Here is a 115,343-nt window from a genome sequence, read left to right as displayed (position 1 = left end):
ACCGCATGGGTTGGCAGCTAAGGCTATCGGATTGTCTCACGCGCGCCCAACCCAGCCGGGCCGCTCAGCACCGAGCCCGGCGGCCCCGGCAATGGTAGGAAAGGTGGTTGTGACCGCCCAGACCGAGTTCCCGAGCAGCCCGAGTGACGACGTGGTCGAGGTCGTCAGCAGGCTGATCCGATTCGACACCACCAACACCGGCGAACCGGAGACGACGCGGGGCGAGGCCGAGTGCGCGCAGTGGGTCGCCGAGCAACTCGCTCAGGTCGGGTACGCGCCAAAATATGTGGAATCGGGTGCCCCGGGCCGCGGCAACGTGATCGCCCGCCTCGCGGGCGCCGACAGCTCGCGCGGCGCGCTGCTGATCCACGGCCATCTCGACGTGGTGCCGGCCGAACCGGCCGAGTGGAGCGTGCAACCGTTCTCCGGCGCGGTCAAGGAAGGGTTCGTCTGGGGCCGCGGGGCGGTCGACATGAAGGACATGGTCGGCATGATGATCGTGGTGGCCCGGCGGTTGAAGCAGGCCGGGATCGTGCCGCCACGGGATCTGGTGTTCGCCTTCCTGGCCGACGAGGAACACGGCGGCACCTTCGGGGCGCAATGGCTGGTCGACAATCGGCCAGACCTGTTCGAGGGGGTCACGGAGGCAATCGGCGAAGTGGGCGGCTTCTCGTTGACCGTGCCCCGCCGCGACGGGGGCGAACGCCGGCTCTACTTGATCGAGACCGCCGAGAAGGGTTTGTCCTGGATGCGGCTGACCGCCCGCGGCCCGGCCGGACACGGATCGATGGTGCATGACAGCAACGCCGTCACCGCCGTCGCCGAGGCGGTCGCCCGGGTGGGCCGGCACCAGTTTCCCCTCGTGCTGACCGACACCGTCGCCCAGTTCCTGGCGGCCGTCAGCGAGGAGACCGGGCTGACGTTCGACGTCGACTCCGGTGACCTGGCCGGGGCGGTCGAAAAGCTCGGCCCGATGGCCCGCATGCTCAAGGCCGTGCTGCACGACACCGCGAACCCGACGATGCTCAAGGCCGGGTACAAGGCGAACGTCGTCCCGGCCGTCGCGGAAGCGGTGGTCGACTGCCGAATCCTGCCGGGCCGCAAGGAGGCGTTCGAGGCCGAGGTCGACGAACTGCTCGGCCCGGACGTCACACGGGAGTGGATCAAGGACTTCTCGTCCTATGAGACGAGCTTCGACGGCGACCTGGTGGACGCCATGAACGCCGCCGTGCTGGCCCTCGACCCGGATGGCCGCACGGTACCCTACATGCTCTCCGGTGGAACTGACGCAAAATCGTTCGCGCGCTTGGGTATTCGTTGTTTCGGTTTCAGCCCGCTGCGGTTGCCGCCGGACCTCGATTTCACCGCGTTGTTCCATGGCGTCGACGAGCGGGTACCCGTTGACGCGCTGAAGTTCGGCACCGAAGTGCTGGCACACTTCTTGACACACTGCTGAAGACACGACACGTAACGAGAGGATCGCTCATGAGCACCGCGCCCGACCCGTACGCCGCGCTGCCGCAGCTGCCGACGTTCACCCTGACATCGGAGTCGATCACCGACGGCCAGTCGCTGGCCAAGCCACAGGTCAGCGGGATCATGGGCGCGGGTGGAGAAGATGTCAGCCCGCAGTTGAGCTGGTCGGGATTCCCGGGGGAGACCCGCAGCTTCGCCGTCACCGTCTACGACCCCGATGCGCCGACGGCCTCGGGGTTCTGGCACTGGGCGGTGGCCAACCTGCCGGCCGACGTCACCGAACTGCCCGCGGGTGCGGGCGACGGAAGCGACCTGCCCGGCGACGCGCTGACGCTGGTCAACGACGCCGGGATGCGCCGCTACATCGGTGCGGCGCCGCCGCCCGGGCACGGGCCGCACCGGTACTACATCGCGGTGCACGCCGTGGACGTCGACAAGCTCGACCTCGGCGAGGACGCCAGTCCCGCCTACCTCGGCTTCAACCTGTTCCAGCACGCGATCGCGCGCGCCGTTATTCACGGCATGTACGAACAGAAGTAGTCCCCGCGTCCTACGGCCCGTTCTTGTCGGCGGGCGGCGATAGTATTCGAACATGCGTTCGATTGACTCGTCTCACGGGCATCCGTCTGAGGCGTGGGCTCCTCCCGAGTTGGTTGCCGCGTACGAGGAGTACGCGTTTCTGACCGGCCGGCTGCATGCACTCATCTATGAGTTGACCAGTCCGTTCGGACGGCCGCGATGACCGACCGTGAGGCGATCCAGGACGACGTCGACGCGTTGCGCGCGGTGGTGTCGCGCTTCCAGGGGCATTCGTATGAGGCGCTGACCAATCCGGAGCGGTTGCACTTGCTGGAGGTCCTCGAGTGTGAGACGCGCCGGCTGCAGGTGCCCAGTCATCAATTGATCAATCAGGTTGGCGAGCAGGCTGATTCGGCGGAGTTGGGTGGCAAGCTGTCGTGGGCGTTGGCCGATCGGCTGCACATCACCCGCGGTGAGGCGAGCCGTCGCATCGCCGAGGCCGCCGACCTGGGGCCGCGCCGGGCGCTGACCGGTGAGCCGTTGGCGCCGGTGTTGCCCGCCACCGCGGCCGCCCAGCGCTCCGGGGCCATCGGGGGCGATCACGTGGCGGTGATCCGGCGGTTTTTCCACCAGCTGCCCGACTGCGTGGACATCGACACTCGTGAGCAGACCGAGAATCACCTGGCGTCCGAGGCCACTCACTATCGCCCCGATGAACTCGCCAGGCTCGCTCGTTACTTGACGGACTGCCTCAATCCCGACGGCAACTACACCGATGCCGACCGGGCGCGGGCGCGGGGGCTGGTGCTGGGGCACCAGCGGGCCGATGGCATGTCCAAGCTGAGTGGGTGGCTCACCCCCGAGGCCCGCGCCACCTGGGAGGCGGTGCTAGCCAAGCTGGCCGCGCCGGGCATGTGCAACCCCGACGACGAGGCGCCGGTCGTCGATAATGCGCCGAGCGAGGAGGCGGTGCAGCGCGACAGCCGCAGCGCCGCGCAGCGCAACCACGACGGCCTCAACGCTGCGCTAAGGGCCATGTTGGGCAGTGGCAAGTTGGGTCAGCACAACGGGTTGCCGGCGAGCATAGTCGTGACCACGGCGCTGAAAGACCTCGAGTCCGCCGCCGGTAGGGGCTTGACCGCCGGGGGCACCCTGCTGCCCATGTCCGACGTGATCCGCCTGGCCCGCCACGCCCACCACTACCTAGCCGTCTTCGACAAGGGCAACGCGGTGGCGCTGTACCACAGCAAGCGCCTGGCCTCACCGGGGCAACGAATTGTCTTGTACGCCAAGGATCGCGGCTGCTCGGCGCCGGGCTGTGATGTGGCGGGGTACTACTGCGAAGTCCACCACGTCCAAGACTGGGCGAACACCCACCGCACCGACATCGATCAACTCACCCTGGCCTGCGGGCCGCACCACCGCCTCCTGGACAAGGGCTGGATCACCCGAAAACGCGCCAACGGCGACACCGAATGGATCCCACCGCCGCACCAGGATCGCGGGCAGCCACGCGTCAACACGTTCCAGCACCCGGAGAAGGTGCTGGCCGAAGACGGCGATGACGAAGAAGCCGACGAAGAAGGGGCGGCTTAAATCGCCGGCCCGCCGGTTTTCGGCGCGGCCGAGCCCACCGCATCGCCGAGCGAGGCGAACCCGCCGTCGCGCAACCGGCGCGCAAGGCCGTCGTGAATGCGCTTGGGCCACAAGCCTCCTCCGTAGATGAAGCCGGTATAGCCCTGCAGTAGCGACGCGCCCGCGGTGATGCGTTCCCACGCGTCGTCGGCCGTTTCGATGCCACCGACGCTGATCAGCACCAGGCGATCACCGACCCGGCCATAGAGCCGGCGCAGCACCTCGGCGGCGCGGCGTGCCACCGGCGGCCCGGAAATGCCGCCGGGACCGAGCGCGTCAACCCCCAGCGTCCGAAGGCCGGCACGCGACACGGTGGTGTTGGTGGCGACGATCCCGGCCAGGCCCAGCTCGACAGCCAGGTCGGCGACATCGTCGAGATCGGCATCGGAAAGATCGGGCGCGATCTTGACGAGCACCGGCTTCGACGTCTCGGCGAGGACGGCCGACAGGATGGGTCGCAGCGACTCGACGGCCTGTAGGTCGCGCAGGCCGGGCGTGTTCGGCGAGCTGACGTTGACCACCAGGTAGGACGCCAGCGGCCCGACCAGTCGGGCGCTGGCCCGGTAGTCGTCGACGGCCTCGGCGGCCGGCGTGGACTTCGTCTTGCCGATGTTGACCCCGATCGGGATGTCGGGCCGGTGACGCGCGAGCTGGATCGCCAGCGCACCGGCGCCGAGGTTGTTGAAGCCCATCCGGTTCAGCAGGGCGCGGTCGGCGGGCAGCCGGAACATCCGCGGGGGCGGGTTGCCGGGCTGCGCGTTCGCGGTGACGGTCCCGACCTCCGCGTACCCGAATCCCAAGGCGCCCCAGGTCATCAACCCCTTGCCGTCCTTGTCGAAGCCGGCCGCCAGCCCGAGCGGACCCGGGAACCGCACCCCGAACACCGTGCTCGCCAGCACGGGATCGGTAGGGCCAAGCAGGCGGTGCAACAGCCGCCGCGTCAGGCCGATGGCGGTGGCGCCACGTAACACCGCAAAGACCAGCGTGTGGATGCGCTCGGGCGGAATCAGGAAGAACAGCCGTCGCACGAGGCCGTACACCAGGCCGTCGCGCGGCGGGGCCATCGTCACAGTTGCGGCTGGTCGGGTCGGCGGCTGTCCAGGCGAGACTTCTTGCGGCGCAACAGCACTCGTCTGCTGCCGTCGGTGTAAAGGCGCACCCGGGTCAGCTCCCAGCCCCGGTATTCGGCCTCGATGGACAGCCGGATGGACGCGCTGACACGGGTCACCTCAGGCGGCAGGCGCAGCGGCACCCACTCGTATTCGTCGGACAGCTCGGTGTCCCAGCCCGCGGGCAACTGACTTCGGCGCGGCGCGGTCAACGCTTGCCCGCCGCGTGTTCGATGACCTGAACCCCAGCACCGGACCCCGACACCACGTACAAGGTGTCTGACGCTTCGTCGAAGGCCAGTGAGTTCGGTTGCTGCACGGTCGGGTAACGCACCTTATCGACGGGAATTCCGGTGGACAGATCGTAACCAATCACCATATTGGAAGCGGTCTGGGTTACCCAGCTCAACCCGCGCGAGCCGGCCAGGCCGTATGGCGCCTGGGGCACCGGATAGGCCTGCCGCAAGATCAGCGGGTCGATGCCGTACACCAGCAGCTGTCCGCCCCGGGTGTCGGCGACCAGCACCCGGCCCCACGGGTCCGCGGCCATGGTGGTTGCGCCCTCGCCCGCCCGCAGCGCCTGGCGGGCTTGACCGTCGGCGCCGATTGTGGTCACCGAGGTTTGCCCCCGGTCCAGGACTGCCGTCGTATTCCCTTGTGTGGCAAGCGCATCGACGCGGGCGAAGATCTTGGTCCGATTGCCGATGGTAGCGGTCTCGACGCTGCCCGGCGTCGGCGAGGCAACGGTATAGACGGCGCCGTCGGCGCTGCCCAGCACCAGTTTGCCGTCGGCGCGTTGGGCCACCGCGGTGAAGTCGGCCTGCTCGGCGTCGGTGACCTTCACAAGTCTGGTGTGGCCGGTGGTCAGGTCGACCACGGCATAGCCACCCCGGACGGCCAGGAAAAGCGTGCCGTGGCCGTCGTCGGTCAACGAGGTCGCCGGCACCGGCAGGTCGATGACGCGCGGTGCGGTCCTGGGGTCACCGAAGATGGTGACGGTGGCCGGCCCGGGCGGATCGGCGGCGGGCGCCAGCACCGCCAGCTGGTGGGTGCCGTCGTCGAACGCCGCGGCGCTGGCGCGGGCGGCCAGCGCCCGCACCTCGCCGGCCGGGTTCTGTGACACCGGCGGCGACACGGCGGCGACGGCCGGTTCGATCGTGGGCGGTGCGGATTTGAATGTATTCGACGAACATCCCGCGACGGCGCCCAGCAAAAGCGCGACGCCAAGCAAACGCCGGTGAGCTGCCGATCGGCGACGCATGTGCGTTGACAGCAATTATTTTCCCTCGCGTAACGACTATGGACTGGGCATACTAAGGAACGCCTTCGCATCCAATATGGCCATGTCGCCTACATCAAGTCCCGCGGGCGAGGTATGGTCGGGCCATGGCCGTCACCGTTGACCGGCATACCGCGGAGAAAGAGTTTGCTGTCGAGGATTTGTCGACAGGCATTTTCGCCAGCGGGTATGGACAAGTCGGTGATGGGCGCAGTTTTGCGTTCCACATCGAGCACCGATCGCTTGTCGTCGAAATTTACCGACCGCGCCTTGCCGGGCCGGTTCCCCAGGCAGATGAGGTGGTCGCCAGGGCGATCCGCAGCCTGGTCGATATCGACGTCTCCGACGAGCGCAGCCTGATCGCCGCCGTTCGTGACTCGGTGGCGCACGCGGTCCCGGTCACGCGCTAGTCAAGAACCGGCACCCGCACCGGGTACGGTCGTGATCGTGGTTTGGGTGACGTCTCGGTGGGACACCGCGGCATGACGGTCATCCTGTTGCGCCATGGTCGCTCCACCTCCAACACCGCCGGCGTCCTCGCCGGACGCTCCGAGGGCGTCGACCTTGACGACAAGGGCCGCGATCAGGCCGCCGGGCTGATCGACCGGATCGGTGACCTGCCCATCCGGGGGCTGATCAGTTCGCCACTGCTGCGTTGCCGGCGCACGCTCGAGCCGCTCGCCGAGGCGCTGTGCCTCGAACCGCTCGTCGAAGACCGGCTCGCCGAAGTGGACTACGGGGACTGGACCGGCCGCAAGATCGCCGAGCTGGCCGGCGAGCCGCTCTGGCGGGTCGTGCAGGCCCACCCGAGTGCGGCGGTATTCCCCGGCGGCGAGGGGCTGGCGCAGGTGCAGGCGCGCGCCGTTGCCGCTGTCCGGGAACACGATCGGCGGCTGGCGGCAGAGCACGGCGGCGACGCCCTGTGGGTGGCCTGCACTCACGGTGATGTCATCAAGGCGGTCGTGGCCGACGCGTACGGCATGCACCTGGACGCGTTCCAGCGGGTCACCGCCGACCCGGCGTCGGTGAGTGTGATCCGATACACCGAACTGCGCCCGTTTGTGTTGCACGTCAACCACACCGGTGCGAAGTTGGCTGCAGCGCTGCGGGCCGGACCACCACCCAAGGACGGGCCCCAGGATGAGGCGAAGGCGAAGACGGACGGTGAGTCCGGGGCGGGGCCAACGGAACAGCCGGCCGCGGCCGTAGCGTCCGGCGACGCGGTGGTCGGCGGCTCGACCGATTAATTCGGCTGTCGCGGGGCAATCGAATCGCACGGCGAAGGCAACAGCCGGTATTTTGGAGGTGCCATGGCCCGCGCAATTCACGTCTTCCGCACACCCGACCGCTTCGTGGCCGGGACCGTTGGTCAGCCCGGAAACCGCACGTTCTACATACAGGCGGTGCACGATGCCCGGGTGGTGTCGGTGGTGTTGGAGAAGCAGCAGGTGGCGGTGCTGGCCGAGCGCATCGGTGCGCTGCTGCTCGAGGTGAATCGCAGGTTCGGCACCCCGGTGCCGCCGGAGCCCGCCGAGGTCGAGGACCTGAGCCCGCTGATCACCCCCGTCGATGCCGAGTTCCGGGTCGGAACCATGGGCCTCGGCTGGGATTCGGAGGCCCAGACCGTGGTGGTCGAGCTGCTGGCCGTCACCGACGCCGAATTCGACGCCTCGGTGGTGCTCGACGACACCGACGAGGGTCCCGACGCGGTGCGGGTGTTCTTGACGCCGGAGTCGGCGCGGCAGTTCGCCACGCGCTCCAACCGCGTCATCTCAGCGGGGCGCCCGCCGTGCCCGCTGTGCGACGAACCGTTGGATCCGGAGGGCCATATCTGCGCGCGCGCCAACGGTTATAGGCGCAGCGCGCTGCTCGGGCCTGACGATGAACTTGAGGCCTGACGACCGTGAGGTGTTGCGCAACGGCGAGCTGACGGTCATCGGACGCATCCGCTCAGCCAGCAACGCCACCTTCTTGTGCGAGTCCACGCTCGGCGAATCGACCGTGCACTGCGTCTACAAGCCGATCTCCGGCGAAGCCCCGTTGTGGGACTTTCCCGACGGAACGCTGGCCGGCCGCGAACTCGCGGCCTACCTGGTATCGACGCAGTTGGGGTGGAACATCGTGCCCTACACGGTGATTCGTCACGGTCCGGCCGGTCCGGGCATGCTGCAACTCTGGGTGGACCAACCGGGCGACGCCGCCGACTCCGACCCGAGGCCCGGCCCGGACCTGGTCGACCTGTTTCCCGCCAACCAACCCCAGCCCGGTTACCTGCCGGTGCTGCGGGCCTACGACTACGCCGGCGACGAGGTCGTGTTGATGCACGCCGACGACATCCGGCTGCGGCGGATGGCGGTCTTCGACGTGCTGATCAACAACGCCGACCGCAAAGGCGGCCACGTGCTGCGCGACGTCGAGGGCCACATCTACGGCGTCGACCACGGTGTGTCCCTGCATGTCGAGAACAAGCTGCGTACGGTGCTGTGGGGCTGGGCCAACAAGCCGGTCGACCAGAAGATGCTGGAGGCGGTCGCCGGGCTCAGCGAGGCCCTGACGGGCGCGCTGTGCGACGAACTGGCCGAGCACATCACGCGGGCGGAGATCGCGGCGCTGCGCAGGCGCGCGCACGCGCTGCTGGACGATCCGGTGATGCCGGGACCCAACCGGCACCGACCCATTCCGTGGCCGGCCTTCTAGGGCGGCCCTCTGAGGCCGGACGTGTGAGGCCGGACGTGTGAGCCCCGCACGGGCGTCGGAGATACTAAACCGGTGAGCCGTGCCCCGGATGAGCTGACCGACGCCGCATTGGCCGCCGAACTCGCCGCGGACGCGGGGGAGCTGCTGCTGAAAGTGCGCGACGAGATCGGCTTCGGTCATCCGTGGGCGTTGGGCGACGCCGGGGACACCTTGGCCAACGAGCTGATCCTGCGGCGGCTGCGCGCGGAGCGCCCTGACGATGCCGTGCTCAGCGAGGAGGCCTACGACGATCTGGTCCGGCTCAAGCACGACCGGGTGTGGATCATCGACCCGCTGGACGGCACCCGTGAGTTTTCCACGCCGGGCCGCGACGACTGGGCGGTGCACATCGCGCTCTGGCAGCGCCCCAGCAACGGCCAGCGGGAGATCACCGACGCCGCGGTGTCATTGCCGGCCCGCGGGAACACGGTGTACCGCACCGACACCGTGACCGCCGACGCCGCGCGCGTCGGCATACCGCACACGTTTCGCATCGCCGTCAGCGCCACCCGGCCGCCCTTCGTGCTGCACCGGATGCGCCAGTCCCTTGCGATCCAGCCGGTGGCCATCGGTTCGGCGGGCGCCAAGGCGATGGCCATCATCGACGGCGACGTCGACGCCTACCTGCACGCGGGCGGGCAGTGGGAGTGGGATTCGGCCGCCCCGGCCGGGGTGGTGATGGCCGCCGGGATGCACGCCTCCCGGTTGGACGGCTCGCCGATGCGCTACAACCAGTTCGATCCGTACCTACCCGACTTCGTGATGTGCCGCGCCGAGGTGGCACCGATCCTGCTCGCTGCCATCCGCGACGCATGGCGCTAGGTCACCGCGTTTAGAGTCGATGCCATGCAGTCGTGGGAGTTTCCGCCGCTTCCGGTGTTGCCGGGACGTGGCCCGGAGCTCCGGCTGTATGACACCTCCGACCGGCAGGTGCGGCCGGTGGCGGCCGGATCGACCGCGACAATGTACGTCTGCGGCATCACCCCGTATGACTCCACTCATCTCGGTCATGCGGCCACTTATTTGGCCTTCGACCTGGTCTACCGGCAGTGGCTGGACCTCGGCCACGATGTGCACTACGTGCAGAACGTCACTGACGTCGACGATCCGCTGTTCGAACGCGCCGACCGCGACGGCGTCGACTGGCGTGAGCTCGGCGATCGTGAGGTCGCGCGCTTCCGCGAGGACATGGCGGCGCTGCGGGTCCTGCCGCCGCGCGACTACGTTGCGGCCACCCAGGCGATCCCCGAGGTGGTCGAGCTCGTCGAAAAGATGTTGGCGTCGGGGGCGGCGTACGTCGTCGACGGCGACTACCCGGACGTCTACTACCGGGCCGACGCCACGCCCCAGTTCGGCTACGAGTCCGGTTACGACCGCGAAACCATGCTGCGACTCTTCGAGCAGCGCGGCGGCGACCCACGGCGGCCCGGCAAGAGCGACGAGCTGGACGCCCTGCTGTGGCGCGCGGCGCGGCCGGGGGAGCCGAGCTGGCCGTCACCGTTCGGCGACGGCCGGCCCGGCTGGCACGTCGAGTGTGCGGCGATCGCGCTCAGCCGCATCGGCAGCGGCCTGGACATCCAGGGCGGGGGCAGCGACCTGATCTTCCCGCACCACGAGTTCACCGCCGCACACGCCGAGTGTGTTCGAGGCGAACGGCGATTCGCCCGGCACTATGTGCATGCCGGGATGATCGGCTGGGACGGCCACAAGATGTCGAAGAGCCGCGGCAACCTGGTGCTGGTATCGACGTTGCGCGCGCAGGGCGTCGAGCCGGCGGCCATCCGGCTGGGCCTCCTGTCCGGGCACTACCGCGCTGACCGGTTTTGGAGCCAGCAGGTGCTCGACGAGGCCAACTCCCGGCTGCGGCGCTGGCGCACCGCGACTGCCCTGCCCGCCGGCCCGGACGCCGCCGATGTGATCGCGCGGGTGCGCCAATACCTGGCCGATGACCTGAACACACCCAAAGCGCTTGCCGCGCTTGATGGTTGGTCCACCGATGCCCTCGAATACGGCGGCCACGACACCGGGGCGCCAAAGCTGGTGGCGACCGCGATCGATGCGCTGCTCGGGGTGGACATCTAAAGGCGGTACCTTGACGCCATGACGTCGCTGCAGGACAAAGTCGTTTTGATCACCGGCGGGGCCCGGGGAATCGGCGCCGAGGTCGCACGCAGGCTGGGCAAGAAGGGCGCCAAGCTCGTGCTCACCGACCTCAACGATGTCGAGCTGGCCGCGCTGGCCGCCGAGATCGGCGGCGACCGGGTGCTGACCGCGGTCGCCGACGTGCGCGACCTGCCGGCCATGCAGGCCGTGGCCGCTCGGGCGGTCGAGCGCTTCGGCGGCATCGACGTCGTGGTGGCCAACGCCGGCATCGCCAGCTACGGGTCGGTGTTGCAGGTCGATCCCGAGGCCTTCAAGCGGGTGATGGACATCAACGTGCTCGGCGTCTTCAACACCGTGCGCGCCACGCTGCCGGCGGTGATCGAGCGCCGCGGCTACGTGCTCATCGTCTCGTCGCTGGCCGCCTACGCCGCCTGCCCGGGCCTGGTTCCCTACAACGCGTCGAAGGCCGCCGTCGAGATCTTCGCCAACGCGCTGCGGCTGGAGGTCGCCCACCGCGGCGTCAGCGTCGGTTCGTCGCACATGTCGTGGATCGACACCGCGCTGGTCCGCGACACCGAGGCCGACCTGCCCGCCTTCGGCCAGCTGCTCGCCAGTTTCCCGTGGCCGTTGAACAAGACCACCACCGTCGACAAATGCGCGGACGCGTTCGTCAAGGGCATCGCGGCTCGCCGGAATCGGATCTACTGCCCCCGCTGGGTGGCCCTGTTCCGCTGGATCAAGCCGGTGCTGTCCACCGGGGTCGGGGAGCTGCCCCTGCACAAACCCACGGCGGAGCTGCTGCCCCAGCTGGACGCCCAGGTGGTCGCGCTCGGCCGGTCCACCAGCGCCTACAACCAGGGCTTGGGCAAAAAGGCTTAGCGGCCGAGGTTTACCGGCCGAACCCGGGGCGGCGGCGGCGCAAGTACCGCTCGAACTCGGCGGCGAGCGCGTCGCCGTCGATCTTGCCCAGGGCCTCGTTCATGTCGACCTCGGCGTCGCCGCGCTGCTCCAGCGACGACACGTATTCGGCCAAATCCTCGTCCTCGGAAGCCATCTCGGTAATGGCCTGCTCCCATTCCTCGGCCTCCGTCGGCAGGTCGGCCAGGGGAACCTCGATGTCGAGCACGTCCTCGACGCGGCGTAGCAACGCCACCGTCGCCTTCGGGTTCGGCGGCTGGGACACGTAGTGCGGCACCGCCGCCCAGAACGTCACGGCGGGAATCCCGGCGGCCACGCAGGCGTCCTGGAACACCCCGGCGATGCCGGTCGGGCCCTCGTAGCGGCTCTCCTCGAGCCCGAAGCGCTTCGCCGACTCGGGGGAGTAGGCCGCGCCCGAGACCGGCACCGGCCGGGTGTGCGGCGTGTCGGCCAGCAGGGCACCCAGGATGACCACGGTGTCCACGTTGAGCTTGTCGGCGATGGCGACCAATTCGGCGCAGAAGGTGCGCCAGCGCATGTTGGGTTCCACCCCGTGCATCAGCACGACGTCGCGGTCGCTGCCCGGCGGCCGACAGTGCGAGATGCGCATCGCCGGCCACACCAGCTCCCGGGTGACGCCGTCGACCTGCCGAATGACCGGGCGATTCACCTGGTAGTCGTAATATGCCTCGTCGTCGATCTCCAGGATCGGGTCGGCTTCCCAGATGGCCTCGAGGTGCTCGAGCGCGTCGCTGGCCGCGTCGCCGGCGTCGTTCCAGCCCTCGAACGCCGCCACGACGATGGTGTTGTGCAGTTCGGGCAGCGCGGCTTCTCTGTTGGGGAGGCCCTGGGGCGGGGTCACAGATTTAGCGTACGGCCTTGCGCCCCGATGTTCGGTGCGCGGTGGCCGTCGATTGCCGGCCGATGCGCGCTTCACCGGGCGATTTGCATAGCCCGGCTATCCTTCTAGGGGTGGCTGCCGCAGACGAACACCGCTACGACACCGATATCCACGACATTTTGGCGCAGCAGGTGACGGTCTGCGACGCGGTAGAGACGAAATACGTTCAGCTGCAAACTGGTTAACATTGGTAACTACGACATCGCCGACAAGATCTGCGAGGTGGCGGGTACGGGCACTGCGAACGCCAAGCGGGTCACGTCGAGCTGGGCGTCCAGACCTCGAGTGGGGACGTAGACTTTTCTGGTCGAGAGGCGTTGCAACGGTTCGCCGGTCCATACCGGTGTCCGCCACGCTCGGCAGAGTCAAGGACGCCTTCCGCTATGGAAGGAACGTACGTGAACGCCCCTAAAAGCGCACCGGCGTCAGAGACCTTCGTGCCGAACATCCGCCCCGACTGCACCGACGAGCTGACGGCCGCTCTGCGCCAGCGGATCATGGTGATCGACGGCGCGATGGGCACGGCGATCCAGCGGGACCGGCCGGACGAGGCCGGCTATCGCGGCGACCGGTTCACGGAGTGGCCGACCGCTCTTCAGGGCAACAACGACCTGCTCAACCTGACGCAGCCGCAGATCATCGAGGGGATCCACCGCGAGTACCTCGAGGCGGGCGCCGACATCCTGGAGACCAACACGTTCAACGCGAACGCGGTCTCGCTCTCCGACTACGGCATGCAGGACCTGAGCTACGAGCTGAACTACGCCGGTGCCGCCCTGGCGCGGGCGGCCGCCGACGAGTTCAGCACCCCGGAGAAGCCCCGCTACGTCGCCGGCGCAATCGGGCCGACGACGCGCACCGCGTCGATCTCGCCGGACGTCAACGACCCCGGAGCCCGCAACGTCTCGTATGACCTGCTGGTCGCCGCCTACCTCGAAGCCGCCAACGGCCTGGTCGACGGCGGTGCCGACCTGCTCATCATCGAGACGATTTTCGACTCGCTGAACGCCAAGGCGGCGGTGTTCGCCGTCGAGACGCTGTTCGAGGAGCGCGGACGGCGCTGGCCGGTGATCATTTCGGGGACCATCACCGATGCTTCCGGACGGACGTTGTCCGGCCAGGTCACCGAGGCGTTCTGGAACTCCATCAGGCACGCCAAGCCGCTGGCGGTCGGCCTGAACTGCGCGCTGGGCGCGCCGGAGATGAGGCCCTACATCGCCGAGATGGCGCGGATCGCGGACACCTTCGTCTCCTGTTACCCGAACGCCGGCCTGCCCAACGCCTTCGGCGAATACGACGAGGACCCGGAGCGCCAGGCGAGCTACATCGCCGACTTCGCCGAGGCCGGCCTGGTCAACCTGGTCGGTGGCTGCTGCGGGACGGCGCCCCCGCACATCGCGGAGATCGCTAAGGTCGTCGAGGGCAAGCCGCCGCGCGAGCTGCCGGAGATCGAGGTGGCCACCCGGCTTTCGGGCCTCGAGCCGCTCAACATCACCGACGACTCCCTGTTCGTGAACATCGGTGAGCGCACCAACATCACCGGCTCGGCCCGGTTCCGCAACCTGATCAAGGCCGAGGACTACGACACCGCCCTGTCGGTCGCCCTGCAGCAGGTCGAGGTCGGTGCGCAGGTCATCGACATCAACATGGACGAGGGCATGATCGACGGCGTCGCCGCGATGGACCGGTTCACCAAGCTGATCGCGGCCGAGCCGGACATCAGCCGAGTCCCGGTGATGATCGACTCCTCCAAGTGGGAGGTCATCGAGGCGGGCCTGAAGAACGTGCAGGGCAAGCCGATCGTCAACTCGATCTCCATGAAGGAGGGCGAGGAGAAGTTCATCCGCGAGGCGCGGCTGTGCCGCAAGTACGGCGCCGCCGTGGTCGTGATGGCCTTCGACGAGCAGGGTCAGGCCGACAACCTGGAGCGCCGCAAGGAGATCTGCGGTCGCGCCTACCGGATCCTGACCGAAGAGGTCGGTTTCCCACCCGAGGACATCATCTTCGACCCGAACTGCTTCGCGCTGGCGACCGGTATCGAGGAGCACGCGACCTACGGGATCGACTTCATCGAGGCCTGCGCCTGGATCAAGGAAAACCTTCCGGGGGTGCACATCTCCGGCGGTATCTCGAACGTGTCGTTCTCGTTCCGGGGCAACAACCCGGTCCGTGAGGCGATTCATTCGGTGTTCCTGTTCCACGCCATCAAGGCCGGCCTGGACATGGGCATCGTCAACGCCGGCGCGCTGGTGCCCTACGACTCGATCGACCCCGAGCTGCGGGAACGGATCGAGGACGTCGTCCTGAACCGTCGCGAGGACGCGGCCGAACGGCTCCTGGAGATCGCTGAACGGTTCAACAGGTCGGAGAAGTCCGAAGACCCGGCGGCGGCCGAATGGCGCAGCCTCCCGGTCCGCGAGCGGATCACGCACGCCCTGGTCAAGGGCATCGACGCCCACGTCGACGCCGACACCGAGGAACTACGGGCCGAGATCGCGGCCGCGGGTGGTCGCCCGATCGAGGTGATTGAGGGCCCCCTGATGGACGGCATGAACGTCGTCGGTGATCTGTTCGGCTCGGGCAAGATGTTCCTTCCCCAGGTCGTGAAGTCGGCCCGGGTCATGAAGAAGGCCGTTGCGTACCTGCTGCCGTTCATCGAGGCGGAGAAGGAAGAGTCGGGCGCTGCTGCGGGCAAGGACACCAACGGCACGATCGTGATGGCGACCGTGAAGGGTGACGTCCACGACATCGGCAAGAACATCGTCGGAGTCGTCTTGCAGTGCAACAACTTCGAAGTGATCGACCTCGGCGTGATGGTGCCCGCCGAGAAGATCCTGGCCGCGGCGAAGGAGCACGACGCCGACATCATCGGGCTGTCCGGCCTGATCACCCCGTCGCTGGACGAGATGGTCAACTTCGCCGCCGAGATGGAACGCCAGGGCCTGGAGATCCCGCTGCTGATCGGCGGCGCGACCACCTCGCGCGCCCACACGGCCGTGAAGGTGTCACCGCGGCGCAGCGGTCCGGTGGTCTGGGTCAAGGACGCGTCCCGCTCGGTGCCGGTCGCTGCCGCGCTCCTCGACGACAAGCAGCGCCCAGCGTTGCTGGAGGCCACCGAGAAGGACTACGCGTCGCTCCGCGAACGGCACGCCCAGAAGAACGAGCGGCCGATGGTGACGCTGGAGAAGGCCCGCGCCAACCGGACGCCGATCGAGTGGGACGGCTACACGCCGCCGGTGCCCGCCCAGGGCCTCGGTGTGCGGGAATTTCATGACTATGACCTCGCGGAGTTGCGTGAGTACATCGACTGGCAGCCGTTCTTCAACGCATGGGAGATGAAGGGCAGGTTTCCCGACATCCTCAACAACCCCGTCTCGGGCGAGGCCGCCCGCAAGCTGTACGACGACGCCCAGGAGATGCTCGACACCCTGATCAAGGAGAAGTGGCTGACCGCCAACGGGGTGATCGGGTTCTTCCCGGCCAACGCCATCCCCGGCGGCGAGGACATCGAGGTGTACACCGATGAGGCCCGTACCGAGGTGCTGACGACGTTGCGCAACCTGCGCCAGCAGGGTGAGCACCGCGACGGCATCCCGAACCGGTCGCTGGGCGACTACATCGCGCCCAAGGACACCGGTCTGGCTGACTACATCGGCGCCTTCGCCGTCACCGCGGGGCTCGGCAGCCAGGAAAAGATCGCGGAGTTCAAGGCAGCCGTCGACGACTACAGCGCGATCCTGCTGGAGTCGATCGCCGACCGGCTGGCAGAGGCTTTCGCCGAACGGATGCACCAACGGGTCCGCAAGGAATTCTGGGGATTCCAGCCCGACGAGCAACTCGACAACGAGGCACTCATCGGTGAGAAGTACGTGGGAATCCGCCCGGCCCCGGGCTACCCGGCCTGCCCGGAGCACACCGAGAAGGTGACGCTCTGGAAGTTGATGGATGTCAAGGAGCGGACCGGCATCGAGCTGACGGAGTCGATGGCGATGTGGCCCGGCGCCGCCGTCAGCGGCTGGTACTTCTCGCACCCGCAGTCGCAGTACTTCGTGATCGGTCGGATGGCCCAGGACCAGGTCGCCGACTACGCGAAGCGCAAGGGCTGGACCCTGCAGGAAGCCGAGCGCTGGCTCGCCCCGAACCTCGGCTACAACCCCGAGGACTGAGCCGACTGACAATCCCGGCGGTGCAGGCGCTAGATGCGCAGCACCGGCGCCAAGGCGGACAGCGGGATGTGTGCTTGCACCGTGCCGCCGTCCATGAACCACTGCATGACACCGGGCATGAAGTTGAGGGGCTCGTCGTGAGCCACCGGATAGTCGGGCATGTACAGGATCAACTCGTCCGGAGTGACCGCCCAGGCCTTGTACGCCCCGGAGTACACCTTGTCCGGAGTCCAGCGGTCGACGGTGAACGGGTAGGTTCCCGGGTCGTGTTGCGGCGGCGCCTGATTGAGCGCGGTTTCGATAAACGGTTGAGCCAGTGGGGGAATGGCCGTCAGCGGATTTGACGTCGTCAGATCCGCCAGCTGCACCCGCCGGCCGCTTGCCATGTCGAACGTGAAGGTCCGGTAGGCGTTGTTGGGTTTCGGCCCGTCGGCGTGGTAGTCCTCGTGGAACACGGCGCTGAGTAGATTGCCGTGCCGGAATACTTCGAAGTTCTCCTCGCCGTAGCTGTCGGCGGCCATGGCGCCGTTGGCCGTCTTCCAATTGTTGACCAGGGTGCGCAGATAGTCGCGGATCACCGGGCCCGTGGTGGGGTTGTCGACCAGGTCGTCGGGCACCGCGACCTTGATATCCCGGACGGCCTTGCGTTCCGACGTGACCGAGGTGTGGCAGTACTGGCCGTCCCAGTCGCCGCCGAGCTCGCCGCAGAACGACGGGGCGGATGCGTGTGCACTGGCGGGAATCGTTGCGGCGGCGATCATCACCGATGCCGCGAGTATTCGCCGCATCACAGCAGCTGGACCTTGCTTGCCCGCCAGCGGCCGTCGACCTTTTCCATGGTCATCTTGATTCGGCTGCGGTCGATGCGCGGGTCGGGCGCGGCGGTGTTGGTGACGGTCTGGTCGATGAAGACCAGCACGACAACCTTGTTGGCCGACTCCGACTGAATCGCCGAGTCCACCACTACGCCGTGCGCGGTCGCCTTGTTGTCGATCAGCAGTTGCCGAAGCTTGACGCTGGACTGGGTGTACATGTCCTTGAACTCGCCCGTCGCGCCATCGAGAACCTGCCTGAAGTTCTCGTCGACCTTGTTCGAATCAATGCTCGTCAGCACTTGCGCGTAGGCGATGGCCGCCTGTTGGGCCTGGTCGCCGGCCAGTTTGACCTGATGCTCCTGCCACAGCCGCCAGCCGAGGAACCCCGAAACTGCAAGTGAGGCAACGAGTAACGCCGGCAACACGCTACGACGCAGATAGTGCTTCCACGGGCGCTTAGGGCGGTCGCTCTCGGCACGCTTGCCTTTGAGCAGCGCACCGACGTCAGCGCCCTCGCCTTCGTCGAATTGCCCATCATCGTCTTGGCCGGCCGCCCCGTCGACGGCATCGACGGATTCGTCGACGCGCGCCTCGTCCGCTTCTTCGGTTGCGGATTCCGGTGTTTCGGCGTCCGGCTCCAGGTCGGCGCGCGCCTTGGCCTTAGGGTTCTTCTTGGTGGTCACGATCACGGTCATCTCCTAGGGATCGGCTCAGATGTTAGGTCAGTGGGGCGGTTCGATCGGCAGTTGCGGCCCGCCGTAGGGGGTGGGGATGGTGTAGCGGCCCCGCGGGGTCGGATCGGTCCGCTGGCCCAGGTTCGCACCCGGCGGTGGGCCGGCGGTGTCGTCGCCGCCGGGCCGCGGCGCGTTCTTGGCGCCGCGGATCGAGACCGCGGGGTCGTCGTCGCGGCAGTAGGTGTACATGAACGGCTCGTAGTAATCGGCGGCGGAGGAGGCATGCGATGGCGTCCCGTAGTCGCACACATAGCGGGGGTAGAGGTCGGCCGTCGCCCACACCCCGTGGTCGTGGAAGGTGCTCGTCACCGCGTCCAGCACCGAACCACGGTAGTCAGGGAACAGCGCGTTGAGCGCCGGCACCCGCAGATAGAACAGCTGCGACATGGTGGCCATGCTGCCCAGCAGTTGCACCATCGTGTCGGAATTGTCGGAGAACAGGTTGTCGACAGCCGACAGTGTGCGCGGCGTCTGGTCGGTCAAGCGGCGGTAGCCGGCTTGCATCCTGGCCACGCCGGTCAGTGTTTTGTCGAGTTTCGTTGCGGCAGAACCCAAACCGGCGTTCTTGTCGCTAGCCAGGGTGAGCACGACCCGGCTGGTCTTGATGATGCTGGTGGTTTGGGGGAGCACCGAATCAAGGGTCGACAGCAGGAACGTGCCGCCGTCGACGATGGCGGTCAGTTTCGCCGGACCCTCCCTGCTCAGGCTCAGCTCCTTTTTGATCAACTCGAGCTTGTGGGGGTCGACCTGGGCCAGTAGCCCGTCGGCGTCGGCGAGCAACTGCGCCAGGCTGACCGGGACGGTGGTGTGGTCCGAGGTGATGAGGCTGCCGTCGTGCAGGTACGGTCCGGCGTCGGATGCGGCCTCAAAGTTGATGTATTGCTCACCGGCCGGCGAGAGCGCGGACACGTGCACGAAGCTGTTGGCCGGGATCCGCACCTTCGACGCTATGCTGGCGACGGCGTTGACCCCGTTGTCGGTGATCTGTAGCGACTCGATCCGGCCAACGCGCACTCCGCGCAGCGCGACATCCTGATTCGGCAGCAGGCCGCCGGATTCCGCCAACTGCACGGTGACCCGGTAGGACGAGGCGAATGGCTTCACCCGCAACGCGCCGATGAGCAGGTAGGCGGTGGCGACGACCAAGATGAGCACCAGCCCGGCCACCGACAGCCAGACCTGGTGCCGGTGACCGGTACGCACCGCCCGCACAACGGTATTGGCGAAGCCGTCGACGGCGCGGATCATGGTTGTGGTCCTGGCGTGGCCGGTGCCGGCGGCGGCCCGGGGGCGACGTCGATTTGGCCCGGGATGTTCGGGTCCGGGATGACGGGAACCTGCGGCGGCTGCAGGAACGTGTGGTCGGCCGCGGTCCGAACTCGCCCGCCGGCGAGCTTCACCTTGGCGTTTATCGGCAGGTTGAGCGCGTTGGAGAACACCGCGTTCAGCGAATAGCCTCCCGACCCAGCCCCGGCGCCGGAAGGGGCAGGCTGGCAAGGCCGTTCGTGGCGCAGCCCGCGGTGACCATTGCCGCGGCCGCCGCCGCAAGCATTCCCCGCGTGCCCGCCGTCGTCACTTCTGCCCCATGGCGGCCATTCCGTCCAGCACATAGGTCAAGCCGAAATCGGGGCCGAAATCCTGGATCGTCCCTGTGCTGCATCCCAGTTGCCGAAGGCCCATCAAGTTGCATATCTCTTTGGTGTACTGGCTGTCGAAGAGCAACCGGTCCGTGAGGAAGCGTGCGCGCACGCTGCCGTTTGCCCGGTCGACCATGTTGTAGGCGTTGTCGGCTACCAGTGGAGCAAGGTCCAGGAGCTCGGCCAGGTCGCGCCGCTGATCGGTCACCATCTTCAGCGTGGCATTGCCACCCCGCGCGGCCTGCTTGATGTTGTCGCGGTTGGCGTCGAGCAGGTCGCCGGCCCGCTGGATCAGTTGATCGAGTTTGCGTCCCGTGCTGCCGCTGCCAATGTCCTCGTCGGCCATGATCTGGCTGACTTGGTGGATGGTGGAGGCGAATTCGCGCAGCTTCGTGTCATTGGCGGCCACCGCATCGAACAGCGTGCTGATGTTTCTGACTATCGTGGTGATCTGCTCGCGGGTTGTGGCGCCGCCGTCGCTGGACAGGCGCAGCGCCTTGGATAGCTCACCCAGCGCCGCTTTGATCTTCTCGCCGTTGCCTTTGACCACCTCGGTGCCGCCGCCCAGCACATCGGCGAGTGGGCCGCCGCCATGTCCGTCGCCCTCGAGCGACTTGGTCACCTTGTCCAAAACGTTGAGGACACTGCTGAATTCGACGGGCGTCTTGGTGCGGGGCAAGCCGATGGTGTCGTGGTTTTCCAGGGTCGGTCCGCCGCGATAGGGCGGCGTGAGTTCGATCTGCCGGTCGGTGAGAATGGAGGTCGACACCGTGACGGCCTGCACGGTGGCCGGCACTTTGACGTGGCGGTCCACGGTGAATTCGACTTCGACGTAGCCGCCCTTGGCATTGATCCTGGTGATCTTGCCCACCGGCATGCCCAGTACGGCCACCACGTTGCCCTCGTAAAGGCCCGCGGCGCTGTCGAATTGGGCGGTCACGGTGATCGTGTCTTCGTCGGAACCCAGGCACCACCAACCGATGCCGGCCACCGCTGCGATGACCGCGACGGCGGCGACGACGGCCACCGCTTTGGATGCCGGCCCCGTCACTTGCAGTCCTTGAAATACTCGATCATGCCGAATTGCTTGGCACGGCCACTGATCGCGCACATCCACGAGTCGATCAATGGAACGTTGGGGGCGTTGAAGTTGATCGCGTTGCCGTCACCGGTGAGGTTGGCCGCCTCCCGGAAGAAGATCGGACTGGTTTGCAGCATGCTGTGCAACAGGTCGTCGTGCGCAGACATCAGGTTGGTGAAGTCCCGCATGTCCTTGATCAGCGCGTCCAGGCCCGACCTGTCGTTGACCACGACCTGGCTCATGGTGTCGACAAGACTGGACAGGGATTGCATCATCGCGTGGAAAACGGCGCGCCGCGCGACGAATTGGCCCAGTAGGTCTTGACCCTGGTCGACCAGCGTTCCGATGCCGGCCTGCTGACGCCGCAGCGTGTTGGTCACCTGCTCGGTGCTGCGCAGCAGCTGCCCGAGCTGGTCACGCCGCACGGCGATGATCGACGACAGCGTGTTGATGTTCGAAATCGCCTGCGGCACAACCGCCGGCATGCCCTCGAGCTGCTTGCCGAGCACCGCAAGCGATTGTGCGAACCGGTCGGAGTCGACCTGCTCGAAAGTGGTGGTGGCGTCCTGCAATGCGGCCTGCAGGTCGTACGGGACCTCGGTGTGCGCCGAGTCGAAGGTGTTGTTGGGCAGGTGCGCCGGGCCGTTGGGTTCCAGCGCGAGGTAGCGCGAACCGAGAATGGTGGTGACCTTGATCTGCGCCCGGGAATCCTTGCCCAGCGCGATGTTGTCCCGGATCTTCAGCCCCGCCTCCACATGGTCACCAACGAGTTTCATGCTGGTGACGTTGCCCACCGGGATGCCCGCGACCACGATCGGGTTGCCGGCCCGCAGCGAGGCCGCTTGCAGGAACTCCGCGGTGTAGTGCCGGTATCCGGCGCCGAGCGCATGCACGAGCAGCATTACCCCGATGATCACCGCGACCACCGCGACGGCGATGAACCCAAGCCACGTCTTGTTGTAGCTTTCCAGCGGAAGCCTTCTCATCCGCTTCCATACGGACGGATCAGCCATCAGCCGTACTCCTGCATCTGGGGGTGTGCCATGCCTTGTTGCCCGGCGTCGCCGCGTTGATGATGATCGGCACCACGTCGTTGAGGCCGGGGAAGAACCCCATGAAATTCACGTCGCACACGTAGGCATTGCCGTACGCCCCCTGATTGCCGACCCGGGTGAGCCCCTTCAGCAGCAGCGGAATGTTGTCGCCGAAGAAGGCCACCTGCGGTTCGACGTCCATGATGTGTTTGGTGACGCCGGGCTGGCGATCGATGAATTCGCGCAATGCCGGGTACACGTCCGTGGCCGAGGCCGACAGCCGGCCAGTCACCCGGGCCAACGAACCCACCGAGGCGACCAGGTCCGGGCGCCGCGCGTCGAGCTCGCCGACGATGCTCCGGGTCTGCGTGATTACCCCGTCGAGGTCGTCGTTCTGCTGGGCCAGGTTGCCCATCACCTTGTCGAGATTGGTGATCACGCTGCCCAGGGCCTGGTCGCGGCCCGCGAATGTCTCTGTGAGCGTGGACGTCTGGCCGACGAGCGTGGTGAGCGATGACGTGTCGCCTTGTAGCGAGGCGATGATGCCCTTGGTCAGGTTGTCCGCGTCGTGCGGGTTCAGCAGGCTGAACAACGGTTCATAGCCGTTGAGCAGCGTAGTGACGTCGAAAGAGGGTTCGGTGCGTTCCAGCGGGATCGTGCTGCCCGGTGGGAGCGGCTCCGGACTGCCTTCCTTCCCCAAGGACAGCCCGAGGTAACGCTGGCCGACGATGTTTTGATAGGTGACCGACGCGAGGGTGTTCCCGAACAACCGCTGTCCTTGCTGCACCACGAACGAGACTCTCGCCAGTTTCCCGTCGAGGTCGATTTTTTCGACACGGCCGACGCGCACCCCGGCCATCCGGACGTCGTCACCTTCGCGAAGCCCATACACGTCGCTGAACACCGCCGAATACTTGGCGGTGTTGCCGGCCACGTCACGCCGCAGGCTCACGTACACCAGCCAGGTCAGCGTCAGCGAGACGACCATGAACAGGGTCAACGCGATGAGTGGGCCGCGAAACTTCATTTGGCCTCCCCGGGCGACTGAGCCGGTGGGTGAGCCACTGACACCGTGTTGCCACGGGCGACCGGACCCAGCAGCAGCTCGGTGGCTTCGGTCGCGGGCGCACCGGTGATCACGCCCAACACGTTTCGTTCGTACTGACTCCCCACGGGTCCCACGTTTCCCCCGAAACGGGAGCCGCCGAAGGAGGCCTGCGGAATCCACGGCGCCTTGGGCGCCACCGGCGCGACCCACGGTTCGTGCGGTTGTGGTGTCGCGGGCGCTCCTGGCGACGGGTTATCGGGATTCGCGCTCCCGGGCACGGGTGGTGACGGCGTAATCCCTGCGGGCAGTGGGGGATTGGGATCGGACAAGTTGGGGGTCGGGTTGATCAGCGGCGGGCCCACCGCGACGAGGTTCCCGTCCGGACCGATCACGGTGCCCGGCGGCGGAGCCAGATCCTTGGGCGGCTGATAGTTCTGCGGCAGCAGCACGTCGGGCAGATCCGGCCGCACCGGAATCAGCGGTGCGGTGAAACAGCTGGCCCCCTTCAGCTCGCCGTAGTGCGGACAGTCGGCGCGCGTGTAGGTGGAGCTGGGGGTGAACGTCAGCATCGCACGCATGTTGCCGAGGTTGGTCCGCGGGTTCCAGACCTGCTCCATGAACTGGTCGGCCAGGTTGTCGAGTTTGGCGACCGCGGGCACGAAGTTGTTCGACTTCTGCGCCAGCACACCCAGCACCGGGGTGACATCGGTGGTGATCCGGATGAGTTGATCGATGTGGTTCTCGAACGATTGGCGCGTCGTGCCAACCGTGTCGTCGGCACCCGACAATAGCGAGGCCAGTTGCCCGCGGGTTTCGGCGAATGTCCGCATCGGCTCCACGGCCTGGTGCAATGCGTCGAGCAGATCGGGCGCGGTCTGCGCAAGCCCACTGGTCGCTTCCAGCAGCGCGGACACCGTCGAGGGGCCGGTGTCGGTGCTGACAATCGAATTGAGCTGATCGAGAAGCCGATTCAATTGCGCGCCCGCGTTGAGCAGGCTCACCCGCCGGTGGTCGGTGGCGGCACCCAGTGCGGCCAGAATTCCCACCGATCTGTCATCGCGGTCGCGCCCGGCCGCGGCGAGCAGGTCGCGCAACTTGCTCACGGTCGTTTGAAACAGAACGGTCGGAAGTCGCTTGTCTTCCGGGATGTGCGCGCCATCGCGAATTTTCACGCCCGGGCCGTTTCCCACCAACTGAACCGACGACACGGCGAAGACATTGCTGGGCACCACCCGCGCGGTCACATTGGCCGGAATCGACTTGGCGTATTCCTCTTTGAGGTCGATGTGGACATAGTTGGGTTCGCCGTGCGCTGCGGGGACGACGCCGTTGACCGTCCCGACAAGAACGCCGTGGTATTTGACGTCCGACTTCTGCGGAAGGCCATCGCCCACGTTCACCAGATCGGCGACCACCCGCACGTAATCGTTGAGCCGGCCGGTCGATTTGACCAACATCGCGGTGGTGAGCAGCGCGCTGACCGCCACGACCGCAATGCCGATGCCGAACAGCTGCCGGTCGGAGGGGCCGCGTCCGTCCATCTCAAAGGAATTGGGCATATCCGCGACCTACCCGCCGAACCGTGCGCCGGAGTCGACGCCCCACAGCGCCATGGTGAGCAGCATGTTCACGATGATCACGACGGTGATGCTGGCTCGCATGCCGTGTCCCGCGGCGACCCCGACGCCCTCGGGGCCGCCGCTCGCGTAGTACCCGTAGTAGCACTGGATCGTGGATGCGATCCAGACGAAGATGACGGCCTTGATCAACGAATAGACGATGTCCTGGCCGGCCAGCATCAGCGTGAAGTAGTGCAGATAGGAACCGGTCGAGCCGCCACTGCCGATCCCCACCACTATTTGGGTGCTCAGGTAGCCGATCGCCAGGCACGCGGCGTAGAGCGGAACGATGGCCACCACCGAAGCGATCAGCCGGGTCGTCACCAGGTAGGGGATCGGGCGGATCGCAATCGATTCCATCGCGTCGATCTCCTCGGCGATGCGCATGGATCCCAGCTGGGCGGTGAAGCGGCAGCCGCCCTGCATGGCGAAGGCGAGCGATGCCATCAGAGGAGCCAGCTCGCGGGTGTTGACCAGCGAGGAGACGAACCCGGTGGCGGGACCGAGTCCGAGCAGATCCAGGAAGTTGTAGCCCTCGATGCCGACGAGCGCGCCGACGGTCGTGCCGAGGACGACGGCCACGCCCGCGGTGCCGCCACCCACCACGATCGAGCCGTTGCCCCAGGTGATGTTCGACAGCAGCCGCAAGAACTCGCCCCGGTACTGGCGCAGGGCTAGCGGCACGGCGACCAGCGCCCGGACCAAGAAGACCAACAAATGGCCGAGCCGGATGATCGGTACTTTGCCCCTGCGGTAGAGCCTGACGAGCGGGACCGAAATCGGTGCAAGCGGTTGATAAGCGGAGGCCGTCACGTCACAGCCCCGTCCTGGGCGACAACATGATGTAAAGCTGGCTGATGGCGACGTTGACGATCATCAGCAGCAGGATCGCCTCGACGACCGCCGCGTTCACCGAGTTCGCGACGCCTGTTGGTCCGCCCTTGGTGGACAAGCCTTTTTGGCTCGACACGACGGCCACGATCGCGCCGAACACGATCGCCTTCACCAGCGCCAAGATCACGTCGTCGGTCGTCGCGAACGACGCGAATGTCGAAACGAAGCTGCCCGGTGCCCCGTTCTGGAAATACACGTTGAACATGTAGCTCGCGAAGAATCCCGCGAAGCACACGACGCCGGTGAGGGCCACGCCGATCATCACGGCCGCGGCGAGGCGGGGGACCACCAGACGGCGGATCACCGAGACGCCCATCACCTCCATCGCGTCGGTTTCTTCACGCATCGTGCGCGAACCCAGGTCCGCGGTGATCGCCGACCCGACGGCCGATGCCATCAGCACCGCGGCCACCAGCGACGCCCCCTGCCGGATGACCGCGAGCCCGCTGGCCGCTCCGGCCAGCGACGTGGCCCCGACCTGGCCGGCCAGCAGCGCGAACTGGATGGAGAGGGTGACGCTGATGGGCAGCGATACCAGGATCGTCGGCAACACGGCGGTGCCGGCCATGAACGCGCCCTGGCGGACGAACTCCTGCCATTGGAATCGCCCGGTCACCAGGTCGAAGAAGAAGTATTGAACGGTGCGCACACCCAGAACGAACTGTTCGCCGACCGTCGTCAGCGAGGCGACCGGGTGACGTTTGACGTATCCGACCGACCAATCCCGAACGGCGGCGACTCCATCGAGTTGTGTCGTCATAACGGCCCGAGCTGCAGTCCGGCCAGCAAACTTATGGCAGGGGTCGTCGCGCGCCAGTTACCGCTTCCATCGGCTCTCTTCCCACCCGTTGAATTCCTGAGTGCCGAGCAGACTACTTCGGGTTCCATTAACGGCCGCTGACGCCAATTGTTATTAAAATAGTGTCAACAGATCCCAAGATTCTGCAGTTCATCGGCGTGTGCCGCATCACATTAGCTTACTTGATAGGGACTTTCAATAGTGTAGAGTCACTCATCTTAGTTCGTCGCGGGACGACACCATGGGGTTGGAATGTCGGATTGACGAAGGTGATGGCATGCCCTCAGCAAACACCGGCTCGCTGCGGGACCGACGCCGTGCCGCGTTGCTCTCCCAGATTCAGCAGACCGCGCACCGGCTCTTCGCCGAGCGGGGGTTCGAGGCGGTGACGACGGAGGACATCGCCGCGGCCGCCGGCATTTCCATCAGCACCTACTTCCGGTACGCGCCCACCAAGGAGGGCCTGCTCGTCGACCCGGTCCGAGAGGCGGCCGCCGAGATCGTCGGCTCCTACAGCGCGCGGCCGGCACACGAGTCGCCGGTGGAAGCGCTGATTCAGCTGTTCGTCACCCACGCCCGGGACGTCAGCAAAGTTGACGACCTCGACCCGTGGCGTCACGCCGTCGCAACCGCGCCTCACCTCTTGAGCAAATCCGTACTGGTCAGCGAAACCGACCACGCCAACCTGATCGAGCGGGTCGCACAGCGGATGGGCGTCGATGCGCTGGTTGACATCCGGCCCGCGTTGTTGGTCCACACGAGTTTGGCCACAGTGCAATTCGTCCTCGATGGGTGGCTAACCTCGGACATCGTCGCCAGCCCGCCTTTCCATGCGCAACTGGAAGATGCGCTGCGGATCACGCTCGCCGGATTCGACTGACCGGGAGCCCGAATCGTCGCCCCTGGCGAAACCGAGGTGACTTTGCTCGGCGCCGCGTGAAACAATCGCTGGCCGTGAAGACCTTCGAGGACCTGTTCGCCGAACTGGGGGAGCGTGCCCGCACCCGGCCCCCCGGCAGCGCCACGGTCGCCGCACTGGACGGCGGCATCCACGGGCTGGGCAAAAAGATCCTCGAGGAGGCCGGCGAGGTGTGGCTGGCGGCCGAACACGAACCCGACGACGCGCTGGCCGAGGAGATCAGCCAATTGCTGTACTGGACGCAGGTGCTCATGATCGCGCGGGGCCTGTCCATCGACGACGTCTATCGGAAGCTGTGAGCGTGCTACGGGTCGCGGTTCCCAACAAGGGCACGCTGAGCGAGCCGGCCAGCGAGATTCTCGCGGAAGCGGGCTACCGGCGTCGCACCGACTCCAAAGATCTCACCGTCATCGACCCGGTCAACCAGGTCGAGTTCTTCTTCCTGCGCCCCAAAGACATTGCGATCTATGTGGGTTCGGGGCAGCTGGACTTCGGCATCACCGGACGGGATCTGGTCCGCGACTCGGACGCGCCGGTACACGAACGCCTGGCGTTGGGCTTCGGGTCGTCGAGTTTTCGGTATGCCGGGCCGGCCGGGCGGGACTGGACGACGGCCGATCTGGCCGGCAAGCGGATCGCCACCGCCTACCCGAATCTGGTCCGAAAAGACTTGGCCGAGCGGGGCATTGAGGCCACCGTCATCAGGCTCGACGGTGCGGTGGAGATTTCGGTACAACTCGGCGTGGCCGACGCTATCGCCGACGTGGTCGGCTCGGGGCGCACCCTGAGCCTGCACGACCTGGTGGCATTCGGCGACCCGCTGTGCGATTCCGAGGCGGTGCTGATCGAGGGCGCCGACCCGGACGGCCAGAACGGGACACGGGCGGCGCGTGATCAGCTGGTGGCGCGGATCCAGGGTGTGGTGTTCGGCCAGCAGTACCTGATGCTCGATTACGACTGCCCGCGTTCCGTCCTGGAGAAGGCCACGGCCATCACGCCCGGACTGGAGTCACCCACGATCGCGCCGCTCGCCGATCCGGACTGGGTCGCCATCCGTGCGCTGGTGCCGCGCCGGGGCGTCAACGAGATCATGGACGAGCTGGCCGCCATCGGCGCCAAGGCGATTCTGGCTTCGGACATCAGGTTCTGCCGCTTCTGATCGAGCGGCCGAGCGTCACGCTAGCGTGACGCTCGAGGCGGGGTGCGGTGACCGCGGCTGTGTTAGCGTCCGCCTAGGGCTGTTTCGCCCGTGTCACCCCCATGGGCCGTCATCCCTGACCGTTGCCGGGCTGTTCGTTCCCTCAGGAGGGTCTTCGTGACACACGCGCTTATTCTGCTGCTGGCTTTGTTGATCGGTGTCGTCGCCGGGTTGCGGTCGCTGACGGCTCCCGCCGTCGTCGCCTGGGCCGCGTTCCTCGGTTGGATCGACTTGCACGGCACGTGGGCGGCCTGGATGGCCAACATCATCACGGCCATTGTGTTCACCGTTCTCGCCGTCGGCGAACTCGTCAACGACAAGCTGCCCAAGACGCCGGCCCGCACGGCGCCGCCGATCTTTGCCGCCCGGATCATCATGGGCGGGTTGGCCGGCGCGGTGCTGGGCGCATGGCCGCACTGGACGTACACCGCGCTCGGGGCCGGCGTCATCGGCGCGGTGCTCGGCACCCTCGGCGGCTATCAGGCGCGTAAACGTCTCGCCGCCGTGGCCGGCAAGGACTTGCCCATCGCGCTGCTGGAGGACGCGGTCGCGATCTTGGGTGGGTTGGCCATCGCCGCGGCGACCGGTCACGTGCTGACGGAGTACCTGCTGACGGCGGTTAAGTGACAGAGCATTTCGACGCCATCATCGTCGGCGCCGGACAGGCCGGCCCACCGCTGGCGGGGCGACTGACGGCGGCGGGCCAGCGCGTCGCGCTGGTGGAGCGCAAACTCGTCGGCGGCACCTGCGTCAACACCGGATGCATCCCGACGAAGACGCTGGTGGCCAGCGCGTACGCCGCGCACCTGGCGCGGCGCGGTGCGGACTTCGGGGTTTCCACCGGACCAGTCAGCGTGGACATGGCCAAAGTCAAGGCACGCAAAGACGACATCATGCTGGGCGACCGCAAGGGCGTTGAGGACTGGCTGGCGGGCATGGACGGTTGCACCGTGTTTCGCGGGCACGCCCGTTTCGAGGATCCGCACACATTGCGTGTGGACTCGCAAAATGGGCAAGACGTGCTGAACGCCGACCGGATCTTCCTCAACGTCGGTGGCCGCGCGGTGGTGCCGGACATCCCGGGCCTGTCCGACGTCGAGTTCCTCACCAACGTATCCATCCTGGAACTCGACACGCTGCCAACGCATCTCGTCGTCCTCGGCGGCAGCTACATCGCGCTGGAGTTCGCGCAGATGTACCGGCGCTTCGGGGCCCCGGTCACCGTCGTCGAGAGGGGTTCGCGCCTGGCGTCCCGCGAAGACGAGGACATCTCCGCCGCCGTCCGGGCCATTCTGGAGGACGAGGGCATCGACGTCGTCGTCGGCGCCGACGACGTGCGGATCACCAAGACCGGCAACGGTTTTGAGCTCACGCCTAGTGCGGGTGCGAAGCCCATTGCCGGGAGCCACCTGTTGCTGGCCGTCGGCCGGCGACCCAACACCGACGACCTGGGTCTCGAGGCGGCCGGTGTGCGGATGGACGCCCGCGGCTACATCGTCGTCGACGACCAGCTCAAGACCAACGTCGACCACATCTGGGCGATGGGCGACTGCAACGGCAAGGGGGCGTTCACCCATACCTCCTACAACGATTTCGAGATCGTCGCCGCCAACCTGCTCGATGACGACCCGCGCCGGGTCAGCGACCGCATCACCACCTACGCGCTCTATATCGACCCACCGCTAGGGCGGGCCGGCATGACCGTCGACCAGGTTCGCGCGTCGGGGCGCAAGGCACTTGTCGGCAAGCGGCCGATGACCAGGGTGGGCCGGGCGGTGGAGAAGGGTGAGACGCAAGGCTTTATGAAGGTCGTGGTCGATGCCGAAACCCGGGAGATCCTGGGAGCGGCCATCTTCGGCGTCGGCGGCGACGAGGCCGTTCACGAAATCCTGGACGTCATGTCGGCCAAGGCGCCCTACACCACGCTGGCGCGCACCATGCACATCCATCCCACCGTCAGCGAGCTCATTCCCACCATGCTGCAGGAGATGACACCGCTCGATTAGTGGCGATCGCTAGCGCGGCGAAGCCGGGCGAAGCGGGTCGCCACCATCAAACTAGCGCGCCGTCGTGGCCGGGCGACGGGAACGGCGTCGCCTGCTACGCGCGGCGGCCGGACCGTGGCCGGCAACCGCGGTCGGCCCGGACCGGCGGGCCGGGGCTGAGGCGGGCGCGACTGTCTTGCGGGGCGCGGCCTCGCCGGCCAGGGCGTGGATGACGGGAGAGGCCGCCGAGACCTGTTGGGGGACGGCGCGAATGGCCGCCTTTCGCATCATCGATTCGGTGTCGCGGCGTTGCTCGGGCAGCGCGATCGTGACCACGTCACCGGAGGCGCCGGCGCGGGCCGTGCGGCCGGATCGATGCAGGTAGGCCTTGTGCTCTGCGGGCGGGTCGACGTGGACCACCAGGTCGACGTTGTCGACGTGCACGCCGCGGGCGGCGATATCGGTTGCGACGAGGACACGCGCATGTCCGGCCGCGAACGCCGCCAAGTTCCGGTCGCGCACAGCTTGGGAAAGGTTGCCGTGCAACTCCACCGACGCGATACCCGACTGCGTGAGTTGGCGGGCCAGCTTGCGGGCCTGGTGCTTGGTCCGCATGAACAGGATTCGCCGTGAGTCTCCCGCGGCCAACCGGTGTACCAAGTCCTTCTTGGCTTGCGGGCCATCGACACAGAAGAGGTGATGTGTCATCGCAGGGGTCAGCGACGCCGGGTCCGCGACCGAGTGTGTCACCGGGCTGGTGAGGAATCGCTTCACCAGGATGTCGACTGCGGCGTCCAGCGTGGCCGAGAAGAGCAGCCGCTGGCCGGTCGCGGGGGTGGCCGCCAAGATGCGGGTAACGGTGGGCAGGAAGCCGAGATCGGCGAGGTGGTCGGCCTCGTCGATGACGGTGACCTGCACCGCACTCAGATCGATGACGCGCTGCTTCATCAGGTCTTCCAGGCGACCCGGACAGGCGACGACGATGTCGACCCCGGACTTCAGCGCCGCGACTTGCCTGTGCTGCGGAACCCCGCCGAAGATCGTGACCACGCGCAGGCGCCGAACCGCGGCAAGCGGTTCGATGGTCGCGGCGATCTGGGTCGCCAGTTCACGGGTGGGGGCCAACACCAGCCCGGTCGGCCGGCCCGGCCGCCGATTCCCAGCATCGAGTCGGCTTACCAGCGGGATCGAGAACGCGAGCGTCTTGCCGCTGCCGGTCTTGCCGCGGCCCAACACATCACGGCCGGCAAGCGTATCCGGCAAGGTCTCGATCTGGATGGGAAACGGCCGGTGAGCGCCGCCCTTGGCGAGCACGTCAACCAACGGCTGGCTCACGCCGAGGTGAGCAAAAGTTTTGTCTTCAAGCATATTTCATTGTCCCTAAGCATCGGTGGTAGCGAGATTGCCCGTCTGGCAACATCGATCGCCGCGACTCGAGGCTGTGCGGTGCGCACCTAGTCATCTCGGACTCGGCGCCCCGCGGGGACTGAGAGGAAATAACGAATCGATCACGACGTGCTGGCAAGCCGTTCGGCGCCAACGTTGTCAACAGCATACCGCACTCGCGGGGAGCCGGTTAGTCGGCGGTTACGCCACAGAGACCCTCGTCACATTGTTGGTGAGTGGTCGGTCATGCCGCCGGCTCGCCGTGATGCGAAACCTCCTGTGCCGGTGTATATTCCGGCCACCCCGGATAAGTCGGCGGCGTTCCGCCGAACAGCGGGCAGTGCTGCTGGTGGGGGCACCAGTCACATAACCGCGACTGGCTGGGACGGAAATCGCCCGTCTGCCCGGCGGATTGAATCGCACGCCAGATCGCCATCAGGGTCTTCTCAAAACGCAGCAACTCGTCGTGGTCGGGCGAGTAGTCCAGCACTTGGCCGTCGGCGAGGTAGATGAGCCGCAGCCGGGTGGGCGGGACGCCGCGGGTGCGCAACAGGGCAACCGCGTAGAACTTCATCTGGAACATCGCCTTGAATTCGGCCAGGGCCCGCGCGGCCGGCGGCGCCTTGCCGGTCTTGTAGTCGACCACCCGCAGCTCGCCGGTGGCGGCGACGTCGATTCGATCGATGAACCCGCGCAGCAGCGTGCCGTCGGCGAGCTCGACCTCCACGCGCTCTTCGCAGCGGTGCGGGTCGAAGCGGGTCGGGTCCTCGAGCCGGTAATAGCCGGAGAGCAGCGCACGGGCCTCGGCGAGCAGCTGGCCGCGCTGCGCGGGATCGAAGTCGCCGGCCAGGTCAGGCGCCGCGGCGATCACCTGCTCCCAGGCCGGCTCGACCAGTGACAGGGCGGTGTCGGGGCCGCGCTGGGCGGCGGGCAGGCCGTAGAGCTGTTGCAGGGCCGCGTGCACCACCGAGCCGCGCAGCTGTGCGGCCGACGGCGCCTCGGGCAACCGGTCGATCGCCCGGAACCGGTACAGCAGCGGGCACTGCTTGAAGTCCGCCGCCCGCGACGGGGAGAGCGCCGGTTTCGCAGCCGGCCGCGTGCGTGTGAGCGGCTGGTCGATCATGAGCGCAGCGTAGAACCGGGTGCCGACAACCCCGAGCACCGCCCGCGGCGAGTCGGCTGGCACGCTAGACGGCGTGTCCGCAACCGGCCCGTTCACCGTCGGGGAACGCGTCCAACTCACCGACGCCAAGGGCCGGCACTACACGATGTCGCTCACGCCGGGCGCCGAGTTCCATACCCATCGCGGCTCGATCGCCCACGATGCGCTGATCGGGTTGGAACAGGGCAGCGTGGTCAAATCCAGCAACGGGGCACCCTTCTTGGTACTGCGGCCGCTGCTGGTCGACTACATCATGTCGATGCCCCGCGGGCCGCAGGTCATCTACCCCAAGGACGCGGCGCAGATCGTGCACGAGGGCGACATCTTCCCGGGCGCCCGCGTGCTGGAGGCAGGGGCCGGATCGGGGGCGCTGACGTGCTCGCTGCTGCGCGCGGTCGGGCCCGAGGGGCGGGTGGTCTCCTACGAACAACGCGCCGACCACGCCGAGCACGCCCGCCGCAACGTCTCGGTGTTCTATGGCCAGGCGCCGGAAAACTGGGAGCTGATCGTCAGCGACCTCGTCGACTCCGACCGGCCCGACGGCTCCTTCGACCGGGCGGTGCTCGACATGCTTGCGCCGTGGGAGGTGCTCGACGCGGTGTCCCGCCTGCTGATCCCCGGCGGCGTACTGATGATCTACGTGGCGACCGTGACCCAACTGTCGCGCGTCGTGGAGGCTTTGCGAGCCCAGCAGTGCTGGACCGAGCCGCGGTCGTGGGAAACGCTGCAGCGCGGCTGGAACGTGGTCGGCCTGGCCGTTCGGCCGCAGCACTCCATGCGCGGGCACACCGCATTTCTGGTCTTCACGCGACGTCTCGCGCCCGGCGTCGTCGCCCCCGCGCCGTTGGGACGCAAACGCGAGGGCCGCGACGGCTAGCGGCGATCGCAAGCGCGGCGTTGCCGGGGGCGGCGGGTCGTCGCCTGGCTGAGCTTGCCCTAGTCGTCGCTGCGCTGCAGGCCGCGCCGCACCGATAGCAGCTCGAACTCTGGGTGCGCGGCCACCAGCCGTTCGGCCGCATCGAGGACGTCGACCGCGTGGCTCCGGTCGGCGGACACCGTGGCCAGACCGATGCCCGCGCGCCGGTAGAGCTCATGTGAACCGGTCTCGGCCGCCGACACGCTGAATTTGCGCCGCAGCTCGGCGACGACGGGGCGGATCACCGATCGTTTCTGCTTGAGCGACCGGACGTCGCCGAGTAAGACGTCGAACTCGAGCCAGCCGATCCACATGCCGGGTGTCAACCGGGTGGCTCCGGGGCCGGACCGGGCTCCGGGGCGGGTGCGGGAGCCGGGGCGGGTGCGGGTTCCGGAGCCGGTGCGGGCTCCTGGGCCGGAGCGGGGGCGGGCTGCGGCGCAGGGGCCGGAGCCGGGGCGGGTTGCGGCGCCGGTGGCGGTGCAGGGGCCGGCACAGGAGGCGGAGCCGGTGGCGGTGCGGGCGCAGGCGGGGGAGGCGGAGCCAGTGCCGGGCCGGGGGGCGGGGTCACCGCCGGCGACTTGCCCATCGCCAACAGCATTTCGCCGGTTCGCCGGGACAACTGCCAACCCCCTTGGAAGGGCGTGAATTCCATGGGGAAGTGGAAGCTGGCGTTTGCCCGCTGGGCGGTGTTGACGTCGATGGTCGCCACCACGTCGGCGGGGGTCTTGTCCGACCAGGCGATGTCGTGCGCGACGAAGTTCATGGGCAGGTAGCCGTTGTCGCGCAACGCGTTGGAAAACTTGCCCAGGGTGTCGGCGCTCTCCGGGGTCGCGCCTTCGACCAGACTCACCTTGTTGATACCCGGTACGTTCGGGTCGACGAGCCGGGCCAAGATGTCGGTAAGGGCTTCAGGCGTCGGCAGCGGGGTAGTCGGAAAACTAGCGACCGTGCTCGACGTGGCGGGGGCCGCCGCGGGCATGGAGGAGGCGATTCGGGGTTGCTGATGCGACGAACATCCCGAGAGGCCGGCCGCCGCCAGGATGGTGGCGGCGCTCAACGTTGCGGACAGGTGTCGGTGCATCCCGTCGATCAGGCCGGCTGCGGGGTCGGGGCGCTGTGCGAAACGGGCGCCCGGCGTGCCATCGGGCCAACGGGTGCAACTGAACTCACACCCGCGCTCGCCACGCCGACGTCGGCTGAGCCGACTAGGCCGGTGGCGAGGCTTTTTGCGGTCACGGCGGCCCTTTCGATCAGCGAGATTAGTGGCCGAGATTACCAGCGAGACGAAAATCTTAACTTTTCGTGGGTATTTGACTCCGCACATCATTGGTCAATCGCCGGTAGCTTTGAAGTATCCACCGCGCCAATTCGGTGTGGGAAAGGAGCGCAACATGGGTGGCTCAGAGCGTTCTGAAGCATTCGGTACCCCCAGCGAGTCAGGCATGTCCCCCGGCGATGCTGCCGAATTGGAAGAATTACGCCGCGAGGCAGCGCTGCTGCGCGAGCAACTCGAGCATGCGGCCGGGCAAGGTGGCGCCCGCTCCGCGCGCGATGTGCATCAACTCGAAGCCCGCATCGACTCGCTTGCGGCCCGCAACTCGAAGTTGATGGAGACGCTCAAAGAGGCGCGCCAGCAATTGCTGGCGTTGCGCGAGGAAGTCGATCGGCTCGGGCAGCCGCCGAGTGGTTATGGCGTATTGCTGGGCGCGCACGAGGACGAGACCGTCGACGTGTTCACCTCTGGCCGCAAGATGCGCCTGACCTGCTCGCCGAACATCGACGTCGCGTCGCTGCGGAAGGGCCAGACGGTTCGCCTCAATGAGGCGCTGACCGTCGTCGAGGCCGGCACCTACGAGTCGGTCGGCGAGATCTCCACGTTGCGTGAGCTGTTGGCCGACGGGCACCGCGCGCTGGTCGTCGGTCACGCCGACGAGGAGCGCATCGTGTGGCTGGCGGAGCCGCTGGTGGCCGAGGACCTGCCGGAGGGGCACCCCGACGCGCTCAACGACGACACCAGGCCGCGCAAGCTGCGGCCGGGCGACTCGTTGCTGGTCGACACCAAGGCGGGCTACGCGTTCGAGCGCATCCCCAAGGCCGAGGTCGAAGACCTGGTGCTGGAAGAGGTGCCCGACGTCAGCTACCAGGACATCGGTGGCCTGACTCGCCAGATCGAGCAGATCCGCGATGCCGTGGAGCTGCCCTTCCTGCACAAGGAGCTGTACCGGGAGTACGCGCTGCGCCCGCCCAAGGGTGTGTTGCTGTACGGCCCGCCCGGGTGTGGGAAGACGTTGATCGCCAAGGCGGTCGCGAACTCGCTGGCCAAGAAGATGGCCGAGGTGCGTGGGGACGACGCGCGCGAGGCGAAGTCGTACTTCCTCAACATCAAGGGCCCGGAGCTGCTGAACAAGTTCGTCGGCGAGACCGAGCGGCACATCCGGCTGATCTTCCAGCGGGCCCGCGAGAAGGCGTCCGAGGGAACACCGGTGATCGTGTTCTTCGACGAGATGGACTCGATCTTCCGCACCCGCGGCACCGGCGTCTCCTCCGACGTCGAGACCACGGTGGTCCCGCAGCTGCTGAGTGAGATCGACGGGGTGGAGGGGCTGGAGAACGTCATCGTGATCGGCGCCTCCAACCGCGAGGACATGATCGACCCCGCGATCCTGCGGCCCGGCCGCCTGGACGTGAAGATCAAGATCGAGCGGCCCGATGCCGAAGCGGCACAAGACATCTTCTCGAAGTACCTGGTCGAGACGCTGCCGGTGCATGCCGACGACCTCGCCGAGTTCGGGGGCGACCGTTCGGCCTGCATCCGGGCGATGATCGAAAAGGTCGTCGAGCGGATGTACGCCGAGATCGACGACAACCGGTTCCTGGAGGTCACCTACGCCAACGGCGACAAGGAAGTCATGTACTTCAAGGACTTCAACTCCGGAGCCATGATCCAGAACGTCGTCGACCGGGCGAAGAAGAACGCGATCAAGTCGGTGCTCGAGACCGGGCAACCGGGTCTGCGCATTCAGCATCTGCTCGACTCGATCGTCGACGAGTTCGCCGAGAACGAGGACCTGCCCAACACCACCAACCCCGATGACTGGGCACGGATTTCGGGCAAGAAGGGCGAGCGGATCGTCTACATCCGCACGCTGGTCACCGGCAAGAGCTCCAGCGCATCGCGGGCCATCGACACCGAGTCCAACCTCGGCCAATACCTGTAGGGCGACAAGCCGGCGCGGCGCGGTTCAGCGTCAGTCGGTCACCAGCGAATAGCTGTTGGTCAGATTGTCCTGCAGCACTTGGGCCGCCCGGGTCCGGGTGTCCACGCGCAGCTCGTCGGTGAGGACACGCGGCTGGTAGGTCCACCCCGCCGGCAGGTCGAGCCGGTCGGCGAGTCGCGGCAGATCGGCTTGCGACAGGTTGGGGTCGGCGACCTGGCTCAAGGTCTGCATCACCCAGTGCTGTCCCTGGGGGTCGATGAGTTCATAGATCTGTTGTCCGGCGTTGAAGACGAAGACCGTGTGGCGATTGACCTTGTTCGGAACATAGGGCGCGGGATTCATCGAGGACAACAGGACCGTCGCCTGCTGGATCATGTCGATGCCGCCGAAGGTCTTGGTCACCTGGGGACCTTGGGCGTCTTTCTCGATGGCGTTCATCAGCCAGTACCGCGGACCGTTGAGCAGCGCTGCGGCCACGCCGTTTTCGGCGGCGATGGCGTGTGGGTCGAGCGCGGACCATAGTTCGGCGGGGCAGTCGTTGAGTGGAAAGCTGTTGTAGACCGTTGCCTGCGGGCCGGCTTCGCCGGCGGTCACCAGCAGCACTTCGCCGTAGCGTTTTCCGGCCAGGTCGAGCGCGTGTTTACCGACGTGGTCGGATTCGGGGGCGGACACACGGTGAAGTTAGTCACTACCGTCGGTGCCGTCAACAGCAACCGCTGACGGTGCGACGGCGCCGCGGTAGCGGTTGCGGGCCGCCAGGGCCGTGTGCAGATCGTCGATCAGCGGGTCGAGGAACATTCCCCGGTACTCGGCGTCGTCGACCGCGCGGGCGCTGATGTACATGAACGTCAGCGCGCCCAGGAACAGGCACATGTGGATCAGCGAATCCGGCGCAGGGAACGTGAAGCCGAATACCGTCGAGGTGGTGGCGGTGTTGTGCGCCCATTCCTTGAGCAGCGGTGGCGTCAAAATGATCAGGCCGAGGACCAGATACATCGTCGCGCCGACTGCGGCCACCACCAGGATCTCGATGAGTTGTGAGGTCGCCAGCAGGAACACCACATTGAGGCGTTCTGCGCGTTTGAGCGGGGAGCCGGCCGCGGGATCATGCATCGCCGCAAACGGTGTGCCGGCAAGGTTCTCGCTGCCTTGAGGTAGCGATGCCGTCGACTTCAACAGGGGCCGCACCCGTTCGACGGTCTTGGACACGACGAAGGTCCCTGCGATGCCGAGCAGGAAAACGATTGCCAGCGACAGTCTTTCGCCGTTGATGTTCGCCGCCATCAGCCAGACGTAGGTGTTGAAGAACACCAACGCGGTCAGCAGCACGATGGGCAGGGCGCGGACCGCCAGCGTCCCGACCGTGGACAGGTGCTCCATCGTCATGCGCACCGCCCAGGCGAACACCGACCCGACGCCGCTGCCGGTCAGCGCCAAGACCAGAACCAGGATGACGGCGTGCCTGGTCAACTGTGTGGGGCCGGATTCGATGACACCGCACGTGACCGCGACGCCCAGTGCCACGGTCGCGACGGTCGCGCGGTTGCGCCCGCTCGACGTCCGCGACACCAGCCAACCGGCCAGCGCGGCCAGCGGGAGAGCGAGCGCGAGCAGCGCCAGAATCACCCACTGGTGAGTCGTGGGCGTTCCGCTGATGAAGACCTCGTTGCCGTCGCTGACGAAATAGACGCCCAGCAGGCAGACCTCCACCGCCGCCCAGGCCGCCAGCACGGGAGCGCATCGCGGCCACAGCCGCCGCCACCGGCCGCGCGGGGTCAGCACCGACGGCAACCCACGCTCTAAGAACCACTGTTCAGCCGCGGCCGCCTGCCTGCGGTCCGGCGTGCGGCGCAGAGTTGGGTCCACATCCGGTCACCCTAGTGGCGCGGCAACCTCGCGCCGGCCGTTTTCCCCCTGCGCGAGGACGGATCGTCGCCCGGCCTACGCTGAACGCATGCAACGGATTATCGGGACGGAGGTCGAGTACGGCATTTCGTCGCCGTCCGACCCGACCGCCAACCCGATCCTCACCTCGACCCAAGCGGTGTTGGCCTATGCCGCCGCCGCCGGCATTCAACGCGCCAAGCGCACCCGATGGGACTACGAGGTGGAATCGCCCCTGCGCGACGCCCGTGGTTTCGACCTGAGCCGCTCGGCCGGACCGCCGCCGGTGGTCGACGCCGACGAGGTCGGCGCCGCCAACATGATTCTGACCAACGGGGCCAGGCTCTACGTCGACCACGCCCACCCCGAATACTCGGCGCCCGAGTGCACCGACCCGCTCGACGCGGTGATCTGGGACAAGGCCGGCGAGCGGGTCATGGAGGCCGCCGCCCGGCACGTCGCCAGCGTGCCCGGGGCCGCCAAGCTGCAGCTCTACAAGAACAATGTGGACGGCAAAGGCGCCTCCTACGGCGCGCACGAAAACTACCTGATGTCGCGGCAGACGCCGTTTTCGTCGATCATCGCCGGACTGACCCCTTTTCTGGTGTCGCGGCAGGTGGTCACCGGCTCCGGCCGGGTGGGCATCGGGCCGTCCGGTGACGAGCCCGGCTTCCAGCTGTCGCAGCGCTCCGATTACATCGAGGTCGAGGTCGGCCTCGAAACCACCCTCAAGCGGGGCATCATCAACACCCGCGACGAACCGCACGCCGACGCCGACCGATACCGCCGGCTGCACGTCATCATCGGCGACGCCAACCTGGCCGAGACGTCGACCTATCTGAAGCTGGGCACCACGGCGCTGGTGCTGGACCTGATCGAAGTCGGCCCGGAGCACGGGATCGACCTGAGCGACTTGGTGCTGGCCCGGCCGGTGCATGCGGTCCACGCGATCAGCCGCGACCCGTCGCTGCGGGCCGTCGTGGCGCTGGCCGACGGTCGCGAATTGACGGCCCTTGCGTTGCAACGGATTTACCTGGACCGGGTGGCGAAGCTGGTCGACAGCCGCGACCCCGACCCCCGCGCGGCCGACATCGTTCAGACCTGGGCGCAAGTGCTCGACCAACTCGAGCGGGACCCGATGGAGTGCGCCGAGGTGCTCGACTGGCCGGCCAAGCTGCGCCTGCTCGAGGGTTTCCGGCAGCGGGAGAATCTCAGCTGGTCGGCACCGCGGCTGCACCTGGTCGACCTGCAGTATTCCGATGTCCGGCTGGACAAGGGCCTGTACAACCGGCTCGTCGCGCGTGGCTCGATGAAGCGTCTGGTCACCGAACACCAGGTGCTGGAGGCTGTGGACAACCCGCCGACCGACACGCGCGCGTACTTCCGCGGTGAATGCCTGCGCAGGTTCGGCGCCGACATCGCCGCGGCCAGTTGGGACTCGGTGATCTTCGACCTGGGTGGCGACTCGCTGGTGCGGATTCCGACACTGGAGCCGCTGCGCGGCAGTAAGGCGCACGTCGGAGCGCTGCTGGACTCGGTGGATAGCGCCGCCGAACTGGTGGAACAACTCACCAGCTAAGCCGGTTAGACCGGGGAACGTCGGGGTTGACCGGTAGGGTAGAGATACCAGCGGGGCAGTGTGGCTTTGGAACCAAGCAAGCCGCTGAACAAGTTCAGATGAAGCAGGAGGCCGGCGATGGCTCAGGAGCAGACCAAGCGTGGCGGTGGTGGTGGCGACGACGACGATTTCGCCGACAGCACGGCCGCGGGCCAGGAGCGCCGCGAGAAGCTAGCCGAGGACACCGACGATCTGCTCGACGAGATCGATGACGTCCTCGAAGAGAACGCTGAAGACTTCGTCCGGGCATACGTCCAAAAGGGCGGACAGTGACCTGGCCCTTCTCTGACCGCCTGTTCACCAACTCCTCACTCCCGGCAAATCCCGCCGTAGACCTGTCGTCGTTTGCTGACTTCCTGCGCCGTCAAGCGCCGGAGCTGTTGCCGGCGAGTCTCGGTGGCGCGCAAGCCGGCGGGGTCGGCTCGCAGCTGCCGCACGGCACCACCATCGTGGCCCTGAAATATCCCGGTGGCGTTGTCATCGCCGGCGACCGTCGCTCGACCCAGGGCAACATGATCGCCGGGCGTGACGTGAAAAAGGTGTACGTCACCGACGACTACACCGCCACGGGCATCGCAGGCACCGCGGCCATCGCCGTCGAGTTCGCCCGCCTCTACGCCGTGGAACTCGAGCACTACGAAAAGCTCGAAGGTGTGCCGCTCACATTCGCCGGCAAGGTGAACCGGCTCGCGATCATGGTGCGCGGAAACCTGGCCGCCGCGATGCAGGGCCTGGTGGCCCTCCCGCTGTTGGCGGGCTACGACATCGACGCGCCCGACCCCGAGGGTGCCGGCCGGATCGTCTCGTTCGACGCCGCCGGCGGCTGGAACTTGGAAGAAGAGGGCTACCAGTCGGTGGGTTCGGGGTCGATCTTCGCCAAGTCGTCGATCAAGAAGCTGTACTCGCAGGTCGTCGATGCCGATTCCGCGGTGCGGGTGGCCGTCGAGGCGCTGTACGACGCCGCCGATGACGATTCGGCCACCGGCGGTCCCGATTTGGTGCGCGGTATCTACCCGACGGCGGTCACCATCGGTGCCGAAGGGGCGGCCGAGGTGCCCGAGCGGCGGATCGCCGAGCTGGCCCGCGAAGTCATCGAAAGTCGCTCGCGCGCAGATACTTTCGGCCCCGATGGCGGTGAGAAGTGAGCTTTCCTTATTTCATATCGCCCGAGCAGGCGATGCGCGAGCGCAGCGAGCTCGCACGCAAAGGCATCGCACGCGGCAAGAGCGTGGTCGCGCTGGTCTACGCCGGTGGTGTGCTGTTTGTGGCGGAGAACCCGTCGCGGTCCCTGCAGAAGATCAGCGAGCTCTACGACCGCGTGGGCTTCGCGGCCGCGGGCAAGTTCAACGAGTTCGACAATCTGCGGCGCGGCGGAATCCAGTTCGCCGACACCCGGGGCTACGCCTACGACCGCCGCGACGTCACCGGGCGCCAGCTGGCCAACGTCTACGCCCAGACCTTGGGCACCATCTTCACCGAGCAGGCCAAGCCGTACGAGGTGGAATTGTGCGTCGCCGAGGTGGCGCACTACGGCGAGACGAAACCGCCTGAGTTGTACCGCATCACCTACGACGGGTCGATCGCCGACGAACCGCATTTCGTGGTGATGGGCGGTACGACGGAGCCGATCACCACCGCGCTCAAGGAGTCCTACGCCGAGAACGCCGACCTGCGCGACGCGACGCAGATCGCCGTGAAGGCGTTGCGGGCCGGCAGTGCGGAGGGTTCCAACGGGGATCTTTCTCCGGATGTAGGCAGCCTGGAGGTTGCCATCCTGGACGTCAGCCGGCCGCGGCGGGCGTTCCGGCGGATCAACCGGGCCACCCTGGAAAGCCTGCTGCAAGAGGGGGATTCGAAGCAGCCGGAAACCAACGGCGAAGCACCGGATTCCAACGGCGACTCCGCGGGCTGAATCGGGCGTGTCCGCGCGTGTTCGCTATCGGCAGAACACCGAGCGCACGGGTGCGGTTCTGGGACCGCTGGTGCCCAGGGTGCTGGTGAGCTCTCGCGGGCGGCGCCAACGGGCCGCGGGAAACTCGTCGGGGCCCGTAGGCGCGGCTTCCGTGCCCTCCCGGTGAGACAACCAGTACCCTCGATTACGTGCAGCGACGAATTATGGGCATCGAGACCGAGTTCGGTGTCACCTGCACCTTCCACGGCCATCGCCGCCTGTCCCCGGACGAGGTCGCCCGTTATCTCTTCCGGCGCGTCGTGTCCTGGGGGCGCAGCTCCAACGTCTTCCTCCGCAACGGTGCCCGGCTGTATCTCGACGTGGGCAGCCACCCCGAGTACGCGACGGCCGAATGCGACAGCCTGGTGCAGCTGGTCACCCACGACCGGGCCGGCGAATGGGTGCTGGAAGACCTGCTCATCGACGCCGAACAGCGGCTCGCCGACGAGGGCATCGGCGGGGACATCTACCTGTTCAAGAACAACACCGATTCGGCGGGCAACTCCTACGGCTGCCACGAGAACTACCTGATCGTGCGGGCTGGCGAGTTCTCCCGGATCTCCGATGTGTTGCTGCCGTTCCTGGTCACCCGACAGCTGATCTGCGGGGCCGGCAAGGTGCTGCAAACCCCCAAGGCGGCGACCTTCTGCCTTTCCCAACGTGCCGAGCACATCTGGGAGGGCGTCTCCTCGGCCACCACCCGCAGCAGGCCCATCATCAATACCCGCGACGAGCCGCACGCCGACGCCGAGAAGTACCGGCGGTTGCACGTGATCGTCGGCGACTCCAACATGTGCGAGACCACCACGATGCTCAAGGTGGGCACCGCGGCGCTGGTGCTGGAAATGATCGAGGCCGGCGTTCCCTTCCGCGACTTCTCGCTGGACAACCCCATCCGCGCCATCCGGGAGGTCAGCCACGATGTCACCGGCCGGCGCCCGGTGCGGCTGGCCGGCGGGCGTCAGGCCAGCGCGTTGGACATCCAGCGCGAGTACTACACCCGCGCCGTCGAACACCTGCAGACCCGGGAGCCCAACGCCCAAATCGAGCAGGTGGTGGACCTGTGGGGGCGTCAGCTCGACGCCGTCGAGAGCCAGGACTTCGCCAAGGTCGACACCGAAATCGACTGGGTGATCAAGCGCAAGCTGTTCCAGCGCTACCAGGACCGCTACAACATGGAGCTGTCCGACCCCAAGATCGCCCAGCTGGACCTGGCCTATCACGACATCAAGCGGGGGCGCGGCGTGTTCGACCTGCTGCAGCGCAAGGGCCTTGCGGCGCGCGTGACCACCGACGAGGAAATCACGGAGGCGGTCGACCATCCGCCCCAGACCACCCGCGCCCGGCTGCGTGGCGAGTTCATCAGCGCCGCCCAGGCCGCGGGCCGCGACTTCACCGTCGACTGGGTGCACCTCAAGCTCAACGACCAGGCCCAACGCACCGTGCTGTGCAAGGACCCCTTCCGGGCGGTCGACGAGCGGGTCAAGCGGCTGATCGCCAGCATGTAGCTCACCGCTCTCCATTGGTCGCACGTCACACCAGCCCGCCGTGGTTGTCCATGCTCGCGCCGGAAACGTGATAGCGCCGGCGCTATCAAATCCTCAAAGGCTGAGGTGCCCGCCAGCTCGTGACTGATGTGGCGATTGTTAATGCTGCGACTCGCCAGCCGGTGCAGGCGCGGCGCGCGCGCCAGCTATAACCTGGTGCGAATGGCGACCTCGAAAGTCGAGCGGTTGGTCAATCTCGTCATCGCCCTGCTGTCCACCCGCGGCTACATCAGCGCGGAGAAGATCAGGTCCAGCGTGGCCGGGTACGCGGACAGTCCCAGCGCCGAGGCGTTCTCCCGCATGTTCGAGCGCGACAAGAACGAGCTGCGCGATCTGGGCATACCGCTGGAGGTCGGCAGGGCGTCGGCCCAGGACCCCACCGAGGGCTACCGCATCAACCGCGACGCCTACTCGTTGCCGGCAGTCGAGCTGACTTCGGACGAGGCGGCCGCGGTAGCCGTCGCGACGCAACTGTGGGAGTCGCCCGAACTGATCACCGCCACCCAGGGCGCGTTGCTCAAGCTGCGTGCCGCCGGGGTGGACGTCGACCCGGACGCGCCGGTGGCCATCGCCTCCCCGGCCGGCGTGCCCGGGCTGCGCGGGTCGGAGGAGGTTCTCGGAGTCCTGTTGTCGGCCATCGATTCCCGGCAGGCGGTGCAGTTTCCGCACCGGCCGTCGCGCGCCGATCCGTACAGCATGCGCACCGTGGAACCGTGGGGCGTCGTGACCCAGAAGGGTCGCTGGTATCTGGTGGGCCACGACCGCGATCGCGACGCAACTCGCACCTTTCGGCTGTCGCGGATCGGTGCCGACGTCAGGCCGATCGGCCCGCCCGGGCTGGTCGTTGTACCCGAGGACGTGGACCTGCGCCAGATCGTCGCCCGCACGGTGGCCGAGATCCCGACCGGGGGGCAGGCGCGGGTGTGGGTGGCCGACGGGCGGGCCACCGCGCTGCGGCGCGCCGGGAGGTCCACCGGCACGCGGCAACTGGGCGGCCGCGACGGCGAGGTGGTCGAGATCGACATCGGATCCAGTGACCGGTTGGCGCGCGACATCGCCGGCTATGGGGCCGACGCCGTCGTGCTCGAGCCGCAGTCACTGCGCGACGACGTGCTGGCGCGGCTGCGCGCGCACGTGGAGGAGGCGAATCGCCCATGACTCCCATATCCACGCGATTGATCCGGCTGCTCAATATGGTGCCGTATTTCCAGGCCAACCCGCGGGTCACCCGGGCAAAGGCGGCCGCCGACCTCGGGGTATCCGCCAAGCAACTGGAAGAGGACCTCAACCAGCTGTGGATGTGCGGCCTGCCCGGCTACTACCCGGGCGACCTGATCGACTTCCAGTTCTCCGGCGACACGATCGAGGTGACGTTCTCCGCGGGCATCGACCGGCCGCTCAAGCTCACCTCGCCGGAGGCCACCGGTCTGTTGGTGGCGCTGCGGGCACTCGCCGATATCCCGGGCGTCGTCGACCCGGAGGCGGCGCGCAGCGCGATTGCCAAGATCGAGGCCGCGGCCGGCGCCATCGGGCACGACGCCACCGGCTCGGTGGCAGCGGTCGACGAGCCCGCGCCCGCGGAAAGCCGAGCGGCGGCCGCGGTCCGCGCGGCCGTACAGCACAAACGCGCGCTGGCCATCGACTATTACTCCGCGTCGCATGACACCCTTACCAGCCGGATCGTCGACCCCGTCCGGGTACTGCTGATCGGCGGCCACAGCTACCTGGAGGCCTGGTCACGGGAGGCCGACGGGGTGCGACTGTTCCGCTTCGACCGGATCGTCGATGCCACCGAGTTGGACGAGCCGGCGGCTCCACCCGAACTGGCGCTGCAGGCGCCGCCGGACACGTCGTTGTTCGACGGAGATCCGTCGCTGCCGTCGGCCAAACTGCGGGTCGCGCCTTCGGCGTCGTGGATGTTCGAGTACTACCCGATGCGTGAGGTGCGGGAGTTGCCGGACGGATCCTGCGATGCGGTGATGACCTACGCCTCCGAGGACTGGATGACGCGCCTGGTGCTCGGCTTCGGGTCGGACGTGCGGGTCCTTGAACCGGAGTCACTCGCGAGACGTGTCCGGGATGCGGCGGCCGCGGCGTGCGAGTCCTATCAGGCGCTAACCCGCTGAGGTCACGGCGCGGGCGGCCCGGTGGACCGTCGCACTGCGGTAGCATCGGGTAGACGTCTGGAGGTAATCAAAGTGGGCAGTCTTAGTCCGTGGCACTGGGCGATCCTCGCTGTGGTGGTGATCCTGCTTTTCGGTGCCAAGAAGCTCCCCGATGCAGCACGTTCGTTGGGCAAGTCGATGCGCATCTTCAAGTCTGAGCTGCGCGAAATGCAGACCGAGAACAAAGCGGAGTCGTCGGCCCTGGAGACCAACAGCGCGACGAACAGCGCCCCCTCCGCGGCGAACCCCACTCCCGTGCAGTCGCAGCGGGTCGACGCCCCGGCAGCGGCTCCCGAGCAGGGGCACTCCGAAGCACACCCTGCGTAGCCGGCCATCGTCGTCGCGGTGCCCGAACGCCACTGAACGAGCGTCGTGAAAGTTTTCAAGGTTTCAGCGCGCACTGCCGGCGTGCTGAAGCGCCTCAATCCGCGTAACAGGCGCAGCCGCGCCAATCCCGACGCGACGATGTCGCTTGTCGACCACCTCACCGAGCTGCGCACCCGGTTGCTGTTCTCGCTGGCCGCCATCCTGATCACCACGATCTTCGGGTTCTTCTGGTATTCGCACTCGATCTTCGGCCTGGAAAGCCTCGGCGAGTGGCTGCGCCACCCCTACTGCTCGCTGCCCCAATCGGCACGCGCCAGCATCAGCGCCGACGGTCAGTGCCGACTGCTGGCCACGGCGCCGTTCGACCAGTTCATGTTGCGGCTCAAGGTCGGGCTGACCGCCGGGGTCGTGCTGGCCTGCCCGGTGTGGTTCTACGAACTCTGGGCGTTCATCACGCCGGGGCTGTACCAAAAGGAGCGTCGCTTCGCGGTCGGGTTCGTGATCCCAGCGGCGCTGCTGTTCGTCACGGGCGCGATCCTGGCCTACTTCGTGCTGTCCAAGGCGCTGGGCTTCTTACTGACGGTCGGCAGCGACGTGCAGGTGACCGCGCTGTCCGGGGACCGGTACTTCGGGTTCCTGATCAACCTGTTGGTGGTGTTCGGCGTCAGCTTCGAATTCCCGTTGCTGATCGTCATGCTCAACATGACGGGTGTGCTGCCCTACGAGCGACTCAAGTCCTGGCGGCGCGGCTTGATCTTCGGGATGTTCGTGTTCGCCGCAATCTTCACGCCCGGGTCCGACCCGTTCTCGATGACCGCGTTGGGCGTGGCGCTGTCGGTGCTTCTCGAGTTCGCCATCCAGATCGCCCGCCTGCACGACAGGCGGAAGGCCAAGCGCGAAGCGCGGACCGCGATCCCGGACGATGAGGCATCGGTCATCGAGCCGCCCGCACCGATACAGGACCCGGTCTGGGAGCCGTCGTTCACCGGCCAGCATGACGATGTCACCTAAACCGTCGGTGCCACAGGACGTGACGGAGCTCGTCGAGCTGACCCGGTTCACCGCTGAATTGCCCTTTGCGCTGGACGGCTTTCAGCGGCGGGCGTGCGCCGCGCTCGAGCGCGGTCACGGCGTGCTGGTCTGCGCGCCGACCGGGGCCGGCAAGACGGTGGTGGGCGAGTTCGCCGTGCACCTGGCGCTGGCCGCGGGCGGAAAGTGCTTCTACACCACGCCGCTCAAGGCGCTGAGCAATCAGAAGCACACCGATCTGACCGCGCGCTACGGCCGCGACCGGATCGGCCTGCTCACCGGCGACATGTCGGTGAACGCCGACGCTCCCGTGGTGGTAATGACCACCGAGGTGCTGCGCAACATGCTCTACGCCGATTCGCCTGCGCTACAAGGGCTTTCCTACGTGGTGATGGATGAGGTGCATTTCCTGGCCGACCGGATGCGCGGCCCGGTATGGGAGGAAGTGATCCTGCACCTGCCCGACGAGGTGCGAGTGGTCAGCCTGTCGGCGACGGTGAGCAACGCCGAGGAATTCGGCGGCTGGATCCAGACCGTGCGGGGCGATACGACCGTGGTGGTCGACGAGCATCGGCCGGTGCCGCTGTGGCAACACGTCTTGGTGGGCAAGCGGCTTTTCGACCTGTTCGACTACCGAAACCCGGAAGCCGGCGAGCAACCGACGGCCGTCCGCGAGGCGCGCGTCAACCCGGACCTGACGCGCCACATCGCGCACCGCCGCGAGGCGGACCGGATGTCGGACTGGCGAAGCCCCCGCCGGGAGGCGGGAAGGCGTGGCGGCGGACGCGGTACGCCCGGCCGGCCGCGGTTCTATCGGCCGCCCGGCCGGGCGGACGTGATCGCGACGCTGGACTCCGAGGGGCTGCTGCCGGCGATCACGTTCGTGTTCTCCCGCGCCGGCTGTGACGCCGCCGTTCAGCAGTGCCTGCGCTCGCCGCTCCGGCTGACCACCGAGGAGGAGCGCGCGCAGATCGCCGAGGTGATCGAGCACCGGTGCGGTGATCTTGCCGACGCCGACCTGGCGGTGCTCGGCTACTACGAGTGGCGCGAAGGGCTGATGCGCGGTCTGGCGGCCCACCACGCCGGGATGTTGCCGGTTTTCCGGCACACCGTCGAAGAGCTGTTCACCGCCGGGCTGGTCAAGGCGGTCTTCGCCACCGAGACCTTGGCGCTCGGCATCAACATGCCGGCCCGCACGGTGGTGCTCGAACGGCTGGTGAAGTTCAACGGCGAGCAGCACATGCCGCTGACGCCGGGGGAGTACACGCAGCTGACCGGGCGCGCCGGGCGGCGCGGCATCGACGTCGAGGGCCACGCAGTGGTGCTCTGGAATCCCGCCGAAGAAACCACCGAACCGTCCGCGGTCGCGGGATTGGCTTCGACCCGCACGTTCCCGCTGCGCAGCTCGTTCGCCCCGTCCTACAACATGACGATCAACCTGGTGCAGCAGATGGGTCCCGAGCAGGCCCATCGGCTGCTGGAGCAGTCGTTCGCCCAGTATCAGGCCGACCGCTCGGTCGTCGGCCTGGTCCGCGGCATCGAGCGCGGCAACGCGATGCTCGGCGAGATCGCCGCCGAGCTGGGCGGGCCCCAGGCGCCGATCCTCGACTACGCCCGGATGCGTGCGCGCATCAGCGAGATGGAGCGCGCGCAGTCCCGCGCGTCGCGGCTGCAGCGCCGGCAGGCGGCCAGCGACGCGCTGGCCGCGCTGCGGCGCGGGGACATCATCAACATCACCCACGGCCGGCGCGGCGGGCTGGCGGTGGTCTTGGAATCGGCCCGCGACGGCGACGACCCGCGCCCGTTGGTGCTCACCGAAAACCGTTGGGCGGGCCGGATTTCGACGGCCGACTACTCGGGAGCGGCGGCCCCGGTCGGTTCGATGCCGTTGCCCAAGCGGGTGGAGCACCGCCAACCGCGCGTCCGTCGTGACCTGGCGTCCGCGCTGCGGTCGGCGGCTGCCGGATTGGCCGTTCCGGAGAGGCGGCGCAGCGGCCGCGGCGACCACGACGGCTTCCACGACCCCGAGCTGGCGTCGTTGCGAGAGGAGCTTCGTCGGCACCCGTCACACAACGACGCCGGCCTGGAATCCCAAGTCCGGCAGGCCGAGCGCTACCTGCGCATCGAACGGGACAACGCCCAGCTGGAGAAAAAGGTCGCCGCCGCGACCAATTCGCTGGCGCGGACGTTCGACCGGATCGTGGGCCTGCTCACCGAGCGTGGCTTCATCCAAGGCCCGGACACCGATCCCCACGTCACCGACGACGGCCGGCTGCTGGCCCGCATCTACAGCGAGAGCGACCTCCTGGTGGCCGAATGCCTGCGCACCGGCGCGTGGGCCGATCTGAAGCCCGCCGAGCTGGCCGCGGTGGTCTCGACGGTGCTGTACGAGACCAGGGGCGGTGAGGGCCCGCGGGCGGCGTTCGCCGCCGAGGCGCCGACCCAGCAAGTGCGGCAGGCGCTGCAGCAAACGTCCCGGCTGTCGTATGCGCTGCGCACCGACGAGCAGACGCACCGGATCGCACCCAGTCGGGAGCCCGACGACGGTTTCGTCAACGTCATCTATCGCTGGGCCAAGACCGGCGACCTGGCCGCTGCGCTGGCGGCCGTCGACCCGGCCGGCACCGGCTCGCCGCTGCTGGCGGGGGATTTCGTGCGCTGGTGCCGCCAGGTGCTCGATCTGTTGGACCAGGTTCGCAACGCCGCCCCGGACCCCGAGCTGCGGGCCACCGCCAAGCGCGCCATCAATGACATTCGGCGCGGCGTCGTCGCTGTTGACGCCGGGTAGGCTGAGCCGAAGCTACCGTAGATGCGGAAATCACAACGCCGATGATTCGTGCCGAGACACAAGGGGCTGAGGAGAGACGATGAGCGGACCGCAGGGACCGGAACAGCAGTGGCAACCGCCCGGCCAGGGTGGCGATCACTCCTCCGAGCCGACGCAGGTCGGTTCGCCCTGGCAGCAGCAGCCAGGCCAGGAGGCGACCTGGCAGGCGCCGGCGTACACGCCGCCCGCCGATTACCCGCAGTACCAACAGCCGGCCGAACAGGCGTACCCGCAGCAATATCCGCAGCAGCCCGGATATCAGCAGCCCGGGCAGTACGGGCAGCCCGGCCAGTACGGGCAGCCGGGGCAGTACGGCCAGCCGGGCCAGTACCAGCAGCCGGGGCAGTACGGGCAGCCGGGGCAGTACGGCCAGCCGGGCCAGTACGGGCAGCCCGGGCAATACGGTCAGCCGGGCCAGTACCCGCACCAGTACGCGCCGTACGACCAGCAGCCGGCCAAGAAGCGGTCGGTCGGCGTGATCGCCGGTGTGGGTGGTGTGATCGCCTTCCTGCTCATCGCGGTCGTGCTGATACTCGGCTTCTGGCAGCCCGGGTTCTTCGTCACCACCAAGCTGGACGTCAACAAGGCGCAGACCGGTGTGCAGCAGGTCCTGTCCGACGAGACCAACGGCTATGGGGCCAAGAACGTCCAGAACGTCAAGTGCAACCACGGCCAGAACCCCACCGTCAAGAAGGGGGCCACCTTCGACTGCGACGTCAGCATTGACGGCGCCCCCAAGCACGTCACGGTGACTTTCCAGGACAACAAGGGCACCTACGAGGTCGGCCGCCCGCAGTAGCCGGTTACGTCGGCAGCGCGTCGAGCGCTTTCTGCAACCGGGCTATCGAGGACCCGACGCCCAGTTTGGTCGCCAACTTCGCGGTGCGTTGCGGGTCGTCGGCCACCAGGGGTAGCGCGTCGGTCGGCGTCGACAGGCTGACGGGCGCGTCGGTGGCGACCCGCACCACCTGCCCTGCGGCCTCGATGTAGTCGGCCGCGCCCAGCAGTTTCGAGCGCAATCCCTTGGCCATCTTCGACTTCGGATCGTGGGCGGCCGCCAGGATTTGTTCCAGCGACCCATGCTGAGCCAGCAGGGTCGCCGCCGTCTTCTCACCGACGCCGGGGACGCCCGGCAGGCCGTCGGACGGATCGCCGCGCATCAGCGCGAATTCGGCGTAGGCCGGCCCCGCCCGATGCTCCGGCACACCGTAGTGTTCGGCGACCTCAGGCGGCCCGAACAGGGTGGCTTTGGTCAGCCCGCGGCCCAGGTAGAGCACCCGGACCGGAACCGGATCGTCCGACACCACCTGCAGCAGGTCGCGGTCGCCACTGACCACAACCACCGGGTCACGGCGTTCTCGGGCGGCCAGCGTGCCGAGCACATCGTCGGCCTCGAATCCTTCGGCGCCCGCGGTCGGGATCCCGAAGGCGTCCAACAGGTCCATGATCATGTCGATCTGCGGTGTCAGGTCGTCGGGGACCTCCTCGACGTCCGGCTCGCCTGCGGGCTCCGGCTGCGCGACGCGATGCGCCTTGTAAGAGGGGACGAGGTCCACCCGGAACTGCGGTCGCCAGTCCAGGTCCAGGCAGACCACCAGCCGGCTGGGGCGTTGTTGGTTGATCACCACGGCCATCGAGTCGATGAACCCGCGCACGGCGTTGACGGGCCGGCCGTCTGGGGCGGTGATCGAGGACGGCACCCCGAAATACGACCGGAACCACATGCTGGCCCCGTCGAGCAGTAATAGCGGCGCAGGCATGCTGGCTATCCTGCCAGCGCCGACGCCTACCGGTTAGCCTGGCTGCCATGGAATCTCATCGGTTCGGCGCCGGGGTGTATGCCCGCCGGCTGGCGGCGGCCGCCGCGGCGACCGCCGACGCGGGGTTGTCCGGGCTGGTGATCACCCCCGGGTACGACCTGCGTTACCTCGTCGGGTCGCGCGCCCAGACGCTCGAGCGGTTCACCGCGCTGGTTCTGCCGGCGTCCGGCGACCCGACGGTGGTCGTCCCGCGGCTCGAGCTGGCCTCGCTCAAGGGGTCGGCCATCGCGGAACTGGGTCTGGCGGTGCGGGATTGGGTGGACGGGGACGACCCTTACCAACTGGTCGGGGCGGCGTTCGGCGGCGGTCCCGCGGCAACCGCCGTCACCGATTCCATGCCGGCCCTGCACCTGCTGCCGCTGGCCGGCGTGCTCGGGGTGCTGCCCGTCCTGGCCACCGACGTGATGCGCACGCTGCGGATGGTCAAGGAGGAAGGCGAAATAGACGCGCTGCGCAAAGCGGGCGCGGCTATCGACCGCGTGCATGCCCGGGTGCCGGAATTTTTGGTCCCCGGCCGCACCGAGGCCGACGTAGCCGCCGACATCGCGGAAGCGATTGTCGCCGAAGGGCATTCAGAGGTGTCGTTCATCATCGTCGGCTCCGGACCGCACAGCGCCGACCCACACCACGGCTACTCGGACCGCGAACTGCAAGTCGGCGACATCGTCGTCGTCGACATCGGCGGGGCGTACGAGCCTGGGTATCATTCCGACTCGACCCGCACCTACAGCATCGGCGAACCGAATTCTGAAGTGGTGCAGCGCTATTCGGTGCTCCAGCGCGCTCAACGCGCGGCCGTCGAGGCGGTCCGCCCCGGCGTGAAGGCCGAGGCAGTCGACGCGGCCGCCCGCGATGTGCTGGCCGACGCCGGGCTGGCCGAGTATTTCGTGCACCGCACCGGTCACGGCATCGGCCTCTCGGTTCACGAGGAGCCCTACATCGTCGCGGGCAACGACCTGCCGCTGGCCGCGGGCATGGCCTTCTCCATCGAGCCGGGCATCTACTTCCCGGGCCTATGGGGTGCCCGTATCGAGGACATCGTCGTCGTGACCGAAGACGGCGGCCTGGCCGTCAACAATCGACCACACGAGCTGATCGTGGTGCCAGCGGCTTAGCATCCGGGCGGGCGCGTACGTTTGGGCTTGATGTCACTTCTGGATCTGACTCTTCTTCCAATTCGCCTCGCACGCCACATCGCCGACACGCTGGTGCATCCCGCCGCAACGGCACCCACGCCACCAGCTGAACTCCTCGTGGTCGGCGGGATGCCCGAGGGTGTGCCGCCGGCGGCCCTGCGCCCCGAGCCGCAACTTCCGGTGCCGTCGGGATGGCCGTTCGGCGAGGAGTTTCCGCGCACGTGCGGCACCGGCCGCCTCGCCGGCGGTGCCCTCTTTTGGACCGACTTCCTCTACGACGACCACGGCGCGACCGGCCTGCCAATCGGCGACCTGAAGGTGCAGGCACCGCCCCGCGGCACCTACATCTATCCCGACGGCCCCGCGGCCCGCAACGGCGCCGACATCTTCCGCGTCGCGATCGGGCTCACCGCGACCCACACATGGTGGCGGATCGACTGGAACACGCTGCTGGACGCGTCGGTCCCCATCGCGCTGTTCACCCTCGATACCGGCCCCGCCCGGACCGCTCCCGAGCAGTGGCCCGCCGGGGCGGGGGTGCGCTCGGCCGGGATCGACATGGCCCTGCTGGTTTCGGGCAGTGGCGCCGCGCTGATCGATCTGACCACCGAGTCCACGACGCCCGTAGAGCACAGCGTCGACATGGGATCGCGAACGTTCCTGGCGCAGGTGCCGCGGAGCCTGCTGGAGCCGGCCGGCGACTGGACGGTGCGGTTGGCGGCGGGGCTGGCCAACGCCGCAGGTGACGGGTTCGCCGACGTGCCCGCCGAGCGTGGCGCGTTGCCCGGGCAGCCCAACGTCTACAACGTCGCGTTCCGCACCAACGAACAGGAGCCGCCGCACCTGAACTTCTGGTCGGATTCCGCCCAGGCCGAGGCCTTGACCCGCGGCGACGTGTCGAAGTTCGCCGTGACCGTGGCGTGGGATCGGCTGGCGGCCGGCGAGACCGCTGCCGAGCCGGTGATCACCGGCCCGTCGACGCGGTGGTACGTGTCCTCGGTCGAGCTGGGCCAGGGTGTCGCCGCGGATGACGTCTTGAGCACCAAGCCGCAGTTTCTCGGTCGGGTGCAGCCGTATTCGGTATGCCTGCCGTCGACTTTCAAGCCGGGCCGCACGCTGCCGCTGACCCTGCTGCTGCATTCGCTCGCCCTGGGGCAGAGCCAGTTCGCCGCCATCGACCCCCGTTTGCTGCACCAGGTGTGCGAGGGCCGCGACTCGGTGGTGGTCACGCCGCTGGCCCGAGGCCCGTCGACGTGGTACTTCGACACCGGAGAACTCGACGTCTGGGAAGTCTGGGCTCGCGTCGCCGAACAATTGGGCACCGATCCCGATCGCACCGTGATCTCGGGCTACTCGATGGGCGGTTATGCGGCCTACAAGCTGGGATTGACTTATCCGCAAGTGTTTTCGCAGGCGGTTGTGCTGGCCGGCCCGCCGGCGTGCGGGGTGCGGCTGCTTCCCGACGTCGACATCCCGGCCGACCTCGACCCGGACTCGCCTTGTGCCCGCGAGGGCGATACCTGGAAACTGCTGGTGAACGCGCGCTGGCTGCCCTACGTGATTGCGCACGGGCTGGTCGACGAGCTGGTGCCGTTCCCGTCGGTCGCCGAGCAGGTGCTCGAACTCGACCGGCTTGGCTACCGGCACCGCTTCACCGTGTATCCGCTCGAGGATCACATCGCGTGGGTGTTGCAGGACAAGTTCGAAGACCCGATCGCCCACATGGAAACCGGCCTACGGCAAGCGGATCCGGGACACATCACGTTTGCGTGGCATCCGCAATCGGTGCGCGACGACCTGGGTATCGGGCCGCATCGGGTGTGGTGGCTGTCGGGCCTGACCGCGGACCCCGCGGTGACGGCACGGCGCGGGGCCATCGCCGAAGTCGACGCCCGTTCGTATGCGCGCCCGGATCCCACGCACACCGTTCAGCATCATCGCGGGTTCATCCTGAACTTCGACCCGACCCCCGGTGTGTACAGCGAACTGGACTGGCGGGTAGGCCCGCCAGTCGGTCCGCTGCCGTATCTCACGCTGCGGCTCACCGGCGTCGCCGGTATCACGGTGGATGTCCAGCGCGCCGGACTGGCCGCCTTGCCGGCGTCGACGATCACGGTGGCCACCGACACCACCGCACGGATCACGCTGAGTGGTCTGCCTGACGGGGTCCGCGTCCAACTCGACGGCCAGCCGGCTGAGCGAACCTCGGCGGTGGCGGTGGGACGGCACCGCATCACGCTGGCCGCACGGGCTGTTGATGAATGAGTTGTGGCTGCTAAAGGCCGCGACTAGCTTGGCAGAGCCATCATTGGGTGAATAGCGCCTGCGTGCGGTCTCGACCAGAATTTTGCGCGTGGCTCCGTTGGCTGTCGATCCCGAGGCGATGTTCGCTGCGGGCAGCGCGGTGCAGGCCGCCGGCGATGGGTTGGCCGCAAACCTCTCGGTGCTGTCGGCCGGCTTTTCGGCTCACACCGGTGTTGACCGAGCCGGCGAGGTATTCGGCTTGGCGTATCAGGAGAAAGCCGAGTCGGTGCTGAAGGCGGCCGCGGCCGCCGTCAACGCCTGCCGGAAATGCGGCGCTCTCATCCAGCAAGGCGCGTCGAACTACTCCAACGTCGAGGCGGCTTCGACGCTGGGCGGCGGAAGCGGAGCTTTGAAGGCACCGTCCCCGCCTGCCGAGCTTGCCGCGCCGGCGCCGCCTGGGACGTGGGGTCCCGGCCGGCCGCCCCCACCGCTGTGGTCGCTCGTGCAATCGTTTGTCCTCGAGGCATGGCCCGATGGCGATGTGGCGGGTCTGCATGCGACTGCGTCTCGTTGGCGCGCCTTCGGTGCGGCAGCCAACGGTGTGCAGGGAACTCTCAACGCATCGAAGACGCTGTTCGACAGCCAACACATCCCTGAAGGCGAGAAGATCGACAACGCATTGAGCGAAATCGGCTCGTCGGCAGCGATTATCGGCGAGCTGTGCCGCGCACTGGCCGACACCATCGAGACATTCGCGAACAGAGTCGAACACGCCCAGACCGCGATCCGGGATCTGTTGCGTCGGATCGAGTCCCTCGGCGACCTCGGTCATGACGTCATGCTCATCATCGACGGTGACGCGTGGGATGAGATCAAACAGATCGTCAAGGACATCAATGCCGTGCTGCAGCACCTTGGGCAGGAAGCCAGGGCGTGCGAGCAGGCGATCAAGTTCCTCATGGAAGCGGCCGATCGCGAGGTCGTCACATGCGAGAGGTACGCGCGCCGCGGCCTTGTCCAATTCCTGGGAGAGGATGTCGGTAACCCCGTCGCCACCGTCGCTGACACGTGGATCAATGGCTATACCGGTGTCCTCAAAGGTGCGGTCGGCATGGGGCTGGGCCTCGTCGACCTGAGCCCGCACTGGATCGCTGCCGACCCCGAGGGTGCGGCCGCCACCTGGACGGGCGTAGTGAAAAACGCCTGGAAGGAGAGTTTGATCAATGCCGCGGTCAATCCCAAAGAATTTTCGGATGCGAGGCTGCAGGAGCTGAAAGGCCTTGTGCACGCTAAGGATTGGACTACGGCTCGGCCGGGATTGGGCGCCGGTGAAGTCCTCTTCGACGGCGTCACGCTGATCGCCCCGGGTCTCGGTGAGGCAGGTGCGGCGGCCGATGGTGCGGGCGCTGCCGCACGTGGCGCAGAGGAAGAGGCGGAGGCCGCGGGTGGGGCTGCTGGGCGTGCCGGTGGGGAGGGCGCGGCGGGAGCGCGCGGCGCGCTGACCGACACCACCAAGGCCGGCGCCGACGTGACAAAGAACCTCGAAGGCGTTACGGGTGACTTGCCGGAAATCAAACCGCCCGCTGGCGGTACTCCTGTCGGTCTACCGTCCGGCAAGCCACTTGAGGCGCCCGTCGAGGCGACACCACACCCGCCCGATGCTGCACCGAGTGCGCCGCAAGGCCCGAGCGCTCCCTTCGGGCAAGCGCCGCCGGAGGCTTCTGGGCCCGGGGCCGGGGGCCGTCCGCATGAGCTAGGGCCCACGCCGGCAGCGGGTTTCCCGCATGATCCGACGGGGGCTCCGGCAGCGCCATGTGGTCCGCACGATGCGGCTTTGGCGCCGAGGGAGGCTCCGGCGAAAGCTCCGGCCGTTGCAGCGGGCGTCGGCCCGCACGAACCTCTCCCGGCCCCGGTAGGGGGCTCCCACGAGCCGGTGCACTTGGGTGGTCCGCATGAGCCCGCGGAGTCGGTGGAGCGTCCACTCGAATCTTCGCCCGGGGGTAGTCCGCGTGAACCGGAGTCACCGCCGGGCGCGGATCAGCATGAGCCCGCGTCGGTGCCTGCAGACGGCCCGCATGACCCGGCAGCGAAACCGGCAGAGGCTCCACACGAGCCCTCCTCGGCGCCAGCGGAGCGCCCGCACGAACCGATGTCAGCGCCCCCCGGCGGTACGACTCTCGCCTCTGTGCCCGCCGCGATGGAGGAACGGGCATCGTCATCAATTCCACAACTGGCCGAGCATCCCCCCGGTCGTACGCCAGCACCGCCTGGCGGATCGTCCGTCGAGCCAGCGTTCGCTGCTTCACACTCACCGCAACCTGCTTCCGCGGCTCAGCCGCCGCCCCATTCGCCGCCACTGGGCGGTCGTCCCGCCGAAGCACCGGCGCTAGGTCACAGGCCCCATTTGCCCGGTGACAGCGGTCCTCCCGGCGGTCGGAAGAACCCAGCAGCCGATGGTTTGCCAAAGCTCGGCGATGGAGAGCCGCATGGCAGCGGTCCGGAACCTAAACCCCGGGAGGGAGGCGACGCACTTCACCAACCTCCCGAAAATGGGCCGAATCATAATGACCCCGCTGCCGACCGGAACGATCCGAGCTCTACCGTCGGCATGACGCTGGATGATGCTGCAGCAATGACTGATTACACTGGATCGGGGTATCTAGACCTAAACGACGCGTTAAGGAGTAATGCGGTGGATGCGTCTCAACAAGCTCGTGTTGAAGCCATTAGAAATGCTCTTCAGAAACTCCCTCCGTATCGTGGCACCGTCGTTCGTGGCACTGATCTTCCGTCAGAGGTTCTCGCACAATATCGACCGGGTGAAATCATCACAGAAAAGGCTTTCTTGAGCACTACAACAAATCCTGCAGTGGCACGCTCCACAGCATTTAGTGGGAACGTCGAGTTCAGGATCTTCTCCCACACGGGGAGAGACGTCTCATCCCTCTCGCTGTTCCCAGGCGAGCGCGAGATATTGTTTCCGGCTGGTACGCGATTCTTTGTTGCGGGTAGGACACTAGATCCTCTGACAGGGAAAACAATTATTGAGATGATCGAACGCTAGGCCACATCCGATTTGACGAAGAAAGAGGCAGGAGCATTCACAAATGAGTAGAGAGATAGCTGGAAAGATTTTTTCCACCCCTGAGGAAGCGGGCGTGACGCCGCCGACGGAAGAAGAATTGGCGGAGGCACGCAAGATGTTCGATGAGTTTCAAGCGAAGGTCGACGCGGTAGCTCCGGAGGACCGAGTGACAGATGTCTCACCGAAGTTCTGGAATGACACTTCGGGTACCGAGTACGACCCTCGCAGGAAAGACAGTTAGTGTGCGGAATGCGGCGCTCGCGGGCGGCATCCGTACAAGTAAATAGCTCGTTGCCTAGCTGCGAGCGGTGCAGCCCCACGAATTAAGCGCTACTGCTCGCCCCGGTCCAGCAATCCCGACGATCCCAGCACCCGCTCCACCCGCACCTCGATAACCACTCGCCGCGGGTTGGGGCGGGGGGTGCGGTACCGCTGGGCGTACCGCAGTTCGGCATCGCGGACGGCATCGCCATCGCTGTTCACCTTGGACCGGCCCTCCAGCGACAGCCACCGCGCGCCGTCGACCTGACTGAGCACCGCCACCCCGCCACGGTCGGCATTCACCGCCTTCTGCGAGCCGCCCGTGGTGATGACCCGCGCGATGTGCGTCTTGGGGTCGAAGGTGAAACCCACCGCCACCACATGGGGCGAATTGTCGGCTCGCAACGTGGTCAGCATGGCCAGATGCCGTTCGGACAGGAACGCCAGCGCATCGTCGGTGAGCCGGGTAGTGGTATTCGCCATCACCGCTCACGCTAGCGCAGGCGATAATCGCAGCCGTGGACGACACGGGCGCAGGACCAGTACTAATCCTGGGCGGACGCAGCGAGATCGGCATCGAGCTGGCGCGGCTCCTGGCGCCCGGGGCGACAGTGGTGCTGGCTGCCCGCAAGGCCGATCAACTCGACGAGCAGATCGCTGCGCTCAAAGCCGCCGGCGCGACGGCGGTGCGCACCGTGGAGTTCGACGCCGACGACTTGGGCTCGCACGGCCCGCTGGTCGCCTCCGTCGTTGCCGATCACGGCCCCATCGCCACGGCCGTGCTGGCGTTCGGAATCCTCGGCGACCAGTCCCGCGCCGAGACGGACGCCGCCCACGCGGTGGCCATCGTGCACACCGATTACGTTGCCCAGGTCAGCATGCTCACCCACCTGGCCACCGCGATGCGCACGGCCGACAAAGGCCAACTCGTGGTGTTCTCCTCCATCGCCGGCGCGCGCGTGCGTCGGGCCAACTACGTCTACGGCTCGGCCAAGGCCGGCCTGGACGGCTTCGCCAGCGGTTTGGCCGACGCCCTGCATGGCACCGGGGTCAAACTGCTGATCGCCCGTCCGGGCTTCGTGATCGGACGCATGACGGAGGGGATGACGCCCGCCCCGCTGTCCAGCACCCCCGCGCAGGTGGCCAAGGCCACCGCGCGAGCGCTGGCGAAGGGCCGGCGCACCGTGTGGATCCCCTGGGCGCTGGGACCCGCCTCCGCCGTGATGCGGGTGCTGCCGCAATCCATCTGGCGCAGGATGCCGCGATGATCCGCGCCGGTGACGATGCAGTGGGGGTACCGCCCGCTTGCGGGGGCCGAAGCGATGAGGTGGGGGCACCTACCGCCCGTGGGGGAGAACGGCGCTTATGATCATCGTGGTCGGCATCGGAGCCGACGGCATGGCTGGGCTCGCGGAAACGTCACGTCGTGAATTACGCAGAGCCACAGTGATTTACGGATCCGAGAGGCAACTCGACCTGCTCGACGACACCGTTGCCGCGCCGCGCCGGCAGTGGCCCTCCCCGATGTTGCCCGCCCTGCAGGCCCTGCGAGACCGCCACGCCGAAGACATCCACGTGGTGGCCAGCGGCGACCCGCTCCTGCACGGCATCGGGGGCACGCTGATGCGGCTCTATGGCCCAGACCAAATCAGGGTATTGCCCCATGTGTCCTCGGTGACGCTGGCCTGCGCGCGGATGGGCTGGAATCTCCACGACACGGAGGTGATCAGTTTGGTCACCGCGCCGCCGCACACCGCGGTTCGCCGCGGCGGCCAAGCCATCGTGCTGTCGAAAAGCGCAGCCACACCGAAAGAACTCGCCGCTCTCCTGCACGCACATGGCCGCGGCGACTCCGAGCTCACCGTTCTGGAAAACCTCGGCGGCCCAACCGAACACCGCCGGGACGGCACCGCACGCCACTGGGCAGACAACGCGCCGGCGGACTTCGACGACCTCAACGTCGTCGCCATCCGTTACCTGCCCGATGAACGCCTGTCGCCGCTGCCCGACGACGCGTTCGTCCACGACGGGCAGATCACCAAGCACGGAATCCGCGCGGTGACGCTCGCGGCGCTGGCCCCACGTCCGGGCGAGCGGCTCTGGGACGTCGGCGCGGGCTCGGGCAGCATCGGCGTCGAGTGGTGTTTGAGTTGGAGCGGTTGCAGCGCGGTCGCATTCGAACGTGATGAACAGCGCCGGCGCAACATCGGTTACAACGCAGCGGCTTTCGGCGTCGGCATCGAAGTCCGTGGCGACGCCCCGGAAGCCTTTGCCGGGCTCGAGCCGCCGGCGGCCATCTTCATCGGCGGTGGCCTCACCCAGCCCGGCCTGCTGGACGCGTGCCTCGACCACTTGCGCACCGGTGGCCGTCTCGTTGTCAACGCGGTGACCGCGGAATCCGAAGCGGCCCTGGCGCAGTCACATTCGCGTCTGGGGGGTCAGCTGCGGCGCTTCCAGCACTATCAGGGCGAGCCGCTCGGGGGCTTCACCGGATGGCGCCCGCAGATGCCGGTCACCCAGTGGGTGGTGACGACATGACGGTGTACTTCATCGGTGCGGGTCCGGGCGCCGCCGACCTGATCACCGTCCGCGGCCAGCGGCTCCTCGAGCGATGCCCGGTGTGCCTGTACGCGGGTTCGATCATGCCCGACGATCTGTTGGCCCTGTGCCCACCCGGGGCGAAAGTCATTGACACCGGCCCGCTCACGCTGGAGCAGATCATCACCGAAATGGCCGACGCCCACACCGCCGGCCACGACGTGGCGCGGCTGCATTCCGGTGACCCGTCGCTCTACAGCGCCCTGGCCGAGCAATGCCGCAGGCTCGACGCGCTGGGCATCGACTACGACATCGTGCCCGGCGTACCGGCGTTCGCCGCGGCGGCGGCCGCGCTCAAGCGCGAGCTCACCGTTCCCGGCGTCGCGCAGACCGTAACCCTGAGCCGGGTCGCCACCCTGTCGACCGCCATGCCGCCCGGTGAAGACCTGACCGCGCTCGCCCAATCCGGCGCCACACTGGTCCTGCATCTGGCAGCAGCCCAGATCGACGCCATCGTCCCGCAACTCCTCGAAGGCGGCTACCGACCCGAAACACCCGCTGCCGTCGTGGCTTTCGCCAGCTGGCCGCAACAAGTCGTGTTGCGCGGCACGCTTGCCGACATTGCAGAGCAGATGCACCAGGGCGACATCACCAAGACCGCCGTGATCATCGTCGGCGACGTGCTGGCCGCCGGCGGATTCACCGACAGCTACCTGTATTCGTCCGGGCGGGCGCGGGGGAGCGGGCACTGATGCGCGTGCTGTTGCTCGGCGGCACCGCCGAAGGGCGCGCGCTGGCGAAGGCCCTACATTCGCGCATCGACATCGTCAGTTCCCTGGCGGGCCGCGTGCCCGACCCCGCGCTGCCGGTCGGCCCGGTCCGCGTCGGCGGCTTCGGCGGCGTCGACGGGCTCCGGCGCTGGCTGCTCGACGAACGCATCGGCGCCGTCATCGATGCGACCCACCCGTTCGCGGCCACCATGACAGCACACGCCGCCCAAGCCTGCGCTGAGCTGCAGATCCCGCATCTGGTGCTGGCCCGCCCGGCGTGGGATCCCGGCGACGCGATCGTCGTCGAATCGGATACCAAAGCGGCGGAAGCCGTTGCAAGGCATGACTTCTCGCGGGTGTTCCTCACCACCGGACGCTCAGGGACGAGGGCCTTCGCGGGCAGCGACTCATGGTTCCTGATCCGCGCTGTCACCGAACCCGACCCCGCGGCGCTGCCGCGCCGCCACCAGTTGGTGCTCTCCCGCGGCCCGTATCGCTACGACGGCGAGCTCGCGCTGATGCGGGAACACCGCATCGACGCCCTGGTCACCAAGAACAGCGGCGGGCAGATGACGCGGGCGAAGCTGGATGCGGCCGCGGCACTGGGCATTCCGGTGGTGATGGTGGCGCGCCCGCCGCTACCGGCCGGGGTGGCGGCGGTGGGTAGCGTCGAACAGGCCGCCCAATGGGTAACAGGGCTGGGCTAACCGGTCAGGTCGTCGCGCTCGGCGTCGGCGGCCAGCAGCGCGTCACGGGCGCGTGCGACCCGGGACCGGATGGTGCCCACCGGGCATCCGCACACCGCCGCGGCGTCGGCGTAGGGCAGCCCGAGCAATTGGGTGAGCAACAGGGCTTCCCGTTGCTCAGGGGTGAGGCTCGCGATCATCGTCGTCACCTCGACCAGGTCTTCGAACCCCCGGGCGTGGCGGTCGCCGCGCAGAACGTGCTCCGGGTCGGCGCCGAGGGCGGCGCGCGGCCGCGACTGCACGTGGCGGATGTGGTCGGCCACGACGCGGCGCGCAATGGAAAGCAGCCAGGTCCGGGCGCTCGAGCGCCCGGAGAACCGTTCGATGGCGCCGATCGCGCGCAGGAACGTTTCCTGGGTGAGGTCGTCGGCGCTGCCCGCGTCCGACAGATATGTGACAAATCGCCACACGTCTTGCTGGGTGGCTTTGATGAAACTCTCTAGCGCCCGGTCATTCCCACGCGCGGCGGCCAACGCGAGCTCGGTAACGGCCTCGTCATCGCTTGGCGCGATCATGGCGAACCACCTTTGTTTCGCGGGCTGACTGAGTCTACGACGGCCTGTCGTAGAGGCTGCGGTGGGGTCGAGGGCCGCCCGGTTGATGGGCCAGAGATGACCGCGTCGCCGGGCAACCGGGGAGTCCGCCGACCAGGCGGCGTCGTCCGCCACGTCGGTCGCGCCGGCTCGGTCTGATCGGACCCGTTCCCGCGCCACCAGCAGCGCGAACGCGAGGCCTAACAGCAAGGGCATGTGGCTGGCGATCCGCGTTGCCGTGACGTCGCCCGCGAAGGCGTCGACGATCACGTATCCCAACAGTGCGACCGAGTAAACGCCCGTAATCGCCGCCACCCCAATCGCGGTGACGGGCCAGACACCGGCGGCGACCATCGCCAGGCCCAGGGCCAGCAACCAGGCGGTGGACTCGTGCATCAAGTGCTCACCGGACATCGCGCCGTGCATGTGGCTCGACACCATCCCGAAATCGATGCCGCTGATCTGGGCGGCGGCGATCGCCACCTGGAACACACCGACAGCGATCAGGCCCCACCGCCGGTAGTGCGAGCGCAGCCAGCGCATCCGGCGCTGGTGCCCCGAGGACTCCTCGCCGATGCTCGCCATGATCTTCGCGACCAGGTCGGGCCCGTCGCCCGGCTCGACCGTGGCCAGCCGGCAAGTCTGGGCCGCGGCGCCGATGAGCCAGGAGCGGCAACGTCGGCACGATTCGAGATGGGCGTCGACCTGCTGCGCGAGCACCTGGGGACGTTCGCCGTCCAGTCGAGCCGAAAGCGCCTCACGCGCCGCGTCACACCGCATCCCTGCATCGTTGCGCATGCCCGGTCCGGGCGCAAAGAACAGGGAAATCAAACGGCGGGAACTAAACCGTCCGGCGAACCGACCACTGAACGTCAACAGCCCCGACATTCACCGAAGAGGTATTCGTGTTCGTGCCCGAAGGCCACCGACGATGACCGCCCCGATCTGGATCGCTTTCCCGCCTGAGGTGCACTCAACCTTGCTCAGCAGCGGCCCCGGGCCCGGGTCATTGCTCGCCGCCGCCGCGACGTGGTCGGAGATGGGCACTCAATACGCCGAGGCGGCAGACGAACTCACCGGCTTACTGGGCGCCGTGCAGGGCGGTGCATGGCAGGGCCCCAGCGCCGAACAATACGTCGCGGCCCACGCCCCGTATCTGGGCTGGCTGCTTGAAAGCTCGGCCAAGAGCGCGACCGCGGCCGCGCTGCACGAGACGGCGGCCGGCGCTTACACCGCGGCCCTGGCCGCCATGCCGACGATGCCCGAGCTCACCGCTAACCATGCGACCCACGCGGCGTTAGTGGCGACGAATTTCTTCGGCATCAACACCATCCCCATCGCCGTGAACGAAGCCGACTATGCGCGCATGTGGGTGCAAGCCGCCGCGACCATGACCACCTACCAAGCCGTCGGTGAATCCGCTCTCGCGGCGGTTCCCGCCACCGCGCCGGCGCCGGCGATCGTCACCCCGGGTGGGGAGGCGAGCGTCGCGACCCTGCAGGCGGCCGACACCCAGCAGCAGGCGACGCAGACCTATCCGTCATGGCAGGACCAGCTCACGGCATGGCTGCAGCAGTACACCAAGAATTTCGCCTGGCCGGTGTCCAAAGACCTCAATCCCGGTGGCTGGCCGTTCCCGCCGGTGCCGTTCGTCAACGGTCTCGCGTCCTTCTTCGGCCAATTGGGCCTGTCACCGGCCCTCTCCAGCGCGCTCGGCTGGGCGATTTTCCACACGCTGATGATCTTCTGGCCCTTCATGCAGGCCGCGATCCAGATGGCCGTGGTGCTGGCTCCGATGGTCGTTTCCGTCCTGGGCGCCGCCGCGGCAGGGGGAGCGGCGGCGGCGGTCACCGCGGTCAGCATCGCGGCCCCGCTCTCGGTCGCCCCGGCACTGCCCGCGGCCGCGCCGGCACCGGCGCCGATGGCGTCCGCGCCGAGTCCGACCATCAGCACCGCGCCGGCAAGCGTGAGCAACGCCCCGACGATGTCCAGCGCGCCCGCACCGACGGTGGCCTCGCCGGCCGGCGCCGGACCGGTCGGCGGCGGGCCGGGCGCCGGTTTCAGTCCCACGGCCACGGACGGCATCGGCGCGGGCATGTCCGACGCCCTGTACGCGGTGGGACTCTCGGGGCTGGCCGCGCGCGGCAGCGCGAGCGGGCGGGCACGCCGCAAGTCCGAGGAGCCGGCGCCCGACGACGTCGACGCGCCCGCCGCGGCCGTGTCGGCGGCAGCCGCCAAGAAGAAGGCCCGGGCCCGTCGGCGGCGCGCCGGGACGGCCACGGACCGCGCGTACCGCTACGAGTTCATGGACCTCGACGAGGACCCGGGCGTGGGTGGGGAGGACATGGACACCGTGCGTGACTCGGGTCAGGGCGGGGGGCCGCTCGGATTCGCCGGGGCCGCAGCGAAATCCGGTATCAACCAGCCCGCCGGGTTGGCGACGCTGACTCGCGACGGGTTGAGCGACGGACCCACCGTACCGATGATGCCCAGCAGCTGGGGCAGCGACGATTAACCGACCGGGTAACGCCGCGGTGTGAACACCCGGTCGCCGGAATCGCCCGCGTGCCACTGGGTTTGCGAGGAACCGACGATCAGCAGGCAGCGCATGTCCACCTCGCCGGGGTCGAGATCGGCCAGCCGCACCACGCGGACGTCCTCGTCGGGCCCAGAAACACTGCGGCCGATCACTACCGGCGTCCCGGGCTCGCGATGTTCCAGCAGCAGGTCGCGCATCGCGCCGACCTGCCAGGTTCGCGTCTTGGACGCCGGGTTGTAGATGGCCAGCACCAGATCGGCGGCGGCCGCGGCGGCCAGGCGCTGCGAGATGATTTCCCACGGCTTGAGCCGGTCGGACAGCGAGATCACCGCGTAGTCGTGGCCTAGCGGAGCGCCGACGCGGCTGGCGACGGCCTGGGCGGCCGTCATCGCCGGAATGACCCGGACCCGCACTCCCGGCCACTCTTTGGCCTCTTCCAGCACGGCGGTGGCCATCGCGAAGACTCCGGGATCGCCGGACGACACGACCGCCACGGCCCGCCCTTGCTCGGCCAACGTGCACGCCAGCCGGGCGCGCGCGGGTTCGTCGGTGTTGTCGCTGGGATGCCGCCGCTGGCCGTCGCGCACCGGGACGCGGTCCAGGTAGCCGCCGTAGCCGATCAGGTCGGTGGCGCTGGCCAGCTCGCGCCGGCTCTGTGGCGTCATCCAGTCGCTGTCGCCGGGCCCCAGCCCCACCACCGCGACGGTGCCCGCGTGGGACGACTGCCGTCCGCGGCGCCCGCCCGGCAGCATGGCCAGCGAGAAGTAGGGCACGCCGGCCTCGTCCACGTCGGCGGCGGGCAGGATACGTTGCCCGGCGGTGCTGGCGCGCTCGACGTAATAGGCGTCGGCAAGTTGTCCGGAAGCCGAAAGTGCTTCCCGCACAGCATGATACGAACGGCCCAGCTTCAGCACCACGGCGGCGTCGGCGTCGGCCAGGCGACGGGTCAGCTCGGCGACCGGCAGGGTGCCCGGCAACACGGAGAGAACCTCGTCACCGGCCACCAGCGGCGTCGCGATGGCCGCCGAGGCGGCGCTTACCGACGTCACCCCCGGCACGATGACGGCGTCGAACCGCTGCGTCAGCCGAGTGTGCAAATGCATGTACGAGCTGTAGAACAGCGGGTCGCCCTCGGCGAGTAACGCCACGTTGCGGCCCGCGTCGAGGTGAGCGGCGATGCGGGCGGCGGCTTCGACGTAGAAGTCCTCCAGCGCACCGGCATAGCCGCCGGGGTGGTCGGTCACCTCGGTGGTCACCGGGTAGACCAGGTGCTCCTCGATCTGGCCGGGCCGCAGGTACGGTTCGGCGATGCCGCGCGCGATGCTGCGGCCGTGCCGGGCGCTGTGGTAGGCCACCACATCGGCCTCCCCGATCACCCGGGCCGCCTTGACGGTCACCAGTTCCGGGTCGCCGGGACCCAGCCCGACTCCCCACAGCGTTCCCCGGCCGGTCATTCGCGGTCGCTCGCGATCGCGTTGACGGCGGCGGCGGCCATGGCGCTGCCGCCGCGGCGACCCCGCACCACCAGATAGGACATCCCGCGGGGATGGTCGATGAGCTCCTGCTTGGACTGGGCCGATCCGACGAATCCGACCGGACCGCCCAGCACCCCGGCCGGCGGGGAAACCCCTTCGTCCATCAGCTCGAGCAGCCGGAACAGCGCGGTCGGTGCGTTGCCGATCGCCAGCACCGCGCCGGGCAGCCGGTCGGCCCACAGCTCCACCCCGGCGGCCGATCGAGTGGTGTGCCGGCGCGCCGCCAGTTCGACGGCGCGCGGATCGGCCACCAGCGACACCACCTCGTTGCCGGCCGGCAGCCGCGCACCGGTGATCCCGGCCGCCACCATCGACGAATCGCACAGCACCGGGGCGCCGCCGCGCAGGGCGGCGCCGACGCGCGCGACGACGTCGTCCGTATAGGCGACATGCTCAGCCACATCGACCTGCCCACAGGTGTGGATCAACCGGACCACCACCCGCGCGATGTCGTCCGGGAAGCGGGCGAGGTCGGCTTCGGCCCGAATGGCCGCGAACGACTGGCGATAGATCTCAGCTGCGTCGCGGATGTAGTCGAGCACCCGATTACCGTAGCTGGCGGTATCCGTCGCCAGTCGCCAGCAGCACCTCACCGGTAAGCGGGCTACCGCACGCGCGATCGCAGCCGACGAAGTGGCGATGCACTCCCGCATCCCCGTCCAGCGCCGCGGCCGCGTCTGCCCGCACATCGGCGACCGAATGCGCGCACCCTGGGCTGCCGGTGCAGGCGCTGACGTTCAGCCACGGGGAGTTCTCGTCGAAGACCAGACCCAATGGCGCCAACACCCGCAGCGCGACGTCGGCGACGGCCTCGTCGAGATCGCAGACCAATACCGATCGCCAGGGCGTGATCACCAGCGGGGCCTCGATCGCCGCCAGGTATTCCGCGACGCGCGCGGACAGCACCCCCAGCGGCACCGCGGCGCCGAGCGCCACGCGGCCGTCATCCTGGTTAATCCAGCCCACCGGGGGCCTGGTGACCGCGGGAAAGCGGGCGGCACCGAGCTCGACTCCGGGTAGCAGGTCTTCGATATCGTCCAATTCCTTGATGCGCCAAGCGGTTCCGCGCGTGGTTGCAAACCGGTTGGCAATGGCGACCAGCGTCTCGACCACCTCGCCGGCCGCGAGCCGGACACCCGTGTCGCGACCGGTAAGCAGCAGCGCGCAGCCGTCGGGGAACGCGTGCACGCCGACATCGGCGCACAGGCCCGATACGTCGGCGCGCCCGTCATCGAAGCTGAACCAGAATCGGCCGCCCAGCTCGGTGAGGCCCTGCTCGGCGCAGATGGCCGCGTCCAGCTCGGCCATCCACGGCCGCACGTCGAGCTTCCCGCCGGCGCGGCCAGAGAGCGGCGACGCGACGATATTGCGGACCCGCTCGTGAGTCTCCGAGGGCAGCAGCCCGGCGTGGGCGATCGCCTCGGCGGCCGCCGCCACGTCGGTGATGCCGCGCACCTGGACGTTGCCGCGCGCGGTGAGCTCCAGCGTCGACGAGCCATATGCGCTCGCCACGTGTGCCAGCGCCGCCAGCTGAGCGGCCGTCAGCATGCCGCCGGGCAGCCGGATCCGCGCCAATGCACCGTCGGCCGCCCGGTGCACCTGCAGCGCACCCGGGCAAGCGTCGGCGTCGCGTGTCCTGGCCACCCGTCCACGGTACCGAGGGCACCCCAGTCGGGCGCCGAACGTGCACTCACCGCGCGATGTCGGCGAATTTGTCGCACCCAGCGCACGTTGGGCGCGGCGCTTTCCACCGGCCGAGGGATTGAGGCGGCGCGACCCGGGGCACCCTCGTGTCCGTGCAGACAGTGGAGTACGCCCCAACACGTTTGGCCGATGTCTACGGCGCCTCGACCCAACCCACCGTCCTGCTGTGGCACGGCATGCAGACCGATGCCCGCGCCGCCTTCCGTCCCCTCGCCGGCATGCTCGCCGAGCACGGCGCGGCGGTGGTGGCAGCGGACTGGAATTCGCACGCCGACGACGGCGGCCGCGGGGACCTGCTGCGATCGCTCGACTTCGCCCGTAACTTCGCCGACGCCCCCGGCAACATCGTGCTCGTCGGGTGGTCGATGGGAGGCGCCGCCGCGGCCGCCCTGACGCTGCGCGGCGACGCGCAATTGGCGCACACCGTGTGCCTGGCGGGTGCCTTCATGGTCCCCGACCCGATCTTCGGTCGGCGCGTCGACGCCGAGCTGTCGGCCGGTCGTGTCGGCACGCCGTTCACGTTGCTGCACGGGCTTGCTGATGACGTTGTTCCCGTGACGGCCAGCAGGGAGTTCGCCGAAAGCCTCCAACGGGTCGGCTGGCCGGCCGAGTTGGTGGAGCTGGCGGCCGATCACGGGTCCATCGCCGGCGCCGACTACGACCCGGTCGCCGACCGCTACGAGCCCGGCACGAGCGAAGAGGCGTGGCGGGTGGCCGGAGAGGTCGCCGCCCGGATCGCGGCGACGCTGCGGTACGAATGAGGGGTGGCTGACCCGACCATCCTGCTGCTGTCGACGTCCGACACGGACCTGATCAGCGCCCGGTCCAGCGGCAAGAACTATCGGTGGGCCAACCCCTCACGCCTGGACGAGAGCGAGCTCCCGGAGCTGCTGGCGAATGCGTCGATCGCGGTGGTCCGCATCCTCGGCGGCTACCGCGCCTGGCAGAGCGGCATCGACGCGGTCATCGCCAGCGGCGTGCCCACGGTGCTGGTCAGCGGCGAGCAGGCCGCCGACGCCGAATTGACCGGTCTGTCCACGCTGGCCGCCGGCATCGCGGTGCAGGCGCACATCTACCTGGCGCACGGCGGCGTGGAGAACCTGCGTCAGCTGCACGCCTTCCTGTCCGACACCGTGCTGATGACGGGTTTCGGGTTCAGCCCACCGGTGGTCACGCCGACCTGGGGCGAGCTGGAGCGGCCTGCCTGCGACGCCCAAGGTCCCACGATTGCCGTGCTGTACTACCGCGCGCAGCAGCTGGCCGGCAACACCGGCTATGTCGAGGCGCTGTGCCGGGCCATCGAGGACGCCGGCGGGCGGCCGATGCCGGTCTACTGTGCATCGCTGCGCACCGCCGAACCCGAACTGCTGCAACGGCTGGGCGACGCCGACGCCATGGTGGTCACCGTCCTGGCCGCCGGGGGACTGAAGCCGGCCACGGTGTCCGCGGGCGGCGATGACGACAGCTGGAACGTCGAACACCTTGCGGCCCTGGGTATTCCGATCCTGCAGGGACTCTGCCTGACCAGCTCCCGGGCTCAGTGGAGCGAAAACGACGACGGGCTCAGCCCGCTCGACGTCGCCACCCAGGTGGCGGTGCCCGAGTTCGACGGCCGCATCATCACCGTCCCGTTCTCTTTCAAGGAGATCGACGACGACGGGCTGATCTCCTATGTCGCCGATCCGGAGCGGTGCGCGCGGGTCGCAGGACTGGCGGTCCGGCATGCACAGCTGCGCCACGTCGCCCCGGCCGACAAGCGGGTAGCCCTGGTGTTCTCGGCCTATCCCACCAAGCACGCGCGGATCGGCAACGCGGTCGGCCTGGACACGCCCGCGAGTGCGGTCGCGTTGCTGCGGGCGATGCGTGAGCGCGGATACCAGGTGGGCGAGTTGCCCGGGGTCGATGCCAACGACGGGGACGCCCTGATCCACGCCTTGATCGAGCGTGGCGGACAGGACCCCGACTGGCTCACCGAAGGGCAGTTGGCCGGCAACCCGATACGGCTGTCCGCCAAGGACTATCGCAATTGGTTCGCCACCCTGCCCGCCGAGCTGACCGACGCGGTGACACAGCATTGGGGCCCGCCGCCTGGGGACCTCTTCGTCGATCGCACCCGCGACCCCGACGGTGAAATCGTCATCGCCGCAATGCAAGCGGGCAATCTGGTGCTGATGGTGCAGCCGCCCCGCGGCTTCGGCGAGAACCCGGTGGCGATCTACCACGACCCGGACCTGCCGCCCAGCCACCACTACCTGGCCGCATATCACTGGCTCGACACGGGTTTCGGGTCGCACGCCGTGGTGCACCTGGGTAAGCACGGCAACCTGGAATGGCTGCCCGGAAAGACGCTGGGCATGTCGGCGGCCTGCGGATCCGATGCCGCGTTGGGCGACCTGCCACTGATCTACCCCTTCCTGGTCAACGACCCGGGAGAGGGCACCCAGGCCAAGCGGCGGGCGCACGCGGTGCTCGTCGACCACCTAATCCCGCCGATGGCGCGCGCCGAAACCTACGGCGACATCGCCCGTTTGGAACAGCTGCTCGACGAGCACGCCAACGTTGCCGCGCTGGATCCCGGCAAGTTGCCCGCCATCCGCCAGCAGATCTGGACGCTGATCCGGGCCGCCAAAATGGACCACGATCTCGGGCTGACCGAGCGGCCCCCGGAGGACTCGTTCGACGACATGCTGCTGCATGTCGACGGGTGGCTCTGCGAGATCAAGGACGTTCAGATCCGCGACGGCCTGCACATCCTGGGCCAAAAGCCTTCTGGGGAAGTCGAACTCGACCTCGTGCTGGCGATCCTGCGGGCCCGCCAACTGTTCGGTGGCGAGCAGGCCCTCCCCGGGTTGCGGCAGGCGCTGGGCCTCGCGGAGGACGGCACCGACGAACGTGCGGCGGTCGACCAGGCCGAAGCCGCGGCGCGCGAACTCGTCGCCGCGCTGCAGGCCAGCGGTTGGGATCCCGGAGCCGCCGAACGCATCACCGCGGACACCGAGGTGGCGGCCGTGCTGCGGTTCGCGGCCACCGAGGTGGTGCCCCGGCTCGCCGGAACGGCAGCCGAAATCGAGCAGGTGCTCAACGCGTTGGACGGCCGGTTCATCCCGGCCGGCCCGTCCGGATCGCCGCTGCGCGGCCTGGTCAACGTGCTGCCCACCGGCCGTAACTTCTACTCCGTCGATCCCAAGGCGGTGCCGTCCCGGCTGGCCTGGGAAGCCGGTGTGGCCCTGGCGGATTCGCTGGTGAGTCGCTACCGCGACGACCACGGGCGGTGGCCGCAATCGGTGGGACTGTCGGTGTGGGGCACCTCGGCGATGCGCACCGCCGGTGACGACATCGCCGAAGTGCTTTCGCTGCTCGGTGTCCGACCGGTCTGGGACGATGCGTCGCGTCGAGTCGTCGACCTGACGCCGATCCCACTGGCGGAGCTGGGCCGCCCGCGCATCGACGTGACCGTGCGGATCTCCGGGTTCTTCCGGGACGCCTTCCCGCACGTGGTGACGATGCTCGACGACGCGGTGCGGCTGGTCGCCGGTCTCGACGAGCCCGCCGACGACAACTATGTGCGCGCGCACGCGCAGGCCGACCTGGCCCAGCATGGCGATCAACGCCGCTCCACCACAAGAATTTTCGGCTCCAAGCCGGGCACCTACGGCGCCGGTCTGCTGCAGCTGATCGACAGTCGCAACTGGCGCGACGACGCCGACCTGGCCCAGGTGTACACGGCGTGGGGAGGGTTTGCCTACGGCCGCGACCTGGACGGCCGCGAGGCGGTCGACGACATGAACCGCCAATACCGTCGCATCGCCGTGGCCGCCAAGAACACCGACACCCGCGAACACGACATCGCCGACTCCGACGATTACTTCCAGTACCACGGCGGCATGGTGGCCACGGTCCGGGCGCTGACCGGGCAGGCGCCCGCCGCGTATATCGGCGACAACACCAGACCCGACGCGATCCGTACCCGCACGCTGTCCGAGGAGACCACCCGGGTGTTCCGGGCCCGCGTTGTCAATCCGCGTTGGATGGCGGCGATGCGCCGGCACGGCTACAAGGGCGCGTTCGAAATGGCGGCGACCGTTGACTACCTGTTCGGCTACGACGCCACCGCCGGGGTGATGGCCGACTGGATGTACGAGCAGCTCACCGAGAGCTACGTGCTCGATCCCGAGAATCGGAAGTTCATGGCCGAGTCCAACCCGTGGGCGCTGCACGGCATGGCCGAACGCCTGCTGGAGGCCGCGGGCCGCGGCATGTGGGAACAGCCGCTACCGGAGACCCTCGACGGACTGCGGCAGGCGCTGCTGGAAACCGAGGGCGACCTGGAGGGCTGATCGCCTCCGCTGCTCGCGAACTCGGCTCAGATGAAGTCCGATCCGCCGTCGACGTTGACGGTAGCCCCGGTGACATAACCGTTTCGCCGCGATACGAGGTAGGCGGCAATGGAGGCGACCTCTTCGGGAAGTCCGGCGCGGCCGAGATCGCAGGGCTGGTGAAAGTTGTTGTCGATCCAGGTCATGACGTCGACCGGATCAGTGGCGTCGAGGCCGTCGGCGGCAAGGATGTCTTTGAGTGCCTCGGTGAAGCTGGCCGTCACGATCGTCCCAGGACATATGCAGTTGACTAGAATGCCATCCTTGGCAAGGCTTTTCGACAAGTTCTTGGTGACGCTGGCCAGTGCCGCCTTCGACGCCGTATAGGCGACGATGCGCGGGTTCTGGCGCTGAATCGAGTGCGCGGCCAGCGTCACGATGCGGCCCCAATCCGCGGTCCGCAGCAGCGGCAACGCTGCACGGATGGATCTGACGCCCGACATGGTGCCGAGTGCGAACGCCTCGTCCCACTGCGCGTCGTCCATCTGCTCGAAATAGCCATCACCGGGTCCAATGGTGTGGACCAGACAATTGAGTCGACCCCAACGCTCCGAGACCGTCGCGAAGGCATCACTGATGGACTGGGCATCAGCCATGTCGACGCTGATTCCCACGGCGTCGGGGGCGCCGGCCGCACGCAGTGCTGTGACCGCGGTGTCCAGCGCGCTGCGGCCCCTGGCCATGACGGCCACGCTGGCTCCCTCGGCCGCAAGGGTTTCGGCGATGGCCAGTCCCATCCCTTTGCTGCCGCCGGTGACCACGGCGGTCGACCCCGCGAAACCGAGATCCATCATCGACTCCTTCGCTGCGAGTTGTTGGAGCAAATCCGCTCGATTGCTTCCGGCGTCACGCCCAGCCCGCCCAGGCAGAAAAGCACACTGCGGCGGCGGAGATCGTCGCGGTCACAATCTCCGGCCGCCCACTGTCGGTCAATGGCCGCCCAGACCACGCCGTGAATGAATTGGGCGTCTGTCACCGGGTCGATGTGGTGAAACATTCCGTTGTCCATTCCGCGCCGAAGTGCGTCACTGAGTGGTTCGAGAATCTCGGCGTATGCGGGCTGAACGAGAATGGGGGAGGCGAACATCTGGGATTGAGCCTCCATCGACAGGCGGCGCAGGTCAGCGACGACGGTTTCGTCGAACGCCAGGTCGAGTCGCCCGTCAATCCATGCCGCCACCGCCTCGATGTCCGTGGTGGCACGGCTCATTCGGCGCCGCAGGCGCCGTTTCTCGACGCGCGCGTTCTCCAGAAAGACGGCGGCGATCAATTCGTCTTTCGAGGCGAAATGCCGATAGAACGCGCGGGTGCTCAATCCTGCCCGCTCCAGCACGGCGGTGACACCGAGCCCGCGAACTCCATGCTCGCGCAAAGCGATCGACGCGGCCTGCAGGATCTCGCGGCGTACTGCCGGGTCGGGACCCAGCTTGTCGCGTCGCCGCGTGCGAGGAGCGGTCACGTCCTCAGCCGGTCGCATCGTAGGTGGCGAGGTAGTCGGCAAACCGTTCGCGAACGCCCTCGGGCGTCAAGCCGTAGTCGGCCAGCTCATAGTCATGCGCGCCACGGGAGCCGGGTCGGTGATCCTTGGCCCACTGCTCTACGGAAGCCATCGTGGCGTCGGTGAAGCTCAAACCCAAGGCCTCGTAGCTGGTTCGCAGGGTCTGCACTGGATCGGTCTGCAGATCGGCAAACGAGACGTCGGCGAATCGGTCGTCACCGACGCGGCTGCGGAAATCCATTGCGCGCCGTACGGCTTCGACCCAGCTGTCGACTTGTTCGGCACCGAGTTCGTTGGCGTCGTTGCGGTCGCTGCTCCAGCTGCGCACGTACTGAATGAGGCTGCACACCGATCCCATCACCTTCGCCGGGTCACGATGGCTCCAAAGGAATTTCGCGTTCGGGTAAGCCTCGACCAGCGCGTCGAGTGCGAACATGTGCACGGGCGTCTTGAGGTGCCACAGAGCCGGCGGACAATGCCACTGCAACAGCTTGAGCACTCGCCGGTGAAACGTGTAGGTCCCGCGCATGTCGCAGTCCATCAGCCACGCGAGGTAGCCGGGCGCGCGAACGGCCCCGTCGAAGTGGAAGGTGCGGAAGCTCATTCCCATCAGGTCCTGGCATTCGGTCGGTGCCGTTGGCTCGGAGTTGTACAGCGTCTTCATCAGCGGGAACATGTCGTCGAGCATCTTCAGCCCGGCCTCGGCCTGTGCGATCCGCGGATCGGTGTGTTGGGTCGCGGCCTCCGGCGGCGGGGTGGGGGCTTGCGATTCCCACATCCTTAGCGACCGGAATTGCGGGTCGGCGGCCACCAGCTGACTCAAAGCGGTCGTCCCGGTGCGGGGTAACCCGATCACGAATACGGGGCCGTCGACCACCTCGTCGTCGATCTCGGGGTGGCGGCCGTAGGTGTCCTCGATCTTGAGGCGCTGAATCAACGCGTTACTGATGGTGGCGTGCTGGATGATCCGGCCCATGTCGTTGAGGTCGGCCTCGGTGTTGAGCGCATCGACGATGCGTTCGAGCCCCTCGCGATAGTAGGGCGAACCGAAATCCTCGAGACCCGTTGCGGCGCGGGCGCCGTCTTCCAACTCGTCGGCGTCGAACGTCATTGCGCAAACCTCTTGTGCACGGCGCGCCGACGCGCCGCGAGGACGGACCGGCGCTCTTCGGGAGTGATTTTTGTGGTATCCGGAGGTAACTGCGCATCGATCTCGCCGAACGGCACGACGCGGGTGGTCGGCGTCGGCGCCGTCTCGGTGCGCACACAGCGCAGGATGATCGGGCCGTTGCTGTGGCCGGCGGTGTCGAGCCAATTGGCGACCCCCGGATCGTCAGAGCACAGCACCAAGCGCACCATGCCATCGGCGTCCACGACGGCCTGATGGGCGTTGAGGCTGGACTGGTGGCGTCCGTAATGGATCGTCTCCCACCACGGATTGCCGATGGAGAAGCTCCAGTAAAGACCTTGGGGCGGCTCCACTTCGACGATGAGCGCCTCATTCGGGCCCAGCTCCCACCGGCCGATCACCGGCCTGTTCTCCGCCGCCGCACCCATATCGGTGCGGTCGATCGGCGGCAGGAATCCGTTGGGCGGTGCCGCGGCGCCGAATTGCAGGAAGAACGCGAGATTGTCGCCGACGAAGTCACCGAGCGCGGTGATCTGCCGCGACACCACCACGTCCGGATCAACTGATGGGCCGTCGGTCTGCACCTCTTCGCCGATTCGCTCGATGCGCAGCGATGAGGCCGCCTCGGTGTCCCAGTCGTAGAAGAAGTGCCGCACCGTCAACGTGGGATGGTCTCCCTCGATGCGCATCCAATTTCCCGGTCGGTGATCGGCTGACAGCACGACCTCGAAGTTGCCGTCCGCATCCACGTCGAGCTCATCCACCAGTTCGTTCGCCGTCGCGGCGATGCCGTTCATTGTCTGCAGCCCGACGTACCGCGCGGTGCCTCGATTCCCGAACAGCCGATAACTCTCGCCGCCGCGCAACACCGCACGGGTGTACAGGCAATCGGGGCACTCCATGCCCCAGGTCACCAGGTCGTCAGTGCTGGTACGGCGGACGCTCAGAACCGGGTCCGGATCGAATCGCAGCACCTCGTCGATTCCGGCGGCAAGCAACACCAACAGATGCCGGATGCCGGCGGCGAGGTCGATTCGGTTTCGACTCGCCGGGTCGGATTCGACGGCCCGTGCGGCTTTACCTAGCCGGGTCAGCAGATGGGACCACGCCTGGAAGAGGTCCACATTGCCGAGTTCTTCCGACAACGCTGCCTCTGTGATTGAGAACGGCAGCCACGCCAGCGGTGTTCTCGGCTCGCTCACGTTCTCCGCTTCCGTCGTGCCGCCAGTGTTAACTGAAAACAATATTTTCGTTTAACGGTGCCATGACTATCGCAGTGAGCGCTCACGATGTCAATGACGGGTCGTGCAGCGTAGGTTGTTACCGTGACGCCCGCATTCGCCGATCTCGCCAAGGCGCAGTACATCCTGTTGACCACCTTCACCAAAGACAACAAGGCCAAGCCGACGCCGATTTGGGCGGCCGCCGACCAAGACCGGCTCCTGGTCATCACTCAGGAAAAGTCCTGGAAGGTCAAGCGGATTCGCAACACTCCGCGGGTCACGCTGGCCACCTGCACCATGCAGGGTCGCCCGACCAGCGAGGCCGTCGAAGGCACCGCCGCGATCCTGGACAAGTCGCAGACCGCGGTGGTGTACGACGCGATCGGAAAGCGCTACGGCATCGTCGGCAAGGTGTTCAATCTCTTCAGCAAGCTGCGCGGCGGCATGGAGAACAATGTCGGTCTCGAGCTCAGGGTGGCGCCGGCCTAGGGGCCTCATGGGCACCGTTCTCGTTCCGATCCCGGACCGCGACTTCGACCCGACCGAGGTCGCCGTCAGCTGGCGCGTCCTGACCCGCGACGGCCATCGGGTGGTGTTCGCCACCGAAAGCGGATCGCCCGGTGCGGCGGACGACATCATGCTGAGCGGCCGCGGTTTGGACGCGTGGTCCGCCCTGCCGGTGCTGGGCGCCGTCCCGGTGATCGGGCTGATGCTGCGCGCGAATAAGGACGGGCGAAAAGCGTACCGGGACATGTTGGCGTCAAACGAGTTTCAGCACCCGATCGCGTGGGCGCAAGCCGGTCTCGACGGAGTCGACGCCCTGCTGCTGCCCGGGGGGCATCGCGCCCGCGGCATGCGCAGCTACGTCGACAGTGACGTCCTGCACCGGCTCGTCGTCGACGCCTTCAAGCGGGGGGTCATCGTCGCCGCCATCTGTCACGGCGTGCTGCTCGCCGCGCGCAGCGTCGACCCCGCGACGGGTCATTCGGTGCTCTACGGGCACAAGACCACCGCGTTGACGTGGGCGATGGAGGGCCTGGCGTGGCGATTGACGCGGTTCACCCGATTCTGGGATCGAAACTACTACCGGACCTACACCGAGCAGCCCGGCCAGCCCCGCGGTTACATGTCGGTGCAGTCGGAAGTGACTCGCGCACTTGAAAATTCGACGGATTTCTGCGACGTCGTGCGCGGTTCGCAGGGGTGGCGGCGCAAATCCTCCGGGATGTCACGCGACACCGCGAGCGACTCGCGGCCCGCGTTCGTCGTCGACGACGGCAGCTACCTGTCGGCGCGCTGGCCGGGAGATACGCACACGTTCGCGACGGTCCTGTCGCGAAAGCTGGTGTGACGCAACTACGTCGTCGCGCCCGACGCCAAATGTTCGCCGAAGAACGCGAACACCCGGCGCCAGGCGTCCTCGGTGGCGGCCTCGTCGTAGCCGAAACCGGTGATCCGCAGCAGCGGCTGGGCGGGTAGGTCGTTGGCGAAGCTGTGCCCGACACCGGGATAGACCTTCACGTCGGCGGTGATGTTCTTGCTGGCGATGGTCTCGCGCAGCTTCTCGGGCGCGCCCCTCCCCAGCGGGTCACGGGCGCCGAAGCTGGCCACGATGGGACACGCCCCATCGAGCGTCTTGTCGAGGTTGCGGGGCAGGGGAGCGCCATAGAACGGCGCCGAGGCGCCGAACCCCTTGGGAGACATCACCAAAGCGAACTGGCCGCCCATGCAGAAACCCGCGATGCCGACCTGACCGGAACATTCGGGCATGGCTTTCACGTGGTCGCGGGCCGCCAGGATGTCGTCCAGGGCGCGGCCGCGCTGCGTCTGCAGCTCCTTCATCACCCGGGTGATGCAGCGGATGCGGCCGCCGCGCGCGTACATGTTCGGGGTGATCGCCACATACCCGGCCTGCGCGATGCGCTTGTTCGTCGACTCCTTGTCCCTGCCGTAGCCGAACGCGTCGTGAATCACGACCACGCCGGGCCACGGGCCTTCACCGCTGGGAAGGTCCAGCAGCGCGTCGATCGGTCCGTCGGGCGTGTCGATCTCAATCGTGGTCATAGCGTCATCTAACTGCAATCGCCCCGGGCACCACCATGGGAACTTCGACGCCGTCGGCGGACGTTGGCTGGACATGCTGTCACGGCTGTTTCTCGTCTACGCCGCCGTCGAGCTGGCGGCGACCATCGCCCTGGTTTCGACGATCGGTTGGGGTTGGACGTTGCTGGCGCTGGCGGGCACCTTCCTGCTCGGGTGGGGCCTTCTGGTGCCGGTGATGGGCTCGCACCTGCTCCGTCAGATCGGGCACCTGCGCTCCGGACTGGCCGAACCGCGCACCGCGGTGCGTGACGGGACGCTGGTCACGCTGGCCACCCTGCTGGTCCTGGTGCCCGGACTGGTCACCACGGCCCTGGGGCTCCTGCTGCTGATGCGGCCCGTCCGCGCGGCGGTCGGCCCCGGTCTGGCCGCGGTCGCGGTGCGTGGCCTACGGCGGCGGGTGCCGCTGTTCGTCGACACGACGCTGTTCGCCGCCGGCGTGCGTCAGCGCGGGGGTGCTGCGGCGGACGACTACATCGACGGCGAGGTCGTGGACGTCCACGACATCAGGCCGCCCGCCCTACCGAACGAGCCGGTGCGGGGCGGATACCCGGGGCGGCCCGCCTGGGACTAACCACCGGCCCGCGACCACACGTAGTTTTGCCCTGTGAGCGACACGCTGCTGGTCAACGGCCGGGTGCACAGCCCGACCCATCCCGACGCCACCGCCATGGCGGTGCGGGACGGCGTGGTCGCCTGGCTGGGCAGCGATGACGTCGGCCGCAGCTCGTTTCCGGGCGCGGACGTCGAGGACTTGAACGGCGGCTTCGTGGCGCCCGGCTTCGTGGACAGCCACATCCACCTGACCGCGACGGGCCTGACACTCAGCGGGCTCGATCTACGCCCGGCGAGCTCGCGCACGCAGTGCATCCAGATGCTCGCCGACTATGCGGCAGCCCACCCCGGCCGGCCGGTGTGGGGGCATGGCTGGGACGAGTCGTCGTGGCCCGAGAACAGCCCGCCGAGCACCGCCGACCTTGATGCCGTGCTCGGTGACCGCGCCGCCTACCTGTCCCGGGTCGACGTGCACTCGGCGCTCGCCTCGACGGGGCTGCGCCGGCTGGTCGCGGACCTAACGGCGGCTGTCGGCTACGCACCCGACCGGCCGCTCACCGGCGACGCCCACCACCTTGTCCGCGCGGCCGCCCGCGGCCTGTTGACGCCCGAGCAGCTGGCCGAGGCGCGCGCGGCCGCCCTGCGGGCCGCCGCGGCGGCCGGCATCGTCGCGGTGCACGAATGCGCGGGGCCCGAGATCGGTGGGCTGGACGACTGGCTGCAGCTGCGCTCCCTCGGTGACGGTGTTCGAGGCGTCGAGGTCACCGGCTACTGGGGTGAGGCGGTGACCACGCCCGCACGCGCGCGTGCGCTCATCGAGGAGACCGGAGCCCGCGGGCTGGCCGGCGATCTCTTCGTCGACGGCGCGCTCGGGTCGCGCACCGCCTGGCTGCACAAGCCGTACGCCGACGCCGAGGACCGGCTGGGCAGCTGCTATCTGGACCCCGACGCCATCGAGGCACACGTGCGGGCGTGCACCGAGGCGGAGGTGACCGCGGGCTTCCATGTCATCGGCGACGCCGCCGTCTCCGCGGTTGTCACTGCCTTCGAGCGGGTCGTCGCGCAGCTCGGGGCGGTCGCCGTCGCCCGGTGCGGGCACCGCCTCGAGCACGTCGAAATGGTCACCACCGAGCAGGCCGCCCGGCTGGGGCACTGGGGCGTCATCGCCAGCGTGCAGCCCAACTTCGATGCGTTGTGGGGTGGCCGCGAGGGCATGTACGCGCGCCGCCTCGGCGCCGAACGAGGCAGTCGGCTCAATCCGTTAGCGCTGTTAGCATCCCAAGGCGTGCCCCTCGCGCTTGGTTCCGACGCACCGGTAACAGGCCTCGAACCCTGGGCGAGCGTGCGCGCGGCGGTCAACCATCGGACCCCTGGCAGCGCGGTCTCCGCGCGCGCCGCGTTCGCCGCCGCAACCCGTGGTGGCTGGCGGGCCGCCGGTGTCCACGACGGCAAGACGGGGACCCTGGTGCCCGGTGCGCCGGCCTCCTATGCCGTATGGGACGCCGGGCCCCTCGACGTCCACGCACCTCGCGACGCCGTGCAGCGCTGGTCGACCGACCCGCGTGCCCGGGTGCCGGCCTTGCCGCGCCTGGGCCCGAACGACGCCCTGCCGCAATGCCGGCGAACGGTGCATCGGGGCGCTGTCATCCATGGCTGAGGACCGGCCCGGCCGAAAGGACCGCCCCGAGGGAGCCGGCGAGTCCGACCCGGTGGACGACGACCCCGCGGCGCACCCCGATACCGACCCGGCAAGCGGCGCAGCCGCGTCGGAGCGCGACGACAAGCCCGAAGACGACGTCGACTCCCCGGAACCCGGCGCGCCACCGCTGACGGACCGCATGGCGGCCGCGGCACGCCGGGTGGGCGCCGGGGCGCTCACCCGGCTGCCTGCCGTCCGGGCCGCCATGCTGCCTCGGCTGACCCGCTTGGTTTGCGCCATCGCGGGCGGTGTCCTGCTCTTCACCAGCTTCCCGTCGCTGAACTGGTGGTGGGGCGCGGTCGTCGCGGCCGCGCTGCTGGCCTGGGTGCTCAAGCATCCGGCGACGACGCCGACGGGCGGTTTGGGCTACGGGTTTCTCTTCGGACTGGCGTTCTATCTGCCGCTGCTGCCGTGGATCAGCATGCTCGTCGGCGCCGTGCCCTGGATGGTGCTGGCGATGACGTGCGCGCTGTTTCCCGCCCTCTTCGGCCTGGGCGCCGTGCTGGTGCGGCAGCTGCCGGGCTGGCCCGTGTGGTTCGCGCTGGTGTGGACGGCCCAGGAATGGCTGAAATCGATCGTCCCGTTCGGCGGCTTCCCATGGGGGTCGGTGGCATTCGGCCAGGCGCAAGGCCCCTTCTTGCCGTTGGTCCAGCTCGGGGGAGCCGCGTTGCTCTCGATGGCGATCGTCCTGGTTGGGTTCAGCGCAACCGCCATCGAACTGGAGATCGTGAAGTGGTGGCGCGCCGGTAAGCGGGCGCACCGCGGCGCCGACGAATCGGCGAGCGCCGATGCGGAACCGCCCGCCGTGGTGCTGCCGGGCGTCTGCATCTGCCTCGTGCTGTTCGCGTCCGTCGTCGTCTGGCCGCAGGTTCGGCACGCCGGCACGGGATCGGGCGGCGAACCTTCGGTAACCGTCGCGGTGGTGCAAGGGAATGTGCCGCGGCTGGGTCTCGACTTCAACGCGCAACGTCGGGCCGTGCTCGACAACCACGTCCGCGAGACCCTGCGGCTGGCGGAGGACGTGCGAGCGGGACAGGCGCCGCAACCCCAATTCGTCATCTGGCCGGAGGACTCGTCGGACATCGATCCATTGGTCAACGTCGACGCCGCGCTGGAGATATCGCAGGCCGCGACGGCGATCGGCGCGCCGATCCTGATCGGCACCGTGTCGGAACTGCCCGGCAGCCCGCCGGAGAATCCGCAGTACACCAACACGATGATCGTGTGGAACCCGTCGACCGGACCAGCCGACCGGCACGACAAGGAAATCGTGCAGCCCTTCGGCGAATACCTGCCGATGCCCTGGCTCTTCAGCCATCTGTCCTCGTACGCCAACCGCGCCGGGAACATGGTGCCCCGGCCCGGCACGGACGTCGTCCACATCGCCGGGGTGCCGGTCGGGGTGGCCACGTGCTGGGAAGTGATTTTCAACCGCGTCCCGCGCAAAGCGGTCCTCAACGGTGCTCAGTTGCTCGCCGTGCCCAGCAACAACGCCACCTTCAACAAGACGATGAGCGAACAGCAGCTGGGATTCGCCAAGGTGCGGGCCGTCGAACACGACCGATACCTGGTGGTCGCGGGCACCACCGGGATCAGCGCGGTGATCGCGCCGGACGGCGCCGAGCTGGTTCGCACCGACTTCTTCCAGCCCGATTACCTGGACATCCAGGTGCGCCTGAAGACCAAACTGACGCCGGCGACCCGCTGGGGTCCCGTCCTGCAATGGCTCCTGGTCGCGGCGGCCGGAGCGGCCATTCTGGCCGGGATACGGCACAATAGATGGTTCCCGCGTCCGATTCGTCGGAGGTCCGAGGCCCCGGACGAATCCCCGAAAGCCGGTACGCCACCGGGCGAAACCCCGCCCGACGAGGACGGGGACCAGGCGGGGCCGGAGGACGGCGGTGACTACACTCCGCTCCACGAGGGCGGCCGACGACCGTCGCGACACATCGGGCGACACAGAGGAGCTACATGACCACCGGCCAGCCGGCGCCCCGGGACCCGGGAAAGCGTCCCAGCGAGCGCGTCCTGGTGATCATCCCCACCTACAACGAGCGGGAGAACCTGCCGGTGATCCACCGGCGGCTGAAGGACGCCTGTCCGCACGTGCACCTGCTCATCGTCGACGACAGCAGCCCCGACGGCACCGGCGAGCTCGCCGAGGAACTGGCGGCCGCCGATGCCGGTCGCACCCACGTGATGCACCGCACCGCCAAGGACGGCCTGGGCGCGGCGTACCTGGCGGGCTTCGCCTGGGGTCTGAGCCGCGACTACTCGGTGCTGGTGGAGATGGATGCCGACGGCAGCCACGCGCCCGAGCAGCTCCACCGTCTCCTGGACGCCGTCGACGCCGGAGCCGACCTGGCCATCGGATCCCGCTACGTCGAGGGCGGGTCGGTCCGAAATTGGCCGTGGCGGCGCTGGGCGCTGTCGTGGACGGCCAACACCTATGCGCGGCTCGCCCTGGGAATCGGCGTTCATGACATCACCGCCGGCTACCGTGCCTACCGCCGAGAAGTCCTCGAGGCGATCGGCCTGGAGGCGGTGGACTCCAAGGGCTACTGCTTCCAGATCGACCTGACCTGGCGCACCGTGTGCAGCGGGTTCGTCATCGTCGAGGTGCCGATCACCTTCACCGAGCGTGAACTCGGCGTCTCCAAGATGAGCGGATCGAATATCCGCGAGGCGCTGATGAAGGTCACCCGATGGGGCTTCGAGGGCCGCAAGGCCCGGGCCGGCACCCAGCGCGCCGACAACCGCAGCTAATGCGGTCGGGGGTCAGCCGCGGCGGCGTGACCGGATGATTTCGAGCCGCTCCTTGAGTAGCTCTTCGAGCTCCTCGACCGAACGGCGCTCCAGCAGCATGTCCCAGTGCGTACGCGGCGGCTTGACCTTCTTCGGCTCGGGCAGGTCGCCGTCGATCAGCGTGCCGTCCATGCCGTTCTTGCAGGGCCAGGTGCCGGGAATCTCGGCGTCGTCGGCGAACGGAACCTCGAACTCCTCGCCGTTCTCCGTGCGGTACCGCGCGATTTGCCGCGGCGCCAGGTCGTGGTTGCGGTCGGTCTCGTAGCTCACGGCTCCGAGCCGGCTGCCCCTAAGGACGCGATCAGCCATGTTGCTACTCCTCTAGGTCTTTTGAACTCTCGGGCTGCTGTAATGCAATTCTGTCCGCTTGGCAAACGTTGCGGCGGTCCGCGTAGTTCCCCGGTCGGCGGGCGGCGTACGCGACGCGACCTTCAATGATACCGGGATCGCCGCGCAATCCCGACTAAAGTCGGCAGGCGTGAGCCGCCGTCCCCGCCCGCAGCCGTGTCGTTGGTGCGGTCGGGACGTGTCCGACGCCGGGATGGGACGGCGACGCCAGTACTGCCGCCAGTCGTGCAGGCAGCGGGCATACGAACAACGCGCCTCGTTGACCCGGGGTGGCGCCGGGGCCTCGCTGGCCTTGCCTCCCGACGCGGTGGTCCTGTCGGCCGACGACGCCGCCGACCTGTCCGACCGGGTCTACCAGGTGCGGTGCGCGGCGGAGGATGTCGCGACCGCCCTCGACGAGGGAGCGCAGGCGACCGAACTGCGCGAATTGTGCGACCTGCTGATCACTGCAGCCCGGGCGGCCGACGGCTGGCGCCGAGTGGGCGTCTGAGCCGTCCTGACCACTGCCGATGCATAGCCGGGTACAGTCACGCCATGGACGGCGCGTCAGTTGTATCCCGGCGTACCGGGGTCGCGGGATGCCCCGACACCCGCGGGCGCAACGGCGCGTTCCGGATCCCTTGGGACAAGGCGTGCCTCACGCCGAAGCCGGTTCTTCTGTAGCAGCCGGGAGCATCGGACGTTTTGAAATACCGTCAGAGTTGGCCATACTCACCAGCGACATTCTTGGGCCGGAGAGCGGCACGGCATCGCATCGTGCAGCAAATTCCGTGACTCGGCGAGAGTCGCATCGGGGCAGCTGACGGCCAAGTTAGGCGAGAGGTAGTGATGGTGGATCAACTCCAGCATGCGACCGAAGCGCTGCGCAAAGCGCTGGTCCAGGTCGAGCGCCTGAAACGCACGAACCGTGCGCTGCTGGAGCGGTCGAGCGAGCCGATCGCGATCGTCGGTATGTCCTGCCGCTTCCCCGGCGGAGTCGAGACACCGGAAGACCTGTGGCAGATGGTGGCCGACGGCCGCGATGTGATCACGGAGTTCCCCAACGATCGCGGCTGGGACCTGGCGAGCCTGTACGACCCCGACCCCGACGCCCGCCACAAGACCTACGCGCGGACCGGCGGTTTCGTGGACGGCGTCGCCGACTTCGATTCGGCCTTCTTCGGCATCGCTCCGAGCGAAGCGCTCGCGATGGATCCGCAGCATCGGATGCTGCTGGAACTGTCGTGGGAGGCGTTGGAACGGGGCGGCATCGACCCCAGCGGGCTGCGGGGCAGCGCGACCGGTGTGTTCGCCGGGCTTATCGTCCAGGGCTACGGCATGCTCGCCGAAGAGATCGAGGGTTACCGCCTGACCGGCATGACCTCCAGCGTCGCGTCCGGCCGGGTGTCGTATGTGCTGGGGCTCGAGGGCCCGGCGGTGTCGGTGGACACGGCGTGTTCGTCGTCGTTGGTGGCGTTGCACATGGCGGTGCAGTCGTTGCGGTCGGGGGAGTGCGATCTGGCACTGGCCGGCGGCGCGACCGTCAACGCGACCCCGACGGTCTTCGTCGAATTCAGCCGCCACCGGGGGCTGGCCCCCGACGGCCGGTCCAAGGCTTACGCCGGAGCGGCCGACGGCGTCGGCTGGTCGGAGGGCGGCGCGATGCTCGTCGTCGAGCGGCTCTCGGATGCACGGCGGTTGGGTCACCCAGTGCTGGCGTTGGTGCGCGGCTCGGCGGTCAATCAGGACGGTGCATCGAACGGGCTGACCGCGCCGAATGGTCCGTCGCAGCAGCGGGTGGTACGAGCGGCGCTGGCCAATGCCGGCTTGTCGACGGCCGACGTCGACGTGGTGGAAGGCCACGGAACCGGCACCACGTTGGGCGACCCGATCGAGGCCCAGGCGTTGTTGGCGACGTACGGCCAGGACCGGTCCGAGCCGCTGTGGCTGGGGTCGATCAAGTCGAACATGGGCCACACCCAGGCCGCGGCGGGCGTGGCCGGCGTGATCAAGATGGTGCAGGCTATGCGCCACGAAATGTTGCCGGCGACACTGCATGTGGATGTGCCCAGCCCGCATGTCGATTGGTCGGCGGGAGCGGTCTCGTTGCTGACCGAAGCGCAGCCCTGGCCGGCGAGTCGCCGCGTGCAACGGGCCGGGGTGTCGTCGTTCGGGATCAGCGGCACCAACGCACACGTGATCATCGAGGCGGTCCCGGCGCCCGAGCCGCTGGCGGACCGGCCGCGGCCCGCTGCGATGCCGTGGGTGGTTTCGGCGAAATCTTTGCCGGCGTTGAGGTCTCAGGCGGCCAGGCTGGCCGGACATCTGCGCGGCCATGGCGAGCTGGATGCCGCCGACGTGGCCTGGACGCTGGCGGGCCGCGCGACCTTCGAGCATCGGGCCGTCGTGGTCGGTGACGACCGGGATCGGTTGCTCGCCGGGCTGGACGAGTTGGCTGGTGACGACCCGGCCGGTTCGGTCATTCAGGGCAGCGCGGTGCCGGCGGGCAAGAACGTCTTCGTGTTCCCCGGCCAAGGTTCCCAATGGCTGGGTATGGGCATCGAATTGCTGGACACCGCACCGGTATTCGCGCAGCAGATCGACGCGTGCGCGGAAGCGTTCGCGGAATTCGTGGACTGGTCGCTGATCGACGTCCTGCGTGGTGTCCCCGGTGCCCCGGGCATGGATCGCGTGGACGTGGTGCAGCCGGTGCTGTTCGCGATGATGGTGTCCCTGGCAGAACTGTGGAAATCGATCGGAGTCAACCCGGACGCGGTGATCGGCCATTCGCAGGGGGAGATCGCCGCGGCGTATGTCGCGGGCGCGCTGTCGCTGCGCGATGCCGCTCGGGTGGTCACGCTGCGCAGCAAGTTGTTGCGGTCGCTGGCCCACTCCGGTGGCATGCTCTCCATCGCCTGCAGCACCGAACGGGCGCGGGAACTGTTGGCGCCCTACGGTAACCGCGTCAGCATCGCGGCCGTCAACGGACGCTCTGCGGTGGTGGTATCGGGCGAAGTGGCCGCGCTCGACGAACTCGTCGGGTTCTGCGTCGACCTGGAGCTGCGCACTCGCCGGATCGATGTGGACTATGCGTCGCATTCGGTCGAGGTCGAGGCGATTCGGGATGAGCTGGCCGAGGCGCTGGCCGGCATCGAGCCGAGTTCCTCCCGCATTGCCTTCTTTTCCACCGTGACCGGAAGCCGTTTGGACACCGCCGGTCTGGATGCCGCCTACTGGTATCGCAACATCCGCCAGACCGTGCAGTTCGACCAAGCGGTGCGCGCAGCATGCGAGCACGGGTATCGGACGTTCATCGAATCCAGTCCGCATCCCGCGCTCATCGCCGGCATCGAAGACACCGTGAACGACTGCCTGAAAAACTCGGCCGGCGACACCGAGGCCATCGTGATTCCCACCCTGGGCCGCGATGACGGCGGCCTCGAGCGGTTCCTCACGTCGGCCGCCGCCGCATTCGTGGCCGGTGTGAGCGTGAACTGGCGTGGTGTGTTGTCCGGGGCAGGCTTCGTGGAGCTGCCGACGTACGCCTTTGACCGGCGCAGGTTTTGGCTGTCCGGCGAGGGCATCGGAGCCGACGCCGCAGGCTTGGGGCTCGGGACCAGCGAGCACGCGTTGCTCAGTGCGGTCGTCGAGCTGCCGGCTTCCGACGGGGTGCTGCTGACGGGTCGTCTGTCACCCAGCCTGCAGGGGTGGCTGGGCGATCACGCGGTCTCCGGTGCGGCCGTTTTCCCGGGCGCTGGGTTTGTCGAGTTGGCGATCCGGGCCGGTGACGAAGTCGGCTGTTCGGTGGTCGACGAGTTGACGCTGCAGGCGCCCCTGATGTTGCCTGCCGCCAGTTCGGTTGCCCTGCAGGTGGTTGTCGGTCCCAGCGACGATTCGGGACGGCGCGCCGTCTCGGTGTTTTCCCGTGCCGACGCCGGTTCGGGATGGATATGTCACGCGGAGGGAGTCTTGAGCTCCCGGTCGATTGAACCCGGCGCCGATCTGTCGGTGTGGCCGCCCGCGGGCGCGGTCGCGGTGGACGTGGCCGACGGCTACGACCGGCTGGCCGGGCATGGGTACGGCTACGGCCCGGCGTTCCGGGGATTGACCGCGACGTGGGTCCGCGGCGACGAGGTGTTCGCCGAGGTGCGACTGCCGGACGCGGCCGGAGGCGCCGGCGGGTTCGGCGTGCACCCGGCCCTGCTCGACGCGGTGATGCACGCCGTCATCATGGCCCAGCAGGCGGCGGGCCAGCCGGTCGATGTGATGTTGCCGTTCTCCTGGCAGGACGTTTCGTTACACGCCGCGGGTGCGACCGCGGTGCGCGCCCGGATTGCCCCGACCAACCGGGGCCCCCAGACCGGCGGGGGCGCTTCGATCTCGATCGAGCTAGCCGACGGGCTGGGCCTGCCGGTGTTGTCCGTGGGCGCAATGGTTGCCCGCCCGGTCAGTGAGCGTCAACTGCGTGCGGCGATGTCGACCTCGGGCCCCGAGCGACTGTTCGAACTGGCGTGGTCGCCGGCGACCGTGCCGGCCGCCGCCAACCCGGCCCCGGCCTACGAGATTCTGGAATCGGTTGCCACCGAACAGGATCCGGTAACCGCAACTTATGAGCGTACCCACCGGGCGCTGACCGCCGTGCAGTCGTGGTTGACCGAGCGCGACGCCGGTGTGCTGGTCGTGGCGACTCGCGGCGCGGTGGGATTGGCGGGGGAGGACGTCACCGATCTGCCCGGCGCGGCGGTATGGGGCCTGGTGCGCTCAGCGCAAACCGAGCATCCCGGCCGGATTGTCCTGGTGGATTCCGATGTGCCGCTGGATGATCAGGTGGTCGCGTCGGTGCTCGCGGCCGGGGAGCCCCAGATCTTGCTGCGCAACGGCCAGGTCCATACGGCGCGGGTGCGGGCGAGCCGCGCAGTCGACGATCTCTTGGTGCCCCCCGGTGACGGGCCCTGGCGTCTGGGTATCAGCAGCGCCGGCACGTTCGAAAACCTGCGGCTGGAGCCGGTTCCGAACGCCGACGCGCCGTTGGAGCCGGGTCAGGTTCGGGTGGCCCTGCGCGCTATCGCCGCCAACTTCCGCGACATCATGATCACCCTGGGCATGTTCACCCACGACGCGCTGCTCGGCGGCGAAGGCGCCGGCGTGGTGGTCGAGGTCGGCCCGGGTGTAACCGAATTCGCCGTCGGCGACTCGGTTTACGGGTTCTTCCCCGACGGAAGCGGCACGCTGGTCGCCGGCGACGTCCGCCTGCTGCAGCCGATGCCGGCGGACTGGTCATACGCCGAGGCCGCCGCCATCTCGGCCGTCTTCACCACCGCGTACATGGCCTTTGTCCACCTGGCCGATGTCAAGCCGGGCCAGCGGGTGTTGGTGCATGCGGCAGCCGGCGGTGTCGGCATGGCGGCGGTCCAGTTGGGCCGGCATCTGGGTCTCGAGATATTCGCGACTGCCAGCCGGGGTAAGTGGGACACGTTGCGGGCCATGGGTTTCGACGACGACCACATCTCGGATTCCCGCAGCCTGGAGTTCGAGGAGAAGTTCCGGGCGGTGACCGGCAGGACCGGCAAGGCCGGGATGGATGTGGTGCTGGATTCACTGGCCGGCGACTTCGTCGATGCCTCCCTGCGGCTGGTCGCTCCCGGCGGCGTGTTCTTGGAGATGGGCAAGACCGACATCCGCGATCCCGGCGTGATCGCCCAGGAATATCCGGGCGTGCGCTACCGCGCCTTCGACCTCTTCGAGCCCGGCCGTCCGCGGATGCATCAGTGGATGATCGAGTTGGCCGGGTTGTTCGACGCCGGTGTGCTGCGGCCATTGCCGGTGACCACCTTCGACATTCGACGCGCCCGTGCGGCGTTGCGGTACCTGAGCCAGGCCCGCCACGTCGGCAAGGTCGTCATGACGGTTCCGGACGCCTGGGCGGCCGGGACCGTGCTGATCACCGGTGGCACCGGAATGGCGGGTTCGACGCTGGCCCGCCACTTGGTCACGCAACACGGTGTGCGGAACGTGGTGTTGCTGAGCCGCAGTGGTCCGGATGCGCCGGGGTCCGCCGAGTTGATCACCGAACTGGAAGAAGCCGGGGGACGGGTGCGCGCGGTCGCGTGCGACGCGGCCGACCGGGAGGCGCTGGCCGCGGTGATCGCCGATATTCCGGCGAACCAACCACTGACTGGGGTGATCCACGCCGCCGGTGTGCTCGACGACGCGGTCGTCACGTCGTTGACTCCGGACCGAGTCGATGCGGTGTTGCGCGCCAAGGTGGACGCGGCCTGGAACCTGCACGAGCTCACTCGTGATCTCGACGTATCGGCGTTCGTCATGTTCTCGTCCATGGCCGGCCTGGTCGGGTCGTCGGGGCAGGGTAACTACGCGGCGGCCAACTCCTTCCTGGACGGGTTGGCCGCGCATCGGCGCGCGCTCGGGTTGCCCGCGATCTCACTCGGGTGGGGGCTGTGGGACCAGGCCAGCGCCATGACCGGTGGGCTGGACTCCGCCGACCTCGCCCGCCTCGGTCGCGACGGGATCCTGGCCCTGTCTTCGGACGAGGCGATGGAGTTGTTCGACACCGCACTGATTGTCGACGAGCCGTTCATGGCGCCCGCCCGCATCGACCTGAACGCGCTGCGGGCCCACGCCGCCGCGGTGCCACCGATGTTCGCCGACCTCGTCAACGCGCCGGCGCGGCGCCAGGTCGACGACTCGCTGGCGGCCGCGAAGTCGAAATCCGCTCTGGCGCATCGTCTGCACGGGTTGCCAGAACCGGAACAGCACGCGGTGCTGCTGGACCTGGTTCGCTCGCACATCGCCACGGTGTTGGGCAACACCACGCCGGAGGCGGTCGACCCGGACAAGGCGTTCCAGGATCTGGGCTTCGACTCACTGACCGCGGTCGAAATGCGTAACCGGCTGAAAACGGCCACCGGGCTGGCGCTTTCACCCACCCTTATCTTCGATTACCCGACGCCGAACGGGCTGGCGGGCTACATCCGTAGCGAACTGGCCGGGGTGCCACAAGAAATCACGCCCGCCCCTGTCGTTCGCGCCGTCGGCGACGACCCGATCGTGATCGTCGGCATGTCTTGCCGCTATCCGGGCGGGGTGAATTCCCCCGACGATTTGTGGCAGATGCTCATCGAGCGCCGCGACGTGCTCTCGGAGTTCCCCGCCGACCGCGGTTGGGATCTGGCCGGCATTTACAGCCCGGATCCCGATGTTCCGGGCACCTGCTACACCCGCACCGGCGGCTTCGTGGACGGAGTCGCGGACTTCGACCCCGCCTTCTTCGGCATCGCGCCGAGCGAGGCGCTGGCCATGGATCCGCAGCAGCGGATGTTCCTCGAGTTGTCGTGGGAAGCTTTGGAGCGGGCCGGGATTGAGCCCGGTGCGTTGCGGGGAAGCGCGACGGGCATGTTCGCCGGCGTCTACACGCAGGGCTACGGCATGGGCGCCGCGCCGGCCGCGGAGGGCTTCCGCCTGACCGGGCAGTCGTCGAGCGTCGCGTCGGGCCGAGTCTCGTATGTGCTGGGGCTGGAGGGGCCGGCGGTGTCGGTGGACACGGCGTGTTCGTCGTCATTGGTGGCGTTGCACATGGCGGCGCAGTCGCTGCGCTCCGGCGAGTGCGACCTGGCGCTGGCCGGCGGCGTCACCGTCAACGCCACACCCGACATCTTCGTGGAGTTCAGCCGCATGCGCGGGCTGTCCGCGGATGGCCGGTGCAAGGCCTACGCGGGGGCAGCCGACGGCACCGGGTTCTCCGAAGGTGGCGGCATGCTGGTCCTGGAACGCTTATCGGACGCGCAGCGCCTGGGGCACCTGGTGCTGGCGGTGGTGCGGGGCTCGGCGATCAATCAGGACGGCGCCTCCAACGGCTTGACCGCGCCGAATGGTCCGTCGCAGCAGCGAGTGGTGCGCGCCGCGCTGGCCAATGCCGGATTGTCCGCGGCCGAGGTCGACGTGGTCGAAGGCCACGGCACCGGAACCACGTTGGGCGATCCCATCGAGGCACAAGCGCTGTTGGCCACCTACGGGCAGGACCGCGCCGAGCCCCTGCTGTTGGGGTCGATCAAGTCGAACATGGGACACACGCAGGCCGCTGCCGGTGTGGCCGGCGTGATCAAGATGGTGCTGGCGATGCGTCACGACCTACTGCCGGCGACGCTGCACGTCGACGAACCCAGCCCGCACGTCGACTGGTCGATGGGATCGGTGGCGCTGCTGACCGAGCCGCAGCCGTGGAAGGCGAATCATCCGCGCCGCGCCGGCGTGTCGTCGTTCGGGATCAGCGGCACCAACGCGCACGTGATCATCGAGGCCGCGCCCGTCGAGGCCGCGGCCGTCGTGGAACGCGCCACGGCGCCGGTGTTGCCGTGGGTGGTATCGGCAAAGTCGCTGCCGGCGTTGGGCTTTCAGGCCACCCGGCTCGCCGAGCACGTACGTCAGCACGGTGACCTCGACGCCGGTGACGTGGCGTGGTCGTTGGCGGGCCGGTCGAACTTCGAGCATCGTGCCGTCGTTGTCGGTGCTGATCGCGATCGGTTGCTGGCCGGCCTCGACGAGTTGGCCGCGGGTGAACTCGGATCGGTCGTCCAGGGCACGGCCACGCCCGGCGGCAAGACCGCCTTCGTCTTCCCCGGCCAGGGCGCCCAAATGCTCGGCATGGGCATGGGTTTGCACGCCGCCTACGCGGTGTTCGCCGAGGCGTTCAACACCGTCGTGGCCGAATTGGACCGGCATCTGCTGCGGCCGTTGCGCGAAGTCATGTGGGGCCACGACGAAAAGCTGCTGAACACCACCGAATTCGCCCAGCCGGCGTTGTTCGCCGTGGAAGTCGCCCTGTTCCGGTTGCTCGAATCCTGGGGCGTCCATCCCGACTTCGTGCTGGGCCACTCGATCGGTGAGCTGTCGGCCGCGCACGTCGCCGGCGTCTTGTCGCTGGAGAATGCGGCGGTATTGGTCGCCGCTCGCGGCCGCTTCATGCAGGCCCTACCCGAGGGTGGGGCGATGATCGCCGTGCAGGCCACCGAGGAGGAGGTGCGCCCGCTGCTGGTGCCCGGCGTCGGCATCGCCGCCGTCAACGGGCCGATGTCGGTGGTCATTTCAGGCGTCGAGGACAAGGTGTCCGCGATTGCGGGCCAACTCCGCGCCGACGGGCGCCGCGTCCACCAGTTGGCGGTGTCCCACGCGTTCCACTCGCCGTTGATGGATCCGATGGTCGACGAATTCGGCACGGTCGCGGCCGGGCTCGCCATTGGCAGCCCGACGATACCGATCGTGTCGAATCTGACCGGCCAGCTCGCGACCGACGACTTCGCCTCGGCGGCCTATTGGAAACGGCACATTCGCGAAGCCGTGCGGTTCGCCGACAGCGTGCGCTTCGTGCATTCGGCCGGCGCAAACCGCTTCCTCGAGGTCGGCCCCAGTAGCGGGCTGACGGCATCGATCGAAGAAGCGCTTCCCGACGCTCCGGTGATCACCATGTCGGCGCTGCGCAAGGACCGCCCGGAACCGGTGGCCTTGATTAACTCGGTCGCGCAGGGATTCGTCGCCGGGATGGACGTGGACTGGCGCCGCGCCATCGGCAAAGCCAATTTCGTGGAACTGCCCACCTATGCGTTCGAGCGCCGGCGGTTCTGGCTCTCCGCCGACGGTGCCACGGTCGACGCCGCGGGTTTGGGGCTCGCGCCCGGCGAGCACGCCCTCCTCGGTGCCGTGGTGGAACTGCCGGCGTCCGGCGGGGTGGTTTTGACGGGCCGGTTGTCGCCCGGTGCGCAGGGCTGGTTGGCCGACCACGCCGTGGGTGGCGTGGTGCTGTTCCCCGGCGCCGGATTCGTGGAGCTCGCGATCCGCGCCGGCGACGAAGTGGGCTGCGGCGTCGTCGACGAGCTGAATCTGGCGGCGCCGCTGGTGTTGCCGGGCTCCGGGTCGGTCGCTGTGCAGGTCGTCGTCGGCGGCATTGACGAATCGGGTGCCCGTGCGGTGTCGGTCTTTTCGCGTGCCGACGCGGGTTCAGGCTGGTCGTTGCACGCCGAGGGTGTCCTGCGTGCGGGTGAGGTGCAGCCGAGTGCGGACCTATCGGTGTGGCCACCGATGGGTGCCACCGCGGTCGACGTCGGCGACGGCTATGAGCGCCTGGCCGAGCGCGGATACGGCTACGGCCCGGCGTTCCGCGGCCTGACCTCGATGTGGCGTCGCGGTGACGAAGTGTTCGCGGAGGTGACCCTGCCCGCGGACGCGGGGGTTTCTGCGGTCGGGTTCGGCGTCCACCCGGTGATGCTCGACGCGGCACTGCACGCGGTGATCTTGGCGTCCGATGGCGACGAACTCCCCGAAGGTTCGATGTTGGTGCCGTTCTCCTGGCAGCGGGTCTCGTTGCACGCCGCGGGCGCGACGGCGGTGCGGGCGCGGATCGTGCCGGTGAGTGATTCGGCGGTCTCGATCGAACTTGCGGACGGATTGGGGCTGCCGGTGCTCTCGGTGGCGTCGATGGTGGCCCGGCCGGTGACCGACCAGCAGCTGCTGGCGGCGGTCTCGAGTTCGGGACCGGACCGGCTCTTCGAGGTCATCTGGTCGGCGCAGCGGTCGACGTCGGTGCAGCCTGTCACCGTATCGGTTTGGGGCGCAACGGAATCAGACGATCACGCGACGCCGACGTCGGCGGTGGTCTTCGAATCGGCGCCGGTGGTCGACGATGTCGTCGCCGACGTCTACGCGGCCACGCGCGCGATCCTGCCGGTGCTGCAGTCCTGGCTGGCCCGCGACGGCGCGGGCACCCTGGTCGTGGCGACCCGCGGCGCGATGACGTTGCCGGGGGAGGACGTCACCGATCTTGCGGGCGCGGCGGTGTGGGGACTGGTGCGCTCGGCGCAAACCGAGCACCCCGGCCGCATCGTGCTCGTCGACACCGATGGCCGGCTGGACGACGAGTCCGTCGGAGCGGCGTTGTCGGTCGGCGAGCCGCAGGTATTGCTGCGGGGCGGGGCGGTGTACACCGCGCGGGTGCATGGCAGTCGCGCCGTCGGTGGCCTGCTGGTGCCCCCGGCCGATGGTCCGTGGCGACTCGGTATGAGCAGTTACGGCACGTTCGAGAATCTGCGGTTGGAGCGCATCCCGGACGCCGACGCCCCGCTGGCGCCCGGGCAGGTCCGGGTCGCCCTCTCGGCCCTGGCCGCCAACTTCCGCGACGTGATGATCGCGCTGGGGCTCTACCCGGACCCGGACGCCGTCATGGGCATCGAGGCATCCGGCGTCGTCATCGAAACAGGCCCGGACAGTGGGCGTTTCGCGGTCGGCGACCGCGTGATGGGCTTGTTCCCCGATGGCACGGGCACGGTCGCCAGGACCGACCAGCGCCTGCTCGCCAAGATGCCGGTTGGATGGTCGCACACCGCGGCCGCCACCACCACGGTGGTATTCGCCACCGCCTTCTACGCCCTGGTGGACCTGGCCGCCGCCAAGCGGGGCCAGCGGGTGCTGGTGCACGCCGCCGCCGGTGGGGTGGGAATGGCCGCGGTGCAGCTGGCCCGTCACCTGGGCCTGGAAGTGTTCGCCACCGCCAGCCGCGGTAAGTGGGACACATTGCGGGCCATGGGCTTTGACGAGAACCATATCTCGGATTCCCGCAGCCTGGACTTCGAGGACAACTTCCGGTCGGTCACCGGTGGGCGCGGCATGGACCTGGTGCTGGACTCGCTGTCCGGCGACTTCGTCGACGCTTCCCTGCGACTGGTCGCCCCCGGCGGCGTGTTCCTCGAGATGGGCAAGACCGACATCCGCGAGCCGGAAGCGGTCGCTCAGGAACACCCCGGCGTTCGCTACCGCGCCTTCGACCTGTTCGAGGCCGGGCCGGACCGCATCGCGCAGATACTCGACGAGCTGGCCACTTTGTTTGGAGACGACGTGCTGCGGCCGTTGCCGGTGACCAGGTTTGACGTGCGCCGCGCGCCGGCTGCGTTGCGGTATCTGAGCCAGGCCCGCCACGTGGGCAAGGTCGTCATGACTCTCCCCACTGCGCCAGGTGGTGCGTTGGGGGCCGGCACCGTGTTGATCACCGGTGCCACCGGGATGGCGGGTTCGGCATTGGCCCGTCACCTGGTCACGCGCCACGACGCACGAAACCTGGTGTTGGTGAGCCGGCGCGGTCTCGACGCGCCGGGCGCCGCCGAACTGGTGACGGAACTCAACGCCGCCGGCGCGCAGGTGCAGGTGGTGGCGTGTGACGCCGCCGACCGCGAGGCACTGGCCAAGGTGATCGCCGATATTCCGGTGCAACGGCCGCTGTCGGGTGTGATCCACGCGGCCGGCGTACTCGACGACGCGGTGATCTCATCGCTCACGCCCGAGCGGGTGGAGGCGGTGTTGCGGGCCAAGGTCGATGCCGCATGGAACCTGCACGAGCTCACCCGCGACCTCGATGTGTCAGCGTTCGTGATGTTTTCGTCGATGGCGGGGCTGGCGGGAGCGTCGGGTCAGGCCAACTACGCGGCGGCGAACTCGTTCCTGGACGGGTTGGCCGTGCACCGGCGCACGCACGGACTGCCCGCGATGTCGCTGGCCTGGGGTCTGTGGGATCAGACCAGCGCGATGACCGGAGCGCTCGGTGCCGCCGATCGTGCCCGGTTCGGCCGCGACGGAATCGTCGCGATGTCCTCCGACGAGGCGCTCGAACTGATGGACACCGCGCTCATCGTCGACGAGCCGTTCCTGTTGCCCGCCCACATCGACCTTGCCGCCTTGCGGGTCAAGTTCGACGGCGGGACGCTACCGCCGATGTTCGTCGATCTGATCAACGCGCCGACCCGGCGGCAGGTCGACGATTCGCTGGCCGCGGCGAAGTCGAAATCGGCTCTGCTGCAGCGCCTCGAAGGGCTGCCCGAGGACGAGCAACAGGCGGTTCTGCTGGACTTGGTGCGTGCCAACATTGCCACCGTGCTCGGCAACTCCAGCCCGGAGTCCATCGATCCGGACCGCGCATTCCAGGAGTTGGGTTTCGACTCGCTGACCGCGGTGGAGATGCGCAACCGGCTGAAATCAGCCACCGGGTTGGCTCTTTCGCCCACGCTGATCTTCGACTACCCCAACTCCGCCGCGCTGGCCGGTTACATGCATCGGGAACTCATCGGTGCGGCCGAGCAACAGAGTCCCGCCGCCGCGCCCGGGGAAGCCGAAATTCAGCGCGCCGTGGGATCGATCCCGGTCAAGCGCCTGCGACAGGCCGGAGTGCTGGAGCTGTTGCTCGCGTTGGCGAATGAGGCCGACGGCGGTCGAGCTGACGGACAGTCACCGGCCGCCCCGGTGACCTCGGAGAAGGACATCGCGGACATGGACCTCGAGGATCTGGTCAACGCGGCGCTAATGGACGACGACGAATAGCCATGAACTTGCGCGGGGCCAATCAGTGAGAATCGCCGTCACCGGCGCCGGCGGCACGCTTGGCCGGGGCCTGACCTCCCGCTTGCTCAGCCAGGGCCACGACGTCATCGGATTCGCACGTCATCGACCCGAAAGCTGGGCCAGTGCGGCCGAATTCGTCGCGGCCGACATCCGGGACACCGATGCGGTCACCCGCGCGATCGCCGGCGCGGATGTCGTCGCCCACTGCGCGTGGGCGAACCGCCCGGGCGCCGACGCCCGGATCAGCCACCAGGTCAACGTCGAAGGCACCCGCAACGTTCTGCAGGCGATGGCCGAAACCGGATCCAGGAGGATCGTTTTCGCATCCTCGCCACATGTTTACGGCGGGGGAGACGCGCCCAAGACCGAGCACGACGCGAGAACGCCGGTCAGCGCAGACGGCCAGTACAAGGCCCGGGTCGAGCAGATGCTCGAGGGGTCGGGACTGGAATGGGTCGCGGTCCGCTCCGCGCTGATTGTCGGCCGAAACGTCGACAACTGGGTGCGGCGGCTGCTGGCGTTGCCGGTATTCCCCGACGGTTCCGCCGACCGGCTCATGCAGGTCGTCCATCTCGACGACGCTCTCAGGCTATTCAACCGGGCGATCGTGGACACCGGAATCGGCAGTGGCCCGGTCAATCTCGCGGCCTCGGGCGAGCTGACCTTGCGGCGCCTCGCCGCGGCGCTTGGACGCCCGGTCGTGCGGATGGGCTTTGAAGTGGCCGAGCTGCAACTGGTGCACGGCGCGGCGTTCATGGATACCGCGCGGTTACGTGAGCAGTGGGGCTTCCGGCCGGCGTGGAACTCCGGTGAATGCGTCGAAGATCTGGCGCTCGCGGTGCGCGGCCGGGTGACCGTGGGCAAGCGCGTGGTGTCGCTGCCCTGGCGGATGGCCCACATCGGCGATCTCCCTTCCGTTGACGCGCCGACGGAGGACGGGGTGAAACCCAATTGGGCTGGCCCAGCAGGAGATAACGGGGAGTTCGATACCCCCATCGACCCGCGTTTTCCGACCTTCCTGGCCACCAATTTGTCGGAGGCACTGCCGGGCCCGTTCTCGCCGGCGTCAGCATCGGTGACCGTGCGCGGGCTGCGCGCCGGCGGTGTGGCCATCGCCGAGCGGCTGCGGCCCGGCGGGATCGTCCAGCGTGAAATCGCCACCCGGACGGTCGCCGTCTTCGCCCACCGGCTCTACGGTGCCATCACCTCGGCGCATTACATGGCCGAAACCGTCCCGTTTGCCAAGCCCGCGATGATCGTCAGCAACAGCGGATTCTTCGGCCCCAGCATGGCATCGCTGCCGATCTTCGGCGCGGAGCGCCCACGCTCCGAAACAAGCCGCATCCGAAGGCAACTGCGGACCGTTCGTAACATCGGGGTATTCGGCGTCAACCTCATCGGACTGTCCGCCGGCTCGTCGAAGGACACCCACGAGTTCGTCGCCGATGTCGATCACCTGGAGCGCCTGACCGACGACGTCACCCGGCTGGACGATCGCCGGCTGCTCAGCCTGATCTCGTTGGCGCGCGACGACGTGGTGCACGGCTGGGTGCTGGCATCCGCGTCCTTCATGCTGTGCGCGGCGTTCAACGTCCTGCTGCGCGGCCTGTGTGGGCGCGACACCGCCGCGCCGGCGGGACCGGAACTGGTCAGTGCGCGATCGGTGGAGGCAATGCAGCGGTTGGTGGTTGCCGCACAGCGCGATCCGAAAGTGACGGCGCTGCTGGCCGAACCGGGCGAGCGGCTGGGCAAGCTGGCCGTCGAGGCGCCGGAGTTTCACGCCGCCGTACTGGCCGAGCTGGCGCTGATCGGGCACCGTGGCCCCGCCGAACTCGAGATGCTGTCGATCAGCTACGCCGATGACCCCGAGTTGCTGGTCCGGATGGTGACCAGAGCGATGGGCGTCGCGCCGCCGCCCCAGCCCCAACGGGCCCGGATTCCACTGCACGCCAAGCCGATCGCACAGCTGGCGGCACGCCAGCTCCGCGACCGCGAGGTCCGCCGCGACAAGGTGGTGCGGGCCAACTGGGTGTTACGCAACCTCATGCGCGAGTACGGGCGCAGGTTGGTCGAGGCCGGAACGTTCGATACCGCCGACGATGTGTTCTATCTGCTCGTCGACGAGCTCGATGCGCTGCCGCCGGATGTCGGCGAGCTGGTGGCCCGGCGCCGCGCCGAACAACGCCGGCTGGCCGCCGTGGTTCCGCCGACCGTGTTCAGCGGGAGCTGGCAACCAACCACAACGACGTCGGCGGTTCTCACCAGCGGTGAGACGCTGCGCGGTGTCGGCGTGTGCGGGGGGAAGGTGCGCGGCCGGGTGCGTATTGTGCGGCCGGAAACGATCGACGACCTACAGCCCGGCGAAATTCTTGTCGCGGAGGTGACCGACGTCGGGTACACCGCGGCGTTCTGCTATGCCGCCGCTGTGGTGACCGAACTGGGCGGTCCGATGTCACACGCCGCCGTGGTGGCCCGCGAATTCGGGTTCCCCTGTGTGGTGGACGTGCAGGGAGCCACCAAGTCGTTGCCGCCCGGCGCCCTCGTCGAGGTCGACGGGGCGACCGGGGAAATCGAAGTGCTTGAATCAGCCCCCGGCAATTATTAGTCGGCTACGGCATCGAATTCGATGTCGAGATCAAGCGGACCGCTCAGCCCCAGCATCGGTTTCCAGCGTGACGTGGCGAGGCGGCGCGGGTTCGGTATGCGCCGGGCGAGGATTTTGAGGGCCCCGGCAAGCTCCGCTCGGGCGAGGTTTGCGCCAAGGCAATAGTGGGCGCCGCCCCCGAAGGTCAAAATCGGTGGCGGGTCGTCCCGGGAGATGTCGAATCGGTCCGGGTGAGGATAGATCTCTGGATCGCAGTTGGCCGCAAAGGTATTCACCGATATGAAGGTGCCGGCCGGAAAGGTGTAATCGGCAAAGGTGACATCCTCGAGGACCATGCGAAGAGTGGCACATACCGCCGGCGAATGGCGCATGCATTCTTCGACGGCCCGCATCGCGAGGTCGGGATGGTCGCGGAGCAAGGCCAGCTGATCGGGATGATCGCACAGCACATGCATGGACGCGGCCAGTTGATTGCGGGTGGTGTCGGTGCCGGCGCTCAGAATGCTGAATGCCAGCATGCGCATTTCAGCGTTGCTGAGTCGGTCGCCGCCATCCTGGGCGCGAATCAATTCCGAGATCAGGTCGTCGGTCAGCCGGCTGCGCCTTTCGGCGATCATGTCGTCGATGTAGGCGTCGAACTCGTCCCACGCCCGCATGACGACGTCCTGTTCCTCGACCAGGTTGGAGTCGAGCCTCACGATCTTGAAGATGTCCTCGGCCCACCGTGAAAAATGCTCCCAGTCCTCCGGCGGTGCGCCCAGCAGCGCGCAGATGATCGGGATCGGGTAGGGGCGGGCAATGTCGGTGACGAAATCACACCGGCCGACTCCGCCAGCTGGAGCGACCTGGTCGATCAACCCGTTGATCACCGCGTCGATGGTGCCTTCCATGCGCGCCGAGGCCCGCGGGGTGAACGCCTTGGACACGAGGCTGCGCAAGCGTCGATGTTCGTCGCCTTCCATGCCGAGGATGGTGCCGAGCACCCTGTCGTAGAGCGGGCCGGACGTTATCCCGCGAGCCGTCATGTGCAGCCCGGGCGGGAACACGAACCGGGGGTCGCGAAGCATTGCGCGGGCGAGCTCGTAGCCGAGCACCTCGGGACCTAACGGCCCAATGGCCATCGGCGACTGCTTTCGCACCTCGTGGATGCGCGGGGCGACGTCGTGCACAGTTTCGGTGATGTCGTAGTGCAACGTCGGGAGCCCGGCGTCGAAGACGCTGGGCGCTGCGATGTCGACGGTCATGATGCTGTCCCCGATCACGGAATATTGGTTGCCAGGAACGTCAGCGGCAGGCCCAGGATCGACACGTCGTTTTCGTCGAGGTAGGAGCCCTCGCCCTCGAAGTGCTGCCGGAATCGCGCTGTCGCACCGTAGCGCTCGGCCACAGCGTCGGCAGCGGAGGCATCCGGCACCCCGATGACCACGGTGTACACGCCGTCGCCGTGACGTTGCAGGAACTCGGTCACCGCGCCGGCCACCTGCCCGGTCGACCCGGGTATCGGGCTGATCAGCTCGATACCTCGACCCCAGTCGAGGTGGATGTCCAAGCCGAGCTCGGTCAGCTGAAGGGGCTCGAAGGCGAATCCCAGATCGCTGAACATTTGCGCCACTACGGCGTGCCGTTCCGGCGCAACGGCGAAGACGACGTGATGCAGCGACGGTTCCTGCTTTGCAGTCATGGAAGGCCCGGCTTTCTCTTCAACTGGTTTTCAAGACTCCGCGCGGGAGGAGCAGGGGCAGGTCGTTGTAGGTGGCGATGCCCGGTGGAGCGCCGACGACGGCGGGTATCGCGGTGATCGCCGGCATGGCGGTGATGGTGAGGCCCAACATGATGTAGTCGTCCAACGTCTCACCCTGAAAGTCCGGCGGCGGAAGGAAGCTCAGCGTCGTCTTGATCGTCGGTTGGCCTTGCACCTCGATGGTGTAGCCCATGTCCAGTGGCCAATCCGGTTCCAGGGTTTGACCCTTGCGCCATCGTCCGCGGATCTCAATGATCTCGCGGCCGGCGAACATTCCTTTCCACCGGACGTCTACACCGGCGACACATCCTTTTGGAATCGTCCAGCCGCCGGGTAGCTCGAGGTCCTCGGTGGTCTCGGCATACGCGACCTCGCAACGCACTCCGTCGAGCTCCACACCGAGAGCGTCGGCGATCAGCAGCACAGCGTCCCGGAAGACACCGGACCCCTTCTCGGTGATGGCCGGCAGATCTGCCTGGTCGATGGGATAGCCGAAGCCCATCGGTATTTCGGTCTCGGGGGAGTTGTAGATGGTGGTGTCAGCGGATTCCAGCATGGACACCTTGTCCACTCGGTCCGAGAGGCCCGCCGACACGATGGCGAACAGTTGGATGAAACCGGGGTTGATGCCGCTGCCGAAAATTGTCGACCCGCCTTGCCTGCAGGCCTCGGCGATGCGATCGCGTCCCGTGCCGAGGAAGTGGCCGGTGACGAACCCCGCCGTACCCACCACATTGATGCCCGCTTCGAGGATGCGGACCAGCTCGTCGACATCGGCGAACATCGGGTTGTAGACCACACAGTCGGGCTTGAGCGCGAGCAGCGCGTCAATGTCGTTGGTGGCCTTCACATCGAGCGGTTCGATCCCGCACAGCTCGCCGACATCGCGGCCGACCTTCTCCGGCGACCAGGCGTAACACCCGACGAGCTCCAGCGTGGGGTTTGTGGCGATCGCCCGCACCGAACTCTTGCCGACGTTGCCCGTCGTCCACTGAACGACCCGATAGCTCACGGGTGCGGCGCCGCGTGCTGTTGGGCGGCCTGGCGAGCGAGCCGGTCGTTGTGGATCTTGACGAGTTCGCGGAACCCGAGCCTGTGGTATTTCGGTATCGGCTGGATGCCCCACACGTCCTGCGCGGTGGCCTTGCCCTCGGCGCCCTCCGGCGGCCCGAAGGGCGGGTACGGATACTTGCACTCCAGGGTGTCGTTGGAGTACCGAATCTTGAGCAACTCGCTGCAGATTTGGGTGAGGCTAAGCGTGGGGTAGCCGTAGTAGACGGCCATGAAGGGCAACGTGAACGCGCCTTCGAGCACCAGTGCCACCAGGCATACCAAGACGGCCCGCTTGATCCATTTGTGCATGCGTGCGTAATACGGTGTGGTCCCGGGCTCGAGATCCGCAGTGGGACTGTGTTCTTCGGTGGGCGACGGTGCGGTCATGGCACTGCTCCTTAAGGCCTAGTCGGCGAAGATTTCGCGGTTGACGGTGTGCAGGTAGGGGATGGCGAGGAACGGGGTGATGTAGAAGATGTCGTAGAGCCACCAGCCGATGACCGGGAATACGACGCCGGCGTAGCGCACGTCGGCGAACATGGTCATGTTGAACACGTAGGCGGACCAGATCACCACGCCCATCCAGCAGGTGACGACCATCCACTGATGGCCCCACCGCTTCATCTGTAGAAACCCGATCGCCGCGGCCACCCGCATGGAGAACACCGTGAGGATCAGCCCTGCCACATAGGCTTTTTCTCCCGGTCCCGCCGCACCGCCGATCCAGAGCTCGTTGTAGTGCCAGAAGTACCCGGCATCGAACATGTTGCCCCACCCAACCATCAGCACCCGGTTGATCAAGGTGTGGTTGGCGACCAGGTCCAGCGCCCAGCCCAGACTGTTGAGCATTCCGTCGATCAGGACCAGATAACCGATCAGCGTCACGATCATGGGCCGCACCGACAGGCCGGCGCGCAGCGCTTGGCGCTGCAGCCACACCCCACGCATGAAGATGGGAAACCCGATCAGTCCGGGAGCCCACATGCCCATCAAGGCGGCGCCGACGATCATCCACTTGTCGGCGCGGCGCTGTGCCTGGCGGGACTCGTCGTGGTGATCCTCGAAGCCGACGGAGCTCGCTGGCTGTGCGGCAACAGGGTTCACAGATCCCACCACCCGCGGGCGAACGACATGTACAGCTGGATGCCGAACATCACCAGCAGGTAGCCGTAGATGAAGATTTGGAAGACGATGAGCGCCCTCTTGCGCTTCTGTTCCTGTTGGTCCATGCCGGGCTCCTTTCTTAGGGGGTTGCGCTCGGGGCGTCGGTGGCGGCCAGGCTGGCTGCCGCGACTTCACGTAGTCCGTCGGTGACTGCGCCGTCGGTACTCAGTGGCGCGAGTATGCACGCATCGGCCGCATCCAACTCGGTTGCGCCGGCGGCGATCAAGTGCGCGGCCGTGACCAACACCCTGGTCGACGGCGGCTCGAAGTGAAAGGCTTCGTCGGCCGTGCGGATGGCAACAGCGCATTCGACCAACCGCCGCGCCGTCGTGAGGGGAATACCGGCCTCGGCGACAATCACTTCGGCTTCGCGCTCGGGGGGCAGATACCTCATCGTGAGTGTGACAAACCGCTGGCGGAACGACGGTTTGAGCTCCTTGAGCGAGCTGCGATATGCCGGGTTGTAGGAACACACCAGCATGAAAGTGTCCGGTGCCGTCACGACTTCGCCGGCGCGGTCGAGGTACAGCGCACGCCGGTGATCGGTGAGCGAATGCAGGATGGCCAACGAGTCGTGGCGAGCTTCGACGACCTCGTCGAGATAACAGATCGCGCCGGCTTTCACGGCCCGGGTCAGCGGGCCATCGGTCCACACCACGTCGCCACCGGTCACCATGAAGCGGCCGACGAGGTCGGAGCTGGTGAGGTCGTCGTGGCAACTGATGGTGACGACCGGTCGTTGCAGCAGCAGGCCCATGTGCTCGACGAAACGTGTCTTGCCGCATCCGGTCGGGCCGGTCAGCATCACGGGCATGTGCTGGCGGAAGGCCTGCTCGAACAGCTGAACTTCGTTGCCGTTGGCGAAATAGAGATCGGTGGCAGCGTTCATGCGGCGACCAGTTCACGATGGACATGGGCCAACACCCTGGGGAGCTCCTCTACACGTCGGATTCGTTGCGACCGTCGGGGACCGAACACCTCGGGCAGGGGATCAACCCGGGTCGGTCCGACCCCGAGGTAGTACGTCGACACCCCGGCATCGTTGGCCTCCTCGACGGCGTGCGCGGCATCCGCCCAGGCGTACCGGCCTTCATAGCCTTCATCGGAGATCAGGCCGTCGCCGATGACGATCAGCAGCCGGCGCTCGGAGGCCTGCGCCAGGAGTCGGCTCGTCAAATGGCGCAGCGGTGCGCCGAGCCTGGTGTATCCGCGGGTGGACAGGCCAAGCCCGCTTGGAGCCACGAGCCGGCGGTCTTCGAAGTCCTTGAGGCAATGGACCTCGACCCGATGGCGGGTATTGCCGGTGAATACAAAGACGCCGTGCCGCTCGCGCGCCAGTGTCATGGCGCGCGAAAGCGCGTCGGCACAGGCCAATTCCAGTCGGAAGATTTGTCCGCCGTGCACCCCGAGCGAGGAACTGCCGTCGAGCAGCACGGCGGTGGTGACGTCGCGGCTGCTAGGCAGCAACTCGCGGAATATCTTCGGTTCCTTGGCTTCGCCGGTGGTCAGGTCGATGTAGTGGTTGACGTATTGGTCGACGTCGAGGTCGGAGCCGTCTTCGAGTCGATTTGTCATTGCACGATGGGTGTGTTCTTCGAACCACTTCCGTACGTCGACGGCTACCGGCACAGGACGGCGACCGCGCCGGGCGTCTGCACGCTCGATCACGGCGACGTGATCGCGCATGAATCGCTGTGTCCACATGTTCCATTCGGGGTAGGGAATCCCGGGCCGGTGTTGGGGAGTGACGTCGAAATCGTTGTCGTGGGGCCTGCTCGGCGGCGGCAGGTTGGGATTGCGGACGCCGCCGTCGCCGCCGACGGGAACCGAGTACGGCCGCGGAAGGCGCTTTTGCGTTGTCGTCCATGGCATCCTGCCGAAGCTGCGACGCAACCGGTCGGTCACACCCTGCGGCATCGTGTAAGCCAGCGGCAGATTGCCCAGCAGTGGATGAACCGTCAACGCCTGCTCTGTGGCCGCCAACGCAATTGCCCGGTTGAGCATGCGTTCCGCGGACATATCGCCGGTTTCGGGATCGATCTCCGGCAGCAGCCGCTGCAGCTCGGGCAGCAGGCCCGGCCATCGCGATGCTATCCAGCCAAGCGCGACGCCGGCTTCGACAATCGTGAGCGCACACAGCTCGCGAGCGGACAACTCATTCAGACGATATTCGGTGATCCGTTCTTTCGAGGGCGAACATTGAAGGGCCACTCCGCATGTCAGTGTTCTGTGTGTCCAGCCGGGGTTCGACAGGCCGGTCGCGGGGTAGGGGACATGAACGAACGTGAGCGCGGCATTCAGACCGAAGCAACGCCGATCACCGGTGACGAGCCGGACGCCCTCGCGACGTTGATCACTGAGTGCGACCGCCGTCACGGAGCAGCTCCGTTCCAGGGCCATCGCCTGGGAATCTTCAGCCATTAGGGGGAATCCCATGCGTTCCGGCGGCCCGGTCCACCGTTCAGAACGTACCGATGTTGGAGAACAGCCAATACCAGAACCAGATGATCAGGCCGGTGCCGCCCCACGCGGCGACGTAGCGAAGGATTTCCCACACATAACCCACGATTTGACCTCCTCGGTGACGTAGTCATGCGATGCGTGCTGAGATCTCGAAAACTATCTCGGTACACCGACATTCCCCGGCGATCGGCTTGTCGACTGGATTCCACGTCGCGCATTTCAGTCGGAGAAGAGTTCGCGGTTGACGGTGTGCAAATAGGGGATCGCCAGGAATGGGGTGATGTAGAAGATGTCGTAGAGCCACCAGCCGACGACCGGCAGTACGACGCCGGCGAAGCGCACGTCGGCGAACATGGTCATGTTGAAGACATAGGTAATCCAAATCACCACGCCCATCCAGCAGGTGACGACCATCCACTGATGGCCCCAGCGCTTCATCTGCAGGAAGCCGATCGCCGCCGCGATTCGCATGGTGAAGACCGTCAGGATGAGACCGACCTCCATGGCTTTTTCGCCAGGACCGGCCGCGCCGCCGACCCAAAGCTCGTTGTAGTGCCAGAAATAACCGGCGTCGAACATGTTGCCCCACCCGTTCAGCAGCACACGGGCCAGCAGAGTATGGCTTGCCACCAGGTCGAGCGCCCATCCGACAGTGTTGATCGCGGCGTCGATGATGACCAGGTAGCCGAGCAACGTGACCAGCATCGGACGGACGGAAAGCCCATCCCGTTGGGCTCTGCGCAGTGACCGCACTCCCCATCCGAACAGCGGCAGGCCGAAGACGCCCAGGGCGGCGGTGCCGATCAGGAGACTGCCGGAGATAAGCCACTTGTCGGCCTGACGCTGTGCGTGTTGCGACCGCTCCATGTGTTCGTCGATTGTCAGCCCCGGTGAGGCGGCGCCACTTGACCCGGCTGCCGTGCCAGTGCCGGCATCACGCTGTCGCAGCTTGGGCAGATTCACGAACCCTCCATCCGATTGCATCGGCTTCCGCACTATAACAGGCTGACTGCAGTCAGCATAAGGTCGCAACCCCGTCACTTGGAGGTTGAAGTTGATCGCTTGGCTCCGGCTGCTGCGCAGTGCTATTACCGGGTTGAGCGGCTAGATCCGGGTGACCCGCTGCCGCCAAAGCTGCAGTTCCGGCGGGCTGTTACTGACAAGAGTCAGCTCTGAATCGTTGACATACCATTTACGGCGCGCCTACGCTCAGCGAGCACTCAGCCGTTCCGGCCCCGCAAAAGGAGTAGCGATGACACCCGAGTCGCCGGCGGAGAAGAAGTATCGCGTAATCCAGTGGGGCGTAGGCAATGTCGGGACGATAGCGCTCCGTCATTTTGTCCACAACCCCGCCTACGAACTGGTCGGAGTGCTGTGCAATCGTCCGGAGAAGGTGGGTAAGGACGCCGGCGAACTCTGCGGTAAAGCGCTGACCGGTGTGCGCGCGACCAACGACAAGGCTGTCATCGAGGCACTCGATGCCGATTGCGTGTTCTATGCGCCCTTATGGTCTGACCCAGATGAGGTGTGCCGGTTACTGCGCGGCGGCAAGAACGTCGTCGCGTCGGGTGGCGCGTGGTGGTATCGAACCGAGCACAGCCGGGCCGACATCGACAAGATCGACGCCGCCTGCCACGAGGGCGGCACGTCGTTTCATGCCGGTGGTGTCAATCCGGGTTTCGCCGGCGACCTGCTCGTCCTGACGCTGGCGCGGATCGTCAGTCAGATCGACACTATTCACATCTACGAGGTGGTGAATTTCGGGCGGGACACGCTGAAGTACTTGTTCGAGATGGGCATGGGGAGCGATCCGGCCGAGTTTGAGGATGGCCCGAACCTGCTGGGGCAAGCATGGCCATTGTTCGCGCAGTCGATGGCAATGGTCGTGGAGGGAATGGGCAAAACAGTCGAGAAATACACGACCGAGGTGGAGTTGGGGTCTGCCACGCGTGACATCACTTTCGAAGGGGGTGAGACCAGCGACATGCCGGGCTTCAAGGGCGTGATCAAGAAGGGCACCGTCGCTCGCCAGCATCACAAGTGGACGGCGTGGGTGGAGGGGAAGCCTCTCGTCGTTTTTCATGAGATATACACGATGGGCACCTTCGATGCCATTGAGCCGAAAGAGGATTGGCCTCAGCATTACCACTACCGCATAGTGATCGAGGGCGATTCATCCACCGAGCTGATCTTGCAGGGGGCGCAGGACCCGAATGGCGGCTACGCCCTGCCCGGCTATACCTGGACCGCGATGGGGCCCGCGAACGCGATTCCCGCGGTTTGCGACGCTCCGCCGGGGTTCATGTCCCACAAGGAACTCGGGCTCATGCCGCTGCGTGGCGTCATACGGCCTTAGTGCCGCAGCGCGTCAAGGCTGCAGGCTGCGCAATGTCCTCGCGACGTAGTCTTCCAGCAGGGCGTGGCCGGTCGGCCAGTGGTTGGTCGTAATCAACAGGGCGTAGAGGCCCAGCAGAAAGAACACCGCACTGTTCATGGGATTGACGTCCGGATCGGTCTCACCGCGTTCCTGATCCTGCGCGATCTCCTGGGCGACCAATACGATCAATGGGTGATCCCGGCCGTCTTCGGTCTGCGGGCGGGTTTGGGAGAAATGCAGTGCGAGAAAGTCATTGAAGAGCAGATCGCCCAACCGACGTTCCAAGCCGACCACCAAGCGGACCGCCTCGTTCAACGAAGAAACAAGATCGTGCTTGGACTTCAAGAATTGGGCGAACTGCTTGGCTATCCGGTCCTCTTCGCGACGCTCCAGCTCCAGCAGCACGTGCTCTTTGGTGGGGAAGTGGAAGAAGAAGGTGCCGTGGGCAACCCCTGCCGCGGCCACGATGGCACCGACGTCGGCCTCGGCCATACCGGCGCGGGCGAACTCGGCGATCGCGGCGCCCATCAATCGCTCCCTCGTCTGCAGGCGCTTCGCTTCGCGTGCCGACACCCGGTCCGTCACAGCCATCTCGTTCCTTACAGTTGACCCGACTCCGGCAAAAGTTCCAAGGATATCTAGCCATTATGCCGTGTTACCGCGAAAAAGGCTTGCATAACTCGACTATTGTCGGATCACGCCGACCGCCAGGGATCCCGATCGCACAATATCGTTGACTTTAGTCAGCAATATTCCCTAGATTGAACTGCGCACTTACCACGCATGGTCAAAGGAGCCCCGGCATGGCATTGGAGCAGTTCCGCCTCGATGGACAGGTCGCAATCGTCACTGGCGCCGGGAAGGGCGTCGGCGCGGGCATAGCGCGGGTCTTGGCGGAGGCGGGCGCCACGGTCGTCGGGACCGCACGCACCGAGGCGGACATCGTCGGCACGATTCGAGGCATCGAGGCCGCGGGCGGCAAGGGGCTGGCGCTCGTGGCCGACGCGATGAGTCGTCCCGACGGGGAGCGGGTCGTGAACGCCGCGATGGAGCGGTTCGGCCGCATCGACATTCTGGTCAACAATGTCGGTGGGTCGACCTACGCGCGGTTCTTGGACATCACCGACGAGGACTTCCGGCACACGTTCGACTGGTGCGTGACGTCGGCCTTCATCATGAGTCAGCTCGCTGCCCCGCACATGCTCAGCGCCGGACACGGTTCCATCATCAACATATCGTCGGGCTCCGCCCGGTTCGGCATCCGGGCACTGACCGCATATTGCGTCGCGAAGGGCGGCCTCGAAGCGCTAACCCGCGCCATGGCACAGGAACTCGCCCCAAAGATTCGCGTCAATGCCATCGCCCTGGGGTCGTTCGCCACCGACGGCCTGAAGGGCAGCCTGGATCTGATGCCCGGGTCGCTGGAGAAGATGCAGGAGGCCACGCCGCTGCACCGGCTGGGCGACGTCGAGGACCTGGGGCGGCTCGCGGTATATCTCTGCACCCGCGATTGTTACGCAACCAACGCGACCTTCCACGTCGACGGCGGCATCGACTCCAACAATTCGCCGCTGCCGATACCCGACTACTGACCCGCGCCGCGATTGAACGCGCCATGATGGTGCATCACCCGCCGCTGAAGGACGAAGGTAACCGTGCGCAGAGTCATCCAATTCTCCACCGGAAACGTGGGCCGGCACTCGTTGCGCGCCATCATCGGCAGACCGGATCTCGAACTGGTCGGTGTGCACGCCGCCAGCGCCGAGAAGATCGGTCAGGATGCGGCGCAGTTGTGCGGACTGGACGAACCGACCGGGATCATCGCCACCGACGACATCGACGCGCTGGTGGACCTGGGCGCCGACTGCGTGGTTTACACGTCGCAGGGCGAAACTCGGCCGATGGAAGCCATCGAACAGATGGCCAAGTTCCTCGCGGCGGGCACCAATGTCGTCGGCACGTCGATGGTCTGGCTGGTCACACCGCGCCACGCCGACGATTGGCTGCGGGAGCCTCTGGAGCGTGCTTGTGCGGCCGGCGACACCTCGCTCTACGTCAACGGCATCGACCCCGGTTTCTCCGGCGATACGCTGGTGCACTCGGCGGCCAGCCTGACCACCCGCATCTCGTCGATCACCGTGCAGGAGATCTTCGATTACGGAAACTACGACGACGCCGAGTTCACTGGTGTTGCAATGGGATTCGGGTCGACGCCGGACGACGACTCGCCGATGATGTTTCTGCCCGGGGTGATCGTGTCGATGTGGGGCGGTCAGGTCCGCAGCCTGGCGGACAATCTCGACCTCAAACTGGACGACGTGCGCCAGCGCGTCGAACCCTGGTACACGCCGGAACGAATCGAATGCACGATGATGACGGTGGAGCCCGGGCAAATGGCCGCGGTGCGCTTTGCGACCGAGGGCGTACGTGACGGCGAGCCGGTGATCACTCTCGAGCACGTCACTCGGCTCACTCAGGCCGCGGCGCCCGACTGGCAATACCCACCCGAGGGGCATACCGGCGTACACCGCGTCGTCGTGGAGGGTGAGCCGCGGGTGGAAATTAACACCCACGTGTCCCATCCGGTACTGGATTCCACTGACGCCGGCTGTATTTCGACGGCGGGGCGGGCCGTCAATGCGATCGACTGGGTGTGCCGCGCACCCCAAGGACTGCTCGGGGTCGAGGACATCCCGCTGTCGGCGACGATGCGTGGCCTGATGTGGAAGGGGCGGTAGCCGGGTGACAGCACATCCGGGGCGTGTTGCCGGTAAACGCATTCTGATCACCGGCGCCGCCCGCGGGATGGGCCGCGGCCACGCGCTGCGGCTTGCCGAGGAGGGTGCCGACCTCATCCTGGTCGACATCTGCCAATCCCTGCCCCAGGTCGAGTATCCGCTGGCAACAGAGGACGACCTGGCCGAAACAGTGCGCCTGGTCCGGGATTTCGGCCGCGGCTGTACGAGCTACGTCGTCGATGTTCGCGACGAGGCGCGGTTGCGCGCGGCCGTCGATGACGGGGTCAGCGAGCTTGGCGGTCTCGACGGCGCTGTGGCAAACGCCGGTGTGCTGACGGTGGCGTCCTGGGACAAGACGACCGCCGATCAGTGGCGCACGGTGGTCGATGTCAATCTGATCGGGGTGTGGAACACCTGCGCGGCCGCGATACCGCACTTGCTCGACCAGGGCGGTGGCAGCCTGGTCAATGTCAGCTCTGCCGGTGCGGTCAAGGGGTTTCCGCTGCAGACGCCCTACACGGCGGCCAAGCACGGTGTGGTCGGCTTGACGCTGGCCTTGGCCAACGAACTGGCGGCACAGAACGTGCGCGTCAACACGGTGCTGCCGACCGGTGTCCCCACGGGGATGGTCCCGCCGTCGTTCGGGCCCCTCCTGGGTGAGCAACGGTCCGACCTGATTCCCATCTTCGTCAACGCGATGCCCACCCCGGCGGTGGAACCCGCCGACGTCAGCAACGCGGTGCTGTTCCTGCTATCCGATGAATCCCGATATGTGACGGGGCTCGAGTTCAAAGTCGATGCCGGCGTGACGATCAACTGAATCGCCTACAGTGGCCAGCTGTTCGGCCCGACCTCGTAACGTAGCGCCGCCGCCGGAGGCAGCGGCCGTCGTTCGCCCACCGCTATCGCGTCGACAACGAGGGCGACGTAACGTCGCCAGCCGTCGCTGTCCGCATCCATGGTCGACAGAACGCCGAAGAGCATCGCGACCAGGCGAGGCAGGTCATCGGTGACCAGGTCGGCGCGGATCTGACCGAGCCGCTGGCCTTCGTGGGCGAGGGCGCTCAGCGCCTCGTTGAGTGAGACCGAGATGTCGGACGAGAGCGACCCCGACCGGTGCGCGGCGGCCAGCAGGTTGTGCTCGCGAGCCCCCAGCGAAATCGCCGCTTCGATCAGCTGGGTGAGACCACGCAGCGGATCCTTGGCGAGGCGGGCGGTGTCGATCACCGGCGTGAGGTCCTCGGCGATGCTTTGATCCAGGGCGGCCCGGACCAGGTCGGCCTTCGCCGGGAACCTGCGGTAGAGGGTTCGCTCACCCACGCCCGCGCGGCGCGCGACCGCCTCCACGGGGGCGTCGGGCCCCAACTCCGCATACACCTCGCGCGCCGCCCGCAGGATGCGCTCGACGTTGCGTGCCGCGTCCGCCCGCAACGGCCGGTCCTCAATCGCGGTCATGGTGACGAGCCTAACTGACAGTTGACTGCCAACAATGGCGGCTTTACGCTCTACAACTGGCAGAGAACTGACACTTAATGGGAAACACGGCTTATGTCAACAGCTTCCAAAGCTTCCAACTCTTTCGGAACCGCCGACGCGTGCTCCGACGCCGATCTCCCGATGCTTCCGGTGCCGCGGCCCGAACGCTGCCCGCTAGCGGCCCCGCCCGAGTTCGCCCAGTGGCGCGAACGGGCCTTGACCCCGGATGGTGGACACGGGATTTGGATTAAGCAGCTTCTGGCAGCGTAGCGAATGTGTGGGTGTTTTCGTAGCTGGCCGGGCTGGAATAGCGGCAGCGGGAGTGCCTCCGTTAGGGCCTTGACCCCGGATGGTGGACACGGGATTTGGATTAAGCAGCTTCTGGCAGCGTAGCGAATGTGTGGGTGTTTTCGTAGCTGGCCGGGCTGGAATAGCGGCAGCGGGAGTGCCTCCGTTTCAGGTTGTAGCGGACCAGCCAGCGGAACACTTCGCGGCGGCAGGTAGCAGCGTCGGGCCACTGGCTGCGGTCCTGCAGGATCTCGCGTTTGAGGCAGGCGTTGAACGATTCGGCGAGCGCGTTATCGGCACTTGACCCCACCCCGCCCATAGACTGGACGACGCCCAGATCTGCGCAGAGTGTCGCGAAATCCTTTGAGGTGTACTGACTTCCGTGATCCGAATGGAACACAGCACCCGCCAGTGAACCACGCAGCGCCTCGGCGGCGATGAGGGCATCTTCGACGAGTTCAGTGCGCATGTGCTCAGCGATCGCCCACCCCGCCACTCGGCCGGAGAAGCAATCGATCACCGTCGCGAGATACAGATTCGACCCGGTCGCCAAGGGCAGATAGGTGATGTCTCCGACGTACTTTTCGTTGGGTGCCGCTGCGGTGAAATCCCGGTTGATCAAGTCCGGGACCTTCTGGTTGGCCGGATCCGGTGTGGTGGTCTTCACCCGGCGCCGGCGTCGGTAGCCGGCGATCTTGGCCGCCCGCATCACCCGTGCCACCCGTTTGTGGTTGACCCGCTCCTGCTCGGGCACGCCGTCGTTGAGTTCAGCGGTGATCCGCGGC

93 protein-coding genes and 6 pseudogenes are annotated in these 115,343 nt (G+C 67.6%); 54 read left to right on the top strand and 45 right to left on the bottom strand.

The features are described 5' to 3' along the window. Window positions 1–91: 91 nt before the first annotated feature. From H7J89_RS03290 to H7J89_RS03275, 4 genes are read left to right on the top strand one after another with little or no spacing between them, the layout of a single operon-like run. A complete protein-coding gene (locus tag H7J89_RS03290; RefSeq protein ID WP_264036462.1) occupies window positions 92–1,456 on the top strand; it encodes a M20/M25/M40 family metallo-hydrolase in 1,365 nt (454 codons plus the stop codon). Window positions 1,457–1,485: 29 nt separating this feature from the next. After that, the gene (locus H7J89_RS03285; protein ID WP_264036461.1) at window positions 1,486–2,016 is read left to right on the top strand and encodes a YbhB/YbcL family Raf kinase inhibitor-like protein; all 531 of its coding nucleotides are present in this window, start codon (window positions 1,486–1,488) and stop codon (window positions 2,014–2,016) included. Between the two features lie 52 nt (window positions 2,017–2,068). Next, entirely contained in the window at window positions 2,069–2,218 is a 150-nt protein-coding gene (locus H7J89_RS03280) for a hypothetical protein (RefSeq protein ID WP_264036460.1), read from the top strand. Continuing rightward, a complete protein-coding gene (locus tag H7J89_RS03275; protein ID WP_264036459.1) occupies window positions 2,215–3,591 on the top strand; it encodes an HNH endonuclease signature motif containing protein in 1,377 nt (458 codons plus the stop codon). Before H7J89_RS03280 ends, H7J89_RS03275 begins: the two co-directional genes overlap by 4 nt. A gap of 10 nt (window positions 3,592–3,601) precedes the next feature. On the opposite strand, the pseudogene H7J89_RS03270 reads toward H7J89_RS03275, so the two are convergent. From H7J89_RS03270 to H7J89_RS03260, 3 genes and pseudogenes are all read right to left on the bottom strand, one after another. Beyond that, window positions 3,602–4,670: pseudogene (locus tag H7J89_RS03270) on the bottom strand (quinone-dependent dihydroorotate dehydrogenase); the annotation flags it as partial. 26 nt (window positions 4,671–4,696) lie between these two features. Then, window positions 4,697–4,951: a DUF5703 family protein gene (locus H7J89_RS03265; protein ID WP_264036458.1), complete on the bottom strand. Its 255-nt coding sequence runs from the start codon at window positions 4,949–4,951 to the stop codon at window positions 4,697–4,699. After that, window positions 4,948–6,000 carry an SMP-30/gluconolactonase/LRE family protein gene (locus H7J89_RS03260; protein WP_264036457.1) on the bottom strand — a complete coding sequence of 351 codons (1,053 nt, stop codon included), beginning with the start codon at window positions 5,998–6,000 and terminating at the stop codon, window positions 4,948–4,950. The genes H7J89_RS03265 and H7J89_RS03260 overlap by 4 nt, the downstream gene beginning before the upstream one ends. 125 nt (window positions 6,001–6,125) lie before the next feature. On the opposite strand from H7J89_RS03260, the gene H7J89_RS03255 reads away from it, so the two are divergent. From H7J89_RS03255 to H7J89_RS03225, 7 genes are all read left to right on the top strand, one after another. After that, window positions 6,126–6,428 (top strand): PIN domain-containing protein, encoded by a 303-nt coding sequence (locus H7J89_RS03255; protein ID WP_067200764.1) that lies wholly within the window; start codon window positions 6,126–6,128, stop codon window positions 6,426–6,428. 72 nt (window positions 6,429–6,500) lie between these two features. Beyond that, a complete protein-coding gene (locus tag H7J89_RS03250) occupies window positions 6,501–7,265 on the top strand; it encodes a histidine phosphatase family protein (protein WP_264036455.1) in 765 nt (254 codons plus the stop codon). Between the two features lie 63 nt (window positions 7,266–7,328). Next, window positions 7,329–7,916 (top strand): DUF3090 domain-containing protein, encoded by a 588-nt coding sequence (locus H7J89_RS03245; protein WP_264036453.1) that lies wholly within the window; start codon window positions 7,329–7,331, stop codon window positions 7,914–7,916. Then, the gene (locus H7J89_RS03240) at window positions 7,900–8,715 is read left to right on the top strand and encodes an SCO1664 family protein (protein ID WP_276041643.1); all 816 of its coding nucleotides are present in this window, start codon (window positions 7,900–7,902) and stop codon (window positions 8,713–8,715) included. Before H7J89_RS03245 ends, H7J89_RS03240 begins: the two co-directional genes overlap by 17 nt. A 72-nt stretch (window positions 8,716–8,787) precedes the next feature. After that, complete coding sequence (locus H7J89_RS03235; protein WP_264036451.1) at window positions 8,788–9,576, top strand: 3'(2'),5'-bisphosphate nucleotidase CysQ; 789 nt, start codon at window positions 8,788–8,790, stop codon at window positions 9,574–9,576. A gap of 24 nt (window positions 9,577–9,600) precedes the next feature. Further along, window positions 9,601–10,836 (top strand): cysteine--1-D-myo-inosityl 2-amino-2-deoxy-alpha-D-glucopyranoside ligase, encoded by a 1,236-nt coding sequence (gene mshC / locus H7J89_RS03230; RefSeq protein WP_264036448.1) that lies wholly within the window; start codon window positions 9,601–9,603, stop codon window positions 10,834–10,836. An 18-nt stretch (window positions 10,837–10,854) separates the two neighbouring features. Beyond that, window positions 10,855–11,736: an SDR family oxidoreductase gene (locus H7J89_RS03225; protein WP_264036445.1), complete on the top strand. Its 882-nt coding sequence runs from the start codon at window positions 10,855–10,857 to the stop codon at window positions 11,734–11,736. 10 nt (window positions 11,737–11,746) lie between these two features. Here the strand turns inward: H7J89_RS03225 and H7J89_RS03220 are convergent, their stop codons facing one another. Next, entirely contained in the window at window positions 11,747–12,637 is an 891-nt protein-coding gene (locus H7J89_RS03220; RefSeq protein WP_264036442.1) for a PAC2 family protein, read from the bottom strand. A gap of 422 nt (window positions 12,638–13,059) precedes the next feature. On the opposite strand from H7J89_RS03220, the gene metH reads away from it, so the two are divergent. Continuing rightward, window positions 13,060–16,842 (top strand): methionine synthase, encoded by a 3,783-nt coding sequence (gene metH / locus H7J89_RS03215; protein ID WP_264036440.1) that lies wholly within the window; start codon window positions 13,060–13,062, stop codon window positions 16,840–16,842. Window positions 16,843–16,871: 29 nt separating this feature from the next. Here the strand turns inward: metH and H7J89_RS03210 are convergent, their stop codons facing one another. The 10 genes and pseudogenes from H7J89_RS03210 to H7J89_RS03165 form a co-directional block, all read right to left on the bottom strand. Continuing rightward, entirely contained in the window at window positions 16,872–17,633 is a 762-nt protein-coding gene (locus H7J89_RS03210; RefSeq protein ID WP_264036438.1) for a mannan-binding family protein, read from the bottom strand. Next, a complete protein-coding gene (locus H7J89_RS03205; protein ID WP_264036436.1) occupies window positions 17,630–18,352 on the bottom strand; it encodes an Rv1363c family protein in 723 nt (240 codons plus the stop codon). The genes H7J89_RS03210 and H7J89_RS03205 overlap by 4 nt, the downstream gene beginning before the upstream one ends. Before the next feature lie 27 nt (window positions 18,353–18,379). Further along, window positions 18,380–19,639, bottom strand: coding sequence for an MlaD family protein (locus H7J89_RS03200; protein ID WP_264036434.1), 1,260 nt, complete (start codon window positions 19,637–19,639; stop codon window positions 18,380–18,382). 128 nt (window positions 19,640–19,767) lie between these two features. Continuing rightward, window positions 19,768–19,943: pseudogene (locus H7J89_RS03195) on the bottom strand (mammalian cell entry protein); the annotation flags it as partial. A 20-nt stretch (window positions 19,944–19,963) separates the two neighbouring features. After that, complete coding sequence (locus H7J89_RS03190; protein ID WP_264036432.1) at window positions 19,964–21,079, bottom strand: MCE family protein; 1,116 nt, start codon at window positions 21,077–21,079, stop codon at window positions 19,964–19,966. Further along, entirely contained in the window at window positions 21,076–22,122 is a 1,047-nt protein-coding gene (locus tag H7J89_RS03185; protein WP_264036430.1) for an MCE family protein, read from the bottom strand. The genes H7J89_RS03190 and H7J89_RS03185 overlap by 4 nt, the downstream gene beginning before the upstream one ends. After that, the gene (locus tag H7J89_RS03180) at window positions 22,115–23,170 is read right to left on the bottom strand and encodes an MlaD family protein (RefSeq protein WP_264036429.1); all 1,056 of its coding nucleotides are present in this window, start codon (window positions 23,168–23,170) and stop codon (window positions 22,115–22,117) included. The genes H7J89_RS03185 and H7J89_RS03180 overlap by 8 nt, the downstream gene beginning before the upstream one ends. After that, window positions 23,167–24,750 carry an MlaD family protein gene (locus tag H7J89_RS03175; protein WP_264036426.1) on the bottom strand — a complete coding sequence of 528 codons (1,584 nt, stop codon included), beginning with the start codon at window positions 24,748–24,750 and terminating at the stop codon, window positions 23,167–23,169. The genes H7J89_RS03180 and H7J89_RS03175 overlap by 4 nt, the downstream gene beginning before the upstream one ends. A gap of 9 nt (window positions 24,751–24,759) precedes the next feature. Further along, window positions 24,760–25,623 carry an ABC transporter permease gene (locus H7J89_RS03170; protein WP_264036423.1) on the bottom strand — a complete coding sequence of 288 codons (864 nt, stop codon included), beginning with the start codon at window positions 25,621–25,623 and terminating at the stop codon, window positions 24,760–24,762. Between the two features lies 1 nt (window position 25,624). After that, window positions 25,625–26,464, bottom strand: a complete 840-nt coding sequence (locus H7J89_RS03165) for an MlaE family ABC transporter permease (protein WP_264036421.1) — start codon at window positions 26,462–26,464, stop codon at window positions 25,625–25,627. Between the two features lie 316 nt (window positions 26,465–26,780). Here H7J89_RS03165 and H7J89_RS03160 point away from each other — a divergent pair, with 316 nt between their 5' ends. The 5 genes from H7J89_RS03160 to H7J89_RS03140 all read left to right on the top strand — a co-directional run bounded on the left by H7J89_RS03160 (window position 26,781) and on the right by H7J89_RS03140 (window position 30,626). Beyond that, window positions 26,781–27,383 carry a TetR/AcrR family transcriptional regulator gene (locus H7J89_RS03160; protein WP_264036419.1) on the top strand — a complete coding sequence of 201 codons (603 nt, stop codon included), beginning with the start codon at window positions 26,781–26,783 and terminating at the stop codon, window positions 27,381–27,383. Between the two features lie 56 nt (window positions 27,384–27,439). Beyond that, the gene (locus tag H7J89_RS03155; protein ID WP_264036416.1) at window positions 27,440–27,721 is read left to right on the top strand and encodes a phosphoribosyl-ATP diphosphatase; all 282 of its coding nucleotides are present in this window, start codon (window positions 27,440–27,442) and stop codon (window positions 27,719–27,721) included. A gap of 2 nt (window positions 27,722–27,723) precedes the next feature. Beyond that, window positions 27,724–28,581, top strand: coding sequence for an ATP phosphoribosyltransferase (hisG, locus tag H7J89_RS03150; protein ID WP_067201021.1), 858 nt, complete (start codon window positions 27,724–27,726; stop codon window positions 28,579–28,581). Between the two features lie 156 nt (window positions 28,582–28,737). After that, the gene (locus H7J89_RS03145; RefSeq protein ID WP_264036414.1) at window positions 28,738–29,247 is read left to right on the top strand and encodes a DUF4126 domain-containing protein; all 510 of its coding nucleotides are present in this window, start codon (window positions 28,738–28,740) and stop codon (window positions 29,245–29,247) included. Next, complete coding sequence (locus H7J89_RS03140; RefSeq protein WP_264036412.1) at window positions 29,244–30,626, top strand: FAD-containing oxidoreductase; 1,383 nt, start codon at window positions 29,244–29,246, stop codon at window positions 30,624–30,626. The genes H7J89_RS03145 and H7J89_RS03140 overlap by 4 nt, the downstream gene beginning before the upstream one ends. A gap of 51 nt (window positions 30,627–30,677) precedes the next feature. Here H7J89_RS03140 and H7J89_RS03135 read toward each other — a convergent pair whose 3' ends face one another. Together H7J89_RS03135 and H7J89_RS03130 are read right to left on the bottom strand one after the other, a co-directional pair. Further along, entirely contained in the window at window positions 30,678–31,973 is a 1,296-nt protein-coding gene (locus tag H7J89_RS03135; protein ID WP_264036410.1) for a DEAD/DEAH box helicase, read from the bottom strand. Window positions 31,974–32,235: 262 nt separating this feature from the next. Then, window positions 32,236–33,114, bottom strand: coding sequence for a RecB family exonuclease (locus tag H7J89_RS03130; RefSeq protein WP_264036563.1), 879 nt, complete (start codon window positions 33,112–33,114; stop codon window positions 32,236–32,238). Between the two features lie 73 nt (window positions 33,115–33,187). Here H7J89_RS03130 and trmI point away from each other — a divergent pair, with 73 nt between their 5' ends. Next, entirely contained in the window at window positions 33,188–34,030 is an 843-nt protein-coding gene (gene trmI, locus H7J89_RS03125; protein WP_264036408.1) for a tRNA (adenine(58)-N(1))-methyltransferase TrmI, read from the top strand. A 59-nt stretch (window positions 34,031–34,089) separates the two neighbouring features. Here trmI and H7J89_RS03120 read toward each other — a convergent pair whose 3' ends face one another. Continuing rightward, window positions 34,090–34,383: a DUF503 domain-containing protein gene (locus H7J89_RS03120; RefSeq protein ID WP_066946832.1), complete on the bottom strand. Its 294-nt coding sequence runs from the start codon at window positions 34,381–34,383 to the stop codon at window positions 34,090–34,092. 194 nt (window positions 34,384–34,577) lie between these two features. Further along, a pseudogene (gene lppK, locus H7J89_RS03115) lies at window positions 34,578–35,150 on the bottom strand (lipoprotein LppK); the annotation flags it as partial. A gap of 310 nt (window positions 35,151–35,460) precedes the next feature. On the opposite strand from lppK, the gene arc reads away from it, so the two are divergent. Further along, on the top strand, window positions 35,461–37,287 hold the full coding sequence (gene arc / locus H7J89_RS03110) for a proteasome ATPase (protein WP_264036405.1): 1,827 nt from the start codon (window positions 35,461–35,463) through the stop codon (window positions 37,285–37,287). A 30-nt stretch (window positions 37,288–37,317) separates the two neighbouring features. Here the strand turns inward: arc and H7J89_RS03105 are convergent, their stop codons facing one another. Both H7J89_RS03105 and H7J89_RS03100 read right to left on the bottom strand, forming a co-directional pair. Further along, window positions 37,318–37,959, bottom strand: coding sequence for a hypothetical protein (locus H7J89_RS03105; RefSeq protein ID WP_264036403.1), 642 nt, complete (start codon window positions 37,957–37,959; stop codon window positions 37,318–37,320). A gap of 9 nt (window positions 37,960–37,968) precedes the next feature. Continuing rightward, on the bottom strand, window positions 37,969–39,153 hold the full coding sequence (locus H7J89_RS03100; protein ID WP_264036400.1) for a hypothetical protein: 1,185 nt from the start codon (window positions 39,151–39,153) through the stop codon (window positions 37,969–37,971). An 88-nt stretch (window positions 39,154–39,241) separates the two neighbouring features. Between H7J89_RS03100 and dop the strand changes: the two genes are divergently transcribed. The 11 genes from dop (at window position 39,242) to H7J89_RS03045 (ending at window position 51,434) form a co-directional block, all read left to right on the top strand. Beyond that, window positions 39,242–40,750 carry a pup deamidase/depupylase gene (gene dop, locus H7J89_RS03095; RefSeq protein ID WP_264036398.1) on the top strand — a complete coding sequence of 503 codons (1,509 nt, stop codon included), beginning with the start codon at window positions 39,242–39,244 and terminating at the stop codon, window positions 40,748–40,750. Window positions 40,751–40,867: 117 nt separating this feature from the next. Then, entirely contained in the window at window positions 40,868–41,062 is a 195-nt protein-coding gene (locus H7J89_RS03090; RefSeq protein WP_007170369.1) for a ubiquitin-like protein Pup, read from the top strand. Beyond that, window positions 41,059–41,934, top strand: coding sequence for a proteasome subunit beta (gene prcB, locus H7J89_RS03085; protein ID WP_264036393.1), 876 nt, complete (start codon window positions 41,059–41,061; stop codon window positions 41,932–41,934). Before H7J89_RS03090 ends, prcB begins: the two co-directional genes overlap by 4 nt. Beyond that, window positions 41,931–42,701, top strand: coding sequence for a proteasome subunit alpha (gene prcA, locus H7J89_RS03080; RefSeq protein WP_264036391.1), 771 nt, complete (start codon window positions 41,931–41,933; stop codon window positions 42,699–42,701). The genes prcB and prcA overlap by 4 nt, the downstream gene beginning before the upstream one ends. A 188-nt stretch (window positions 42,702–42,889) precedes the next feature. Continuing rightward, window positions 42,890–44,248, top strand: coding sequence for a Pup--protein ligase (pafA, locus tag H7J89_RS03075; protein WP_156622714.1), 1,359 nt, complete (start codon window positions 42,890–42,892; stop codon window positions 44,246–44,248). 201 nt (window positions 44,249–44,449) lie between these two features. Then, window positions 44,450–45,445, top strand: coding sequence for a helix-turn-helix transcriptional regulator (locus H7J89_RS03070; RefSeq protein ID WP_264036388.1), 996 nt, complete (start codon window positions 44,450–44,452; stop codon window positions 45,443–45,445). Then, window positions 45,442–46,413 (top strand): helix-turn-helix transcriptional regulator, encoded by a 972-nt coding sequence (locus H7J89_RS03065; protein ID WP_264036386.1) that lies wholly within the window; start codon window positions 45,442–45,444, stop codon window positions 46,411–46,413. Before H7J89_RS03070 ends, H7J89_RS03065 begins: the two co-directional genes overlap by 4 nt. 72 nt (window positions 46,414–46,485) lie before the next feature. Further along, window positions 46,486–46,779, top strand: a complete 294-nt coding sequence (tatA, locus tag H7J89_RS03060) for a Sec-independent protein translocase subunit TatA (RefSeq protein ID WP_264036384.1) — start codon at window positions 46,486–46,488, stop codon at window positions 46,777–46,779. Window positions 46,780–46,824: 45 nt separating this feature from the next. Further along, window positions 46,825–47,790, top strand: a complete 966-nt coding sequence (gene tatC, locus H7J89_RS03055) for a twin-arginine translocase subunit TatC (RefSeq protein WP_264036382.1) — start codon at window positions 46,825–46,827, stop codon at window positions 47,788–47,790. 19 nt (window positions 47,791–47,809) lie between these two features. Then, window positions 47,810–50,596, top strand: a complete 2,787-nt coding sequence (locus H7J89_RS03050) for a DEAD/DEAH box helicase (protein ID WP_264036379.1) — start codon at window positions 47,810–47,812, stop codon at window positions 50,594–50,596. Window positions 50,597–50,675: 79 nt separating this feature from the next. Further along, window positions 50,676–51,434 (top strand): DUF4333 domain-containing protein, encoded by a 759-nt coding sequence (locus H7J89_RS03045; RefSeq protein ID WP_264036377.1) that lies wholly within the window; start codon window positions 50,676–50,678, stop codon window positions 51,432–51,434. A gap of 4 nt (window positions 51,435–51,438) precedes the next feature. On the opposite strand, the gene H7J89_RS03040 is transcribed toward H7J89_RS03045, so the two are convergent. Next, entirely contained in the window at window positions 51,439–52,395 is a 957-nt protein-coding gene (locus H7J89_RS03040; RefSeq protein WP_264036375.1) for a 5'-3' exonuclease, read from the bottom strand. Window positions 52,396–52,442: 47 nt separating this feature from the next. Between H7J89_RS03040 and H7J89_RS03035 the strand changes: the two genes are divergently transcribed. The 4 genes from H7J89_RS03035 (at window position 52,443) to H7J89_RS03020 (ending at window position 59,161) form a co-directional block, all read left to right on the top strand. Continuing rightward, window positions 52,443–53,570, top strand: a complete 1,128-nt coding sequence (locus tag H7J89_RS03035; protein WP_264036373.1) for a M24 family metallopeptidase — start codon at window positions 52,443–52,445, stop codon at window positions 53,568–53,570. Window positions 53,571–53,600: 30 nt separating this feature from the next. Next, entirely contained in the window at window positions 53,601–55,856 is a 2,256-nt protein-coding gene (locus H7J89_RS03030; protein WP_264036371.1) for an alpha/beta hydrolase-fold protein, read from the top strand. Window positions 55,857–55,944: 88 nt separating this feature from the next. Beyond that, the gene (locus tag H7J89_RS03025; RefSeq protein WP_264036370.1) at window positions 55,945–58,899 is read left to right on the top strand and encodes an ADP-ribosyltransferase; all 2,955 of its coding nucleotides are present in this window, start codon (window positions 55,945–55,947) and stop codon (window positions 58,897–58,899) included. 43 nt (window positions 58,900–58,942) lie between these two features. Continuing rightward, the gene (locus H7J89_RS03020) at window positions 58,943–59,161 is read left to right on the top strand and encodes a hypothetical protein (RefSeq protein ID WP_264036368.1); all 219 of its coding nucleotides are present in this window, start codon (window positions 58,943–58,945) and stop codon (window positions 59,159–59,161) included. 89 nt (window positions 59,162–59,250) lie between these two features. On the opposite strand, the gene H7J89_RS03015 is transcribed toward H7J89_RS03020, so the two are convergent. Then, window positions 59,251–59,664: a F420-dependent biliverdin reductase gene (locus H7J89_RS03015; RefSeq protein ID WP_066949040.1), complete on the bottom strand. Its 414-nt coding sequence runs from the start codon at window positions 59,662–59,664 to the stop codon at window positions 59,251–59,253. A gap of 35 nt (window positions 59,665–59,699) precedes the next feature. On the opposite strand from H7J89_RS03015, the gene dprE2 reads away from it, so the two are divergent. The 5 genes and pseudogenes from dprE2 to H7J89_RS02995 all read left to right on the top strand — a co-directional run bounded on the left by dprE2 (window position 59,700) and on the right by H7J89_RS02995 (window position 63,196). Beyond that, entirely contained in the window at window positions 59,700–60,449 is a 750-nt protein-coding gene (gene dprE2 / locus H7J89_RS03010; protein ID WP_264036366.1) for a decaprenylphospho-beta-D-erythro-pentofuranosid-2-ulose 2-reductase, read from the top strand. Window positions 60,450–60,451: 2 nt separating this feature from the next. Next, window positions 60,452–60,550 (top strand): annotated as a pseudogene (locus tag H7J89_RS25860) (hypothetical protein); the annotation flags it as partial. Then, on the top strand, window positions 60,547–61,719 hold the full coding sequence (cbiE, locus tag H7J89_RS03005; RefSeq protein WP_264036365.1) for a precorrin-6y C5,15-methyltransferase (decarboxylating) subunit CbiE: 1,173 nt from the start codon (window positions 60,547–60,549) through the stop codon (window positions 61,717–61,719). The pseudogene H7J89_RS25860 and the gene cbiE, both read left to right, overlap by 4 nt. After that, window positions 61,716–62,471 carry a precorrin-4 C(11)-methyltransferase gene (cobM, locus tag H7J89_RS03000; protein ID WP_264036363.1) on the top strand — a complete coding sequence of 252 codons (756 nt, stop codon included), beginning with the start codon at window positions 61,716–61,718 and terminating at the stop codon, window positions 62,469–62,471. The genes cbiE and cobM overlap by 4 nt, the downstream gene beginning before the upstream one ends. Beyond that, on the top strand, window positions 62,468–63,196 hold the full coding sequence (locus H7J89_RS02995; RefSeq protein ID WP_264036559.1) for a cobalt-precorrin-6A reductase: 729 nt from the start codon (window positions 62,468–62,470) through the stop codon (window positions 63,194–63,196). Before cobM ends, H7J89_RS02995 begins: the two co-directional genes overlap by 4 nt. On the opposite strand, the gene sigC is transcribed toward H7J89_RS02995, so the two are convergent. Both sigC and H7J89_RS02985 read right to left on the bottom strand, forming a co-directional pair. After that, a complete protein-coding gene (sigC, locus tag H7J89_RS02990) occupies window positions 63,193–63,750 on the bottom strand; it encodes an RNA polymerase sigma factor SigC (protein ID WP_231972004.1) in 558 nt (185 codons plus the stop codon). The genes H7J89_RS02995 and sigC overlap by 4 nt on opposite strands. Before the next feature lie 111 nt (window positions 63,751–63,861). Next, a pseudogene (locus H7J89_RS02985) lies at window positions 63,862–64,548 on the bottom strand (DUF2275 domain-containing protein); the annotation flags it as partial. A gap of 151 nt (window positions 64,549–64,699) precedes the next feature. Here H7J89_RS02985 and H7J89_RS02980 point away from each other — a divergent pair. Then, a complete protein-coding gene (locus H7J89_RS02980) occupies window positions 64,700–66,283 on the top strand; it encodes a PPE family protein (protein WP_264036360.1) in 1,584 nt (527 codons plus the stop codon). On the opposite strand, the gene H7J89_RS02975 is transcribed toward H7J89_RS02980, so the two are convergent. From H7J89_RS02975 to cobG, 3 genes are read right to left on the bottom strand one after another with little or no spacing between them, the layout of a single operon-like run. Continuing rightward, entirely contained in the window at window positions 66,280–67,761 is a 1,482-nt protein-coding gene (locus H7J89_RS02975) for a precorrin-2 C(20)-methyltransferase (protein ID WP_264036358.1), read from the bottom strand. The genes H7J89_RS02980 and H7J89_RS02975 overlap by 4 nt on opposite strands. Further along, a complete protein-coding gene (locus tag H7J89_RS02970) occupies window positions 67,758–68,384 on the bottom strand; it encodes a precorrin-8X methylmutase (RefSeq protein ID WP_264036356.1) in 627 nt (208 codons plus the stop codon). The genes H7J89_RS02975 and H7J89_RS02970 overlap by 4 nt, the downstream gene beginning before the upstream one ends. A 4-nt stretch (window positions 68,385–68,388) precedes the next feature. Continuing rightward, on the bottom strand, window positions 68,389–69,486 hold the full coding sequence (gene cobG / locus H7J89_RS02965; protein WP_264036355.1) for a precorrin-3B synthase: 1,098 nt from the start codon (window positions 69,484–69,486) through the stop codon (window positions 68,389–68,391). Window positions 69,487–69,638: 152 nt separating this feature from the next. Here cobG and H7J89_RS02960 point away from each other — a divergent pair, with 152 nt between their 5' ends. Both H7J89_RS02960 and cobN read left to right on the top strand, forming a co-directional pair. Beyond that, window positions 69,639–70,307 (top strand): alpha/beta hydrolase, encoded by a 669-nt coding sequence (locus H7J89_RS02960; RefSeq protein WP_264036353.1) that lies wholly within the window; start codon window positions 69,639–69,641, stop codon window positions 70,305–70,307. Window positions 70,308–70,310: 3 nt separating this feature from the next. Beyond that, window positions 70,311–73,883 carry a cobaltochelatase subunit CobN gene (cobN, locus tag H7J89_RS02955; protein ID WP_264036352.1) on the top strand — a complete coding sequence of 1,191 codons (3,573 nt, stop codon included), beginning with the start codon at window positions 70,311–70,313 and terminating at the stop codon, window positions 73,881–73,883. A 26-nt stretch (window positions 73,884–73,909) separates the two neighbouring features. Here cobN and H7J89_RS02950 read toward each other — a convergent pair whose 3' ends face one another. Genes H7J89_RS02950 through H7J89_RS02935 form a run of 4 tightly spaced genes read right to left on the bottom strand, consistent with a single transcriptional unit; the run spans window position 73,910 to window position 77,751 of the window. Continuing rightward, entirely contained in the window at window positions 73,910–74,713 is an 804-nt protein-coding gene (locus tag H7J89_RS02950) for an SDR family NAD(P)-dependent oxidoreductase (RefSeq protein ID WP_264036350.1), read from the bottom strand. Beyond that, window positions 74,713–75,381 (bottom strand): TetR/AcrR family transcriptional regulator, encoded by a 669-nt coding sequence (locus tag H7J89_RS02945; protein ID WP_264036348.1) that lies wholly within the window; start codon window positions 75,379–75,381, stop codon window positions 74,713–74,715. Before H7J89_RS02945 ends, H7J89_RS02950 begins: the two co-directional genes overlap by 1 nt. A 4-nt stretch (window positions 75,382–75,385) precedes the next feature. Further along, a complete protein-coding gene (locus H7J89_RS02940) occupies window positions 75,386–76,531 on the bottom strand; it encodes a sulfotransferase family protein (protein ID WP_264036347.1) in 1,146 nt (381 codons plus the stop codon). Then, complete coding sequence (locus tag H7J89_RS02935; RefSeq protein WP_264036345.1) at window positions 76,528–77,751, bottom strand: DUF1214 domain-containing protein; 1,224 nt, start codon at window positions 77,749–77,751, stop codon at window positions 76,528–76,530. Before H7J89_RS02935 ends, H7J89_RS02940 begins: the two co-directional genes overlap by 4 nt. 123 nt (window positions 77,752–77,874) lie before the next feature. Between H7J89_RS02935 and H7J89_RS02930 the strand changes: the two genes are divergently transcribed. Continuing rightward, the gene (locus H7J89_RS02930; RefSeq protein ID WP_264036342.1) at window positions 77,875–78,261 is read left to right on the top strand and encodes a PPOX class F420-dependent oxidoreductase; all 387 of its coding nucleotides are present in this window, start codon (window positions 77,875–77,877) and stop codon (window positions 78,259–78,261) included. A gap of 7 nt (window positions 78,262–78,268) precedes the next feature. Continuing rightward, window positions 78,269–79,123 carry a type 1 glutamine amidotransferase domain-containing protein gene (locus H7J89_RS02925; RefSeq protein WP_264036339.1) on the top strand — a complete coding sequence of 285 codons (855 nt, stop codon included), beginning with the start codon at window positions 78,269–78,271 and terminating at the stop codon, window positions 79,121–79,123. Between the two features lie 5 nt (window positions 79,124–79,128). Here H7J89_RS02925 and H7J89_RS02920 read toward each other — a convergent pair whose 3' ends face one another. After that, window positions 79,129–79,836, bottom strand: coding sequence for a dienelactone hydrolase family protein (locus H7J89_RS02920; RefSeq protein ID WP_264036337.1), 708 nt, complete (start codon window positions 79,834–79,836; stop codon window positions 79,129–79,131). 73 nt (window positions 79,837–79,909) lie between these two features. On the opposite strand from H7J89_RS02920, the gene H7J89_RS02915 reads away from it, so the two are divergent. From H7J89_RS02915 to lnt, 3 genes and pseudogenes are all read left to right on the top strand, one after another. Then, entirely contained in the window at window positions 79,910–80,446 is a 537-nt protein-coding gene (locus H7J89_RS02915) for an FxsA family protein (protein WP_264036335.1), read from the top strand. 96 nt (window positions 80,447–80,542) lie between these two features. Beyond that, window positions 80,543–82,084 (top strand): amidohydrolase, encoded by a 1,542-nt coding sequence (locus H7J89_RS02910; protein ID WP_264036554.1) that lies wholly within the window; start codon window positions 80,543–80,545, stop codon window positions 82,082–82,084. 181 nt (window positions 82,085–82,265) lie between these two features. After that, window positions 82,266–84,930, top strand: a pseudogene (gene lnt, locus H7J89_RS02905) (apolipoprotein N-acyltransferase). On the opposite strand, the gene H7J89_RS02900 reads toward lnt, so the two are convergent. After that, window positions 84,905–85,240: an RNA polymerase-binding protein RbpA gene (locus H7J89_RS02900; protein WP_264036333.1), complete on the bottom strand. Its 336-nt coding sequence runs from the start codon at window positions 85,238–85,240 to the stop codon at window positions 84,905–84,907. The pseudogene lnt and the gene H7J89_RS02900 sit on opposite strands and share 26 nt — an antisense overlap. A 169-nt stretch (window positions 85,241–85,409) precedes the next feature. Here H7J89_RS02900 and H7J89_RS02895 point away from each other — a divergent pair, with 169 nt between their 5' ends. From H7J89_RS02895 to H7J89_RS02885, 3 genes are all read left to right on the top strand, one after another. Next, window positions 85,410–85,769: a hypothetical protein gene (locus tag H7J89_RS02895; protein ID WP_264036331.1), complete on the top strand. Its 360-nt coding sequence runs from the start codon at window positions 85,410–85,412 to the stop codon at window positions 85,767–85,769. Window positions 85,770–86,107: 338 nt separating this feature from the next. Continuing rightward, complete coding sequence (locus H7J89_RS02890; RefSeq protein ID WP_264036330.1) at window positions 86,108–98,632, top strand: type I polyketide synthase; 12,525 nt, start codon at window positions 86,108–86,110, stop codon at window positions 98,630–98,632. 25 nt (window positions 98,633–98,657) lie between these two features. After that, window positions 98,658–101,258: a sugar epimerase family protein gene (locus H7J89_RS02885; RefSeq protein WP_264036328.1), complete on the top strand. Its 2,601-nt coding sequence runs from the start codon at window positions 98,658–98,660 to the stop codon at window positions 101,256–101,258. Here the strand turns inward: H7J89_RS02885 and H7J89_RS02880 are convergent. The 9 genes from H7J89_RS02880 to H7J89_RS02840 all read right to left on the bottom strand — a co-directional run bounded on the left by H7J89_RS02880 (window position 101,255) and on the right by H7J89_RS02840 (window position 108,546). Then, window positions 101,255–102,502, bottom strand: a complete 1,248-nt coding sequence (locus H7J89_RS02880) for a cytochrome P450 (RefSeq protein ID WP_264036326.1) — start codon at window positions 102,500–102,502, stop codon at window positions 101,255–101,257. The two genes, H7J89_RS02885 and H7J89_RS02880, sit on opposite strands and share 4 nt — an antisense overlap. Window positions 102,503–102,516: 14 nt before the next feature. Then, on the bottom strand, window positions 102,517–102,939 hold the full coding sequence (locus tag H7J89_RS02875; protein ID WP_264036324.1) for a VOC family protein: 423 nt from the start codon (window positions 102,937–102,939) through the stop codon (window positions 102,517–102,519). Between the two features lie 19 nt (window positions 102,940–102,958). After that, the gene (locus H7J89_RS02870; protein ID WP_264036322.1) at window positions 102,959–104,011 is read right to left on the bottom strand and encodes an NAD(P)H-dependent amine dehydrogenase family protein; all 1,053 of its coding nucleotides are present in this window, start codon (window positions 104,009–104,011) and stop codon (window positions 102,959–102,961) included. Then, window positions 104,008–104,439, bottom strand: a complete 432-nt coding sequence (locus H7J89_RS02865) for a hypothetical protein (protein WP_264036320.1) — start codon at window positions 104,437–104,439, stop codon at window positions 104,008–104,010. Before H7J89_RS02865 ends, H7J89_RS02870 begins: the two co-directional genes overlap by 4 nt. Window positions 104,440–104,457: 18 nt before the next feature. After that, entirely contained in the window at window positions 104,458–105,156 is a 699-nt protein-coding gene (locus tag H7J89_RS02860; protein ID WP_372513702.1) for a hypothetical protein, read from the bottom strand. Next, window positions 105,153–105,281, bottom strand: a complete 129-nt coding sequence (locus H7J89_RS02855; protein ID WP_046182590.1) for a hypothetical protein — start codon at window positions 105,279–105,281, stop codon at window positions 105,153–105,155. The genes H7J89_RS02860 and H7J89_RS02855 overlap by 4 nt, the downstream gene beginning before the upstream one ends. A gap of 14 nt (window positions 105,282–105,295) precedes the next feature. Continuing rightward, the gene (locus H7J89_RS02850; RefSeq protein ID WP_264036317.1) at window positions 105,296–106,105 is read right to left on the bottom strand and encodes a CbbQ/NirQ/NorQ/GpvN family protein; all 810 of its coding nucleotides are present in this window, start codon (window positions 106,103–106,105) and stop codon (window positions 105,296–105,298) included. After that, window positions 106,102–107,637, bottom strand: coding sequence for a nitric oxide reductase activation protein NorD (locus tag H7J89_RS02845; RefSeq protein ID WP_264036315.1), 1,536 nt, complete (start codon window positions 107,635–107,637; stop codon window positions 106,102–106,104). The genes H7J89_RS02850 and H7J89_RS02845 overlap by 4 nt, the downstream gene beginning before the upstream one ends. 261 nt (window positions 107,638–107,898) lie before the next feature. Then, complete coding sequence (locus tag H7J89_RS02840) at window positions 107,899–108,546, bottom strand: hypothetical protein (RefSeq protein WP_264036550.1); 648 nt, start codon at window positions 108,544–108,546, stop codon at window positions 107,899–107,901. Window positions 108,547–108,931: 385 nt separating this feature from the next. Here H7J89_RS02840 and H7J89_RS02835 point away from each other — a divergent pair, with 385 nt between their 5' ends. Further along, window positions 108,932–110,035 carry an NAD(P)H-dependent amine dehydrogenase family protein gene (locus H7J89_RS02835; protein WP_264036313.1) on the top strand — a complete coding sequence of 368 codons (1,104 nt, stop codon included), beginning with the start codon at window positions 108,932–108,934 and terminating at the stop codon, window positions 110,033–110,035. A gap of 12 nt (window positions 110,036–110,047) precedes the next feature. Here the strand turns inward: H7J89_RS02835 and H7J89_RS02830 are convergent, their stop codons facing one another. Beyond that, entirely contained in the window at window positions 110,048–110,647 is a 600-nt protein-coding gene (locus H7J89_RS02830) for a TetR/AcrR family transcriptional regulator (protein WP_264036311.1), read from the bottom strand. Between the two features lie 212 nt (window positions 110,648–110,859). Between H7J89_RS02830 and H7J89_RS02825 the strand changes: the two genes are divergently transcribed. The 3 genes from H7J89_RS02825 (at window position 110,860) to H7J89_RS02815 (ending at window position 113,614) form a co-directional block, all read left to right on the top strand. Then, on the top strand, window positions 110,860–111,648 hold the full coding sequence (locus H7J89_RS02825) for an SDR family NAD(P)-dependent oxidoreductase (protein ID WP_066948915.1): 789 nt from the start codon (window positions 110,860–110,862) through the stop codon (window positions 111,646–111,648). A gap of 63 nt (window positions 111,649–111,711) precedes the next feature. Then, complete coding sequence (locus H7J89_RS02820; protein WP_264036306.1) at window positions 111,712–112,794, top strand: NAD(P)H-dependent amine dehydrogenase family protein; 1,083 nt, start codon at window positions 111,712–111,714, stop codon at window positions 112,792–112,794. Window positions 112,795–112,798: 4 nt separating this feature from the next. After that, complete coding sequence (locus tag H7J89_RS02815) at window positions 112,799–113,614, top strand: mycofactocin-coupled SDR family oxidoreductase (RefSeq protein ID WP_264036304.1); 816 nt, start codon at window positions 112,799–112,801, stop codon at window positions 113,612–113,614. A 5-nt stretch (window positions 113,615–113,619) separates the two neighbouring features. Here H7J89_RS02815 and H7J89_RS02810 read toward each other — a convergent pair whose 3' ends face one another. After that, window positions 113,620–114,249, bottom strand: a complete 630-nt coding sequence (locus tag H7J89_RS02810; RefSeq protein ID WP_264036303.1) for a TetR/AcrR family transcriptional regulator — start codon at window positions 114,247–114,249, stop codon at window positions 113,620–113,622. A gap of 391 nt (window positions 114,250–114,640) precedes the next feature. Continuing rightward, window positions 114,641–115,343 (bottom strand): IS3 family transposase (locus H7J89_RS02805; protein WP_264036301.1); only part of this gene is annotated, 703 nt, incomplete at its 5' end.

Source organism: Mycobacterium paraffinicum (genome assembly GCF_025822865.1).
Classification (GTDB): domain Bacteria; phylum Actinomycetota; class Actinomycetes; order Mycobacteriales; family Mycobacteriaceae; genus Mycobacterium; species Mycobacterium paraffinicum.
The sequence above is the reverse complement of the archived record's forward strand: the minus strand, read 5'-3'. Positions and strand labels throughout refer to the sequence as shown.

Excerpts from the sequence above, each read along its gene's own strand:
- H7J89_RS03290 (WP_264036462.1), top strand. The coding sequence starts at position 92 with ATGGTAGGAAAGGTGGTTGTGACCGCCCAGACCGAGTTCCCGAGCAGC.
- H7J89_RS03285 (WP_264036461.1), top strand. The coding sequence starts at position 1,486 with ATGAGCACCGCGCCCGACCCGTACGCCGCGCTGCCGCAGCTGCCGACG.
- H7J89_RS03280 (WP_264036460.1), top strand. The coding sequence starts at position 2,069 with ATGCGTTCGATTGACTCGTCTCACGGGCATCCGTCTGAGGCGTGGGCT.
- H7J89_RS03275 (WP_264036459.1), top strand. The coding sequence starts at position 2,215 with ATGACCGACCGTGAGGCGATCCAGGACGACGTCGACGCGTTGCGCGCG.
- H7J89_RS03260 (WP_264036457.1), bottom strand. The coding sequence starts at position 6,000 with ATGCGTCGCCGATCGGCAGCTCACCGGCGTTTGCTTGGCGTCGCGCTT.
- H7J89_RS03255 (WP_067200764.1), top strand. The coding sequence starts at position 6,126 with ATGGCCGTCACCGTTGACCGGCATACCGCGGAGAAAGAGTTTGCTGTC.
- H7J89_RS03250 (WP_264036455.1), top strand. The coding sequence starts at position 6,501 with ATGACGGTCATCCTGTTGCGCCATGGTCGCTCCACCTCCAACACCGCC.
- H7J89_RS03245 (WP_264036453.1), top strand. The coding sequence starts at position 7,329 with ATGGCCCGCGCAATTCACGTCTTCCGCACACCCGACCGCTTCGTGGCC.
- H7J89_RS03240 (WP_276041643.1), top strand. The coding sequence starts at position 7,900 with ATGAACTTGAGGCCTGACGACCGTGAGGTGTTGCGCAACGGCGAGCTG.
- mshC (WP_264036448.1), top strand. The coding sequence starts at position 9,601 with ATGCAGTCGTGGGAGTTTCCGCCGCTTCCGGTGTTGCCGGGACGTGGC.
- H7J89_RS03225 (WP_264036445.1), top strand. The coding sequence starts at position 10,855 with ATGACGTCGCTGCAGGACAAAGTCGTTTTGATCACCGGCGGGGCCCGG.
- metH (WP_264036440.1), top strand. The coding sequence starts at position 13,060 with ATGGAAGGAACGTACGTGAACGCCCCTAAAAGCGCACCGGCGTCAGAG.
- H7J89_RS03205 (WP_264036436.1), bottom strand. The coding sequence starts at position 18,352 with ATGACCGTGATCGTGACCACCAAGAAGAACCCTAAGGCCAAGGCGCGC.
- H7J89_RS03200 (WP_264036434.1), bottom strand. The coding sequence starts at position 19,639 with ATGATCCGCGCCGTCGACGGCTTCGCCAATACCGTTGTGCGGGCGGTG.
- H7J89_RS03185 (WP_264036430.1), bottom strand. The coding sequence starts at position 22,122 with ATGGCTGATCCGTCCGTATGGAAGCGGATGAGAAGGCTTCCGCTGGAA.
- H7J89_RS03180 (WP_264036429.1), bottom strand. The coding sequence starts at position 23,170 with ATGAAGTTTCGCGGCCCACTCATCGCGTTGACCCTGTTCATGGTCGTC.
- H7J89_RS03175 (WP_264036426.1), bottom strand. The coding sequence starts at position 24,750 with ATGCCCAATTCCTTTGAGATGGACGGACGCGGCCCCTCCGACCGGCAG.
- H7J89_RS03165 (WP_264036421.1), bottom strand. The coding sequence starts at position 26,464 with ATGACGACACAACTCGATGGAGTCGCCGCCGTTCGGGATTGGTCGGTC.
- H7J89_RS03160 (WP_264036419.1), top strand. The coding sequence starts at position 26,781 with ATGCCCTCAGCAAACACCGGCTCGCTGCGGGACCGACGCCGTGCCGCG.
- H7J89_RS03135 (WP_264036410.1), bottom strand. The coding sequence starts at position 31,973 with ATGCTTGAAGACAAAACTTTTGCTCACCTCGGCGTGAGCCAGCCGTTG.
- H7J89_RS03130 (WP_264036563.1), bottom strand. The coding sequence starts at position 33,114 with ATGATCGACCAGCCGCTCACACGCACGCGGCCGGCTGCGAAACCGGCG.
- H7J89_RS03120 (WP_066946832.1), bottom strand. The coding sequence starts at position 34,383 with ATGTGGATCGGCTGGCTCGAGTTCGACGTCTTACTCGGCGACGTCCGG.
- arc (WP_264036405.1), top strand. The coding sequence starts at position 35,461 with ATGGGTGGCTCAGAGCGTTCTGAAGCATTCGGTACCCCCAGCGAGTCA.
- dop (WP_264036398.1), top strand. The coding sequence starts at position 39,242 with ATGCAACGGATTATCGGGACGGAGGTCGAGTACGGCATTTCGTCGCCG.
- H7J89_RS03090 (WP_007170369.1), top strand. The coding sequence starts at position 40,868 with ATGGCTCAGGAGCAGACCAAGCGTGGCGGTGGTGGTGGCGACGACGAC.
- H7J89_RS03070 (WP_264036388.1), top strand. The coding sequence starts at position 44,450 with ATGGCGACCTCGAAAGTCGAGCGGTTGGTCAATCTCGTCATCGCCCTG.
- H7J89_RS03065 (WP_264036386.1), top strand. The coding sequence starts at position 45,442 with ATGACTCCCATATCCACGCGATTGATCCGGCTGCTCAATATGGTGCCG.
- H7J89_RS03045 (WP_264036377.1), top strand. The coding sequence starts at position 50,676 with ATGAGCGGACCGCAGGGACCGGAACAGCAGTGGCAACCGCCCGGCCAG.
- H7J89_RS03040 (WP_264036375.1), bottom strand. The coding sequence starts at position 52,395 with ATGCCTGCGCCGCTATTACTGCTCGACGGGGCCAGCATGTGGTTCCGG.
- H7J89_RS03035 (WP_264036373.1), top strand. The coding sequence starts at position 52,443 with ATGGAATCTCATCGGTTCGGCGCCGGGGTGTATGCCCGCCGGCTGGCG.
- H7J89_RS03030 (WP_264036371.1), top strand. The coding sequence starts at position 53,601 with ATGTCACTTCTGGATCTGACTCTTCTTCCAATTCGCCTCGCACGCCAC.
- H7J89_RS03020 (WP_264036368.1), top strand. The coding sequence starts at position 58,943 with ATGAGTAGAGAGATAGCTGGAAAGATTTTTTCCACCCCTGAGGAAGCG.
- H7J89_RS03015 (WP_066949040.1), bottom strand. The coding sequence starts at position 59,664 with ATGGCGAATACCACTACCCGGCTCACCGACGATGCGCTGGCGTTCCTG.
- cbiE (WP_264036365.1), top strand. The coding sequence starts at position 60,547 with ATGATCATCGTGGTCGGCATCGGAGCCGACGGCATGGCTGGGCTCGCG.
- cobM (WP_264036363.1), top strand. The coding sequence starts at position 61,716 with ATGACGGTGTACTTCATCGGTGCGGGTCCGGGCGCCGCCGACCTGATC.
- sigC (WP_231972004.1), bottom strand. The coding sequence starts at position 63,750 with ATGATCGCGCCAAGCGATGACGAGGCCGTTACCGAGCTCGCGTTGGCC.
- H7J89_RS02980 (WP_264036360.1), top strand. The coding sequence starts at position 64,700 with ATGACCGCCCCGATCTGGATCGCTTTCCCGCCTGAGGTGCACTCAACC.
- H7J89_RS02975 (WP_264036358.1), bottom strand. The coding sequence starts at position 67,761 with ATGACCGGCCGGGGAACGCTGTGGGGAGTCGGGCTGGGTCCCGGCGAC.
- H7J89_RS02950 (WP_264036350.1), bottom strand. The coding sequence starts at position 74,713 with ATGGATCTCGGTTTCGCGGGGTCGACCGCCGTGGTCACCGGCGGCAGC.
- H7J89_RS02940 (WP_264036347.1), bottom strand. The coding sequence starts at position 76,531 with ATGACGTTCGACGCCGACGAGTTGGAAGACGGCGCCCGCGCCGCAACG.
- H7J89_RS02925 (WP_264036339.1), top strand. The coding sequence starts at position 78,269 with ATGGGCACCGTTCTCGTTCCGATCCCGGACCGCGACTTCGACCCGACC.
- H7J89_RS02920 (WP_264036337.1), bottom strand. The coding sequence starts at position 79,836 with ATGACCACGATTGAGATCGACACGCCCGACGGACCGATCGACGCGCTG.
- H7J89_RS02915 (WP_264036335.1), top strand. The coding sequence starts at position 79,910 with ATGCTGTCACGGCTGTTTCTCGTCTACGCCGCCGTCGAGCTGGCGGCG.
- H7J89_RS02910 (WP_264036554.1), top strand. The coding sequence starts at position 80,543 with ATGGCGGTGCGGGACGGCGTGGTCGCCTGGCTGGGCAGCGATGACGTC.
- H7J89_RS02900 (WP_264036333.1), bottom strand. The coding sequence starts at position 85,240 with ATGGCTGATCGCGTCCTTAGGGGCAGCCGGCTCGGAGCCGTGAGCTAC.
- H7J89_RS02890 (WP_264036330.1), top strand. The coding sequence starts at position 86,108 with ATGGTGGATCAACTCCAGCATGCGACCGAAGCGCTGCGCAAAGCGCTG.
- H7J89_RS02880 (WP_264036326.1), bottom strand. The coding sequence starts at position 102,502 with ATGACCGTCGACATCGCAGCGCCCAGCGTCTTCGACGCCGGGCTCCCG.
- H7J89_RS02875 (WP_264036324.1), bottom strand. The coding sequence starts at position 102,939 with ATGACTGCAAAGCAGGAACCGTCGCTGCATCACGTCGTCTTCGCCGTT.
- H7J89_RS02865 (WP_264036320.1), bottom strand. The coding sequence starts at position 104,439 with ATGACCGCACCGTCGCCCACCGAAGAACACAGTCCCACTGCGGATCTC.
- H7J89_RS02855 (WP_046182590.1), bottom strand. The coding sequence starts at position 105,281 with ATGGACCAACAGGAACAGAAGCGCAAGAGGGCGCTCATCGTCTTCCAA.
- H7J89_RS02850 (WP_264036317.1), bottom strand. The coding sequence starts at position 106,105 with ATGAACGCTGCCACCGATCTCTATTTCGCCAACGGCAACGAAGTTCAG.
- H7J89_RS02845 (WP_264036315.1), bottom strand. The coding sequence starts at position 107,637 with ATGGCTGAAGATTCCCAGGCGATGGCCCTGGAACGGAGCTGCTCCGTG.
- H7J89_RS02840 (WP_264036550.1), bottom strand. The coding sequence starts at position 108,546 with ATGGAGCGGTCGCAACACGCACAGCGTCAGGCCGACAAGTGGCTTATC.
- H7J89_RS02835 (WP_264036313.1), top strand. The coding sequence starts at position 108,932 with ATGACACCCGAGTCGCCGGCGGAGAAGAAGTATCGCGTAATCCAGTGG.
- H7J89_RS02830 (WP_264036311.1), bottom strand. The coding sequence starts at position 110,647 with ATGGCTGTGACGGACCGGGTGTCGGCACGCGAAGCGAAGCGCCTGCAG.
- H7J89_RS02825 (WP_066948915.1), top strand. The coding sequence starts at position 110,860 with ATGGCATTGGAGCAGTTCCGCCTCGATGGACAGGTCGCAATCGTCACT.
- H7J89_RS02810 (WP_264036303.1), bottom strand. The coding sequence starts at position 114,249 with ATGACCGCGATTGAGGACCGGCCGTTGCGGGCGGACGCGGCACGCAAC.